This window comes from Terrimonas ginsenosidimutans (assembly GCF_022012415.1).
GTDB classification, from domain to species: domain Bacteria; phylum Bacteroidota; class Bacteroidia; order Chitinophagales; family Chitinophagaceae; genus Terrimonas_A; species Terrimonas_A ginsenosidimutans.
In genome coordinates this window covers 1-115,343 of sequence record NZ_JAKLTR010000003.1, presented here as the reverse complement: position 1 = coordinate 115,343, position 115,343 = coordinate 1, and the positions used below count along the sequence as shown (strand labels likewise).

The 115,343-nt window shown below is 45.1% G+C and carries 80 protein-coding genes and 1 tRNA gene (1 of these 81 running past the window's edge); 30 read left to right on the top strand and 51 right to left on the bottom strand.

Annotation, left to right across the window (positions count from 1 at the left end; all coding sequences use genetic code 11):
• The 13 genes from LZZ85_RS05595 to LZZ85_RS05535 all read right to left on the bottom strand — a co-directional run.
• Window positions 1–1,226 carry the 5' portion of a hypothetical protein gene (locus LZZ85_RS05595; RefSeq protein WP_237869431.1) on the bottom strand. Its footprint begins 760 nt before the window's first position, so the window shows 1,226 of its 1,986 coding nt (coding positions 1–1,226); the start codon lies at window positions 1,224–1,226; its stop codon lies off the left edge, out of view.
• 599 nt (window positions 1,227–1,825) lie between these two features.
• Entirely contained in the window at window positions 1,826–2,599 is a 774-nt protein-coding gene (locus LZZ85_RS05590; RefSeq protein ID WP_237869429.1) for a hypothetical protein, read from the bottom strand.
• A gap of 34 nt (window positions 2,600–2,633) precedes the next feature.
• Window positions 2,634–2,939, bottom strand: coding sequence for a hypothetical protein (locus LZZ85_RS05585; RefSeq protein ID WP_237869427.1), 306 nt, complete (start codon window positions 2,937–2,939; stop codon window positions 2,634–2,636).
• A gap of 915 nt (window positions 2,940–3,854) precedes the next feature.
• Complete coding sequence (locus LZZ85_RS05580; RefSeq protein WP_237869425.1) at window positions 3,855–13,115, bottom strand: RHS repeat-associated core domain-containing protein; 9,261 nt, start codon at window positions 13,113–13,115, stop codon at window positions 3,855–3,857.
• A 76-nt stretch (window positions 13,116–13,191) separates the two neighbouring features.
• A complete protein-coding gene (locus tag LZZ85_RS05575; RefSeq protein WP_237869423.1) occupies window positions 13,192–14,013 on the bottom strand; it encodes a hypothetical protein in 822 nt (273 codons plus the stop codon).
• Window positions 14,014–14,027: 14 nt separating this feature from the next.
• Window positions 14,028–21,812, bottom strand: coding sequence for a PA14 domain-containing protein (locus tag LZZ85_RS05570; RefSeq protein WP_237869421.1), 7,785 nt, complete (start codon window positions 21,810–21,812; stop codon window positions 14,028–14,030).
• Between the two features lie 40 nt (window positions 21,813–21,852).
• Entirely contained in the window at window positions 21,853–22,962 is a 1,110-nt protein-coding gene (locus LZZ85_RS05565; RefSeq protein ID WP_237869419.1) for a hypothetical protein, read from the bottom strand.
• Window positions 22,953–25,157 (bottom strand): coiled-coil domain-containing protein, encoded by a 2,205-nt coding sequence (locus LZZ85_RS05560; RefSeq protein ID WP_237869417.1) that lies wholly within the window; start codon window positions 25,155–25,157, stop codon window positions 22,953–22,955. The genes LZZ85_RS05565 and LZZ85_RS05560 overlap by 10 nt, the downstream gene beginning before the upstream one ends.
• A 591-nt stretch (window positions 25,158–25,748) precedes the next feature.
• Window positions 25,749–26,297 (bottom strand): peroxiredoxin family protein, encoded by a 549-nt coding sequence (locus tag LZZ85_RS05555; protein WP_237869415.1) that lies wholly within the window; start codon window positions 26,295–26,297, stop codon window positions 25,749–25,751.
• 232 nt (window positions 26,298–26,529) lie between these two features.
• Window positions 26,530–30,966: an AAA domain-containing protein gene (locus tag LZZ85_RS05550; RefSeq protein WP_237869413.1), complete on the bottom strand. Its 4,437-nt coding sequence runs from the start codon at window positions 30,964–30,966 to the stop codon at window positions 26,530–26,532.
• Between the two features lie 870 nt (window positions 30,967–31,836).
• Window positions 31,837–32,526, bottom strand: coding sequence for a hypothetical protein (locus LZZ85_RS05545; RefSeq protein WP_237869411.1), 690 nt, complete (start codon window positions 32,524–32,526; stop codon window positions 31,837–31,839).
• Window positions 32,527–32,535: 9 nt separating this feature from the next.
• Window positions 32,536–32,712 carry a hypothetical protein gene (locus tag LZZ85_RS05540; protein ID WP_237869409.1) on the bottom strand — a complete coding sequence of 59 codons (177 nt, stop codon included), beginning with the start codon at window positions 32,710–32,712 and terminating at the stop codon, window positions 32,536–32,538.
• A gap of 364 nt (window positions 32,713–33,076) precedes the next feature.
• Window positions 33,077–34,132, bottom strand: a complete 1,056-nt coding sequence (locus LZZ85_RS05535) for a hypothetical protein (protein ID WP_237869407.1) — start codon at window positions 34,130–34,132, stop codon at window positions 33,077–33,079.
• A 411-nt stretch (window positions 34,133–34,543) separates the two neighbouring features.
• Here LZZ85_RS05535 and LZZ85_RS28355 point away from each other — a divergent pair, with 411 nt between their 5' ends.
• The 6 genes from LZZ85_RS28355 to LZZ85_RS05510 all read left to right on the top strand — a co-directional run bounded on the left by LZZ85_RS28355 (window position 34,544) and on the right by LZZ85_RS05510 (window position 38,892).
• Window positions 34,544–34,666, top strand: coding sequence for a hypothetical protein (locus LZZ85_RS28355; protein WP_255724000.1), 123 nt, complete (start codon window positions 34,544–34,546; stop codon window positions 34,664–34,666).
• A 141-nt stretch (window positions 34,667–34,807) separates the two neighbouring features.
• Window positions 34,808–35,977, top strand: a complete 1,170-nt coding sequence (locus LZZ85_RS05530) for a DmpA family aminopeptidase (protein WP_237869405.1) — start codon at window positions 34,808–34,810, stop codon at window positions 35,975–35,977.
• A gap of 142 nt (window positions 35,978–36,119) precedes the next feature.
• Complete coding sequence (locus LZZ85_RS05525) at window positions 36,120–37,379, top strand: DUF418 domain-containing protein (protein ID WP_237869403.1); 1,260 nt, start codon at window positions 36,120–36,122, stop codon at window positions 37,377–37,379.
• Between the two features lie 22 nt (window positions 37,380–37,401).
• A complete protein-coding gene (locus tag LZZ85_RS05520) occupies window positions 37,402–37,941 on the top strand; it encodes a hypothetical protein (protein WP_237869401.1) in 540 nt (179 codons plus the stop codon).
• A 61-nt stretch (window positions 37,942–38,002) separates the two neighbouring features.
• Entirely contained in the window at window positions 38,003–38,392 is a 390-nt protein-coding gene (locus LZZ85_RS05515) for a hypothetical protein (RefSeq protein ID WP_237869399.1), read from the top strand.
• Window positions 38,389–38,892: a DUF1801 domain-containing protein gene (locus LZZ85_RS05510; protein WP_237869398.1), complete on the top strand. Its 504-nt coding sequence runs from the start codon at window positions 38,389–38,391 to the stop codon at window positions 38,890–38,892. Before LZZ85_RS05515 ends, LZZ85_RS05510 begins: the two co-directional genes overlap by 4 nt.
• 18 nt (window positions 38,893–38,910) lie before the next feature.
• Here the strand turns inward: LZZ85_RS05510 and LZZ85_RS05505 are convergent, their stop codons facing one another.
• The 3 genes from LZZ85_RS05505 to LZZ85_RS05495 form a co-directional block, all read right to left on the bottom strand.
• Window positions 38,911–39,540, bottom strand: coding sequence for a hypothetical protein (locus tag LZZ85_RS05505; RefSeq protein ID WP_237869396.1), 630 nt, complete (start codon window positions 39,538–39,540; stop codon window positions 38,911–38,913).
• A 177-nt stretch (window positions 39,541–39,717) separates the two neighbouring features.
• Window positions 39,718–39,909 (bottom strand): helix-turn-helix domain-containing protein, encoded by a 192-nt coding sequence (locus LZZ85_RS05500; RefSeq protein ID WP_237869394.1) that lies wholly within the window; start codon window positions 39,907–39,909, stop codon window positions 39,718–39,720.
• The gene (locus LZZ85_RS05495) at window positions 39,906–40,559 is read right to left on the bottom strand and encodes a hypothetical protein (protein WP_237869392.1); all 654 of its coding nucleotides are present in this window, start codon (window positions 40,557–40,559) and stop codon (window positions 39,906–39,908) included. Before LZZ85_RS05495 ends, LZZ85_RS05500 begins: the two co-directional genes overlap by 4 nt.
• A gap of 79 nt (window positions 40,560–40,638) precedes the next feature.
• On the opposite strand from LZZ85_RS05495, the gene LZZ85_RS05490 reads away from it, so the two are divergent.
• On the top strand, window positions 40,639–42,084 hold the full coding sequence (locus tag LZZ85_RS05490) for a serine hydrolase domain-containing protein (protein ID WP_237869390.1): 1,446 nt from the start codon (window positions 40,639–40,641) through the stop codon (window positions 42,082–42,084).
• Window positions 42,085–42,770: 686 nt separating this feature from the next.
• Complete coding sequence (locus LZZ85_RS05485; RefSeq protein WP_489884418.1) at window positions 42,771–43,127, top strand: YybH family protein; 357 nt, start codon at window positions 42,771–42,773, stop codon at window positions 43,125–43,127.
• Between the two features lie 261 nt (window positions 43,128–43,388).
• Here the strand turns inward: LZZ85_RS05485 and LZZ85_RS05480 are convergent, their stop codons facing one another.
• The 5 genes from LZZ85_RS05480 to LZZ85_RS05460 all read right to left on the bottom strand — a co-directional run bounded on the left by LZZ85_RS05480 (window position 43,389) and on the right by LZZ85_RS05460 (window position 50,760).
• On the bottom strand, window positions 43,389–44,105 hold the full coding sequence (locus LZZ85_RS05480; protein ID WP_237869386.1) for a hypothetical protein: 717 nt from the start codon (window positions 44,103–44,105) through the stop codon (window positions 43,389–43,391).
• A gap of 327 nt (window positions 44,106–44,432) precedes the next feature.
• Window positions 44,433–48,257, bottom strand: a complete 3,825-nt coding sequence (locus LZZ85_RS05475) for a M36 family metallopeptidase (protein WP_237869384.1) — start codon at window positions 48,255–48,257, stop codon at window positions 44,433–44,435.
• A gap of 857 nt (window positions 48,258–49,114) precedes the next feature.
• A complete protein-coding gene (locus LZZ85_RS05470; RefSeq protein WP_237869382.1) occupies window positions 49,115–49,744 on the bottom strand; it encodes an SMI1/KNR4 family protein in 630 nt (209 codons plus the stop codon).
• Window positions 49,745–49,884: 140 nt separating this feature from the next.
• Window positions 49,885–50,265 carry a hypothetical protein gene (locus LZZ85_RS05465; protein WP_237869380.1) on the bottom strand — a complete coding sequence of 127 codons (381 nt, stop codon included), beginning with the start codon at window positions 50,263–50,265 and terminating at the stop codon, window positions 49,885–49,887.
• Window positions 50,266–50,688: 423 nt separating this feature from the next.
• Window positions 50,689–50,760, bottom strand: a tRNA-Arg gene (locus LZZ85_RS05460).
• Between the two features lie 412 nt (window positions 50,761–51,172).
• On the opposite strand from LZZ85_RS05460, the gene LZZ85_RS05455 reads away from it, so the two are divergent.
• The 4 genes from LZZ85_RS05455 (at window position 51,173) to LZZ85_RS05440 (ending at window position 53,796) form a co-directional block, all read left to right on the top strand.
• Window positions 51,173–51,691, top strand: coding sequence for a DinB family protein (locus tag LZZ85_RS05455; RefSeq protein WP_237869378.1), 519 nt, complete (start codon window positions 51,173–51,175; stop codon window positions 51,689–51,691).
• Window positions 51,692–51,897: 206 nt separating this feature from the next.
• A complete protein-coding gene (locus LZZ85_RS05450; RefSeq protein WP_237869376.1) occupies window positions 51,898–52,407 on the top strand; it encodes a DinB family protein in 510 nt (169 codons plus the stop codon).
• 85 nt (window positions 52,408–52,492) lie between these two features.
• Window positions 52,493–52,951, top strand: coding sequence for a VOC family protein (locus tag LZZ85_RS05445; protein ID WP_237869373.1), 459 nt, complete (start codon window positions 52,493–52,495; stop codon window positions 52,949–52,951).
• 194 nt (window positions 52,952–53,145) lie between these two features.
• On the top strand, window positions 53,146–53,796 hold the full coding sequence (locus tag LZZ85_RS05440; protein WP_237869371.1) for a tetratricopeptide repeat protein: 651 nt from the start codon (window positions 53,146–53,148) through the stop codon (window positions 53,794–53,796).
• 96 nt (window positions 53,797–53,892) lie between these two features.
• On the opposite strand, the gene LZZ85_RS05435 is transcribed toward LZZ85_RS05440, so the two are convergent.
• From LZZ85_RS05435 to LZZ85_RS05425, 3 genes are all read right to left on the bottom strand, one after another.
• Window positions 53,893–55,443 (bottom strand): DUF6770 family protein, encoded by a 1,551-nt coding sequence (locus tag LZZ85_RS05435; RefSeq protein WP_237869369.1) that lies wholly within the window; start codon window positions 55,441–55,443, stop codon window positions 53,893–53,895.
• A gap of 28 nt (window positions 55,444–55,471) precedes the next feature.
• Window positions 55,472–56,857 carry a M48 family metallopeptidase gene (locus LZZ85_RS05430; protein ID WP_237869367.1) on the bottom strand — a complete coding sequence of 462 codons (1,386 nt, stop codon included), beginning with the start codon at window positions 56,855–56,857 and terminating at the stop codon, window positions 55,472–55,474.
• A 146-nt stretch (window positions 56,858–57,003) separates the two neighbouring features.
• On the bottom strand, window positions 57,004–59,379 hold the full coding sequence (locus LZZ85_RS05425; RefSeq protein WP_237869365.1) for an ABC transporter permease: 2,376 nt from the start codon (window positions 59,377–59,379) through the stop codon (window positions 57,004–57,006).
• Between the two features lie 330 nt (window positions 59,380–59,709).
• On the opposite strand from LZZ85_RS05425, the gene LZZ85_RS05420 reads away from it, so the two are divergent.
• Both LZZ85_RS05420 and LZZ85_RS05415 read left to right on the top strand, forming a co-directional pair.
• Entirely contained in the window at window positions 59,710–61,611 is a 1,902-nt protein-coding gene (locus tag LZZ85_RS05420) for a beta-N-acetylhexosaminidase (protein WP_237869363.1), read from the top strand.
• A gap of 165 nt (window positions 61,612–61,776) precedes the next feature.
• Complete coding sequence (locus tag LZZ85_RS05415; RefSeq protein ID WP_237869361.1) at window positions 61,777–62,724, top strand: helix-turn-helix transcriptional regulator; 948 nt, start codon at window positions 61,777–61,779, stop codon at window positions 62,722–62,724.
• Window positions 62,725–62,817: 93 nt separating this feature from the next.
• On the opposite strand, the gene LZZ85_RS05410 is transcribed toward LZZ85_RS05415, so the two are convergent.
• Complete coding sequence (locus LZZ85_RS05410) at window positions 62,818–63,294, bottom strand: SRPBCC family protein (protein WP_237869359.1); 477 nt, start codon at window positions 63,292–63,294, stop codon at window positions 62,818–62,820.
• 163 nt (window positions 63,295–63,457) lie between these two features.
• Between LZZ85_RS05410 and LZZ85_RS05405 the strand changes: the two genes are divergently transcribed.
• The 5 genes from LZZ85_RS05405 to metH all read left to right on the top strand — a co-directional run bounded on the left by LZZ85_RS05405 (window position 63,458) and on the right by metH (window position 73,037).
• A complete protein-coding gene (locus tag LZZ85_RS05405; RefSeq protein ID WP_237869358.1) occupies window positions 63,458–66,598 on the top strand; it encodes an ATP-dependent helicase in 3,141 nt (1,046 codons plus the stop codon).
• 76 nt (window positions 66,599–66,674) lie between these two features.
• A complete protein-coding gene (locus LZZ85_RS05400) occupies window positions 66,675–68,147 on the top strand; it encodes an Ig-like domain-containing domain (protein ID WP_237869356.1) in 1,473 nt (490 codons plus the stop codon).
• A 33-nt stretch (window positions 68,148–68,180) separates the two neighbouring features.
• Complete coding sequence (gene recR, locus LZZ85_RS05395; protein ID WP_237869354.1) at window positions 68,181–68,918, top strand: recombination mediator RecR; 738 nt, start codon at window positions 68,181–68,183, stop codon at window positions 68,916–68,918.
• Window positions 68,919–69,288: 370 nt separating this feature from the next.
• Entirely contained in the window at window positions 69,289–70,284 is a 996-nt protein-coding gene (locus LZZ85_RS05390) for a homocysteine S-methyltransferase family protein (RefSeq protein WP_237869352.1), read from the top strand.
• Between the two features lie 56 nt (window positions 70,285–70,340).
• Window positions 70,341–73,037 (top strand): methionine synthase, encoded by a 2,697-nt coding sequence (gene metH, locus LZZ85_RS05385; RefSeq protein ID WP_237869350.1) that lies wholly within the window; start codon window positions 70,341–70,343, stop codon window positions 73,035–73,037.
• A gap of 128 nt (window positions 73,038–73,165) precedes the next feature.
• On the opposite strand, the gene LZZ85_RS05380 is transcribed toward metH, so the two are convergent.
• Window positions 73,166–74,047 (bottom strand): DUF5694 domain-containing protein, encoded by an 882-nt coding sequence (locus tag LZZ85_RS05380; RefSeq protein ID WP_237869348.1) that lies wholly within the window; start codon window positions 74,045–74,047, stop codon window positions 73,166–73,168.
• A gap of 178 nt (window positions 74,048–74,225) precedes the next feature.
• Here LZZ85_RS05380 and LZZ85_RS05375 point away from each other — a divergent pair, with 178 nt between their 5' ends.
• Together LZZ85_RS05375 and LZZ85_RS05370 are read left to right on the top strand one after the other, a co-directional pair.
• Entirely contained in the window at window positions 74,226–75,242 is a 1,017-nt protein-coding gene (locus LZZ85_RS05375) for a sensor histidine kinase (protein WP_237869346.1), read from the top strand.
• Between the two features lie 9 nt (window positions 75,243–75,251).
• Window positions 75,252–75,944, top strand: a complete 693-nt coding sequence (locus LZZ85_RS05370) for a LytR/AlgR family response regulator transcription factor (RefSeq protein ID WP_237869344.1) — start codon at window positions 75,252–75,254, stop codon at window positions 75,942–75,944.
• Between the two features lie 458 nt (window positions 75,945–76,402).
• Here LZZ85_RS05370 and LZZ85_RS05365 read toward each other — a convergent pair whose 3' ends face one another.
• The 4 genes from LZZ85_RS05365 to LZZ85_RS05350 form a co-directional block, all read right to left on the bottom strand.
• Window positions 76,403–79,540 (bottom strand): AsmA family protein, encoded by a 3,138-nt coding sequence (locus LZZ85_RS05365; RefSeq protein WP_237869342.1) that lies wholly within the window; start codon window positions 79,538–79,540, stop codon window positions 76,403–76,405.
• Between the two features lie 159 nt (window positions 79,541–79,699).
• Window positions 79,700–80,317: an HAD family hydrolase gene (locus LZZ85_RS05360; RefSeq protein WP_237869334.1), complete on the bottom strand. Its 618-nt coding sequence runs from the start codon at window positions 80,315–80,317 to the stop codon at window positions 79,700–79,702.
• Complete coding sequence (locus LZZ85_RS05355) at window positions 80,317–80,571, bottom strand: SemiSWEET family sugar transporter (RefSeq protein WP_237869332.1); 255 nt, start codon at window positions 80,569–80,571, stop codon at window positions 80,317–80,319. Before LZZ85_RS05355 ends, LZZ85_RS05360 begins: the two co-directional genes overlap by 1 nt.
• A 177-nt stretch (window positions 80,572–80,748) precedes the next feature.
• Window positions 80,749–81,480 carry an LOG family protein gene (locus LZZ85_RS05350; RefSeq protein WP_237869323.1) on the bottom strand — a complete coding sequence of 244 codons (732 nt, stop codon included), beginning with the start codon at window positions 81,478–81,480 and terminating at the stop codon, window positions 80,749–80,751.
• 106 nt (window positions 81,481–81,586) lie between these two features.
• On the opposite strand from LZZ85_RS05350, the gene LZZ85_RS05345 reads away from it, so the two are divergent.
• The 4 genes from LZZ85_RS05345 (at window position 81,587) to LZZ85_RS05330 (ending at window position 83,583) form a co-directional block, all read left to right on the top strand.
• Complete coding sequence (locus LZZ85_RS05345; RefSeq protein ID WP_237869315.1) at window positions 81,587–82,354, top strand: exodeoxyribonuclease III; 768 nt, start codon at window positions 81,587–81,589, stop codon at window positions 82,352–82,354.
• A 122-nt stretch (window positions 82,355–82,476) separates the two neighbouring features.
• Window positions 82,477–82,809 (top strand): DUF4286 family protein, encoded by a 333-nt coding sequence (locus LZZ85_RS05340; RefSeq protein ID WP_237869311.1) that lies wholly within the window; start codon window positions 82,477–82,479, stop codon window positions 82,807–82,809.
• Between the two features lie 287 nt (window positions 82,810–83,096).
• The gene (locus LZZ85_RS05335) at window positions 83,097–83,366 is read left to right on the top strand and encodes an HU family DNA-binding protein (protein ID WP_237869309.1); all 270 of its coding nucleotides are present in this window, start codon (window positions 83,097–83,099) and stop codon (window positions 83,364–83,366) included.
• A gap of 97 nt (window positions 83,367–83,463) precedes the next feature.
• Window positions 83,464–83,583: a 30S ribosomal protein THX gene (locus LZZ85_RS05330; protein ID WP_237869307.1), complete on the top strand. Its 120-nt coding sequence runs from the start codon at window positions 83,464–83,466 to the stop codon at window positions 83,581–83,583.
• A 188-nt stretch (window positions 83,584–83,771) separates the two neighbouring features.
• Here the strand turns inward: LZZ85_RS05330 and pdxH are convergent, their stop codons facing one another.
• Together pdxH and LZZ85_RS05320 are read right to left on the bottom strand one after the other, a co-directional pair.
• Window positions 83,772–84,410, bottom strand: coding sequence for a pyridoxamine 5'-phosphate oxidase (pdxH, locus tag LZZ85_RS05325; protein WP_237869305.1), 639 nt, complete (start codon window positions 84,408–84,410; stop codon window positions 83,772–83,774).
• A gap of 56 nt (window positions 84,411–84,466) precedes the next feature.
• Entirely contained in the window at window positions 84,467–85,876 is a 1,410-nt protein-coding gene (locus tag LZZ85_RS05320; protein ID WP_237869303.1) for a coiled-coil domain-containing protein, read from the bottom strand.
• Between the two features lie 131 nt (window positions 85,877–86,007).
• On the opposite strand from LZZ85_RS05320, the gene LZZ85_RS05315 reads away from it, so the two are divergent.
• Window positions 86,008–87,102, top strand: a complete 1,095-nt coding sequence (locus LZZ85_RS05315; protein ID WP_237869301.1) for a DUF3298 and DUF4163 domain-containing protein — start codon at window positions 86,008–86,010, stop codon at window positions 87,100–87,102.
• Window positions 87,103–87,167: 65 nt separating this feature from the next.
• On the opposite strand, the gene pyrH is transcribed toward LZZ85_RS05315, so the two are convergent.
• The 5 genes from pyrH to LZZ85_RS05290 form a co-directional block, all read right to left on the bottom strand.
• Window positions 87,168–87,881, bottom strand: coding sequence for a UMP kinase (gene pyrH, locus LZZ85_RS05310; protein ID WP_237869299.1), 714 nt, complete (start codon window positions 87,879–87,881; stop codon window positions 87,168–87,170).
• 624 nt (window positions 87,882–88,505) lie between these two features.
• On the bottom strand, window positions 88,506–89,186 hold the full coding sequence (locus LZZ85_RS05305) for a response regulator transcription factor (RefSeq protein WP_237869297.1): 681 nt from the start codon (window positions 89,184–89,186) through the stop codon (window positions 88,506–88,508).
• 39 nt (window positions 89,187–89,225) lie between these two features.
• The gene (locus LZZ85_RS05300; RefSeq protein WP_237869295.1) at window positions 89,226–91,169 is read right to left on the bottom strand and encodes a tetratricopeptide repeat-containing sensor histidine kinase; all 1,944 of its coding nucleotides are present in this window, start codon (window positions 91,167–91,169) and stop codon (window positions 89,226–89,228) included.
• 368 nt (window positions 91,170–91,537) lie between these two features.
• On the bottom strand, window positions 91,538–91,900 hold the full coding sequence (locus LZZ85_RS05295) for a hypothetical protein (RefSeq protein ID WP_237869293.1): 363 nt from the start codon (window positions 91,898–91,900) through the stop codon (window positions 91,538–91,540).
• A complete protein-coding gene (locus LZZ85_RS05290) occupies window positions 91,800–93,131 on the bottom strand; it encodes a hypothetical protein (RefSeq protein WP_237869291.1) in 1,332 nt (443 codons plus the stop codon). The genes LZZ85_RS05295 and LZZ85_RS05290 overlap by 101 nt, the downstream gene beginning before the upstream one ends.
• Before the next feature lie 271 nt (window positions 93,132–93,402).
• On the opposite strand from LZZ85_RS05290, the gene LZZ85_RS05285 reads away from it, so the two are divergent.
• Window positions 93,403–94,281, top strand: a complete 879-nt coding sequence (locus LZZ85_RS05285; RefSeq protein ID WP_237869290.1) for an AraC family transcriptional regulator — start codon at window positions 93,403–93,405, stop codon at window positions 94,279–94,281.
• Window positions 94,282–94,326: 45 nt separating this feature from the next.
• On the opposite strand, the gene LZZ85_RS05280 is transcribed toward LZZ85_RS05285, so the two are convergent.
• The 3 genes from LZZ85_RS05280 to LZZ85_RS05270 form a co-directional block, all read right to left on the bottom strand.
• Window positions 94,327–95,628, bottom strand: coding sequence for a DUF3748 domain-containing protein (locus LZZ85_RS05280; RefSeq protein ID WP_237869288.1), 1,302 nt, complete (start codon window positions 95,626–95,628; stop codon window positions 94,327–94,329).
• Window positions 95,629–95,695: 67 nt separating this feature from the next.
• On the bottom strand, window positions 95,696–96,631 hold the full coding sequence (locus tag LZZ85_RS05275; protein ID WP_237869286.1) for a dihydrodipicolinate synthase family protein: 936 nt from the start codon (window positions 96,629–96,631) through the stop codon (window positions 95,696–95,698).
• A gap of 65 nt (window positions 96,632–96,696) precedes the next feature.
• Window positions 96,697–98,277 carry a sodium:solute symporter family protein gene (locus tag LZZ85_RS05270; protein WP_237869284.1) on the bottom strand — a complete coding sequence of 527 codons (1,581 nt, stop codon included), beginning with the start codon at window positions 98,275–98,277 and terminating at the stop codon, window positions 96,697–96,699.
• 224 nt (window positions 98,278–98,501) lie between these two features.
• Here LZZ85_RS05270 and LZZ85_RS05265 point away from each other — a divergent pair, with 224 nt between their 5' ends.
• Window positions 98,502–98,846 carry an RpnC/YadD family protein gene (locus LZZ85_RS05265; protein WP_237869282.1) on the top strand — a complete coding sequence of 115 codons (345 nt, stop codon included), beginning with the start codon at window positions 98,502–98,504 and terminating at the stop codon, window positions 98,844–98,846.
• Window positions 98,847–98,848: 2 nt separating this feature from the next.
• Window positions 98,849–99,397, top strand: a complete 549-nt coding sequence (locus LZZ85_RS05260; RefSeq protein ID WP_237869280.1) for a hypothetical protein — start codon at window positions 98,849–98,851, stop codon at window positions 99,395–99,397.
• Window positions 99,398–99,659: 262 nt separating this feature from the next.
• On the opposite strand, the gene tsf is transcribed toward LZZ85_RS05260, so the two are convergent.
• The 5 genes from tsf to LZZ85_RS05235 all read right to left on the bottom strand — a co-directional run bounded on the left by tsf (window position 99,660) and on the right by LZZ85_RS05235 (window position 103,628).
• The gene (gene tsf / locus LZZ85_RS05255; protein ID WP_237869278.1) at window positions 99,660–100,496 is read right to left on the bottom strand and encodes a translation elongation factor Ts; all 837 of its coding nucleotides are present in this window, start codon (window positions 100,494–100,496) and stop codon (window positions 99,660–99,662) included.
• A 157-nt stretch (window positions 100,497–100,653) separates the two neighbouring features.
• A complete protein-coding gene (rpsB, locus tag LZZ85_RS05250; RefSeq protein ID WP_237869276.1) occupies window positions 100,654–101,586 on the bottom strand; it encodes a 30S ribosomal protein S2 in 933 nt (310 codons plus the stop codon).
• Between the two features lie 85 nt (window positions 101,587–101,671).
• Window positions 101,672–102,061, bottom strand: coding sequence for a 30S ribosomal protein S9 (gene rpsI, locus LZZ85_RS05245; RefSeq protein WP_237869274.1), 390 nt, complete (start codon window positions 102,059–102,061; stop codon window positions 101,672–101,674).
• 38 nt (window positions 102,062–102,099) lie between these two features.
• Window positions 102,100–102,543 (bottom strand): 50S ribosomal protein L13, encoded by a 444-nt coding sequence (gene rplM / locus LZZ85_RS05240; protein ID WP_237869272.1) that lies wholly within the window; start codon window positions 102,541–102,543, stop codon window positions 102,100–102,102.
• A 389-nt stretch (window positions 102,544–102,932) separates the two neighbouring features.
• Entirely contained in the window at window positions 102,933–103,628 is a 696-nt protein-coding gene (locus LZZ85_RS05235) for a hypothetical protein (protein WP_237869270.1), read from the bottom strand.
• A 130-nt stretch (window positions 103,629–103,758) separates the two neighbouring features.
• On the opposite strand from LZZ85_RS05235, the gene LZZ85_RS05230 reads away from it, so the two are divergent.
• The gene (locus tag LZZ85_RS05230; protein ID WP_237869268.1) at window positions 103,759–104,361 is read left to right on the top strand and encodes an HD domain-containing protein; all 603 of its coding nucleotides are present in this window, start codon (window positions 103,759–103,761) and stop codon (window positions 104,359–104,361) included.
• Between the two features lie 68 nt (window positions 104,362–104,429).
• On the opposite strand, the gene LZZ85_RS05225 is transcribed toward LZZ85_RS05230, so the two are convergent.
• From LZZ85_RS05225 to LZZ85_RS05200, 6 genes are all read right to left on the bottom strand, one after another.
• Window positions 104,430–105,578 (bottom strand): SusE domain-containing protein, encoded by a 1,149-nt coding sequence (locus tag LZZ85_RS05225; protein ID WP_237869265.1) that lies wholly within the window; start codon window positions 105,576–105,578, stop codon window positions 104,430–104,432.
• 18 nt (window positions 105,579–105,596) lie between these two features.
• Window positions 105,597–106,442 (bottom strand): SusE domain-containing protein, encoded by an 846-nt coding sequence (locus LZZ85_RS05220; RefSeq protein ID WP_237869263.1) that lies wholly within the window; start codon window positions 106,440–106,442, stop codon window positions 105,597–105,599.
• A 24-nt stretch (window positions 106,443–106,466) separates the two neighbouring features.
• Window positions 106,467–108,071, bottom strand: coding sequence for a RagB/SusD family nutrient uptake outer membrane protein (locus LZZ85_RS05215; protein WP_237869261.1), 1,605 nt, complete (start codon window positions 108,069–108,071; stop codon window positions 106,467–106,469).
• 20 nt (window positions 108,072–108,091) lie between these two features.
• Window positions 108,092–111,088, bottom strand: coding sequence for a SusC/RagA family TonB-linked outer membrane protein (locus LZZ85_RS05210; protein WP_237869253.1), 2,997 nt, complete (start codon window positions 111,086–111,088; stop codon window positions 108,092–108,094).
• Between the two features lie 128 nt (window positions 111,089–111,216).
• Window positions 111,217–111,951, bottom strand: a complete 735-nt coding sequence (locus LZZ85_RS05205; RefSeq protein ID WP_237869244.1) for an NUDIX hydrolase — start codon at window positions 111,949–111,951, stop codon at window positions 111,217–111,219.
• Window positions 111,952–111,970: 19 nt separating this feature from the next.
• Complete coding sequence (locus LZZ85_RS05200; protein ID WP_237869242.1) at window positions 111,971–114,895, bottom strand: alpha-amylase family glycosyl hydrolase; 2,925 nt, start codon at window positions 114,893–114,895, stop codon at window positions 111,971–111,973.
• Window positions 114,896–115,343: the final 448 nt, after the last annotated feature.

Here is a 115,343-nt window from a genome sequence, read left to right as displayed (position 1 = left end):
GTATTATTCTGCAAGGCATACATGCCAAGCCCCGTATTATCCTCACCAGTTGTATTTAAACGAAGAGCATTGGCCCCAAACGCAGAATTGAACTGACCGGAAGTATTATATCGCAAAGTTTGAGATCCTACAGCGGTGTTATTTGTTCCGCTGATATTTTCCTCCATAGCCATGTATGCGATAGCGGTATTGCCATAGCCAGTAGTATTCTTTCTCAATACAAATGGGCCAATAGCTGTATTGTACTGACCTGTTGTATTGCTGGTCAGCGTATATCTGCCAATCGCAGTAAGATAGTTTCCAGTCCCGTTCACCTTCAACGCTTCCTCTCCTATCGCCACATTCTCCATGTTGTTACCATTACCATGTCCTATGCGGATACCTCCAACAGCAATATCGCCGCCAACCACGTTAATTCTAAACCCCTGATCATTGAGTGTCCCTACTGCAAGATTCCCTTTACTGGTTAAACGCATTCGTTCAAGCAAAGCAAATACACTGCTGTCTGGTGCGGTGTGAAAGGCGAGATCTCCGAAAGGTTGAGCAATGCCCCAGCCTCCACGAGTTATACCCTGCACTGCGGCATACGCTTTTTGATTATCACCAAAGAAAACCATGGGATGAGAGACCGCACCGCCTGCTCCGCCGTTGCCTTGTAATAGTATATGCGGAGAACCGGTTAAGCCGTTGGTGATATTTAACGTAGCTATTGCATTTAATGAAGGGCCGTAATTTACGGCGCTGTAGTCTTGGCCCTCATACGGAGATTCTACCAGTTGTAATCTTCTTGCGCGTGCATTACCATACGTGATGGAATTACCGCCAACTACCAGTTGATATCCTGAAGGCACACTGACCGGAGGGTTGATAGATAGCCTGCCATCGATCTGGCTGTTTTGCGTAACCCAGAAACCGGAGTTGGTTTGCGCAACGTTGTTACGATTGAGAATGTAACCAGTGCCGTGATCTCTGAAGCGGAGGGTGTCTGCTCCGATTATATATGACGTGTCATTGAGTTTGATAAGCCCTTTGCGGAATTCTGTGCGGCCGTTGCCTTTGTTGTATAGAAAGCCGTTGACGCTCTTGGTGCTGTTCTCGAGGATGAGTTCGGCCGTGCACGAGTCGTTCGTGATTTTGACCGAGTCGGCTTTGATTTTGTAGGTGAATTGGGCGTGGGTGGTTGACAAGAGAAAAAAGCAACCCAGGATCAGGATGGTTTTTTGCATGGTTTGATGGGATGGTGGTGATGGTTTGAAGAGAATGATAAAGGTGAATTATTTTGAGAGAAAAACAAATAGGGGTTTAGCCGTAGTTGGAAGAGCGATATGATTTTCGTTTGGGGAAGTTTGTATTCCCCTTTGCAGCAAATCTTGCGTTTGCGGTACTTTCGCAGGGTAAATATGGAGCGGCAAATGGACTATTAAAAAATCTCTTCAAAAATGAACTTCCAAAATATTGACGACCTATAATGCAAAGCCGCTGGGTGATCAGCGGCTTTTGGCTTCTTTATCCTGATACAGTATTTTGTCTGAGGAAGGACGGCTTTTGCAAAGCCGATGCGTAGTCGGCGACATACGCATAACGCTTGACTATTGTAGCGTTCATTATTGGCCGGGTAGATTACGGACAACCGGGGTAATTAATTTCAAAAAACCCAGTGCTATTACGTAGATTATTCTCCTCCCTCTTTTTATGTTGAGATTTTTACTGTGATTTGGTGCGTTTAAAAAAATAATGACCCCAAAATAATGCGGCATATATCAATATACCGGAAAAGATAACTAACAACAATTTCGAGCCGCCCAAAGTAAAAAATATCGACACATCAATGCATCCAGGATGGGGACACTTTCCGTACTTTAAACGCCTGGCCAATTCCATCTAACGTTTCAACTTCAATAAAGCGATCATCTAATTTACTTATTCCAGCATCTGTAATTTGGTAACAAAATATCGAATCAATTCCTTTTGAAAATTTGATGTAATCAAGAATTCCGTCATCATTATAATCTCCAAAAACTTTAGGCGTTATAAACATGGTGTCATCCAAATAAAAGGCTCTTTTGACTTTATCATTCCCGATAGAAAATAAAAACAACATCTCATTCCAATAATAGGAATTGTAGTTCATGTCTTTGCAAAAGACGGCGATATACTTTTTTTTAGCTTTTGTTTCAATCTCAATAACCTTCGAAACCTCGGGCGAACTTTGGCGGTCACTATTTGTGTCAAAACGATTAAAGATTTTATTAAAAAAGAATTGCTGTTCTCCAAATGAAATAAAGTTCCTGTCGCCAACAAATTCTCCGGCCTTACTAAAAAAGCATCCTCTTGAGTGTATTGTTGTCATGTACTCAAAGCACGTTTTACTAAGGCCATCAAATACACCCGATTGAATAGACGAGCGCTTGACTTCGTGAATTTTCAAGTTGTTGGTTGAAAACACAGAAATCTGCAATACATCCGATGAAACAACCGCCGCTGTATCAACTATCGGCTTCTTTCCAAGCGTAGCCTTCTTCGGGACCTCATCCAACTGACAGGCCGGAAATGTTATGATAACGATAAGAGCAGCTACCACTTGAAGATATTTGTTCATTAGTTTGCTTTTTTGTTTCCCTCGACTGTATCCTTTACTGCTGGTTTTTCTTCCTTTTTTCTTGTTCTTTAAATTTATGGAAAATAATATCCGGTTTATAATATTTAGCACTGGTATTTGCCTTTGCAGCAAATCTTGCGTTTGCGACACTTTCAGGATCAATAAGAAGCGGCGAATGGACTATAAAAAATCGCTTCAAAATGAACTCCCAAAATATTGACGACCTATAATGCAAAGCCGCTGGGTGATCAGCGGCTTTTGGCTTCTTTATCCTGATACAGTATCTTACTTGAGAATGGACGGCTTTTGCAAAGCCGATGTTAGTCGGAGACATACGCATAACGCTTGACTGTTGAGGAGTTCGTTATTGGTAGGGAAGACTACGGACAACAGGGATGGATTGCATTGATATCTTCAATTGATCAATGAAGGCGAATTAGTAAGCAGAAGGACGAATATTGATTTACAAATACGATATCAAACGAATAGCCATGCCATACTCGTGGAACTCTGCATAGTTTTTTGCGGCAGGCTATGTAATTAGATACAGGTCACTTGTTGATACAAATAGATCATGATGGAACAATGATACACCATCTGTATTTATAATCACATCAATATACCTTTATGCTACCGTTATAACACTCTGTCTCAAGGGACGACTTTTGCGCAGCCGATGCGCAGTCAATAACAACTCATACCCCTTAAATTTGGTAGTGTTCTACAGCCTACCACGAAAGGGTACATTTCCATCGCTGTTTATTTATTCCACTATATCTTCTAAATTATCATACTAGCGGTCGCCTTATTGCTATATTCGATAGTGCTCTTCCTTAAAACAAACTGCCCAATAGCCGAATTGTTTTAATCCAAAGCTTTGTTGGTCGGGGTCCATCTTCCGAGTTATAGCCCAATAATTTGCCATTTCATTTGCTGTCAGTACTTCCCCTTCGACTCCCCAAATTTCATACGCGACGCTTTCCACTGCCTTTAAGCTAATCCCAGCTATATATTTTTGATTAACTAATGCAGCAAGCATACAATTAAACTGAAAATAAGAACCGCCAATGAGAAAATCTTCAATCCACTAACATAGAACCAAAAAGCGATCACACAAAAAATCAAAATTATCAGAGGGAAAGAGGCTGTTTGATTTAATATTCCACACAGGATCATTACGATACTCATAAATATTCTAATCAGCCATTCCACGGCTGCATTAGTGTAAAATAATAACTTTCTAATTTTCATCACTTTACTCTTTTTTTTCATCTTTTTGCGATATCATCAAAACGTGATTTATCATATCCTTGAAAACTTTCGTCGAAAAAGTTCTTGGCTCAAGCCCCCTATGTATATCGAAAACGTCAACCGTTACCGTTTTTTTAGTCTCATCTATATTCATTTTTCCATTTAAAACAACCCAGTGATCTCCACCGGAAGCGTCACCTTCTGGATCGAAAGTGGTTGCCTTTGACCCTTTCTGGAACTGTCCAGCATTTATTCTAATGACAGCTTGTTTGCCTGAATTGACATGATTAGATAACGTCTTTAGATCATTATCAGTAATTCCATCTAAAAAGTACTCGTGACCGTAACTAAATTGCTTTACTTCTACACCTAATCGATCCTCTAGCCAAGCTATCATGGTCGATGAGTTAGTTGATCCAAAGTACTTCTTAGCGTCGCCTCCAAAATTCAAAAATTGATTGTAATGACTTCTCATTGAGCCTCCAAAGACTAGAGTTGGTAGCGAATTGCCGGTGTTGTTTCCCGCATTCTTTAAACCATTGTCCGGAACAACATCTAAACCACCAACATCGTGACCAGTCCCTGTAATGAACAAATCAGCTGCACCTCTTGCGAATTCTGACGGCTTATATAATGCAAATACATAACTAAATGCATACACTCCACACATGTTCCCTACATTATATCTTTCTTTCAAAGAGCTTGGATTCTTCAATGCTTCACCCAGTTGTGTTAAAAATGATTGGGGGTTCATATTTGCGAATGCCCTTGACGAAGCATATTTTGAGATATATGGCTTTATAGAATTTTCAAAATAAGAAATTGCTTGGTTTCTTTCCATTGGCGAAGCTTCCTCTAACCCATCCCTATCAATAAAAGCGATTGGCTTATTACCTGCAAATTGATATGGCGTATACCAAGGATAGCTTTTTGCCAACGGATCAACACTTAAAAATTTTCCGAGTCTGGGGTCATAAATCCGCATTCCGTAATCCTGTTGATTCCCTTCTCCTTTTACTTCGTTGTCGTTTTCCTTCCCATTGAACCCATATCGGTAGTCACCATTGGTTCGTCCCGGCATTATCATTCCAAACGGGTAGTAATCTCTTGTACTTAAAACATCAGCTAAGAAATGTCCTATTAAGCCCACATCTCCAGGCAGGTTGCTTTCTTCCGGAAGGCGATTATCACTTATAGTGGCCAGAACGTTTCCAAGGTGGTTGCTCATCTCATATTCCTGACTTCCTCGTCTCCAAGAGCTGCGCAAAGCGCCTCCGGTTACTCCTGGGAAATAATCGTAATCAAAATAAGCCCAATCCGAAATGCCCACATCTCGTAGTGGCGTCCAAAGTCCTAACCTACTGCTTCCAAACAAATATACCTCTGTTTGACTTAAGCGGGAGCTATTGATTGCAGCATCCTGATCAGTGTACACTGACATCGTATTGCCCGTTGCGTCTCGAACATACCAAGTTGTCTTTGATGCACCGGTACCCACTTTTACTGACTTGCCAATACGACTCCCCCCAGCATCATAACTGTATTCTATTACTGTGGTGACTCCAGATTTTATTTTTGTGGTCTTATGAATTTTCCCATAAACTGTCCACTCGATCATTTCTTTACCCGGGGCATTTGGATCAAACATTCCTTCCTGATGATCGCAAACCAGATTGCCTATTGCATCATACACATAGTTATCATTTATTTGATCGTTCGGAATATCACTGTAGCCGGCCGGTGTGGAGGTAACTGCATCGGAAACTTTCCTTAGCTGATTATTTGTGGTTTTATAGTCATAGGAAAGATCATCCATTGCAAGTTGATTTGCGGTATAAGCATTGCGCAGGTAATGCATGATATTCCCGTTAGCATCGTAAGTTATCCGCTCCTTGTAATCCTGGCTCGCGAGAGGATAAAACGTGTTGACTGTCGCATCAAGGCCGGTATAGCTGTTCATCGCTTTTAACCGATTCAACTGATCATAACGATATCCATACAATTTACTATCTCCAAGTGTCGGGATATTCACCATCATCGAATTGATATTCCCATTAAATAGATTTTTTCCCGTTTCAACAGCATCACCTGAGATATTGACCAAGCCATTACTAACACCGGCAAACGGGAAACTATTCGAATTCACAGCGAGATAATCGGAATTAAAATAATTAAGACTGAAAGAGAAGACATCCTTTGCCGGATGATTTTTCGTTTTCCCATCTTCACCAATATCCCAGCCAGAGCCAATCGTAGAGCTGTTTACACCCTTTAACCAGCCTTGTAACGTATACGCATAATCAAGTCCCTGCACACGTAACTCACCCAATTCAGTTCTCGCCAATGGCCCATGCAGATAGTAATCATAACGCGCCTGTCGCTCCCAATACACATTGTCAGGACTGGTATAAACCTCTTTTAGCTTATTCTCTGCATCGTACTCATAACGATGGAAGAACTGATCCGGAACACCTTTCTGATAAGAAACCTTGTTTACCTTCCCGCTGACCAGGTCATATTCATACTCCATTTTCTTGAATGCATTCCCTGCATTCGATTCCATCACACCAAAATTGTAATGCTGCACTAACTTATCAACGTTTCCATGAATATCATAACTATAAAACGTTCCGTTATGATATGGCACTCCGTTACTACTGAAAGATGCATTCGGCTGAACATAAGCATAGCTCACCCTGTTACGCATGTGTCGCTGATCAATCACAGATGGAGACAAATCTGACGGCTCATCATATACCGTTTTTGTAATCTGCTCACGCGTAAGATCTACTCCAGTAAACCATGTTGCCAGATCCCCTAAGTGTTGAGTCAACGCTTGATTCACATCACTTCCCGTTAATTGACCCACTTCCGTAATACGCCCCAGTGCATCATATTTCGTATAACTATACTTACCCGGCCGCTGTTTCGCATTCTGACTCAGCACCAAACGCCCTAAAGCATCATACCAAAACAAACTCTTCCCTCCGTCCGGGCTTTCCTGCGCCACCACCTGGTTCAACGTATTATACCGATAATTCGTCGTCATCGTATGCTCCACCGCTAATGTCGTTCCCGCAATTCTCGCCGCATTCACCGACGCATGCCATGTATCCACCGCCGGCTCTCCCAAATGAGACTCATCCACTCCTTTCGGCGGTACCGTCTTCACCAAATTACCCGCCTGATCATAATAATACAACGTATAATGATACTCCGCCAGCTGGCTTCTCATGGTAAACACTTCCTGAACTGGTCCTGTCAAACACTTCTCCTGGTAATTCTTATCAAACTCGTCATACTGCTGCTGTACATAATTGCTGTACAACTCCGTCGCTGCTACCAGCGCCATGTTCTCTACATCATCACAAGGATCTGGAGTTACCACTACGATGTTCGGGAACAAGGTTGATGTACCGCAAAGTCTTGGAGGCAATGTTGACGGTGCTGGTGGAAGATCAGCACTGCGCGCACGCAGGCGCTGCGATTTCAATGCCGGCTCATTGCCGCTAACCATATGAAGGTCGACAGAGAAGTTATCCTTCGCCCACTGATCCAACTGCGCATAGTCGGTGAACGATGTACCATAATACTGGTTGAAGAATTCGGCCATCACCTTATCCGGGTTTGCCGGAAGTGCATCTTCGTAATATGCATAGAAGGCTGCCCGTGCATTATTCACCCGTGTGGCATCAAAGCTGCCACCCGGCTGGTCGCAGACCGGTATCGTCACACCGCAATTGTTGTATAATCTTTCCACATCTTTCCAGTTGTACTGCACTTTTGATGTGAAGGCTTTATTATACTGACGCGTAAAGAGATCGACACATACTTCCTTCGGTAGGATGAATGAGCTGTACCGGGCATTGTAACTGTTCAGGAATTGAGACACCTGTGTACAGCTGTCCGTTGGCGTACAGATCGGCGGGATCGATCCGCACTGCGTAAGGTAATAGGTCTGGATATCATACCAGGTGAGTGTATCACCAAAATACTGGTTGAAATAATTTACAAAAGCTGTTTGGCAATTCGCACCGAAATAGCTCGATGGTTGCGGATAGAGACGGACAAACTCCTGGTACACATCCGTCATTTCAGCGCAAGTCATGATCACCGCTGTCTTACAGATGACAGGCTGTTTACCGCAATACTGCTGGTAAAGCGCCATGATCTGCGCGTAGTTCAGCGAGTCGCCAAAATGCTGGTTGAATGCGGCGGAGAAAAGACTGTCACAGTTATTTGAAGCAGGCGGTAAGCTACGGTTCGTAGCGAGATAACCATTTACAAAATCAGTGAGTTTTTTGCAGTCGAGCCTCTGATCGCACATATCCAGTTTGGTTCCGCAATTCGTCATGTACAGCGCCTGCAGTTGCGTGTAGTTATAGCTTGTTCCAAGTTTATCATTCACATACCATACAAAACAATCCGTGCAATAAGTGCTGCTGAGTGAATCAAGACCTGAACCAGCGCAAGCTGCATTACCCATATTATTATAAGAGAACAGGAGGCTGTTCAGCATCTTGCACGTTACCGGAGGAGTACAAGGATTCAATGGCAAACCGCAAGCCGCATACAGGCTATCGATCTGGCGTATGCTCAGGCCTGTTGACATCATGCCGTTGAAATAGGTCGCCCACTGCCCTTCACAATCCGGATCAAGCTGATCTGCACGATGGCAGCTATTCCAGCTATCGAGCACGGCTTTGAGTTTGCTGCAATCAAACTGGCTGCAAACATCCAGTTCACCACCGCAAAGACCGTTATACAATTGCTGCAGCTGCGCAAACGTGTAATCCGTTTCAAACATGTCGTTGAAATGCGCAGCAAATAATGTCTGGCAATTACCAGCAATCCTGATACCAGTGCCATACCTGTGATAGAAACTATCGATCACATTTTTGAAACCGGTGCAGGTCAGCTCCACCTGGCAGAGATCCGGCAGGTGGCCGCAATATTTCATAAAGAGAGACTGGATCTGCGCATAGGTGTATGCTGTTCCAAATGCCTGGTTGAAATAAACGGTGAACGCATTGCGGCACGCAGCACCATACAGTGGTGTTGTTACCGACTGATTGTATGCCGTAATGATAGAGTCAAGACGGCCACAGCTCCAGCTATCCATATAGGCATTACATGCCTGTTCAAACGCGAGATAGTCAAACCAGTTCTTACCAAGACCGGTTCTCGAATTCATGAACTGCTGGAAGTAAAGGTTGGCATTCAATGCCGCTTCATTCTCCTGCGGACTTGGGTTGATCACAAATCCCGGAGCATAGGTTGTTACAAATTCCTTTTTGAGTTTTTCATATTCAAGACATTCAATACAGTTGCTTAGTGTTGTGCCACAGGAGAAGATCGCCGGAACTGTGATCGGAGGATCATAGAATTTGCAATCTTCGGTACTTGTAGACGAACATCCATCGATCAGTGTCTGCAGCAAAGTCTGGCTGATTTCCACGTTATGCTGGTATTTCAGGAACTCGCTAAATGTACCTGAATAGCCGATCTGCGATTTCTCTGCCTGCAGTTGCTGGATTCTGGAACAGAGACAATCGTCTTTTGTATTAATTATTACTTCGTCGGAAATCGCAGGTTGCTTTTCATAAGGCAGCGGATAGTTGATCGCAAACGGACTACACACGGCACTTGGATCAATATCATGTCTTTGAAAAACATCCCTGATCACCTGCTCAAATGAAGATGGAGTACCGGTATCTGTTGGCTTAACCGTGGACGATCCGTTTGGATGGTCTTCATCACTTCCACGTACGCAAACAGATTTGAGGCCCAGCATGATCTCGTTGATAATGTTTGCGCGAACGTTCGCCGCCAACGCGTTCAGTTGATCGCATTCAGCCAGCTTGCTTGTCCACATTTCGATATAGCTATCACAGGTGGCTCCGTAGATGGCCGCGAGCTCAGCACTTGTCTGATCGATTGAAGCCTGTCCGGGATTTGGCGCATTCGCGATATTATTGGCTGTACCAAGATCAAGCGCGCTAACATCTTTTGGAGATACAAAGCGGCGCTCGTAATAGTTTCTTCTGATCTCGTCATAGCTGATCTGGTTAACCGTTTCAGCATCGAGGAGCAGGTTCAGCATCCGGTCTTTTTCCGTCAGGAAGAGTGTACGGAACATTCTCCACACAAGGTTCAGATCACCAGGGCAATTCGCATTAGTGTAAGGAGGGGTGGCAGGAATTCCGTTTCCGCAACTTGGATCATTTTCCCTGCAATTCACCGCCATCCAGGCAAGCTGCCACATGGATTTGTTGGATTTCGCATAATTCACGGTTAAGTAGTCCAACATTACCTGCCGGTAAGTTTTACCATTATTCTGAGGGTCTGACGGATCTTTGTAGATCTTCGAAGCACCCAGTCCTCCTGTTTTAAAGAATGGATCATTGTTCAACAACGCACTGGTATAGTATCCGCTATTGGCAGCCGCCGCATCCCATGTTTCAATAGCTTCAACATCCACATCAAAATTATAGCTGTGCGTCAGATTGTCCTTTGCGTATTTATATTTTGGGTATTCAGGGTGATAATACAACAGATATTCAGCCCAATGTTCTTTAAAGGATGAAGCGAATTGTTTAAAATCGACATCCGTTACACCGGATGGTGGGTTTGGAGTAAGATCCTGGTCGGGTAATTCGTTAGTAAGATAACCGCCGGTCAATGGAGCACCATCAATACTCATTGGCGTCGTAAAAGGTCTGATGGTTGAAAGTGCACGTGTGTTGAAGATATTGTAGATGCGGTTTGTGTTCATCTCATAAATCCGCTTACCTTCCGGTGTAGTGACAAAATCCGTCAGCACGCCATTCTCATTCAGGTCTTCATCCAGTAGAGCATATTGCCCGCTTTCAGGGATCAGATCTCCCATCAGCATGTTCTTCATAAAATCGAGCTTGTTCTCGGGAGCAGGACAAAGATCCTTACAAACTTTCAGGGCTTCAGCATAAGACGCGAGGATCTCTCTTTCATATTCAACGGTTGCATTGGGGTCTGTAATTCCCTGGCTGGCGAGGAAGTTTGCCTTGAAATCTGCATACTCTCCCAGGTTCGCCAGGCACGATTGGCAATCATAGGTCACGTTACAATCACTCTGCGAGATCATCACGGAGTATTGTTCATTGTAGAAGTCCTGAAGTGTTTTGCAGATATTCCGGATATTGAACACATTGTTCTTATACCAGTTCTGCGCATCACGGCTAAGCGTAAGCGTTTTAACAATGTTATACTCACCTTCTTTCAGCATATATGTTTCATCCACAACAAGCGATCCGGGAGTAGTGCTGCAGCTGATGTCATAACCTGTGAATTCGACATCAGTAGATTTAAAGTTGAAGTTCTTACGTGTGATCACGATCGGATCCATGCAGTCACTGGTGATACGGATCTCGAGATCGTAATAACAGTCATAACAAACAGTTTCGTTTGCCGGATTGCAAGCAAGGATCTCGGCGCTTTGCGGTCCGAGTTCATAGTGGAACTGATGCGGTCCTTCCTTTGTAACCAGGATAGTATTCGAAGAAACAATACCACGATCTGTGCGTGTATTGCGGCCTTCAGCAAGAAGGTTCTTCGTCATATATCTTGTTTGGTAGCTGGGGAGGGCGTCGAGATTGGCAGGCGGAGTACCGGCTAATGCAGTAGCGATAGTGCGACCATGCATATCAACATAGCTTACGCTGTACTGACCATTCGCATCTGTTACCATGTTCTTGGAATAGTGCATCGCTTCGCCAACTTCTGTACCGAAGAGTGCGTCGAGTTCTTTCTGATCAGCCGTTCCATAGTAATATTTTGTTTCCTTTCCTGTATTCAGTTGAAAGGTTGGGCCAACGCCACCCTGGGCAGCGATGCGGCCGGTTGCGTCAGGCGTATACCTTGTTTCGGTATAAGGGAAACCAAATGCGGAGGGGATGTATTTGTGATATCCCTCATTCACCAGCGCATTATTGGCTGAGTAATATTTTGAGGCGCCAGATACACTGTCAAGGATAGAAGGTTTTACGTCACAGATCTCATCTCCCGAAGGGATCAGGTCATAAATATCTTTCTGATAGGTGGATGCCTGGAAGCGGTTAAAGTTTTTGGCAAACTCCATGATGTTGCCAAGCGTCGGTGCCGGAAGGATATTGATAGCCGGCCGGCCCTGGTAATCGTACAATGTTTCAGCAACAATAGTGGTATCAGTGGTATTGTCTTTTGTGACGGTTTGACGGCTACGCATACTTCCGTCAAAATATTGGATCACAGATTTGCGTTTTCCTTCTTCGGCGTAAGTGGTAGTTGCCTGCCAGTTCAGTTCAGGTTCATATCCACCTTGGTACTCAAAGAAAGGTACTGGTGAAGGTGCTGAAGCGGTTGATGTTGCCCATGCACCATTCTTGATCGTAACGCCGTCTTCACTGTATTGAACAGGTCTGATCCGGTAGAAGAGATAACCATTTCCATCGTAAAGCAAGGGAACGTTGTAATGATCGGTAGCTGCAATCGTAACCCTGGTAGAGTTGTTGGGAAAGATCAGGTTCTGATCAAAATTACCGGAGGTCATGAACCGACTGAGTGCGGTGTAATCCACCCAGGCCCATTCAAGATCATAGTGTGTGCGGCCAGTCGTTTCGTCATCAGTCCAGGAAAGCGGAAGCTGATCGCTGACATTGCTTGCAGTTGTTTGCGGAGCAGTGTGCGAGATATTCAGTGCTTTAGCAAGTGGATCAAATGTATAATCGCGCTTGACCGTCATCCTGTTTTCCATGATGATGAATTCGGCAACGTTGATCGTGTTCGTTCCAACAATTGCTGCCGTATTGATCGTGACCTTCACTTTACGTGCGTTGTCGAATACCATATAGCTACGCACATCATATTTCGCTCCCTGTCCTTTTACATAAGTAACTGTCAACTCCTGGTTGGCCATTGAATACGTCTGGCCGTTCAACACGGTATAGTCGATATTAAAGTTAACTTTGAACGTAAAATTCTCCTGGATGATCTTCGAACTGTGTTCATCAACACGCAAGGCAATCACATTTTCAATAATGTCAGCTTCAGGATGCGGGATACGTGTGCCCCAATAAGGGTCATAGAACTTCATATCCACCGTTTCCCGCACAGCGTTGGGTACCAGTTCTCCGTCCTTACCGGAAAAGACGGTAACCTGAACGGGGTCCGTTGTTGCGCTGGCAAATAGGGTCACCATCGATCCGAGAAGGATCAATACACTTTTACGCAATCTTACTATGCATGACATACCTGACAATAATGACATTGGTTATTGCTTTGTGTGAATACAGTCAATCTTTATAAAAAACAATGCTCGGTCATCGCTATTGATTCGATGTCTCCGGAGCCTGTTCGGCATCCGGATCAGTGTTCTCTCCTTCTATCCCATTCGTCATGAACTGGTAGCCGCGATATTTCGCCACTGGTCGGTACAGCTTCTTTATCAGATCATATATTACATAACTGTTATCCTGGAAAACACTCAGGTCATTGACCGGGTAATACCTGGTAAACTCCATGGTGATCCGCCGGTGCATCGGCTTTATTTTTACACGGCTTTTCAGAGAATCCGGCACTTCCGATAAATCGAATTGCCCGAGCATCGTCATTTCCAGTCGCCGCGGATAGTAAGAGATGCTGTCAAATGTGATAGAAAAATTTGTATAGGGCATATCTGACGACGTACTTGCGAAATTGATGGTTCTGTTGCCATCACCATGTGACATTGTAATTGTATAATATGCCTGATAATTCTTGATCGTCGAATCAACAAACTCTTTTAAAGGAAAGAGGCTGGCATTTGACGCAATGGGATCCTTCGTCATCATCAACATTTTCTCACTTGCAGCAATATTGAATACAAAAGAGTCAGTCTGTACGTATTCCACATCACCCATTTTGTAATAGATATTCTTGTTGTTGATGATGTAGTTTGCATACACTTCTTCATGTTCAAACTTGCCAAACAGGGTGTCGGTATCTGATATAAGTTTCAGGTCAAAACCGAGATAACGGGAACTGTCAAATACTTTATTGACCTTATAAAGGTTGGCCTTAATTGTATCAAGATTATAACTCTGTGCATAGAGAAGGTTTACCACGAGGCAATAACTCAGCACCAGTATCATTTTCTTAAGCTGTTTCATACTCTGAGTGTTGATTATAATTCAATATTGTTTTTCTGCAGTGAACTGCGGGTTTCCTTGATCGTTTTGATACCGTTCTTTGTTTCTTTCTTAACTCTTACCGGCGTTCCTTCATCATCATATTCGTAGAATGTGGCGAAGTTGTTCTCATCCAGTTCTGCGGAAAGACGGAGCGTGACCTGATCATATACAAAGGACTTCATGTTACCATTGAAGGGATGTACCCGGAGATCGTCAAAGTATAATGCTTTCCCTGGCGCGTTTGCATTGAACTCAATGATCAGGCTTCCTGACATCGGCACCGTAAAGATTCCTTCGTACTGTTGCCAGCCTTCGATCACCCGCTCTTTTGGCCGCAGCTGACCGATCGTTTCGCCTGTTGATGATGTATTGATGTTCAGCAGCAGTTGACCCTCATACGAAGGACACAGGCAATCATTTTCACCCATCTTCACCCACACGCTTGCTACCATCTTGGAGCCTGGCACCATACTGAAGGGCTGGATAAGGTGATTTTTTATTGCCTGGATCGTATCTGGTTTTTCACAGATATAGGTCACCGTATCAATTGCATTTTCAGCAGCAGCTTTTTGTCCAACCGGATAGAAATTAAGCGGGTTGAGTGGCAGCCATGGTCTGCTTTCGCTGAATACGCCGTTTTCATCAGGGGTTTTCCAGACAAAATTCACGAAGCCTTCTTTTGCACCATTACGGAACAAGAATTTGATCCTGTAGGCTTTCCCGGCAATCAGACTAACAGGCTCGACTATATGTGTACCATGAATATTACCGAAGAACAATACTTTCTCCGCAACATCATCATTGTTGTCATCGATGTATACGGCCGCTTCATCATCGAACATGGTAGCATCAAACTTATAGGTGCCGGACGTGGCGACCTGCAGGTAACCATTCCATTCAACAGACGAATAGGTGCAGTTGATACCATTAGGCAAGGTTGACGTACAGGTCGGCGGTCTGAATCCATCCCTTTCGTAGGTGATGTTATGGTAGAATCTTGTTTCAGCAGGAACTGTTACTGTCGCAGGTCCGCTATAGTCAAAGTTGTTACGATAAATTGCCGTCAGTCCGGTGCCTTGTGGCGTAACAGTTACCTTATCATAAGGTGTTTTAAGCACGCGGATCATGACATCAGGCTTTGTATTTACATCATCCGGCGTAACTCTCAGCGGCATTGTGTAAGTGGTCTGCTGTGGAATCTTCGCGCTGTACTTACCGGTGTGAGCCTGATTACTTACTCTCATTGTCGGATCTATACCTGAATTAAAATGACGTGGATAAGGATTACAATAAGGAGGGCATGGATTATCCGTATAATCATAATCTTCAAAGCCTTCGTAAGCAGATTCTCTTAATTTGGAATTGTTCGCTACGGCAAGTGGAAGTGTTTCGAGATATCCGTAGATACCTGCATTGTAACGTCCAAGCGGATCGCGGTTTTCCAATTCTGCACCCTTGCGGTTGTAGAGGGTCACTTCAGAATTCCAGGTCCATTTGGCTGAGCCACTCGGTACTATTTTCTCAGCGTTGCTTGCAGCTAATGTCCAGTATGGCTCAAAGAGCTTGATCACACCCATTTTACTGATATCGGTGCCGGGGACAGGGTCAGACTCTCTGCGTTCTCCGTAATAGACGTAACTGCGCAGGCTTCTCCAGTTGCCCAGTACTCCCTCTACATAAGGGTTCATTTGTTTTTTGTTGAAAACAGATAAACATAGCGTCACGAGCTCCTGGCTTACGCAGGGAACCGTTTGTTGGCCGGGAGGCGGGCCAGCCGGATTACCCGGCAGGCCGTAGGCCTCTGAACAATTAAAATATTGGACAGCGATATAAGGAGAGACGGAATATTCACCGCTGGTAGCGTTTGGAAAGAAGCATACCCGTCTTTCCATGATTCGGTTCCAGTTCGTATCATACAGCATACGCATTACGATACCTGAAGCATAGCCTTTGGCGGGATCGTTCTTATCACGATACATTCCCTTGAACAGTGTAGTAATATCAATTCTTGAATCGGTCGGCGTCCCCTGCTCATAACTTTGTGTTGAAGTTGCAGGCCCTGTTACTATTCTTTCAAATCCATCGCCTCTGCCGCCCTCATCCGAAAGCATGTTCATCCAGGCGTTATTGTCATTATCAACCGGCCAGCCAGAAAGGGTTCTGCTGAGTCGGAAGTTATAAAGCCCAATTGGCACTTCCATATCACGGTAATGCGGTGACGCGTTATTGTGCTTATTCTCGCCGAAGAAGGAATGATCTACGAATGGCCCATTAGGCTTGGCGGTATGCGCACTCAAACTGAGCTTCGCCGAGTAAATTGTTTGCCCTGAAGGAATTGACGAGATATCAAATAGCATATAGCTTCTATCGCGTACATGAGTTTTTTTCTTACTCGTACCAAAACTTTTGTGCCGGGCGAGCACATAAGGCGGTCGGATCTCGTGACGAACCTGCGGTGTTCCATTGTTTGCATCATACTGATTAATTACGCGCCAGTTGGTCAGAGAAGCAACAGCATTTCGCAATGGTGCCTGACGGGTAATTGTCATTAATGAATCCTTTGTATAGAACATCTGCTGTGCGCGCCATTTTTCTCTGAACTCCATTGCGCCCGCATTCAACACGTCGGTATTATCGTTAAATACCAGCCGGTGAACACCTTCTTCTATTTCCTTTACCGGATTTTCCATCGACACAATGTTTCCGACAGATGCGCCGATCATATTGCGTTTACCAGAGCGGACAACCCGGATCGTTGCACTTTTCGCATTGAATGGCTGGCCCGTTCTGTCAAGAAAAATGAATTCATTGCTTCCCGCATTGCGATCATCCTTATTCAATGCCACCGCCCAGATCAGGTTCGCCGTACCTGGAGCAATAGTTGATGGGTATCCGCCGATAATACAGCCGATCGACTCGGCAATCGGATCCCTGTTATCGATCGTTACATACAACTCATCCCCACTCTCAAAAGTGGCCATTTGCTGCGGACTCAGGTTTTCGATCTTACCATTCCGGAAGAACACGCCCCTGTACACCATATCTATATTCCGATAAGCCTGCTCCATTCCTGAATTCACCCACCATGCCGGATAGCTAAATTTATATACCGGCTTCTTGAACTCATTATTGGTGCGGCTGACCAGTACTTCACCTGTTTCTGCATCATACACCAGGTTTTTTGTCGTTACAATGCTTCCCTTATCATTATTGATGATACTGTCGAGAATGCCATATTGATTCACCACTTTCAGCGTTGATGCCGAACGGTACATCGACTCATCACGGAATGCCATTTTGAAAATGCTTGGTAATACAACCGGGAATGGTCCGATCGGGAATACGTCCACGTTCAGCGGGATCTGACGGGAATAGGTGTAAGACACATGCTCCCTGAAATCATTCATCACCTCAATATCTTTTCCTATCAGCTTTTGTGTTACAATCCCATCAGGGCCGCTGATAACAGGCAGCACATTGTCCAGTTGCATTTTATTATCACCGGTTTCAATCGTTCGGTAGACATACTTTGTAGAACTGATCGGTGTTTTCTCTTCGTTCTCCGGATAGCTGGTCTGTGATTTCATCTTGCCATTCATATCATTCAACACCACACGGAAACCCTGCGTCAGCGTCACATAATCTTTCTTATTAAAGTTCAGGATCTTGTTCAGGAACGGAGGTCGGTACAGCCTGCGGCTCTGCGGATCGAAGTTGGTGTAATCAGAAAATGCAGGGAAATCACGTGTAGTGAAAAACTCTGTTTCCTGGCGTCCTACGCCTGAACGGATCCGTTTAGTGCTCTTATTATGGATACTTTTTACGGTCACTTTACTGTAACCCACAGACGGAGCAGGGAAGAACGTCTCTGCTACAGGCAACTCCACGTTGCTATGATCAGTCGGACCAAGAAACTGTTTCTCCTGGTATTTCAATACCTCACGGAATGGATTTTCCTCATTACCGACACCAGGTTCATAGCTGGCTACGCCACTACTCACAACAACCGGCAATCCATTCACCTCTTCGGTTCTTGTATATTCATACTCCTGGCCATAGTATGAATCAGGAAGACCTGTTGCCAACTCATTCCCCCGCTTTGTCATTTTTGACCAGTTATCTGCAATCACCACCCTTTTCACGCGATGGCCGCCTCCAAGCTTTTTAAGATTCGGATTAGACAATCTTGCGAAGGCATATGTCGGATCTACTTTTTTACATCCACCTGCAACCTTGATCGTTGTTTCGAAACCTGCCATGCCCTGGTAAAATGCATGTAAAAATCCATACACCGCGCGAACTACCTGTACTAGGCCGTTGCCTTTTACTTCATAACCAGGATATGCGCGATGTGGTAACTGATCCTTCAGTATCTGCATCGCCGTCTCAACCATTGGGCTGCTGCCGCGGCCGGTCTCCTCGAGCTCAATATAGAAACGGTGATTATTTCCAGGAACGATGTCATAATTCTGGATCGTTCCATAAACCGTTATCATTTCATGCATTTTGGGAATCCCGATATTTCCTTTAGGCATCTCCACTGATAACTTCAGTAATAATTGCTTAAGATCTTTCAGGTATAGCTCGGCGATCTGTGTCTTATTGGTTAATTCTTCCGGAACATCAAAAAACACAAACCGGTGATCAGCGGCTTTAACATCGGCGCCGCCACCTGCGTAAGAATATAGATCATATGTCGGCGTGAGTGAAGGCCCCTTTGAAAACCCGGCAATCTTTGTCATTTGTGCAGCCCGTTTGTCCTGAACAAATGCATAATCATCCGATTCGTATTCAACATTCATCGAGCCTCCACCGGGTAAAAGAATCTTCTCCAGATTCCATGCTGACGCATATGCATTTGCTTTTGTCTGATCCTGCGCAGCAAAAGGGAAATCGGCATTACTTATATTATTATCATTCCCCGTGTTTGGCTTATAATTTCCCCAACGATCGTTATGACTGGAATTGTAAGAAGGGTTTGCTGAAATGGCTCCTTTATCAGCAGCATATTTAAAGGCGTAACGGTTTCTTGACTGGCGCTGATTTCCATTAAAGCTGAACCAGATTGAATCAAGCGTGAGTTTACCGCCATCTACGCCAACCTCTCCGTTGAGCGGATAGCTGGTACAAAGTTTATAGCTATAGCTGAAATGTACCGTTTTGATAGGTTTTGCAGTGGTTGGGTTTTTAAGAAGATCGGCTTTTGTATAAAGATCTATCCGGTCTAATTTTTTCTGAGAGTAGGCCTGAATATTACTGGCAGTACCTCCGTTTTCATTAACGACCTGCTTTCCATCTTTACGTACAGATGTCCTGAACGTTGCGATCATGTTCTTTGACTCAATGGAGTGCAGGTACCAAAGTTCTTTTTCGCCATAGGTGTACATCCCCTTGTCGTCTCTGGCATCTGCTTTCATGCCTTCATTGAAATTGGCGGTATTTTGGCCCAGCGGCATTCTCCATTTAAACGTGTTCCAGAATCTGCCGAGTCGCCCCATGCGCATATCGACCCGGTTATAATTGAATTTGATACCAGTACCCAGATCGTCATCCGTAAGACCGTCACCAAGCACATCTACATAATCAGGAGAAAGAATAGCGGTTAACAAGAACGAGTGCGCATAGCCACCCATTTCCTGGCTTTGGAAATAGTGGTCTCTTCCTTTATCGTTTTTAATAGAGTTGTCATTCCCGGAATAAGTGATCAGTTGGTTTGAAGGAGTAGCTTCCGTACTGAATGTAACTTCTTTTTGCTTTACCTGGTATACCGGAATTCCATAAACATACCGGCGGCCATCGCCTTCCAGCACATTCACCTGTGAAATATGGTGTCCTTTACGGTAAAAAGATGGATCAAGTCTGTTATAACGGTCTATCGGCGTTTTGATCAAAGGATCTGTACAAGTTCCAACCGGGAACACATCATCTTTATAAGAATAAATCTTCTTGTCAAGACCAATGTCAGCAGCTTCTTCAGCCGTGAAGTAAGAGATCACCTGTGTACGTTTATCCCTCTCTTTGCGAAATACATTGGAAGTGATCGGGGCGATACGTTCTATCTCCCTGTCTTTATTATAAACCTGGTAAGCACTTGCCAGCAGAGGTGAAGGTGAGTTAATGGATGTGAGAAAAGGGCGTATCAGCTGATCACCCCCCACACTATTGTAATATGCTTCATCTATGATGGCTTTTTCTCCGGGATTTTTGAAATATACACCCTGATGCAATCCGTCAGTGCCTCTGAACGCTGTGGCGGTTCTCAACAGGTTATTTGCCTTCCACTCTTCCACCATTGCCGGAGAAAAAATCCCTCCGAGAATAGTTCCTCCATGAAAAAATTTACCCGGACCAAGATCAAGAGAAACTGTAAAGCTTGAACTTTTACTTTTTGTTTCGTTATCTCTTACATACCCCGGGTTATTTCGATATGCCCGGAAAGAACCTCCGGTACCTTCACCGTTAATAGTAAATACGTCATGCGTATAAACCGGCATAGAGATCATTGGCTTATTGGATGTGAATGTTCCATCATTAAGCCGGTTAAAATCAAGCAAGGCGTCCTTATCATTCTTGCCCAATTCGTAGTGCATGTAACCGTAGGCAGGTTTGGTCTGGATTTTATCGTTGTTATCGATACGGCTTTCATTCAGATAACCACTAATTTCCGCGTTGGAGAAGAAGGCTAATTTCTCTTTTCCGAGCTTAAGCTTGTAGAATTGATTCACACGCGTCACCGGCATCCTGATCGTTGGCGTAAAACTTGCGCGGGCAAAGCTGATACTTGTGCTGAGGTTCATATTGCCGTCTCCTACAAGAGCGAGACCGGCATTTTTTTCAATTTCCTTATAAGTACGATATTCTCCTGCAATCTTCAGATCTGTTAACCCCTGTCTTGAGTTATACCCTACCGATGTGCTTAAACCAAACTGGTTATATTTTTTCTTATTGAATTCATAAACGGAGAACCCTCCGTTCAACGTCATTCCATATTGCGAGTTTAATGTAATACCTGCTTCAACACCTACCGTCGGAATTGACGCATCAACAGTTTTTTCGTCTTTGTTTTTGATCGTCATGGATTGATGCGCGGTAAACTCTCCTGAAAGCCCTCCTTCTATCCCAAGTCCGCGACGATTGTTATAAAAGATACCGCCTGTAAAAGCACCGGGGAAAGCAGAGTTACCAGCAAACTCAAAGTTCTTCTGACCACTTACACCGACTGTCAGATCTGAGCCCATTGATTGAACATTCGTGACTTCATCCACTCCGTTATAATCATCCGGAAGGCCGCGCATGTTACGGTTAACAGTCCCCGGATTAAGATTCCATCCCAAACCCACCCAGCTTGCTTCCTGATCCATCGATACACCTGCGTTATAGAAAAGGTTGACCGGGTATCCTCCAACATCAAGGAGTGGAATGCTATAAGAGAAATCTCCTGTAAACAAATTCACCATATTATCAGCACTTACCGACCTGAAAGAGCTCATTTCCGGCTGACCAGGCCCGCCAATAAACTCAGCTTGTTCTTCTTTTATATCTTCGGGTGGCAACGAAGGTTGTGGATCCTGAGTTGGTGTAGGTATTGGAGCAGGCTCCGGCATTAACATTGGGGATAGTTTCGCAGGAGCAGCTACAACATAATCCGCAGGACGAGTAAAACGGATTGCACGGTTTTGCATGTTCTGCGCATACAACGTTCCTGCAAGTTCACCATAGATCAATAAAAACAATAACCAGGCGACATGCTTTCTGTATCGGTTCAGTGCGTTTATCATATCAATTCTTTACGTTGTGCTTAAGTATCGTTGTATTGTTTTAGAAATAATTTTTGGATTCAAATCGGAGATACCATTTTTCTTTCCTGCTGTTTATTAACTCCAGCTCATAACTTGCCCCATCTTCCAACTTGTATTTACCATTCAGATCGTACTCAATGAAATTCTGTCCTCCGTGTATTTTTACATTGAACCGAAAAGGTTTTTTATTCTCCCCCCTCCTTTTCAGCGAAACTGACACAACAGAATCTGTCAACCAATTTGAATATTCCATTTTAAGGATTCGCTGATGAACGATTGCTGTAGCACTTAATTCCCTGGTCAGCTTTGTGTATGATGTATTCGAAATGATCTGCTTCACCGAATCCGGCATCACCGTAAACGTCCATACCTCACTCTTCCCGCCATACCTGTTCCCATCCATCGCGGCAACCTGCCAGGCATACGTTTTCCCGGATTCGAGATTCGTAAAAGATGCCGTATACGGCACCGAAGTATTCGTTGCAAATGTGGTCATCACGGGAATGTTCCGCTGGATCGCTTCTTCCGGGGATTGCTTATCCAATACCTGTGATACGATGATCGAATAGGAAAGACTCGTGAACATATATACCGGGGCGGGTGGGGCCCAGGTAAGCAGCGGGCGTTTATCCAGAAGGACGGCGGCCGGCTCAGGAAGGATCAGCTGCGGTGGCGATAACGGCTCAGCAAGTATCTTGACACATTCAGTGGCAATCACTTCAGTCTTGTTTCCCATATCCGTCAGGCGATAGCAGATGGTGTACTCACCGACAGGCAATGGCTGATTCAGCTGGCGGTCTGCGCTGAAACCCGCCGCCGCAAAAGAATAATTCACCGGTGAAAGATCCTTGAAGCTCACCCGGCGTGAACCTGTGCCCAGTGTGAAGATATTGGAGGTCGCTTCCAGCAATGGCTGCGACGCCTGCAGATCAGTGATAGAAACCTGCAACGTAACCTGCCTTGACATTCCGGAAAGATTGTTGATCATCACAGACCATACCTGCTGCTTGATGATCACACCGGCGGCTTGCACTTCAGGGATCATGATCACCTGGCTTTTTACGGCTGCAGTCCCGCAAAAACAGGTGAGCGCGATAAAAAGGAAACGCCTCAGCTTCCCTATTGCCATATCTTAAAGTTTAATGGTTTAATGAATTGTAATTGCGCGGTACGAACGGGAATGAATGTACCCGAACGATCCGGGAGATAAGAACGATCATATAACAAACTGATCGTTCCAAACTTGTTGATCGCCCAGCTGATATTAGCTGCGTAGCCATACTCAGTTGCCTGGTCAACATGATTCCATTTTAATGAACCGCCAAGCTTGAAACGCTCAACCGAATAGCTCAGGCCGGCTTCAACGGTATTCAACAAACTCGAATCCATGTCCTGCCGCGAATAATTAGCCATCCAGGTGAATTTTCCTTTCCAGGCAGTCCAGTATACACTATAGGCTTCATTGGAACTATTGACGAGTGAATCACTATAGCGATTGAAAAACTTATTATAAGAGAGGGTGGTTTGCATTGGCAAACGCGCTATACTGAACTGATGACTCAATGTTCCATTCAGTATATGATAGAAATATTCATACAGTTTCTGCTGGTCCACTACATACAACTGGCTTCCGGGATAATAGCCGAGACTTACCACCGGCATCCTCTTCAGGCGTAAGGTCAGATTGCTTGAAACAAAAAGTGTTTTACTATGGATATTACTGGAAATACCTGCAGTGGTAAAATCTGTATACCGGAGTCCGGCTGACGCAAACAACTTACGCCGGAAAAAGGGCTGGCTCAGTTTCGCCGCTAAACTGTTCTGCGGATTGAAATACTGGCTTGCATTGAATGATTCGAACTGTTGCCCCCAGTATTTGTAAGTAATTTCCGCATCTGTTCTTGTCTTGGGAAATGATGCTTTCAGGTTGCCGTATGCGCCGATGGTTTTGAAATTAAAACTCGTAAAGAGATCTTTCAACACCTGCTGATCTTTTGAACCCGCAGTGAGCTCACGGGTAGTTGATTTCGCAATCTCAAGTGCCGCGGTGAGATTCCTGTTGAGCTCCATGCGTTTCTCCACACTAAATCCTGCCACTGTTCTCAGCTCCGAACGAAGTGAGGCGTCTTTCACTTTGCGGCCACTATAGATATTAAACGCCGTAAGATCCTTTCCTCTTTCAATACCGATCTTCGTTGCAAAAACCGTCGTCATTCTTGACCGTGATGTGTCATTCCTGAAATTGAACAAACCCCGGAAGGCAAAATCATATGCACCTCCGGAAAACATGATAAACCGCTCGTTGCCGTATTTGATACTCGCGCCACTCATGAAAATATTATTGATGGTTAGCTCAGACTGATTCATAATGAACTTTCCAAAACGGACACTTGACTTCATCAAGAGCGACGGAAGACCAGGCTTCTCCAGTGAATCCAGTAATTGTTTCTTTTTTGCGTATTCCTGCAGCTCTTCGGGATTCTTCAGCTGAGCCATTTCATTGTTCACCGAATCCATGGTCCGCTGGTATTTTCTTTTGATCCCTGCAATGCTATCTTCTGCTTTTTGCACCATCGCCTCAAGCGAATCACGTTTGCGTTCAAGCTTATCCTGGAGCGTTTCTTTTTTGCTGACGATCTTCGACATAAGCGAATCAGCTTTTGTCAGTAAGGGGTCAGCTTTCGCTTTCAACGAATCAAGCTTATCAGCAGGAAGATCTATCCCTGGTATTTTTGGCAGAGAGGTATTGAGTAGTTTGTTATTTTTTACAAGATCATTAATAGATTTAGGAACAGCCGGCACTCCATTTTTGAGATCATCAACAGACGGGATCTCGGGCATGCGTTCATTCGCCGCAGCTTTCATTTTTTCCTCAAATGCCTTTTGCGCATATACAGGGCTGGCGAGGTATTGCTTGTGCTGACTGTATTCGCGGAACAGCGTATCATATTTCGAAATGAGTTTCTTCTGTTGAAGCGAAAAATCGTCAGTGATCTTAGCGCGGATCTTGTCCTGCAGGATCTGACGGAAATTTCTTTCATCAAACGAAAGGTTCACCTCGTATTGATTGTCCAACTGAAAAGGCCTCGCATCATTATAACGTACACGAAGCGTAACTGGATAAGTTTCTTTCACAATAATCCCAGCCTGGAAAGTAGCAATATCAGAAGATGAGTTGATCAATAAGAGATCATCGGAAGGAGAAGTTCTTGAAAAGCGTTGATAACCGAGTTCGCCGCTGACTGAAAAAAGTCCCTTCTTCTGTTTTTGTTCCTTGCCGGATGAAAGCTGGCGTGGTGCTTTCGAAACCGCACGCGGGATCATAAATGCCTCGGGCTGTTTGCATATCCTGTAAAAGTAGAAGACAGTATCCGACAGAGGGTCCTGCAATCTATCCTGCGATAGACAGGTAGTTGCAAGGCATAGCGATAACGCTAGTAAGCATAGGTAATGCTTCCTCATAGCAGATGGAAAATGGGTTCGGTGGTTTGGCGGTGATTAACATTCTGAAAATAGAAAATGTCCTTTAATTAAAATGCATGCGTAACAAAAAAATAAAAACAATCTCAATAATTAAGAGATAACTCTTAAGTATTAAGATTAAACTGCTTAGTGTATTTTATAAGTTTATCATTAAACACGAATAAATACAAATGGTAAAGGCGATCAGGAAAAAATCTACCCAAATTGAAGATGGCAAAATATAACCGGGATATGTGTTTGGAGATTTTTGTAAACAGAAGAGAAACTCACCCGGCGCAAGAGGCTTTTGCTTTGCATTTCATCCGGCACAGATTTAAGTTCGCGTTGCTTTCTTATAAATTTTATCACAAGGTTTTGATCAACCGGCTTCCGGTGGTAAGCGAACTCTCTGAAGATTGTCGACATATTCGGATCACTTGCATTTGTCGGGCTTCATTCGCGTTCAAATACTTTCGCTAACGCAGCATCCAGCCTTGTTCCTCTAAGGTCCTTCGCAATAATACGTCCCTCAGGATCAAGCAGAAAATTTTTCGGAATGCTTACTACTTTGTACATTCTTTTGATCTTGTTTTCATCGTCGATCACCTGCGCCCATGGAAGCTGGTCATTTCTGATCATGCCAAGCCATTTATCTTTGCTTTCCGGAGAATCGATACTTACCGCCAGCACAACAAGTCCCTTATTTTTATACATCTGCCACGCTTGTTTGATAAATTTATTCTCCTTCAGGCATGGGCCACACCAGCTCGCCCAGAAATCAAGAAAAACATATTTGCCCCTGAATGAGGAAAGAGAGACAGCATGGCCGGTTGTATCTGGCAAGCTGAAGTCCGGGGCCATTTTTCCCAGGGATAGTGTTTCGTCATAAAGCAATTTTTTGATCCTCCGTCCGTAATATGCGCTTTTGTATATCCCGGGCAGGCCTTCGTAGAACCCTTTCAGTTCAGCAATGTTTTTTTCTTTGTCCGTTGCTATTCCCAACGAGTCTGGTTATATCCCGCACGACTGAAATAGATATATTTAATTGTATCTGGTACATGCTCCAGCGTGCCACTGATCCGTAGTTTAGTACCGGAATTCTCTTGCGAGAATCCATCAAAAGAAGAGAGTAGAATCGTAGCCAAAAAGGTTAGAATTGGTCTCATAATTATAAGGTTATCAGAAAACGTCTGAGAAATGAAAAAAAGTTTGACGTAATAAGATAACCTGATCGTTAAATTCCAGAAAGACGGAGGAGCTTTTGCAATTCCTTTTCAGGCGAGATCCACCAATTCGTGGACCACAACCGATGAAAGATGAATCCCTGCTTCTCCAGCTCCTGCTGCCTGAATGAATCCCATGCATATGCTTCCCTGCTGCTGTGATACTTCGCGCCATCACACTCGATCGCCATCATCTTTCCGCCGGGTATTTCCGGAAGAATCATCAGATCGACCCGGAACCCGCCCACCTGGTATTGCTGTTTGACACGATGCGCGCCGAGTTTCTCGACGAGCTGCTCATACACTTCTTCTTCAAAAGGCGATTCCGTGCCTGCCATCCCAGCAACATCGAAAACTTTGTTCTCACAGTTATCAAACAACTGCGCAAGTATTGATGCCACCTGTTCCAGGTTGCCTTCATGCACTGCTTTTGCATAAGCGAGATATGCATAGAAAACGGCTCTTCCGTTATTTCGAAGTTGTTGAAGCAATACGGGATACTGCTGAATATTTTCCTCGGGGATAGACGTACAAACAAATACTTTCATCTTCGCCCGGGTTACGATTACGTTGAGCAGTTTATACCCATTCCGCTGGATGATCGGACCAAAGGATTGACGGAATTTCCCTTCTTTGTTTTTCCCGAATGTGGTGGAAATGATGATCACATCCCGCTCATCACCCTGGATATTTTCCAGGTTCTTCACAAAAAGAGATGATCCGAATGCTTCGATCTTTTTATCGTGTTCAGGATTTTGCTGACGCGCTTTTGCCAGCTCCGCCAGTATCAGGTTTCGCTGGTAGAGATTGAACGTGGCAATGCCGACCGATGGATAACGTCCGTCTGACAGCGGCTGGATCCTGTTCAGCAGGATCTCTATCACCCTTCGCGCTTCGTCATGGTTCACCTGTTCGTCATAAACTCCATTCACCTGCTCAAACTCGATGGGTGTATAGGCTGTCCTTGCCGGCATCGGAAGTAAACGCCGGCCATAGAATGCATGATTTGAAAAGTCGATCAGCGCCGGATGCTGTGAACGATAGTGAACTTTCAGATACGATTGGCGATAACCATTATTCTCCGCAAATACAAGCAGAGACTCACTATCCGCGAGATTCAAAGAGTTATCAATCTTATGCTTTGCCTGCATGAGCTCCTCCTCTTCGGCCAATTCTATTTCTTCTTCATGCGGGTCAAGAATAGCAGCACCGCCCTGGAAATAAGATGATGGCGGCATTTGCTGACTATCGCCGGAAACGATCTTTACTTTGCCGCGGATAAGCCCGGCGAATGTGTCTTCCAGTCTCAACTGGCTGGCTTCATCAAAGATCACCACATCAAACAGCCCTTCCTGCAAAGGCAATATGGAACTGCAAACTGTAGGATTCACCATTACGACAGGATAAAAATCAGTGAATAGTTCAAAATCAGTATTGATGATCTTTCTTAGGGAATTTCTGCGTTCTCCTCTTGATCCGCGCTTATTAAAAAGCGTAGTGGGATTTACACCGGCATAGGTTGAGCGGTGAAGTGATGCCTGCTGCCGTTGTTGCCAGCGATGAAGAATGCTTTTAACCTGAACATTCCTGAACTCCGCCCTGGCACGCACGTAATTTTCAATCCGCTCGTCATTGCGCGGAAGATCACGATTCTCGTTTTGCAAAAGCACCTGGCCCAGATACCAGCTTTCGAATTGGAGTGTCCAATCCTGCAAGCCCGATGCAATGAAACCCCTGATTATTGCTTTTTGAGGGTCAGTGCACGCTACAAAGAAATTTTTCCATTCATAGTAATCCCTTGCTGTTTCAATTTGTTCACGAAGGAGCTGTCCCGATTGGTGTTGTGCATTCAGCCATCCGGAGCATGCTTCGCTGTTCATCGGCACTATGCCTCCCTCGTGAAAAAGCGGAGGTGTTGAAATCGAATCATTCAGTTCATGCAGATCCTTTACAAACGCTTCACTTATCGTTTTCTGCTGAGAGAAAAACTTTCGGAATTCCTGTAAAAGCAGCTGCACAGCTGTCGATTTATCTGCAACCTTTGCTAACGCTTCCATATGATCGCCTAATGTATCTCCCGCATCGATCTTTGCATCATTGATGATGCTGTTGTGATGATCCACCAGGTCCAACACCTGCTTTTGCTGAGTGGCCACCACTTCCTTCTGCTCTTGATATTGTTCATGAAGACTATGGGCATTCATACGATGAACATAATCTTCAATCACTTCTTCAATACGGCCATACCAGGCATCTGCCTGCTGCTTCAGCTGAAGGATATTATCGTGCAACACTTTCAGGTCAGGCAGTTCTTCTGTTTGGGGAAATGCATGACTGAGATATGACTGGCGTCCAAATGCACCGACCACATTTGACAAGCGGTGAACAGCATCGAGCCTTGCCTGCCTGAGCAATTTTTGTCTTTTGGAAAATATGCCGAAAAACTTTGTCAGCATTTGATCGAATGGCTTGTTGCGATAGAACTTTTCTCCATATATCGAAACATGTTCAGCAAAGAAAGAGAGGTATGCATCAATTTCGCTACGCAATGGCAGATAGTAATCGGCATAGTGTTTCGTAAGCCATTGGTGATAACCGGTCAGTTGGCTTTGCATGGACCTGATGATCGGTTCCGCTTGTGTTTGCCATGATAAACAAATGGATTCCAGGTCCAGCGATCCGGGCAGTGGGTCTTCCGGCAATAGAACAGTACCGGACATAAATGGGTACCACTCATCAATAGCTTTCCGAAGGTAACCCGCGTAAGAAGGATAGACATTCTGATGCCATTCATCCGCGCCGGTCCGATGGGCTTTAAGATCTCCTATCAATAAGGATGTTCTTTCGATAAGATCATCTGACCGCTCCTCAACAACTACCCGAAAGCCATAAAAATTATCACGGCCGAAAATAGTGTCATGTAAAATTTCCAGGGGATGAGCTTCTGAACTTAATTGCCTGAACAGTGGTTCAGCTTTTTGGAGTAAAGCCAGTGTTTCCGGCACTTCTGCACTTGTGTTACTAAAACTGAACCAACGATAATCGATCAACCCTTTTAATGCAGCAGGATCGCAGCCTTTTGATCTTTGCAGATAAATACCGACTACTTCCGTCCAGCTCTTGCCCTGAAAAATCTTTCTTTCAAGAGCGGCATGTTGTTCATTCAATGATGTGACAGATGCCGCAAGGGCATCCTGTTTTGTTGTATAACCTGTCTGATTGAAATAGTCGTGGGCATTCGAGGCATTGATGCGTTCGCGGACGGAGTTAACGATCCCATCACGGTCCGACTGTATATCTTCTATCAAAGCTGCGAGTTCCGCGAGCTGAGGATTTTCTTTATGCAGGTTCTGCCTGATCACCTCAAGAGCCGTTTTCTTTTCACAAACGACAAGACATTTCAATCCGTTATCCATTGCATTGGTGATAAGCGCCGTCAGCGTTTGGCTTTTTCCAGTTCCGGGCGGGCCCTGTATGATCTTACGGGGCTGAATGGTCAGGGAATTGAGGATCTCCTGTTGTGTTGGGTCAGTTTCGATCGCACTGAATGGCTTGCCGGAAAGTCCGACACTAAGATCGTCGAAGGAAAAATCATCAAACCGCTCGATAAGCCTGTCGATATCCGTGATAATACTTTCCTTTTGCGAACGGAACAGGCCGAAGACGCCTCCGAAGTGGATCCAGGGTTTATTACCGGTAACAGATTCGAGCCATTTTGCTTCGGGAAGTGGAGCCACTGGCGAATCCAGTTTTTCCTGTAGCGACTGACGTGTATTGAGCGAGCTTTCCGCATTCATTGATTCCAGCACGGCGATGCAGGTATCGATCAATTCCAGCCGGTCGATCACGGTATCATCCAACAATTCCTCATTGATCTTTGCAATAGAGATGTTCTCGTCTGTTTTTACGAATGAGACTAATACTTCATTGAGTCCGATTGAATGAATATCCTCATCAACAATTTTACCTTGTTCATTCTTTTGTTTGTTGCGCAGAACGGACCATGTATTGACTTTGTTCATCGATTTATAGATCTCCAGCGGCCAGATAAAAAGTGGTGCTTTGATGATCTTCTTCGGGTCTTGCCTGGAGGGTTTGATGATAAGCGGATAACCGAAACCAAAGGTTTTGGTACCGTGTTCTTTGAAATTGTCCTCATTTTCAAAGAAAATTGAATCAAGGCGCTTGGACAGCAAGCCGAGCCGTTTCTGTTCATCCTCAGCAATAGAGTTCAGGTCCATCTGGTCAAAACTGAGCTTGAATTCAAAATTGGCTTTTGAAAACAAAAGCTGCAGGAATTTATCAGCGAGTCCGTCTTCAATATAATTCAGCTCTGCCAGGTCAAGCCGTGCGGCATAACGCCCGGGAAGGGAGTTGAGATGAATGGATCTTGCATTGCCTCCCTTTAGCTTGTCGCGGAGGGCTTTGAGAAACACGATATCTGTCATAACGATGGGGGTAACAAAAAGTAAAATAAGGATTTTCCGTGCAAGGCGAAGGTTAATAGTTATTGTGCGGGGAGGCAGGAATATAGCAGGATATTTTGGGCGCCGGAAGAGTGTAGTTCCGGTGGCCGGCAATTGGCTGATCGGGTAGCTGGCGGGGCGAATACTTTGAGGAGCGTTTTTACGGTCCGGGGACATTTGGAGGACCAGAGAAGAAGACCTCGATCAATTCCGGCAGGCGGAGAAATTGAAGATATCGCGGATAGTGTGCCTTCCGAAACGGTTCGGTATTCTGCGGATCAATGTGAAAAGTTAGGGTATTGGTTCTTCAGCTTTATCGGTCGTCTATTCATCGTGATACTTCCGTTATTTTCCCCGGAGATCCTGTGTTTTTCCCATGGATTCCCTTTTGCGTACAGCGATATTTACAGCAGAGAAATTTCTTAGTCACCGTCATTTTCAGGACTGGTGGAGGAGGGCAGTCCTGAAAAGGGCGGTGCGTTTTTTTATTGTTGATAGGATCAAAAAAAGGAAGAATGAGATAGGAATTGTGGAAATGATACAATTGAAAAGTGGGCGACGACAGTCAAACGCAGCAATGCGATTGCTGTCGTATGCCCATTTCTTGCTGCGCGCGCGGCGGTAATTGGATCGTAGCCCGCGACGGGTATATTAACCCGAACCCCGGTAAGGCCGAGAGCCCGGGACTTTCTAATCTTTGCAAGATATCAACCTATAAAACCTATGCAACCTATAACACCTATAGAACCTATGAAACCTTTGGAACATTCAAAAGCCCCATCTGCCAGATTTTGCTCCCGGCCCCATTCTTCTACCTAATCTTAATACTGCACAACAGGGAGGCGAAGGCGTCTAACGGGAACGTAGATCATGAAAGTTTTTCACACCAGTCCGCGAAACTTCGTGTTGGAGAAAATCTATTCCGTCTCGTTTAAGAAAAAAGCCTTTAATACAATTGGGGTTTCGGATACAGAGTTGAATATGACTTTTAGCAGAAATACCTGCTCCGGGATAAGCCTCGCCTCCTTCCAGGAAAACGCTTCTCACTGAATCGAAAGGCTTGAGCGAAGTATAGCCTTCGGAAATGATTTGATTCGCAATGGCATTCCGAAAACGTTTATGCATGAACTCAACGGTAGCACAATCGCGAAATCGTATTAATTTGTCACTATGTGGATCACCTGCTGCATCCTTATTTACAGGCAACGATCTACCAATAGAAGCATATTCTGTTGCCATCAGATCATAGCTGAGGCTGACCATTCTGATAAAATGATCATCCAACAAATCGCAACAATGAGCAAGATCGATTACAGCCCCGATCACAGCTGGCTCGCTTACCCTATCACCGCCATCGCACTTTTTAATCGCCCACTCGAGCGCTCTATCATAATTATTCTCCCAAAAATACATACCATGCCCGAGCCAGTCAAACGGGTTATTCGATATAGGGATTGAAGTTGAGTCTAGAAGCAACTGCTGCTGTAGCACCTTATCACATCCATGAAAGCCGATCAATAAGCCTGGTCGCGTATTATACATAATAACAAATTAGACATCTATTCCAGAATCGGTGAGTAAATTCTTATAGAATTCGGTATAATTCCCATCCGATTCAACTATTCCCAAATACATTAGGTCTTCAATCGCTTCTTCACGCGTAACTCCTTCTCGAATCCTGTTCTCGAGATAGTCGATCATGGCTTTGATTTCTTTTTCAGTATACATACACAAGTGATTTAAATGAATAGATATGTTTATTGACTTCTGACAAACTAGCTCAGCGTTTCTATGAGCTTTACTAAAGATAGTAACGAAGTCAGCGCATGCGCATAGAAACAAACCTGTTTTTTAACGCATAAAAGATGTTTTTTCAACAGAATTTGTTGATGGCGACTTTCGTCTTATAATAGGGCGAGCCCGGTCATTAATCATTCGACCGAAGTCTAACGATTAATGACCGAGCTCGCAGAATTATACGTAATGAACAAAATCAAAACCTCAACCGAAAAATCTTAATACAATCACTATTTCAACACATGCATGTACATTCAACGCATCTTGCCGCATGTGTCATTAGATAGAAACGACTTTACCTCTTCCTTTCAAATCCTGTCTTCAATCCGGGAGGTATATCAATCAATGACTCCTCTGACTTATCACGATTCCCATAACTGAATTCCTGCAACGCGTTTACCTGCGCACCCGACGCACCGTCGCGCTCAGTCGGTTTTCCTGACTTCAGATACAGACATGATCTTTCCATCCCTGAGAGATATCTGATCTCCATTGTGTAACTAACTTTTTCCGGCTTAAACGCACCTGTCCTTATCCGGCGTCCCCATCCACTTGTCCTCCCATCGGAGGCCTTGCTCCACCATTCAGTCTTTCCTTGAACCGGTGTAAGCGTCAGCTGATCTCCCGTCAGCTTATACGTACCGGTCTCAAATGCAAAACGGATCTCTTTTGCAAAATTCGACCAATCTTTAGCCCGGTAGAGATATGTACCATCTTTATAAAACTCATATTCCTTTCTGAAATAACCACCCGTTGTCTCCGGCATTCCATTCATATATCCCGAGGTTTCATTATTATCAGTTCCCCATAATCCGATAAGGGAGCCAGCCCCGGTTTGGTTATTACTGACCGGAGCAGGATCTCCCGTCGCGGTTATTGACTGAGCCGTTAATTCCACTGACTGCGTCATCTGAACAAACTCTTTCAGGTAAGATTCTGCGGTAGCGTTGCACAAAAGACTGACACATGTTTTCCCATTACTGAAAACAATAAGAATGGTGGCAACATCTGCGCCGTTGTATTTCCAGGTGCCGCTTTTGCTCATCACCGTCCAGCCATTGAAAGTCTTTGGAGCCGTCTTCTCTTCTTTTTCAACGGCACGCAATGATATAACCACAGCTTCCCATTCTTTTTGCATATCGCTGTCAATATCCCCTTTGCTTGCCGTGCTTTTATAGATGGCCGCCTGCCCCCATAAATCGCCACTTCTCTTTGAATAGGCAACATAACTTTCCTGCACCTCCTCTGTCCAGGCCAATGGAGCCGTATAACTAACAATATCAAATGTTTTCTTTTGCGCCGAAAGATCCAGGTGGAGGATCAGGGCCAGTATGAAGACCAAGACTTTCATTGCTCAGCTTTTACCTTGTGAAAATAAGGTCCTGCCGCAAAAATGTCATTCCCCTGAAGGTGGGATATTTCTATTATTCGAAAGCAGGTAGACAGCAAAACCCTGACCAGATATGCTCATTTCGAAAGGTGCCGGATCTATTAGATAATATACATTCCATAAAGCCCATGCCGGCAATCTTCGTCCAAAAGTGTATCTTCCTGAAAATTTCGCACAGTTTCTCCTGTCTAAAGCGGAATTTCTATTATCCTATTCCCCACACTCTATGGAACTTTAATTTCCCCAATACCACAGAATAACCTGTAATACTGTTGCCCCAGCCCTGTTTAAATATTGTAACCTGAATGCCCTTATGACCGGAAGTTCGGTAAAAGACAGATCCGCCAGGATATCGAAACCTGATCAATCCAATTGCAGCCTCTATACGAAATGACATTCGGTGATTATAGCATCAATGATCCGTTCAGGAATGCCTGCACCTGGCAGGCAGAGACGAAGCCAAACAATGTCATCCTGTTTATACCGGCAGCCTGAAGAATTTCGATTTTGACGAGATCAATTTTACGCCCAGGCGATCAGACGATGTAACGTCCTGCCCTTTGATACAAAAGCACTGCGGAGAAAGGTTAAAACAGGAATGAAAGAAATAATATAAACCCATCTAAACCTTACATAATGAATGTATCACGAAAACCAGCAATCCTGCTTCTGAGCCTGGCATTACTTACCCAAAGTCATGCCCAGCAAAAACCACGTGCGAGAGAGCTTGGTATTCCATTTCCCGGAACGCCCGGAAAATTCAATGCCATCACCGACGTTAAAGGCGTTGAAGTTGGGTACAGCACGATCATTTCCGGAACGGGAAAAAATATCCGTGGTAAAGGCCCCGTAAGAACCGGTGTTACAGCTATTCTGCCAAGGGGAAGAAACAATAACCCCGTATACGCTAACTGGTATTCGTTGAATGGTAACGGAGAAATGACGGGTACCACCTGGATCACCGAATCCGGTTTCCTGGAAGGCCCGATCATGATCACCAATACCAATAGTGTTGGCGTTGTCAGGGATGCAGTCCTGAAATGGTATGTGAAAAAGGGTTGGTACAATGAAGACTTCTGGTACACTTATCCGGTGGTGGCGGAAACGTATGATGGCTTCCTCAACGACATATACGGTTTTCATGTGAAAGAAGAGAATGCCTGGGAAGCGCTGGATAGTGCGAAAAGCGGCTTTATCAAAGAAGGGAATGTCGGTGGAGGTACAGGCATGATGTGCCTGGGATTCAAAGGTGGTACAGGCACCGCCTCAAGGGTGATCAAAATAAAAGACTCAACTTATACGGTAGGTGTACTCGTACAGTCAAATTTCGGAGCCAAATCAAGTTTCAGTATCATGGGCGTTCCCGTTGGCCGCGAACTGATAGACACACTGAACTATGAATTAAAGGAAGCCCCTTCTTACAAGCCAGGGCAGGGATCTATTATCGTGATCGTAGCGACAGATGCACCATTACTTCCTCATCAGTTAAAACGTGTTGCAGCAAGAGTTCCTCTCGGGATCGGCAACCTCGGAGGTTTTGGCGAAAACAGCTCCGGCGATATTTTCCTGGCCTTTTCCACTGCGAACCCTACCGCATTCCAACGCGAAAGCTTTACAAAAGCAGATGACTTGCCGAACGACTTCATCAATGCGGTATTTGTGGCGACCGTTAAAGCAACAGAAGAAGCCGTGGTCAACGCTATGCTCGCCGCAGAGACAATGGAAGGCATCAATGGCAATAAAGCCTATGGATTGCCCCATAAACCAGTGATCGATATCCTGAAAAAATATAACAGGATCCGGTAAGGACACGATGACTGACCTCACTCTATTTAAAGAATACCATAAAGCTCAGATCAATAAAAATCATTTTCTCTAAAAAGAGATTCAGCCAACGACCATCAGCCATTAGCCATCGTCTCCCTCGTCATCACTTAACCAAACCAACATGCCACAACTAACCCCCATTGCTTCGCAGGACAGAGAACAGTTTATGGATGTACTGCGCGGGATCGCCATACTCGGGATCTTCATTGCCAACCTGGCTGGCTTTTCGTGGTACACCGAAAATCCGGCGAATACAGGACCTTGGCTGTTACCGGAACAGGATCACACCATGGAGTTCCTGCACCATATGTTCATTGAAGGAAAATTCTATTCCATCTTCAGCCTGTTATTTGGCTGGGGAATCGCCCTGCAACTGAAGAGAGCGGCAGATAAGGGCGTTGACGCCGCACCCCTTGTAAGAAGAAGATTGGGATGGATGTTAGTACTGGGTGCTATTCACCTGATGCTCTGGCCTGGTGACATTGTATTCTTTTACGCATTGCTGGGGTTCATTTTACTGTGGATGCGAAAACTATCCAATAAGGCCATGATCATAACGGGAATAATCCTGATCCTCTCCCCGATCGTCCTTTATGCAGCAAAGTCATACTGGGTTTTCCTGAATGCGCCCGCAGGACTGATGTATGAAACAGGCGGGAAGGTCATGTACGCGATCTCCGGCAAAATGCTGGCCAGCGACCAGGATATTGCCGCTTATTTAAAACAGGCAAGCTGGGGCGAAGCTCTTCAAGCCAACACAGCCGGCTTCTTTTTCCGGTATGGCTACCTGTTCTTCGTAAGCAGGATCCCTAAAGTACTCGGCATCTTCCTGATCGGGTACGCACTTGGCCGGTCAGGTTTTTATAACAGGATCCAGCAACACAAGAAGGTCCTGTATATGATCATTGCGACGGGTGTAGTGATCGGGCTGCCGGCCAATTATCTGCTCGCGCGCTATATGAGCTACTGTATGGCAGATTACTGGCAGTTGAACACAAAAGGTCTTTATCAAACGATCGCTTATGCTTTCGGCGTTGCACCGCTTGCACTGGCCTATGTTGCTGCGCTGATGCTGCTTTTTCAAAATAAGGCAGTGGCGAAACTAATGTCCGTTGTAGCACCGGTGGGTAAGATGGCATTCAGCAATTACCTGTTGCAGTCGGTCATTGGAAGTGTGGTTTTCCTTGGTGCAGGATTCAATTATATTGGAGAAGTAGGACCGTTTTATTATACCATCTTCGGTGTGCTGGTGTTTATCGGGCAGATCATCCTCAGTCGTTTGTGGTTGCGTTATTTTAACTATGGACCGATTGAATATTTATGGCGCAGTGCGACGTATGGGAAATGGCAGCAAATGAGGAAAACATCTATTGCTGTATAAAAAGAAAATATATCTTCATAAGATGGGAGATATATCAATAGCGATTGTTCCAAAAATCTCGAGATATCCTGACCGTCAAAAGAAAGCGCAGGAAATTTTAGAATGGCTGACACGGGCCGGCATTGTCGCGAGTGAGCTAACCGACTGCACTTTGGGTAATAAAGGTTATGCAATGGGCGCCGGAGCAGCGTCGATAGTAGTCGAGCCTTCCGCGCTTCCTTTGGATCTGATCACGAATGGCCTGGAAATCATAACTGAAAGGGATATTTTTCATACCGGCCAATTGGGGTTAGATGTAGTTGAATGCCCCGCATGTAATGAAGATATCGCAGGTGGAGAGCTGGACTTTATTGATCAATGGGCCAGCGGAGAAAGCGATGATCTGCGTTGCCCGCATTGCGATCATACTGCCGAAATCCACCAATTCAACTTCGATGTTTCCTGGGGATTCAGTGATCTGGGGTTTATCTTTTGGAACTGGCCGGAATTCAACCCGGCCTTTATCGGAGAATTCAGCAACAGGCTGGCATGCGAACTGGATATCGTCTATAGTAAGATCTGATAAATAGACACCATACTGAATCTGCCACCAACCTTTTTATCTTCTTAAGAAAACCAGCATAATGAAACAATTCTGCGTGATCTTGATCGCACTCATTCTCCTATCCTGCAATAACCGGCGCAAACCATCCACCTATGAAATATTGAAAGCCACGTCCCAAAAACTTAACCAAACCCTTCCCAGACAGATCGACAGTATTACAACACTTGAAACTACCGTCGCAATCCAGGAAGACCGCTTCCGCTACATTTTATATTTAAAAATTGACACGGCAGATTACGACCTTGCGGAAATCGAACGTTCTACAAGAGAAGGCAACATCAACTGGATAAAGTCAAACCCTGAATTCAAGCCCCTTCGCGATTTGCGTATTACGCTGGAATACAGTTATAGTGACTGGAATAGCATTCATCTTTTCACCGTCACTATTAAACCTGAAGATTATGAATGAGCAAAATGAATTTAGGCAAGACCCCTGGCCACCTCTCCGTTAGGTTACTTAAACCCCTCAAAAATTCCTACCTTCCCATAAACCACATTCCCATGGCCAAGCTCGCAAAAATCAAAACGACCGAAACTGACTCGAGTGTAGACGACTTCGTCAACAAAATCACTGACGAAGAAAAACGGGCAGACACAAAAACCATCATCAACATGATGGCAAAAGCCAGCAAAGCAAAACCTAAAATGTGGGGGTCAGCCATTATCGGCTTTGGCAATAAAGTTTATGTTAGCCCAAAGAGCGGCCGTGAAGTAGATTGGATGAGAATGGGCTTTTCTCCCCGTAAGGCTAACCTCTCGCTATATCTTTTATCCGGCTTGCAGAATCACACTGAAGCGCTTAAAAAATTAGGAAAGTATACCACAGGCGCTGGCTGCCTTTATATCAAAAAACTGGCGGATGTAGACGTAAAGGTTTTGGAAAAGATGATCCAGCAGGAAATGAAATGACCAATGCTGTGATGACTTTTATTTCAGTTCGGCTAACTTCTCTTTATCCGGATAATGCTTAGATACAAAAAGCGACGTACACCCGTTCCATTTCTCCATATAAATGAATTCATTCTGATACCATTGGGAATATTCGTCAGAAGCTTCAGCTATAAGGGTAAGACCGAGAACCTCTTCAGGCTTCTGAACACTGAGTTTCTCGCTATTAAAAAATCGCTCAAAAGTATCTCTACCTGCGATTTCCTTCCTTAATGCCAAATGCTCGATGACTTTCTCAAAACTCGACGCCTTTACTTCGTAATCCTCATAATACTGCCCCTCTTCATCCAGGAAGAACTGCATCTGGTACTTAGTTTGTGCGCACTCAAAATAATACTGGGGGTTACCTACATTGCCTGCCTGAAAATAAATCTCAGCGGTATAATTAGATTCCGGATAACCCCCGCCTCCATGCAGAAGCGTAAAACGGATAGGAGCCAGACCGGCATAAAAAGTATATCCCCCATACTTCATTTGAAATTGTAATAATGCTTCAAATACCGGCGCATTATTCTGATCAAATATTCTTCTGATCACGGGCTCACTCACAGAAACGTGCTCCCTTTCAGAATTTTCCAGAAGACGTGTTGCTCTATTTGATAATGACATAATAGTAAATAAATGTGATAACAATACGGAGAATAAATTGATCTGCAGGGATTATAATAGAATGTCTTTTAGTCAAGAGATCTTCCTACACTGGTTCGATGACCGATGGCCGAGTGCCGCGCTTGGATGGAAGCCATTGCTGGTAAAAGGCTGACACTTTACAACGTGCTCCCGTCTTTACTCTCCGTCGATAACCATCAAATTCACCTCTCCATCCCCGATCCTCGATAAACCCGGAAAGAAATCCTTCGGCGTATATCCTGTCAATGCTTTAAAATCCCTGATCATGTGCGATTGATCAAAATAATTCGACATGGCAGAAAGCCGTGAAAATCCCGACTGAAATTTCTCCGGCTTATAGTGCTTCATTGCCCGTCTGAATCGCAGGATCTCCGGAACAGCGAAGGCGTTTTGCACAAATAACGCTCAAAATGCTGATGCAGGGTTTGCCTGCTGATACCATGAAGCCTGCAGATAGAAGCTATTCCCTGTTCATCCGGATCATCTTTATACAGCTGCTCCAGCACAGACGACAGAAAAGGATGCTGAAACCCGTTATACCTGCCCATCCAATACTTTTCCATTGCCTGAAGCTGCTCCGCTGTAGATGTCATTTTATAAATGCCGGACATTGTAGCCATAAAATCGGGATACGGATCAAACGGAGGGAAATGCCCCGGTGCCAGATCTTTCAACGGAGACGGCAGGAATGCATTGATGGACAGCGGCCGGAAAAGCGTGGTGATCTCATATATCGGACCTTCATACCGCACACAAACCGCTTTCTGAAATCGCCCTACAACACGGCTCTCCAGCACCCCATTCGGTTCATGCCGGATGATCACGGTATCATCCGTAACTTCACTCGTCGTGTCCGCATAAAGTGATACTGCCTGGTGCTCACCGGGAAACGTTAGATAGGTTGTGGGAGTAGCGTTGTCCGCCCGTCTGAGCACATAAAAACACGCTACATGCTGCTTTAATAACGGCGACTGTGGTCGATATACCTCGATTTCCATTTTCTTTAACCAGCGCCTTGACATTTGTACAATCAACGCAGCGGAAATTTACAGTTATTCGCTGAAAATATTACCCGCAATGATTCGACCCTTCCTGATATGCACTCTGGTGATGCTATTCTCTGCTTCCTCATTGACCGCACAAACAGATAAAGCAAGCATAAATAAGATCAGCCTGGAATTGGAAAAGATGGCACAGCACGATCACTTAAGCGGAGTGATCCTCGTTGCGAAAAACAATAAGATCCTTTATCAAAAAGCGTTTGGCTTCGCAAACAGGGCCGATCAGGTCCGTAACCAGCTCCATACCCGTTTCAACATGGCCTCGATGACAAAAATGTTTACCGGGATGGCCATTCTGCAATTAGCTGAAAGCGGTAAGCTTTCAATCGACCACATGGTGGGCAGGTATCTACCAGACTACCCTAATAAAACAATCGCGGATAGCGTGACGATCCATCAACTACTGACCCACACCGCCGGACTCGGGAATTTCTGGGAAGAGCTGGATAAAGTGCCGAAAGAAAAATATCTGTCCGTGGACGATTACCTACCCCTGTTTGCCAGCAAACCGCTTGCGTTCAAACCTGGAAGCCGTTATGCATATAGTAACGCCGGGTACATCCTGCTGGGTAAGATCATCGAACAGGTCAGCGGGCAAACTTATTTTGATTTTGTCCGGGATCATATTCTTCTACCTGCGGGCATGCTGGACACGGAGGCTTTTGAGCTGGACAATGCCCAGCCACGCATTGCTACCGGCTATACCATGTCACCTGAAAAACCCGGGCATTGGAAAAACAACAACTACGTAAATGTCTTTAAAGGCGGGCCAGCCGGCGGTTATTATACAACAGCAGAAGATCTTCTTCGGTTCTCAAAAGCAGTTTTATCTAATGTCCTGCTTAATAAACATTCAACCGGTTTATATCTGAAAGGAAAAGTAAAATACGACAGAGGATATTACGCTTATGGCATGAGTACTGATACACTCAACGGATATGGGATCCTGGGTCACACAGGAGGACATTTCGGCATTGCGAATGAGTTTTTCATTTGCCCGGACCTCGGCTATACCGTGATCATCATGACCAACGGAGAAGTCGAAAACTATTGGGATGCGTCGAATCTGATCAAATCAACTTTATTTGGTGCTACGACAGCGACGGACAAATATTACTTCACCAAAAAAGTGATCCGGGAAGTATCGGGTAACGGGGAAGAAGCCGGCTACAAGCTTGCTGTTGGAAAAGGGCCGTCGGACCAACTACGTGAGAGTGTAATAGACAGGTGGGCGTATCACTTATTATTTGATAAAAAAACACAGACGGCGATTGCATTGTTCAGATTGAATGTAAAATGCTTTCCGGGATCTTCATCTGCGCTGTACAGTCTTGCAGAGGGTTATCGCCTGACAGCAGACAAAACGAATGCGATCCGCATTTATGAGCAATACCTTTTGCTTGAACCCGATGATGCGGAAGCAAAAGAAAAATTGCACTCCCTGATGAAGAGCAACAATTGACGGTTACAGATCGTCATTATTTGATGCCACGCTGAAGCGAATCAGGAGCAAAAGTTGGCGAGATGGGGGGGAAGTTTAGAAGGTTTGGTAAGTTTAAAGGTTACAAAAGTTAGTATATCACAGAAGGTTTAATAAGTCCCGGGGCTCTATGTCTTCCCGGGGGGCGGGGTAATATGCACATCGCGCGCTGCGATCCTTTCACCGTCGCGCGCTACGATCCATTTACCGCCGCGCACGCTGCTTCATTCATTGCCGCGCGCGCAGGCCAGAAATGGGCATACGACAGCATCCGCATTGCTGCGTTTGACTGTCGTCGCCCACTTTCATTTGTATAATTCCACAATTCCTATCTCACTATCCCTTTTTTTGATCATACTAATAAATGAAAAAAAACGCACCGCCCTTTTCAGGACTGCCCTCCTCCACCAGTCCTGAAAATGACGGTGACTAAGAAATTTCTCTGTTGTAAATATCGCTGTACGCAAAAGGGAATCCATGGGAAAAACACAGGATCTCCCGGGAAAATAACGGAAGTATCACGGTGAATAGACGATCGGTAAGCTGAAGAACGCCCCTCAGTCTTTACTGCTCGCATCTGTTATCGCCATTAGCTGTAACAATGCTGAACAACCTGTGATCAAAGAAGATATCGTCGCTCCTTTTGATCTGACTGCTGCAAAAAAGAGATCGAGGCCGAAAACCGGAACTTCATGGAGCTCATAGCCAAAGGCGATTCCGTGGGCGTTGCCAACTCCTATACCACCGACGCCAGGCTGATGTTCGCCGGACCCGCTGTGACAGGAAGAGCTGGTATTCAAACAGTTTTTTCCGGCATTATCAATTCAGGAGTAACAAAAATTGATCTCAAAACGAATGACATATTCGGCAACGCCGATCTTTTGGCTGAGGATGGAATTGTAACTGTTTACGTTAAAGACCAGGCCGTTGCTGAAGAAAAGTACATCATCCTCTGGAAAAAAGAAGATGGCAAATGGAAAATATTGAGAGATATCGCTAACTCAAACACTGCTCCGCCAAAATAATACCTTCACCTTTATAAGATGTCCGGCAGATCCAGACTGGCTGTTTATACATCGACTTATGTGAGATATTGCTTTAGTTAAGACATCAGCAGTTTTTCATCCCGGAGCCTGCCCGCTGAAGCATAGCGCAGGAGGTGCCGGGCAAATTTCATTCATTATCGAATTTAATGCATGCAAGAGCCGGGTCCAATGTCGTTTAGCTAATTAAAGTCAAGCCTGGCGTAGAGTTCCCGTTTTAGTTCAAAAGATCTCCAGTAGCTGCTAAGTCAGCGGCAGTTTCGCAAACCATTTTACGATCGGATCCAAAAACGACAGGGAAACCCCGAAAATCAATAGCAGGTACACGATCACATCAATGATCAGAAAAGCCGGGAATAGCCACCTGCCCGACTTCAGCCTTCTTTCCATAATGATCAGTGTGATCAGTAGCGACAAGATGAGAAACACTCCTACTAAAAACCCGGCTGGCGCCATTCCTCTAAAGATTTGTCCTAAAAGCCTGAACAGTGCAGGTTCGATAAATACAATTCCCGTTATGATCATTGCCCTCGCATGGATCTGCACATTTCGCCGATGCCATACTCCTATAGAAAACGCAATCGCCAGCAGGAAAAAATCCCTGACCGGAAAAATCACCGCGGAAAAAGACCTCTCCTCCTCCGGCACCTTCTTCAGGCCGCTATTCATTATCAGCAGAACCGAGATCAGCATGACCGGCATCAGCAAATAGGTAAACTTTCCGATGAGCCGGTGAACAGCTAATTTCTTTTTCCTTATGAGCAATGGCTGGATGATCAGTGCCACCACCCATAAAACCATCATCACCGCATGAAAATGGAAGTAGAAGTTATAGTCATTCGTACCATTAAAGAACCGGGAAAAGTAGGAGGGCCAAAAGCCGGCAATGGCTAATGCCATCAATGCGATGAAATAATAGCCGGATCTATCAAAGCGGATTTTTGCAGCAATTGGTCGCATACACAAGTTTTAGACGTAAAAATTACCCGTTGCAGTATTTGCCGACTTCGGTTAAACTTCTTGAATTCCCGTCTACCAGTTTTTTCATCACACATAAAAATCGGCGTACAAATCTCTGGCGTAAACGCCAGTGATCTGAGGAGATTTTCATCATTTAAAACTTAAAAACGCCATTGAACAGGATAAATCCGGCAGAACAGGATGGATTTGACATTTCGCAAAAATCTTCCGTGAAAAGATTTTCAGAATGACAGCCTTTGAATAAAAAAGATCAACCACTGCAGGCTCTGCAGTGGTTGATCTTCAGACAAACCTATAATTCCGGTGTTATTGCTTTACCAGTTTTTGTATAACAATTTTGTTGTTTGTTTCTATTCTTACCGCGTAAGTACCTGGCGGCAATGCGGCAACATTCAGGCTATGGCTGTTACTCAACGGATTTGCTGTAAGCACCGGCTGGCCGGCTACATTGATCACCTGGATGCTTTTCATCGCGGTAGCTGATTGGATACGGACGATTGATTGTGCCGGATTTGGACTGACAATGATATTATCTGCAGATTCCATTGTCACCAGTCTTGTCCTGCTATAACTGCTGCGTCCGTCATGATCAAGCTGTTTTATCCGATAGTAATTATTACCTGCCGCAGGCGATGCATGCTTCTGATTGTATGTTTTATCAGCGCTCGCTGATGAACTGGGCTGTACTTCAAACAGTTTTTCAAAACTTCTTCCATCAGTTGCGTATTCCACTTCGTAACGGTTCACATTGACTTCGTTGGTCACCTTCCATTGCAAAGCAGTTTCCCTATTGACGATCTGCGCCGTAAAGCCCAGCCAGGTTACCGGCAAAACACCACCTGCTGTCAGGAAGACCGGTGTGGACATAGTGTCTACAAATGCGCCGCCACTTGTATAAATACCTGTTTTTAAGAAGCCGCCGCAGCCGTCGGTTTTTACAATATCATCTATATACCAGCCGTCTATACCCAGGCCTGAATCACTAACACTCCTGAACCGGAACTGCACAGGTGTTGTGCCAAGAGAGCTAAGATCAACCATCACAGGAGTGAACGTATAATTGGTGCCCGAGAACGCGCGTCGTCCAACAAGAGCCGTACCGGAACCCAGGGTAAGAGCCGGATAGTTGCCAAGGATGATCAATGGCGACGCGTCCAGCCAGGTGGTCCCGCCGTTGATGGAATATTCTATCACGCCTCCGTCATAACCAAGTTCGGTATTGTAATGGTGCCAGAAAGACAGCACACTAAGGCTTGTGCCGGCAACAGGGGTCAGGACAGGAGAAGTCAGTGTATTCTCGGAAGGGGTGGCAGGAGTTCTGCTGAACCAGGAGTTAACAGGACTGTGAGAATAGGTTGTATTACTAACCCATCCAGACGTACCGGCTGATACCAAACCACCGGAAGTATTAGCGTCCCGGTCATCATTGACTGGTGTATTGACCAGACAGCTGATCGATGGCGTTTGTACGGTAATGGAAAATGTTTTTGCTTCACTGGCCGCAAAGGAAGTAGCAGGGAAACTAACCACATTGCCATTCACTGTAGCGCCAGCGGGTGAGCTGCTCACAAAGGTGAAGCCGGCTGGCAGCGTATCTCTTACGATCATATTGGTCAAAGGAGCACAATCGCAGGCAAGCTGATGTGTAATGGTTCGCTGCGAAGACTCAGTCAGTTGTACGGGTCCGCTGTACGCGACCCGCAAGGTAGCAGGAAGGTCAAATGCCGCTGTTTGATCTGTGGCGACTGTACTATAACCCTGTCTGGCACTATAGCCCATTCCTCTCCTCGCAAATGCATTCCAGATGGCGCATCGGTGTTCGTTGCTATACAATATGGAATCAGCCATCAGGATGGCATCTCTTGCATCTAAAAAGCCGGGTGAGCATGTCTGCAATTTCATCCCGGTCATGACCAGGTTTAACGCAACTACATTACCTTTTGTACTTGCTGCATTATAAATGTTGGTTTCAATGCTGTTGGTCTGCTGGATGATATTCCAGGTCATGTCCCACAATGCAGCGCACCATACTTCACCAATGGCATGGACCGCCGTGTTTGAAGCCACGTTCGCATAGGTAAGCGGGTTTATCGACATATTGGTAGAATAAGGATAGCGGCGGATCCCGGGGCCGTTGACGGCCATCTCCGATGCATAGTTTCCCATTGTCCGCGGATTGGCGCCTGCATTCAAGGCTGTATTTGCCCAATCAGTGGTTAACATCAATGCCAGGTAATCGCTCCAGCCTTCACCACCCTGTTCTGCGTTTCCTAAACAGCCCGAATTGGCCGGACCACCGGTCAGCCTGTTCGACACACCATGTCCGTATTCATGTGTGATTATACCATTATCCAGGTCTCCATCTCTTCTTATGCCGCCTTCGAGTGTGATGCTTACCGGCATATTGGCGTTATTGTAATTGATGATCGTAGAGGCAGTCGCTGTCGTTATTGAAATGCAGGGAATAGTGACGGTAGCATCTGTGCCGCCCAGGCCAAGAATGTTATCATAATACAGCAGCGCGCCGATCGCACCGGCATTCTGGGCATTTTTGACTTTTAAAATAAAGTTGCAGACTGTTGCGTCTATCAGCGCGAATTTACCTGCCAGCCTGGATGCATCACGCGAAGCGGCACAGGCAGTGTTATATGTTGGATCAGTATCATACACTACCACCAGACCGCTGCGCGGTCCGATATCCGCCAGTTTGTTGGGCGCTGTAAAGCTGTTCTCCCGTGTGGGTATATTGGTGATGTTTACTGGGCTGGTGATCGAAAAAAGCGGCTGCGTGTTATACAGGTACATCTGCATTCTGCCACTGCTTCCGTCCGCTGGTGTACTGAAGTTGGCATTATTATATCCTGAATTATCCTGTGCATTGGCCATTACATGATCATTGCCGGTACCACCTCTCCCTATGTTATCTGTTTGAAAATTACCTGCTGCTTCCGTAAAGCCATACTGATAGGTAACATCATGAATAATATTATTCCAGTAAAACAAATTATCCAACACGGCTTTTTTTGTTTCTATACTCAGATGCGGTTGAACTCCGGCTTCCAGGGTATGGATAAAACTCAGATCCGGTGTGGGAGTGGCAGAAGTATCCGGCCAGTTGTTGGTCGCATTGGGCGTATTACTGTTATCGCGATCCAGGAAGGCAAAAGCGTTGTTGCCTCTTGTGACCGTATAGTTATTGGTGCCATCAAAATGCCAGCCATGAGTAGTTGCGTTGTTACTTGGACCCGCCAGTTCCCATGGATTGACGCTATTCGCAAAGGAACCATGTATTGGGCTTTCATACGGAAACGGGATCACCCTGTATGTGGCAGTGGTCACGTTGGGAGGGGTATTACCGGCGGCTTGACCGGTAGGACTCAGCAAACCTGCACCCCATGAAAAAAGCCGCTTTTTTTGTTTCCGCCCGGATCCGACAGATAAGCTGTTTTCACGGATCTCATTATTTTCTTCATACACTGTCCAGTTATTTTTTTCAAGGTATTCACCGGTCAAGGCATCAATGCGCACATTCCACCAATCGTTGGAGCCTGCCACATCAATGCTGACGTTCCAGGCAAGTTTTAATGTTTTTCGATCTGCATCGGGTACAAAAAACAAGGTCGTTTCAATATCTTTTTTAGCAATTCCCGAACGGCTGATCTTATAACTTTTTGTGTTCAAAAAATCATCCGAAACGGTGGTGAAAGCCGCGCGGTCATTCAGTTCCAGGTGTTTCGCGGATGTACGAACAGCATCGATGGGTGTTTTCGATGGTATGATGGTCTTTATTTTATTTCTAAGATCCGGAACAAATGCTCCCTGACGCGATTGCACCAGCCCATTCCTGATAGCACCCGAAATTATTGTATTGTATACCCTGATCCCCTGGTAAGCCTGTTGCACATACAGGTAAGTAATGCCGCTTACATTATCCGTGTAGATATCGGTAATGATGGCATCATTAATATCGGCTTTGGAAATCCCTAAGGCCGATGCATTTTTCTCGAGCAGTTCACGATTGGTTTTAACTTCATTGGGTAACCCTTTTAACGACTGACCCTCCACTTTGATAGTCGTGCCACATAGCAGCAAACTTGCAGTAACGCAGGCAATGTAAAATTTTAATTGCATGAATCAAGATTAGATAATGAGTGTGATGATACCTGTAGATTTTGCAAGGGAAGTGGATAGGCGTTTTATCGCCGGTATAAACATAACATAGGAAGAGGAGGTTGCAGGACCGCAAAGACAAAACGCTTATAAAACTGTCCAAAAGCAGGGAATTACTTATCCGGATTAGATCTCATGCTGCGGTCGACAATGCCTTGCTGATCATACAGAAGCAAAAGCGTGCATATGTTTATCAATCCATCATATTTCACTGACTGCTTTTCCCTGATCTTTTGTGGTATAGCGACAGATGAATATAAAGAATCTTTTTAAAATTCAATTTTTTTGACAGTGATTTTATGTGCAAATAATATGGCGACGGGAAAGAGGCGTTACTATTGATTGGTCGCACTTTTGATGACTTGTGGGTCTTGCCTTGTCGGGCGGCCGCTCTTCCCTTAAATAGATTTACAAAAGAGTGCGGTGACTCACATGTTGTCAAAGCCCGGGCCAAGCATTATAAAAATGGGAAAATAAAGTTTACTCACTAAAGTTTTAAACCCAAAAGGGACATCCGAGAGTTCATTCAAATCCATCTCAAGTTTGGCGGTATTGTCATATGCCAATTTGCTTTTTACATCACTAGAAATAAACCGGAAATTAACAATGAGGAAGATTCGAATCGGTTTAACAGGATTGAGGAAATTAGTGACAGTAATATTGAGATGGTCTGGATCGGGCCTCTTGGCGTTTTTGTTCTATAGCGTTTATTCAGTCTGTAAGTTTTATTTTAAATCGAAGGCGAAAAATAGGTATCAGTTGAGGCGCTCCACCTATTCTTATCTGTAATTAGATAAATAGTATAAAATATGATGCTTTCAAAGTCCAATCATTTTCCTCCAAAGGATAGCATTTGGGCATTCCGGATCAATCCCGCTTGATTTTGATTCGACAAAAGGTAACCATTGCCAATCTTCAGCGCCGACACATCCAATTTGTACCCATCTGGCAAGAAATTCAGTAAATGAGTTGGCCATCGTGTAGCCGTGCCCTTCACCATCATCGTGACTCAAATAAATGATTTTCCCTGTATTTTCTGGAGACAGATCAATAGAAAGAAAGTCACCGTTTCCAACTTCCTGAAATACAAATTTATTATGCCATATCTTGTCGTAAGAGTCGCCTGGATTTGGAAATACTTCCCTTATCCAGCCATCTTTATTATCGTTTAATTCTTTTAAAGAATCAAGCCCCCAATTCATGTTGCCACAAAACAGCCCCCTAAACTCATTAGGTAGGGTAAAATCATCGGGAAGAACCCAGGTGCATTGAACCTTCGCCGATAAACTTCTTAGGATGGCTCTGAAATCGTCCGGGATTTGCAACTTCAGCATTTCTTCGACTATCGCTACCTCTTGTTCCTCTGCCGGGGGAGCAAAGATTAACTCATGGGTGTCACACCCCAGGCAACGTGTTTTTGCAAGAACATCTTGGAGCTTTTCTTTCATTTACTGAGATCCTCGGTTTTAAAACTCATTAACAAAAATTATCTGCCGTTCATTAAAGATGTAATTACATTAAGTCCTTCAAAAGCCTCAGCTGGAAATTCATGATTTATCCATTTTTCCTTATACTCCTCATGAGAATGTCAATTAAGTAAATCTCGAATACCTTCAAAGACAACAGTACTGAAATTTTGAATGGTGCCCTCCTCCCTGTATATAGGTTGCGTATCAGTTGGCAGCCTTTGTTCGCCCTGTAAGAGCGACCATTCATCAGACCAATATATCTCTGTTAACAGAAAATTATCAATTTTTCTGAGATAAAGACAATGCTCTCCAGGCTCATCCGCAAATACAATGTCTAATTCTGTTTTGGAGCCATCTGATAGCGATGCAAGCCCAGTACAAAGTTCAAAGAGAGGATCACTAAGATAAGAAACCTCAAAAGAGATTTCCTGTGAGTCACTAACGAACCGCGCTTCCGCCCACCCTGCTCCGGTTAAATAATAATTGAAATGCCTAATCATTGTACTATAAATCCGTTTTACTTAAAAGAAAAATCTTTCCTTTCTTCTTTAACTCAAATTCGAAACAGGCGCAAGCCGCTGGGAGCCTGACATTACCTTCAATTTTCGTGCAGTTCGTTGGAGTACTAAGAGCGCAAAATCACTCGGTGCCTTATAGCCGATGTTAATAGTTCTAATTTCCCGTACGAACAGTTTGCCAAAAACAGGCGGCGCGGAGCAGTGTTGAAAAACACCGGAGCTCTCATGTAACGCTACACTTCTGCCATTCACCATACAAATTTCGTTTGAGCTTTTTGAAAAGACTGAAAACCAACCGCCTGTTTGCTGCAGGAATTAAAACCTGGCGAAAAACGAGAAAAGCCTAAAAGTCAACGACTTTCAGGCTTTTTAAATCATTCTGATTCCTGTAAGAATTAAAGGTTGTAGTCCCGACAGGAATCGAACCTGTATCAAAAGTTTAGGAAACTTCTATTCTATCCATTGAACTACGGGACCAGACTTATCAACCTTCACTAACGCTATGGCTGACAAGCAGGGGCGCAAAAATAACGGTTTCCATGCGAATTTCCTTTCCATTAAAACAGATTCTGCCGCTCCTTTATCAGCCTTCGCTAATTCTATAGCTGATACTCCTCACCACCCCATGCAATCCGATCAGGTCGTTTCTGCTTGCAAAAACACTTAGAAGTGCGCGTGAACCTACTACAGCAACAGATCAAGAACACATCAAACACTGCTCTAACACCTGTTAAACCGAAAATAATCAACGTATTATGCTCACTCATGGCTGCAAAATCCTATCCCTGAAAATATTTTGAAATCGCCTGATGCTGTTGACACAGGGCTGTCACTAGCCCTTCGTTGCTTTGTATGGTCAACGAGATCATAAACCATAAAACCAACGAATATGTCAACAGCAACATTGAACCCGGCATCAACCGCCACCGCACTTACCATGGACCAGGTATTCAAACACTGGATGGGGCATCGCAATCTCACCCGCAAGATGATCGAAAAATACCCGGACGAACATCTCTTTACTTTTTCCGTTGGCGGAATGCGCCCTTTTGGCGAACTCGTACTCGAATTCCTGGAAATGGGCGTCCCTTCGCTGCATGGTGCGGCCTATAAAGAATGGAAGAAAACAGAAGAGCTGCCCGCGCTCGCTCAGTGGAAAGATAAACCAACGACCAAAAAGGAACTCCTCGACCGCTGGGACCTCTCTACCAAAGAACTGCAACGCATCTGGCAGGATCTGACGCCTGAACGCATGCAGGAAGAAGATGTCGCCTTCGGCCAATGGCCCGGCTCTATGCACTGGCTGCTGTTCTATGTGATCGATAATGAGATCCATCACCGCGGACAGGGATACGTTTACCTGAGAGCGCTGAACATTGAGCCTCCTTACTTCTGGGAACGCGAATGACCGCCAATGGCCGCGAATGGCCGCGAATGAACACGAATGGGTCGTTTAAACAGGGAGCAAACTATCAGAGATATTTAGCTTCATTTTCACGAAGAACCAGCACTGTAGGACATCATTCGCGAAAATTCGCAGCCATTAGTGAACTATTCGCGTTTTCGTGCATTATTGGCGTACCAACTAATTTCTCAACTGCAAATACTTTAGATATGACGACAACGATGAGCAAAACGACGACACAGACGAATTCCACCCAACCTATTTCAATCACACCAGAAGTTATGCTGGCCTACTGGCAGGATGAACGATTGCAGACCAGGCAGTTAATCGAATCTTTCCCGGAAGATCACCTGTTCTTTTATTCTATGGACGGCATGAAACCATTTTCAGAGCTTGCCTGGGAGATCATCAGCATGAGTATCCCCGCAGCAATCGGTATTACGAGCGGACACTGGCAACCGACAGGCAGCTTTAGCCGGTCATGGAATACAATAGCGAAACCACTGAATAAGAAAGATCTGCTGACGCGATGGGATGATACAACCGAAGAGATCAATCGCCTTTGGGAGAATATGCCAATCGAGCGGCTGAATGAAAAACAAACTGTTTTCGGTCTTGGCTCAGGCCCGGTATACTCCTTTGTTTTAAGGTATATAGACCAGGAGATCCAGCACCGTTGCCAGGGAATTCTTTACCTGAAATCTTTAAGCCTAAAGTGATCGGTCAACATTAAACAATGGGCAACAGAGCGAATATGTTCTGTTGCCCATTGTCGTTTTTATATTTTAAAATACTTTTAGTGCTATGAAAAGACTTCCATACATCATAGCGGTCTTACTTGCCTGCCTCAACCACGCAAACGCTCAGCAAAAAAAGCCTATGCCCCAACTCAATCATATCGCCATTTATGTAGTGGACCTGGAAAAAAGTACCCGTTTCTACCAGCAGGTGATCGGCCTGGATACAATTCCAGAACCATTCCATGATGGCCGCCACGCCTGGTTCAGCATCGGTGCCAAAAGCCAGCTGCATATTATCAGCGGAGCTGCCCAGCCAACAGCCCACAATAAAAACGCCCATCTCTGCTTTTCGGTCCAATCCATCGAAGATTTCATCATTGGCCTGAAAGCCCATAAAGTTCCTTTTGAAGACTGGGCCGGTACCCAATCAGCCGTCACTACCCGTCCGGACGGGGTAAAACAGATCTGGTTCCGGGATCCTGATGGGTATTGGCTCGAAATTAATGACGCGAATGAACACTAATGGCCACGAATCGCGAAGGAACACCAGTGCCCGCTAAAGAACCCTAAAAGACTAAAATAGAATTAGTTATATTCTATTCAACATAGTTAAACAAATACATACCAGGCCATTCTGAAGGACTTTCAACCAAACAGACTCTATTCGCGCTTATTCGCGGCCATTGGTGTTCATTCGCGTATTATCTTTGCGGCCTTATGAAGTTTTACAACCTTTTGATCAAGTATCGCCTCTGGATAGGCATCGTGCTTGCCGTACTCGGTGGCTATGTTAACTATGCAGCCGGCTTCTGGCCCGCATTCCCGCTTTATTTTGTTGGACTGATCCTGATTCTGGGACATTTCTTCTTCGGACCGCTACGCCTGATCCAGGAATACATGGAAACCGGCGATATGGATGGCGCTGAAAAAGTACTGGCATCTATACAGTTCCCCAACCTGCTTTACAAGCCCATCCGCTCTGTGTACTACACACTGAAAGGAAACATCGCGATGATGAAGCAGGATTTTGACGGTGCAGAAAAAATGATGAAGAAAGGCCTCGACCTCGGCATGCCAATGAAAGAAGCTGAAGGCGCCAGCATGCTTCAGATGGGAATGATCGCCATGCAAAAAAATGACCTGAAACAAGCTGAATCATACATACGCGGAGCGATCCGCAAGGGTCTTCCTGATAAAGAAAATGAAGCTGCCGCCTACCTGCAGATGTGCAGCATCATGATGAATAAAAGGGAATTCCGCGCAAGCAAGGATTTCTTCCGTAAAGCAAAAGCACTGAAACCAACTACTCCTCAGATCGTTGATCAGATCAAACAGATTGAGAAGTATATCTCGAGAATGCCGGGATAATACAAAGCCAAAAGCCCAAACTAAAAAAGCAAAAAATACAAACACACCGGATTGTATTTTTTGCTTTTTTAGTTTGGGCTTTTGGCTTTGTATCCGCTAATTCATCTTCTCAAAATGCGCATCCATTTTCTTTGCCTTCTTATAGTAATCCAGGACTAACACCTGCCCCTGTTTGCCAGGAAGAACCGATGTTTGTGACGCGTCAGATTTCGTATTGATCTTGTCAGTAGTGATCTTTCCATTATGATAGCTGATCGAATTGAACGTTCCGCCTTTATAATCCTTTCCTTTTACATAGTCAGAATAGCAAACAGTGAACGATTCTGCATCAGCACTTAATTGTGAATAAGCGTAATCAAAATCACCAAACGTATACTTCAGCAACTTACCGATCAAAGGAGTACTCACGAATTCCATACCGCTTGCCAGCTCCACCTTATTCGGTTTTTTCTCATAGATCTTTGCATCTTTTACATTGAAATCCTTATCAAATTTGATGAGGATCATGTCAGTTACTTTTACTTTAACGGTGCTGATACCTGCACGGCCTGCTGTCGCAACCTGGGAAATGATACCAAGCGCACTGGCTGTTTTCTGATACCCCTCTCCGATCGCAAAGATGGATCCATCCGCAGTCTGGAACATATTGTGCACATACATGAATCCGAAATCTTCGATCTTTCCTTTGGAACTCACACTAAGATACTTTCCAAATGACTGGCCCCATCCGCAATATTTCTCGCTCAGCACTTTTCCTTTTTCATCAACACCCCAGAAAGCAAATCCAAGTGATTTGTCTTTGACGATGTTACCGTCTGGACTAAAATATTCACCATAGATATAAGCTTTGCCGTCATTCATAACGGACATACTCGCCGGGTAGAATTTGTATTCCTTCTCCTCTGTAGAAACCTCAAACAATTGCTTTCCTGTTTTAAGATCGAGACCAACGAGAAATGAGTTCGGCTTGCTATCCATCATGCTTCCGAACTTCAAAACCTCCATATACACAACATCGTTGAACGTACCAAGGTAGTCACCAATAAATTTCTTTGCCCCAACTGTCGGAATGTACGTCCATTGCTTTCTTTTATCCGTACCGAAATAGTCAAGCTGGAAAGTATAGTCCTTTTCCTCACGGCTGGGCATATTGGAAATAAAGCCGGCGCCATTGATAGGATACAGACCTTTCATTGTGCGGTCGTCGTCATCCATTGCGAGATAGGTTGTTTCCAGGTAACGCCTTTCCTTTTTACTCAGCTCCCTGTTGTACGTGAACTTTCTTTTCCCGTCCGCACCATATACCTGGTATTCGAACGTGCGCGCATCGCTGTTATAGAAAAGAAAGATCAGGTCGGTTCCATTGAATGAGGATTCAAGGATCGTCACATCTTTTGAATCCTGGAATTTGATATCCTTTAGTTTTTTCAGGTTATTATCGGTGATCTGAAGCGTGTATTCATTTGTTTTTCTGTCGATCTTGTCGCTTACATAAAAGAAGTAGTATCCTTTCACTTCGCTTCCTTCTCTGATCGCATCAGAGTTGCGAAGGGTCATTTTGTAAACGTTCTCGATCGAGAGTTTTTGTGCATTGAGTGCCGTAATGCCGGTGATGGCAAGGCATAGGGCAACCAGGATCTGTCTCATGTCTGTTTGATTTGTTTATTGTGGTGGTTTATTTACGTACCTGTGCTTTCTGACCTTCTTTAACGAAGCCGGGGTAATCTTTCATTTCTGCCGCGTAATAAGAACAGAAATGATAATTGATGTTAGCGATCTCTTCCAGGCGTAACCGGTCAAGCATCCGGAGAAGTAAATTGTATTCTGCGGGGTATCCGGGTGTTTCTTTTTCTATCGCCAGTCCTGCTTTATGATCTTTCTGTTTGTCATAGATCAGGTTAAGGCAACGGGCGATCGAAAACACGGCGGTTCTTCTATATTGAGGCGATTGCAATAAAAGCAGGTTATAATACAGGTTCCGGCTGAGTTGTTCGTCGCGATAACACTGCTCCGCAATCTCGTAATGGAACTCCGTTTTCAGTTTATGGAATATATTCCTATCTACAACAAATGACGTTCCGGCTCCTGCTGTCTGTGCAATGGAATCCTGCAGCATTTCGATCCGCAACCGGCAATCAGGGTGTGTTTTCAATGAGTCCGTTCTCTTGTCTTCACTTTCCTTCTGATCCATTTCGCTAAAGATCATCGATTCCTTTTGGACCCATTTTTTCCGGAAAGGATACTCATTAAAATGAAATACCTGTTCCAGTTTCAGCGGTTGGAACAAAGTAGCATTGTCAATACTATCGAGCAATTGTAAACATGATCTGATACCTTCCGTGCTGAATTTTGTATTCTTCAATAAAGAAAATGCAAACCTGTCAGCCTCGGCTTCATTGGCCCGCATATGACGACGGCGGCTGAAGATATTATTGAGTGATAACGAATCCAGCTGCGTGTTCTTCCGGAATTCTGTGGTGGAAAGTCTTTTCAGTTCGGACTGGTATGCCGTGCTGTTGATCGTTTCCACATATTTGCGTATCGCTTTACCTGAATGATCAAGATAGTAGTGCGCGAGTTCGTGACAGATCACAAAAGCGAGCTCCGCTTCATTATTGAAATACACAAACAGACCGGCATTTACGGCAATACTGCCATCGCCCATACTGTAGGCATTGGGCCACCAGTCGCGGGAAAACACGATCCGTGCATCAATATTCGCCAGTGGTGGATTTCGGGAAATGATCTCTTGAACGATGGATTGCAGATACTGATGAACAGCAGGCGCTGTTACAACCCGACCGCTTTTCCATAGACCGGCGATCTCTTCAAATTGCTCCTGGTAGACTTTCTTAAAATCGGAAGCAAACGTCTTATCAGAATTCTTTATTACATCTTCTTTCTTTTTCAGGCTCTGTTCGAGATAGCCCTTCCTGACAAGTGTATCATCCTGCTGAAAAGAATAGATCGCATTATCCTGCGCGTTTACGGAAAAAACAAGTAGCTGGTAAATCAGCACGCAGGCAAAGCTGCGGCGACTAAAATAAGGTTTACGATACATGGTGGTGGTGGCGACAAAGATAAAAAACGGATCTGAAAATTCAAACGGCCTAAAAATTTAATAGTTCAATGGTTTAACAGTGCCGGATCGCACTATTAAACCATTGAACTATTAAACGGCTAAACCATTAAACTTAGTAAACACTGCTAATCCGCCTGCTTCAGCGACTTCACCGGGTTTACCAGGGCAGCTTTTACAGACTGGAAACTGACCGTCACGAGTGCGATCAATACCGCCAGCAATCCGGAGACAAGGAATACCGTCCAGCTCAGATCAGTTCTGTATGCGAAATCCTGCATCCATTTATTCATTACAAACCACGCGACAGGGATCGCGACCAGGATGCCGACCAATACCAGGCGGAGAAAATCTTTAGCGAGTAGTAAGATCATACCGGACACTGAAGCTCCCAGTACTTTCCGTACGCCGATCTCACGGGTCCGCAATTGCGCAGTATAAGCGGTCAAACCAAGCAATCCCAAACAGGAAATAAGAATGGCAATGCCCGCGAAAATATTGAACAGGGTGCCGGTTCGTGATTCCGTTTGGTAAAGCTGGTTGAATGTATCATCCAGGAACGTATACTCAAATGGATATTGGGGGTTATACTTCTTCCATTCAACTTCCGCTGCCGCAATAACACTTGCAGCGTCCTTACCTGTAGTTTTGATATGCATCCGGTAGAACTGACTTGGCCTGTAGTAAAATATCACCGGCTCGATCGTTTTTCTCATGGAGGCAAAATGAAAATCTTTTACCACGCCGGTAATTATCCCATCCACATCCCAGAGCTTGAATCTTTTGCCGATCGGATCCTTGATCCGCGCATTGCGAACCGCTGTTTCATTTAATATAAAATGCATTGAATCCGCCGGAAGGCCAGAGAAGTTCTTCCCTGCCGCCATGTCAATTTTAAAGAACGGGATATAATCTTTATCTACCGGTACGGGATAGATCATCAGGGTTTCCCCAACCTGTTTCCCGTCAAAATCGTTATTGCCCGTCTGTGCATTATAACTAACGATCTGTTCATTGTTTGACCTGGTTATATCCACCACACCGGGCTGCTTCAACAGGTTTGCTTTCACAGCATCATAGTGCTTGCCCATATATCGCATGCTGAAGGACAACACGTTTTCTTTATCATATCCCAGTTGTTTTGAACGAATAAAGTTTAACTGCCGTCCGATCACAAATGTTCCCGCGATCAGGATCACTGAAAACGCGAACTGTACGATCACCAATGCCTTTCGGAATACCACGTCATTGATGCGTAACGCAGCCTTCCCCTTCAATGCTTTCAATGGTTCAAAAGAAGACAACAATAATGCAGGATAGATGCTTGACACCAGCAGCGTTGCCAGTACACATCCGCCGATCACTATCCACATATTCATGTTTCCTATATCGAACTGAAGCTGCTTTCCGGCTATACTGTTGAACACCGGCAATAAAAGCGGGATCAGTGCGATCGCTGCTACTGACGCGATGAAGAATAACACGACAGTTTCCAGTACAAACTGAAGAAACAGCTGCATCTTACCGGCACCGATGATCTTGCGAAGACTGACTTCTTTCGAACGGAGCATCGCGCGTGCCGTTGAAAGATTCACATAGTTGATGCAAGCTATCACCAGTATCAGCACCGCGATGATCGTGAACATCCTGACCGTTTCCATCCCGGCATCGGTTCCATCCGATTTGTACAAATGCATTTTTGCCACAGGCAATGTCAGATAGGCTACATCGGTATCTTCCGGGCGGATCCGGAGATGGATATTGCGAAGCTTCGTGCTAAGGTCCGTCAGCGAAACTGTCGGGCTAAGCAACAGGAAAGTATTGTAATTATAATCGCTGAAATCTGTATCAAGCGTCATCCCGTTCTTCTTCCCGGGTCCATACAGTTTGCTTGCATAGAGAGAGAGCGGGAACATCATTTCGTAATTGAAAGCAGAGTTATGTGGAAAGTCTGCGATGACACCGGTGACAGTAAACCGGGTAGTGTCTTCCGAAGTGATCACCTTCCCGATCGGATCGCTGTCGCCAAAGTATTTCTTAGCTGCGGATGCAGTTAATACCACTGATTGATTATCAGGAAAAGGGTTTTCCTTATTTCCTTTGATCAGACCGAAATCGAACAAACTGAAAAACGATGGATCTACAAAATAACTTTCCTTTTGATAAATGGTCCGGTCACCGGTTGTAAACTGATCATAGAAATAATTGTAACAAACCCGCGTAAAGCCTTTCACTTCCGGTAATTCCTCCGCAGCAAGCTTGCCGATGGGAGACGCGGTATTCTGCCAGATCTGAATGCTGCTGCCCGTTCCCACCCGGTTCTCCAGCTTATACAGGTTCGCCGCTTTCGAATGGAATGCATCATAACCCGTTTCATCCTGTACCCATAATAAGATCATAATGCCGACACAAAGCCCCGCAGTAAGCCCGGCTATGGTAATAACTGAATAGAATTTGTTCTTAACCAAATTCCTCCAAGCTGTTTTGAAATAATTCTTTAACATATATTGATAGTTAATGATCGGATGCACTCTTCCGCAGGATCATTTACGAAGAAAATGCCAGAACTATAAGCGATTGTTTATCAGCCATAAATCTATTTATACGAACGATATAACCGTCCGCTTTTGATACTACCGGTGTTCAGTAACAGCTCATTGGCAATAAACGATCAAATTCCCTCCGATGCATACCTCGCGGCCTTCCCCGGCTTAACAGCTAACTCTTAATAGAAAAGAAGACCTCCGGTTGACAGTCATAAAGTCTCGGCAACCGGGGCGGTTTGATCACTAAACGACATTACATTTACATAAATTAGATCACTTAATCTCAATATGAAAAAGATACTGTTTGTTTTACTGTCAGCTACGCTTGGCAACCTTGTTTTCTCCCAGAAAAATGATCTCGCGCTTATTCCCGAACCCGTATCGGTGACGCAGGGTTCTGGAAGCTTTGTTTTGAATGCGTCAACAAAGGTATTGCATGCACCGCCTTCGCTTGATACGATCGCGAATATGCTGGCGGCACGTTTGAAACAGGCAACAGGATTCAGGATCACTACCGGTTTGCAGACACAGAACCAGTCAAACAAAAACACCATCGCCCTCGTGCTTACCGGGGATGCCAGTATTCCGAAAGAGGGGTATCAGCTTGAAGTAACGGCAAATAACGTTTCGCTAAAAGCGAAAGATCCTTCCGGCATTTTCTACGGTATTCAGACATTATTGCAATTACTCCCGAAAGAAATTGAATCAGCATCAGCGGCCACTGCAAAATGGGAGATCCCGGTCGTTAAGATCAGCGATCATCCTCGTTTTGGCTGGAGAGGTTTAATGCTTGATGTTTCCCGCCATTTCTTTCCGAAAGAAGAGGTGAAGAAGTTCATCGATCAGATGTCCCGCTATAAATTCAATGTGCTTCACTGGCATCTTACCGACGACCAGGGCTGGCGCGTTGAAATAAAAAGCCTGCCGAAGCTTACGGAAGTTGGTGCCTGGCGCGTAAATAAAACCGGAACCTTCGGAAGATTTTCGGTCCCTGCAGCAGATGAACCGCGCGACTATGGCGGGTTTTATACCCAGGATGATATCCGGGAGATCGTTCAGTATGCAAAAGAAAGACAGATCAATATTCTTCCGGAAATAGATGTGCCCGGTCATAGCATGGCCGCCATTGCAGCCTATCCCGAACTCACCTGCACTCCGGGCACCTATGTCGTCAATTCCGGTGAACAATTCATGATCTGGCCTCCGGGCGGTCATTTCTACGGAACAGTCGACAACTCACTTTGTCCGGCAAATGAGAAGGTTTATGAATTCATGGATAAAGTGTTTACGGAGATCGCGCAGCTCTTTCCTTTTGAATACATACACATGGGCGGCGATGAAACGGCGCGCAACTTCTGGGAAAAATCTGATGCCATAAAAGCATTAATGCAAAAAGAAAAACTGGCGAACCTGGATGAAGTGCAAAGCTACTTTGTCAAGCGCATGGAAAAGATCATAAATGGAAAAGGGAAAAAGATGATCGGCTGGGATGAGATCCTGCAGGGAGGCCTTGCGCCCAATGCTGCTGTTATGAGCTGGCGGAACATGCAGCATGGCGCTGAAGCTGCCAAACAGGGTCATGAAGTTGTAATGACACCTACCGAATTCGTTTATCTTGATTATATGCAAAGTGATGTAACCATGGAGCCGCCGGTGTATGCATCACTTCGATTAAAAAAGACATACCAGTTCGACCCACTGCCTGAAGGTGTGGATCCAAAATGGATCAAAGGCGGACAGGGAAATCTTTGGACGGAACAGGTTTACAATATCCGCCAGGTTCAATACATGATCTGGCCACGTGCATTTGCCTTATCGGAAGTGTTATGGAGCCCGAAGGATAAAAAGAACTGGAACGCGCTCGTTCCAAAAATCGAAGCTCAATTCAAGCGGTTCGATGTTGCGAAGATCAAATATGCACCGAGCATGTATGACCCGGATCTCAAAGTAAAGAAAGTTGATTCAACCAATGTATCCGTAGAATTGATCCCGGAAATCGAAGGACTGACATTACATTACAGTTTCGACAACTCTTACCCGGATGAGTTCTATCCATCATACAAACAACCGCTGACTGTTCCAAAGGACGCTTCCCTGATGCGCGTGATCAGCTACAGGAATGGAAAGCCTGTTGGCCGCATGATCAGCATCACCGTAGCGGAACTCAAAAAGCGGGCAGGGATCAAGTGAGGTGATCAGGTTTAAAAGTTTAAGGGTTCAAGGGTTTAATAGTTGGTAGTGTTGCAATTCAGGAGTCATTCCTTTATTGCCGTTCCAGCAACTATTAAACCCTTAAACTTTTAAACGGGGAACCTTATAAACTGCTTACTTTTACGTTCCTCAAAACTTCATCCCTTGAATCGCATTGACCGGGTAACAGCCATCCTCATCCAGCTTCAATCACGCAAAGTGGTAAAGGCACAGGATATCGCGGAACGCTTTAATATCAGTTTACGCACTGTTTACCGTGATGTGAAAACACTCGAAGAAGCCGGTATACCGGTACTTGGTGAAGCAGGTGTGGGTTATTCGATCATGGATGGCTATCGTTTGCCTCCAGTGATGTTTACGAGGGAAGAAGCCACCGCCTTTCTTACTGCAGAAAAACTGATCGAAAAACTGGCGGATTCTTCCACGGATGAAAGTTATAAATCGGCAATGTATAAGATCCGCGCCGTATTGAGAGGGACGGAAAAGGACTTCCTGGAAAATCTTGATGAACATATTCAGGTGTATAGAAGCCGCCGGAACAGGCATGCTACCTTCGAGGTAAACCCGATCCAGACCATTTTAAAGAGCATTGCGGGAAAGAATGTGATCTCTATCAAATACTTCGCCCAGCACAGCCAGGAAAAAACAGACCGTATGGTAGAGCCGGTCGGCGTATTTTACCTCGACGGATACTGGCACCTCATCGCATATTGCCGCCTGCGGAAAGATTACCGTGATTTTCGCCTCGACCGCATGAAAGATATAAGGGAAACGGATCAGCTGTTTGACAAAGCGCATCCTACGCTCAAGGCTTACATGAAAGAATGGATGCGTGAAATGGACCTGACGCAGGTTATCATCAGAGTAGATAAAAAAACATTGCCTTACCTGGAAGATCAGAAATATTACAGCGGCTTTGTATCCCAAAAAGAAGTAGGAGATAAAATAGAAATGACCTTTCTGACCGCTTCACTCAGCGGCTTTGCGCACTGGTATCTTACTTTCGGAAATTATGCGGAGATCATACAGCCGGTAAAATTAAAAGAGAAGGTAAAGGAAAGCGCCAAAGCGATCCTGGAGAGTTTGAAATAAATGAGGGGTGGTAAAGTGTTACGCGAAGAGCGCAAAGAAATCAGTCATCAAAAAATAAAACTTTTTCCGTTCCTTTCGATCTTGGCATTATTTCTACCGCGGATCCTTCCACTCACCAAACGTTTTTTCGATGATCTCCTTCCGGTAATCAAAGATCCCCTGCAGCTTCTTTTTTACAAACAGCTTATCCGCCAACCTACCGATCATCCCAAACGGAATACGGTAATGCACGATATCCGTCATTTCCACTCCTCCATCAATCTTCTTGAAATGATGCTGATGGTGCCAGAGCGAATACGGCCCCTTGCGCTGTTCATCCACAAAATATTCCCCGTGCTTTACATGTGTGATCTCCGTCATCCAGTAAACAGAGATCCCCGCCACAGGTTTCACCCTATACTCGATAACCTGCCCCGCATAGATACTTTTTCCATGGTGAACGGACGTGACCCTGAAGTCCATGGACGGAGGGGTGATCTTTATCAGGTTTGCCGGATCAGAAAAAAATGCCCAGAGCTCGTCCAGCTGAGCCGGGATCTTTTGTACAGTTTTGATTACGTGTGCTGCCATGCTTCTGAAACATCAAACTTCGTACAAAGTTTTGGAATGAACGGAAAGCATCGCTTAAAGGCCTAAAATAGTTCAAGCCAGAACTATCAGACCTTTCAACTGTTAAACTTCCAAAGCTCTCAAACCTTTCCGCCCATCCCTAAAACCTCCTACCTTTATCCCCATGTCACAACCTTCACTCTACGAACAATTCAATAAAGCCTATGCGCAGCTGAATGAGCAGCAACGCAAAGCGGTTGATACTATAGAAGGACCTGTTATGGTTATCGCCGGCCCCGGCACCGGGAAAACACAGATCCTTGCCAGCCGGATCGGGAAAATATTACTTGAAACGGATTCGCAGCCGGAAAATATCCTTTGCCTTACCTATACTGACGCCGGCGTTGTGGCCATGCGCAAACGCCTGTTGCAGTTCATCGGGCCCGATGCATATAAGGTGAACATTTACACCTTCCACGCATTCTGCAACGATGTCATCCAGGAGAACCTTTCCCTGTTTGAAAAGACGGCGCTTGATCCCATTTCCGACCTGGAAAAGATCCAGCTATTTAAAGAACTGATCGATGCTTTTCCGAAAAACCACCCGTTGAAAAGATATCGCGGCGATGTTTATTTTGAAGTGAACAACCTGCAATCTCTTTTCAGCACAATGAAACGTGAGGGCTGGACACCTGAATTCATTCAGCAAAAAATTGACGCTTACCTGGCAGACCTGCCAACACGCGATGAATTTATTTACAAAAGAAAGTATAAAGAATTCAACGCGGGTGATCTTAAAAAAGATAAGCTTGATGAAGAAAAAGAGCGCATGGATAAACTCCTGGCCGCTGTCAACGAATTTGACAATTTCCAGAAGCTGATGCGTAAGCGTAACCGGTATGATTTTGATGATATGATCAACTGGGTGATCCGCGCATTTGAAGAAAATAATAACCTGCTCATTAACTACCAGGAACGTTTCCAGTATATCCTCGTCGACGAATTCCAGGATACAAGCGGCACGCAAAACCGGCTGGTCGAATTGCTGATCAGTTACTGGGATACGCCAAATGTGTTCGTTGTGGGTGATGATGATCAGAGTATCTATCGCTTCCAGGGAGCCAACGTTGCGAATATGCTTGATTTTGCCAACAGCTACCGGGAAAGTCTTCGCACCGTTGTGCTAACAGCCAACTATCGGTCGACACAGCCGATCCTGGATATTTCCAAAACGCTGATCAACCGGAATGACGAACGACTGGTAAAACAGATCGAGGGGCTTAGCAAAGACCTTTTGTCAAGCAACCCGAAGATCAGCCACTTGATACATTCTCCGCTCGTACAAGAATATGAAACGCAAAAGCAGGAGATGATCGGCATCACCCGCCAGGTGCAGGCACTACTCGCGCAGGGCATAGCGCCCGGCAGAATTGCGATCATATATAAAGAAAACAGGTATGGCGAAGATCTCGCTCAGTATTTCAAACTGCTTAACATACCGGTATACAGTAAACGTCATCTCAACATCCTCGAATTACCTTTAGCACAAAAGCTTGTATTGCTATTGCGATATCTTGCATCAGAACATGACATTTCTTATGGTGGCGATGAAATGCTTTTTGAGATCCTCCACTTTGACTGGTTCGGGATCCCTCCAATTGAAGTAGCAAAGCTTAGCGTGGAAGTAGCAAACAAACGCTCCGCCGGAACGCGAACCTCCATCCGTCAATTGCTTTCAGAGAAAGTCAAGATGCCCGCGCGCGATCTTTTCACTCCGCCATTGCATTCCGGATTGTCAAAAGCATCTGCCGTAGTGGAAAAGCTTATTGCAGATGTCTCCAACACAACATTGCAGATCCTGTTTGAGAATGTGATCCGCGAAGCGGGTGTTCTGACTACGATCATGCAGCTTCCCGACAAACACTGGCAGCTGCAGGTGCTTACCGGCTTCTTTGATTTTATCAAAGAAGAAACACATCGTTCCCCGTTAATGACACTGAACCACCTGGTGACACTGATCGACCTGATGGAAAAAGAAGAGATCAAGCTACCCATGGTCCAGGTAAGCGGAAGTGAAAAAGGGGTCAACCTGTTGACCGCGCATGGCTCGAAAGGCCTGGAGTTCGAATACGTATTTCTCGCCAACTGCAACGCCTCTTCCTGGGAAAAGAAAAGAAAACCCGGTGGAGGATATAAAATGCCGGATAACATATTCGACCAGGCTACAGCAACGGGCGGCAACGAGGGCGAAGAACTTCGCCGGCTTTTCTATGTTGCATTGACAAGAGCTGAGCAGCATTTGTTTTTATCCTACAGCCGATTCAAGAACGATGGAAAAGAACTTGAACCATCCATGTTCCTGGCGGAAATACAGGCACAACACGAACTGCCCGTTGAAAAAGTATTCCTTGACACAGATGTACTGGCTGAGTTCGCAGCCCTCCATTTCACCATAAAACAAGCTCCTGAAATTGAAAAAATAGAACACGATTTCATCAACAATATGCTGGAGAAATTCGTGATGAACGTTACCGCACTGAATAACTACCTGAAATGCCCGCTTGAGTTTTACTTTAAAAACCTTGTACGCATTCCCTCGCCGAAGAATGAAGCAACGGAATTCGGTTCATCCGTTCACCATGCCTTGGAGCAGTTATTCCGCAAAATGCAGGACAATAAGGACAGGTTCCCTTCGCGGCAGGAATTCATCTCCGACTTTGAATGGTATATGCGCCGACACCGGGAGAGCTTTACGCGGGAGCAATTTGACCGCCGGATGGAATATGGCCAGCTGGTGCTGACGAATTATTATGACACCTACATCACTCAATTCAACCGCGTGGTGGCGATTGAGAGAAATATCCGGAATGTGGTGGTTAGAGGCGTTCCGCTGAAAGGGAAGCTCGATAAACTGGAATTCGAAGGAAAATCAGTGAATGTCGTGGATTATAAGACCGGTGATCCGGATAAAGCCCTGCCAAAACTAAAGGGTCCGTCAGAAAAGGATCCAAATGGCGGCGACTACTGGCGACAGGCTGTTTTCTACAAGATCCTTGTCGACAACTATGAGCAAAAAGACTGGAAGGTGACCAGCACAGAGTTCGATTTTATCGAGCCGGATAAGAAAAAGAACTACCGCCGTGAAAAGCTCGTGATCACTCCTACGGATATAGAATTGGTATCAAAGCAGGTGGAGGACACCTGGCAAAAGATCCAGCAGCACGACTTTTACACGGGTTGCGGAAGCGAAGACTGCCATTGGTGCAATTTTGTGAAAACGAATAGCCTGGCAGTGGCACTGCACGAGGTGGAAGAAGAGGAATAGCGGGGAATCCTATCAAACTCTTAAACCTTCAAACTTTTGAACTTTCTTCCTCCAAACGGGGTAAGTTTGCACCCGCATGAATTACAGGAGTTTTTTATCTCTCGCCGCCCTCGCACTCGTGCTGATCACAGGCACGGTCACGGGGCCCGGGTGTGCCAATATCGTTCCGCCTCAGGGAGGGGCAAAAGATACATTGCCTCCGGTGATCAGAAGAGTGACGCCGGTTGACTCCTCCACTCAGTTCAACCGGGACCGGATCGATTTTGTATTTGACGAATATATCGACCTCGACAATGCGCAGCAGAACCTGATCATGTCGCCGATGCCGTCCAGTCCCCCAAATGTAACGCGGAAGCTGAACACCATGTCTGTGAGACTGCGCGATACACTTGAGCCTAATACAACCTATTCCATCAATTTCGGCAATTCGATCAAGGATGTGAATGAGGGAAATGTCATGAAGAACTACACCTACGTTTTTTCTACAGGCAGCTATTTTGATTCTCTTCAGCTTTCGGGGAAAGTAATACTGGCGGAATCAGGTGCCATTGATACCACGCTCACCGTAATGCTTCACCGCAATGCTGATGATTCAGCAGTATACCATCAAAAGCCCAGGTATATCACCCGTGTGGATAATACAGGCAGCTTCAGGTTCCGGAACCTGCCTCCCGGTGTATTCTATTTATATGCGATCAAAAGCGAAGGCTCCTATACATATACCAATCCCGAGTCACTGTTTGCTTTTGCCGACTCCGCTATCATTATGGGGCGTCACGAGGCGCCTGTCACACTTTATGCTTATTCATTACCCAAAACGGAGGCTACCAAAACAGGTTCATCAGGAAATGCCAAGCCCAAACCAGGTGACAAGCGGTTGAAAATGGCTAACAGACTTCAGGAAGGAAAGCAGGATCTCCTGACAGACTTCAGCCTGGTCTTTGAAACACCGCTGCGGGAACTGGATACAACGAAAGTGCATTTCACCAGCGATAGTACCTTTTCCCCTTTGTCAGGTTTTAACTGGTCGCTCGATTCAACCAAAAAGATCGCGACACTTCGTTACCCCTGGAAAGAAAATACACAATACAACCTGGTCTTCGAGAAAGAGTTTGCCACCGATACACTCGGGCAGCAATTGTTGAAAGGCGATACGCTTAAATTCAGCTCCCGGAAAACAGCCGACTATGGAAAGCTAGCCCTCCGGTTCAGAAACCTCGACCTCGCCAAAAACCCCGTGCTACTATTCTTCGTCAATAACGAATTGAAAGGCTCGTATCCGCTGACTTCGGTAAATTTCGTTCAGAGCCTGTTCATGCCCGGTGAGTATACGCTTCGGATCCTTGAAGACCGCAACAAAAATGGTAAATGGGATCCGGGATCATTCTTCGGCCAACGTCTTCAACCAGAACTCGTAAAACCAGTTGAACGGAAGATCGTTGTGAAACCAAACTGGGAGAATGAGGCCGAGATAGACATACTGGCTCCGCCTGCACCAGCTGCGGGCGTACCTGGACGGCCGGGGGTACCTCCGCGCGGAAGAAGATAGTCCGTGTGAGTAGGAATGGCCCATCGATGTCCGATGTCCGTTGTCCGAAATAAATGCAAAGAGAGGGGCCTTTGGAAATTCCCTTCAACCATCGAACATCAACCATCGAACAGCCATAAGCAGTATCTTTGCACGATGCAATTCTCTTCTTCTCTATTGGAAAATGCTGTTAATGAGTTCGCGAAGCTGCCGGGTATTGGGAAAAAAACAGCGCTCCGGTTAGTATTGCATTTATTGAAACAGGATCCCGGTGATGTTCACCACTTCAGCGAAGTAATGTCGAGAATGCGAAGCGAGATCAAATTCTGCCAGCGATGCTTTAATGTCGCAGACGGAGATATCTGCTCCATTTGTGCGAATTCCATGCGCAAGTCCGAAATGATCTGCATCGTAGAAAATATTCGTGATGTGATCGCGATCGAAAGTACACAACAGTTTAATGGGGTATATCACGTACTGGGTGGCGTCATTTCCCCGCTCGATGGCATTGGACCAGACCAGCTTACCATCGAAGCCCTGATACATCGCATTGAAAAAGAGCAGACCGCAGAACTCATTTTTGCCTTAAACCCTACTATTCAGGGAGATACCACTATTTACTACATTCAGAAAAAGCTGGGCACCGCACCTTCCGCGAACGCTACACCGCTCCGCATTACCACCATCGCCCGTGGCATTGCCTTCGGCGGTGAGCTGGAATACGCCGATGAAATGACACTGGCAAGAAGCCTGCAGAACAGGCTGCCGGTGGATAAGTACGTGAGCAGGTGAGGTCTCTCCCGATGACATATGCCCGATGCACGATCGGCTGAAGCAGGAAGGGGCGCTCATACAGTAAAATGCGGCAGGCTGTAAACCAGCTTGATGACACGCATGCTCCTCTGAGCGATTGATGGGTAAGACATATGGTAACGGCCATCGATCACGCATTTTGATATTACTATTACTTTGTAGTAGCTTTGCCACCCACAGGCGGATTTGTTTATTGTTCGGCCTGTCTAAAAAACTGAACTAATAAACGCCAAGAAACTCCCGCATATAGTTAGTTTCCCAACGTTTATGAGTCAGTTAATGATCTGCCAGTGAAAAGCTTAATTCATTCGCTGTGCCCTGCACTGGCTTCATATTAAACGAAACGACTATGGATATTCGGCAAGAACTTGAAAAAAGGATCCTCATTATCGATGGCGCAATGGGAACAATGATCCAGCGGTATAAGCTGACTGAAGAGGATTATCGCGGAGAACGGTTCAAAGACTGGCACCTCGATCTGAAAGGCAATAATGACCTTCTTTGCATCACCCGCCCGGAAATCATCACAGAAATACATAAACAATACCTTGATGCCGGCGCTGATATTATTGAAACCAATACATTCAGCAGCACTTTCATAGCTATGGCGGATTACGAAATGCAGAGTTTGGCTTATGAGCTGAACGTCGAAGCTGCTAAATGTGCCCGCGAAGCTGTGCGCCAGTCCGGCAAAACGGCCTGGGTAGCCGGTGCTATCGGCCCGTTGAATAAAACACTGTCGCTCTCCCCAGACGTTAACAACCCAGGATTCCGTGCTGTTACTTTCGATGAGGTAGTGGATGCTTATTACGAACAGGTAAAGGGCCTGGTTGATGGCGGAGTCGATATCCTGTTGGTAGAAACGATCTTCGATACACTGAACGCGAAGGGAGCCATCTTCGCTATCAAGAAATTCTTCAGGGATACCAACACTCCATCCCTGCCGGTTATGATCAGCGGAACCATTACAGACGCATCGGGCAGAACCTTGAGCGGTCAGACGCTGGAGGCTTTTTATACATCTGTTGCCCACGCAAAACCGTTGAGCATCGGACTGAACTGCGCGCTGGGTGCAAAGGAAATGCGCCCGCATATAACAGAGCTTTCTCAGATCGCTTCCTGCTACACCTCTGCATACCCGAATGCCGGTTTGCCGAACGCAATGGGTGAATACGATGAAGATCCCGCAGATACCGGGCACTTCCTTGAAGAATGGGCAAAGGAAGGATATGTGAATATTGTCGGCGGTTGCTGTGGGACGACACCAGACCATATCCGTCACATTGCGGAGCATGTAAAGACTATTCAGCCAAGAAAATTACCCGTGCTCGAAACGTCCCTTTAGTCATTAATATCCCGGATGTTTTTACTCTTTACTTTTAACTTTTGACTTCAAACAGCATGTCAGACCAGATTCATATAAAACCTTATCTACGTTTATCGGGCCTCGAGCCCCTTATCATCCGTCCGGAAACGAACTTCATCAATATCGGTGAACGGACAAACGTAACAGGCTCGAAGAAATTCGCCCGCCTGATACGCGAAAACAAATTTGAAGAGGCACTGGCCGTCGCACGCCAACAGGTTGAAAGCGGCGCCCAGGTCATCGATATCAACATGGATGATGCCCTGCTTGATGGGGTTCCTGCCATGACAAACTTTATCAACCTGATCCAAAGTGAACCCGATATCGCAAAGGTTCCCATCATGGTAGACAGCTCGAAGTTTGAGATCATCGAAGCCGGGCTGAAATGCGTACAGGGAAAGTGCATCGTTAACTCCATCTCAATGAAAGAGGGAGAAGCGAAATTCATCGAACAGGCAACGATCTGCCAAAGCTATGGAGCGGCGGTTGTCGTAATGGCATTTGATGAAGTTGGTCAGGCTGACACAGAAGACCGAAAAGTCGAAATCTGTCATCGTGCTTATAAAATACTCACCGAACAGGTTGGGATTGAGCCACAGGATATCATATTTGATCCGAATATCTTCGCAGTTGCAACAGGTTTGGAAGAACATAATAACTATGGTGTTGACTTTATCAATGCCACAAGACGAATAAAGGAACTGATGCCACTTACTAGCATCAGCGGAGGTGTAAGTAACCTCTCTTTCTCTTTCCGTGGCAACGAACCGGTTCGCGAAGCAATGCACTCTGTATTTCTTTACCACACGATCAAAGTGGGAATGAATATGGGTATTGTGAACGCGGGACAGATGGTAGTATATGATGAGATCGAACCACAGCTCCGCGAACTTTGCGAAGACGTGATCCTGAACCGGAATAATGAAAATAATGAGGCGACGGAAAAATTGATCTCTTTTGCTGAAACCGTAAAAGCAAAAGGAAAAGTAGAAGTTAAAAATGAGGCGTGGAGAACAGCCTCTGTAGAAGAAAGACTGAAACATGCACTCGTTAATGGCATTACCGATTATATTGATCATGATACGGAAGAAGCCAGGCAAAAATATCCAAGACCACTTGAAGTGATCGAAGGGCCCCTGATGGATGGAATGGGTGTTGTGGGAGATCTGTTCGGTGCCGGGAAAATGTTTCTCCCACAGGTTGTTAAGAGCGCACGCGTAATGAAGAAATCAGTTGCATGGCTCACACCATTCATCGAAGAAGAGAAAAAGAACAACCCAAACGCCTTAAATGGTAACGTAAAAAAGATATTGCTTGCAACGGTAAAAGGCGACGTGCATGATATCGGCAAGAATATCGTTGGCGTAGTACTTGGTTGTAATGGATACGATATCGTTGACATGGGTGTAATGGTGCCAACTGACAAAATACTTGACACTGCAGAAAAAGAAAAAGCGGATATCATTGGCCTCAGCGGATTGATCACACCCTCTCTTGATGAAATGGTGAACGTAGCGCACGAAATGAAACGTCGCGGTATGCAGCAGCCCTTGCTGATCGGCGGTGCAACCACTTCACGTATGCACACTGCTGTGAAGATTGCGCCACAGTATGACAATGGCGTTGTTCACGTTCTTGACGCAAGCCGTAGCGTAACAGTTGCCGGATCTCTTTTGTCTGAGCAGAAATCAAATTTCCTGGACAAAACAAAGCAGGAATATATCAAACTGAAAACAGACTTCGAGAATAAAAAAGTAGTGAAAGACTATCTCGCTTTCAGTGATGCGCAGGCTAACTGTGTAAAGATTGACTGGGATAATTTCACGCCCACCACCCCTCAATTCATCGGCAGGAAAGTGTTTGAAGATTATGATCTCGCTGAGCTGAGAAGTTATATCGACTGGAAACCATTCTTTATTTCCTGGGAACTTCACGGAAGTTTCCCGGATATTTTGACAGATAAAAAAGTAGGAGAAGAGGCAACAAAACTTTATAAGGATGCCAACGATCTGCTGGATAAGATCGTTAATGAAAAATGGTTGTCAGCACAAGGTGTGATAGGCTTCTGGGAAGCGAAAAAAACCGCGCCCGATACAGTTGAAGTAAAGAACGGCGAGAACAATGTCAATCTTCAATTTCTTCGTCAGCAGATCAAGAAAGCTCCCGGCCAGCCAAACCTGAGCCTTGCCGACTTTATCCGTCCCGCGGAGATCGATCATCCTACACCGGATCATATCGGATCTTTCTCTGTAACGATCAAAGGAATTGAAACACATATCAAACGTTTCGAAAAAGAGTTGGACGACTATAACAAGATCATGCTGCAGGCGCTGGCGGATCGATTTGCAGAAGCGTTCGCAGAATGTTTGCATGGGCGCACAAGGAAAGAATTCTGGGGATACGTGAAGAATGAAACGCTTAGCAACGATCAACTGATCAAAGAAGAATATGTGGGTATACGTCCGGCGCCAGGCTATCCTGCGTGCCCCGATCATACCGAAAAATACAAGCTGTTTGATCTGCTTGGTGGCGAAGAGGTGACCGGTATACATCTTACTGAATCACTCGCGATGTACCCTGCATCATCTGTTTGCGGATGGTATTTCAGTCATCCGCAAAGCCAGTATTTCGGCGTGGGTAAGATCCAGCAGGATCAGTTCACAGATTATGTGACCCGTAAAGAAATGCCGACAGAAGATATGCAGCGCTGGTTGAGGCCCATCCTTGAATAGAATTACGCGAATTTCATAACACGGATTTCGCGAATTATTTGACGGTTAAATGAAAGAGGCTGCATTAGTGCAGCCTCTTTCATTTAACCGTCAAATCGTAGAATCTGCGTTATGCAATCCGTGTTATCTCACTTCAGCAAAGATTTCAATTCAACAACCTTGAATTCCGGACTCGATTCAAAACAATGTTTCAGAGTCGGCATGTGTCCATTTCCAAACAACACAAGTATCCTGTCTTCCGATGCCGGTTTTGTTTTAAGAATATTGTTAAAGATCCGCAGGTTGCGGCTGAACCACCACATCGAAATAAAATCGGGACCTTCGTTGCCCTGCGTATTAAAGCCGCCAGTAAAATAATTTCCCTGCATACGCTTCAGTACTTGTGGCTCGGCCATCAGAATGAAGTTCTCCAACAATGTCAGATTCTTTTCCAATGTGTCACTGATCGTATAGAATTTACTGTAAAGACGGTTCCAGTACTTGTCTCTCACAGAATCAACCAGCACCATATTTCTATCCATACTATCTATCCAGGTATATTTTTTGGCGTTCTCACCAATAAAACTACTTGCATCCACTGCATGAACTTTATTGATCTTCATATCTTTTCCAACCCTGTATGCCAACTGATAGATCTCGTTTCTGCCGAGGGTAAACCGGTCCTGTAAGTATTCGTTATATAAGGAATCATGAAAAGACTGCCTTGTTGCTTCAATATAAATTCGCGTGGGTTTAAATCGTTCGATCACGGATACCAATTCCTTTACTTCTTTCTGCTTTCTGGCAGACAGGATATCTACCTGGAGTGAAGAGTCTGTAACATGTACATCGAGATTTGGGTAGTCAAAATGGTAAGTGCCAAGTAATAAAACTTCCGTCGGTTTGCGATCACCTTCGTGAAGAATAAGATCAGGATCCAGTCCTTTCATTTTCTTCCAGTCGATTTTCTGTGCATAGGTAGCATTTAACAATATCATCAATAGGGTAGCGATCAACAAGATCTGTTTCATAATTCGTAATTTTTACCAAAATTTGCTTTTTGCGACCACCCGCTAAACTGCAATCTGCGTGAGGTTGGAATTTGTCTGCCAACCATAGGCTTATAAAGAGGCTGCAGGTTGGCAGACAAAAAAATGGTATTGGCAGACAAAGCCGGAAAATCCTGGTGCAGCATAGTTATTTTGTGATATGACAAAAAAGCAACGACTCATCCTGTATGCCTTTATCCTGGTTGTGCTGATCTGGGGGCTCGATCTTACTGTATCGCTCAGAGATGGCGATCCGATCACGGTAAGGTCAGTTTTTTCTCCGTTTCATTTCTCGCAATTGATCTATTCGGCCATCACGCTGGCACTGATGCATTGGATAGGCACACGTTTTTTTGCGAAAAAGAAATACGTGTTATTCTGTGTCGCTTCGCTGCTCATGATCTTTGTATTCACTCTGTTACGTTATACCATAGAAGAGGTCATCTATCCGCTGGTACTGGATGGCCTCCGGAACTACCCGGAAAAATATGGGGTATGGAGATATGTACTGGATAATATTTACTTCGGAGCTGTTTGTATTGGCGTTGGCATCTCTGCTTTTCTCCTTGACAACCAGGTAAGCAATCAACGAAGGCAGGCAGAATTGCTTCAGCAGAACAGAGAAGCGGAATTGCTTTTTTTACGGTCGCAGGTAAACCCTCATTTTCTTTTCAACACACTCAATAACATTTATTCGCTTGTTTATGAGCAATCGCCAAAAGCGCCAGGTGCGATGCTCCAATTATCCGAGCTGATGCGATACATTCTGTATGAAAAAAAAGAGCTTGTTTCGGTCAGAAGGGAATGGAGTTATATTGAAAATTTTATTACTCTGCAGAAGTTGCGTTTTGATCATGATCTGCAACTGGATATTACTGTAACGGGCGATACAGATAAACAATTGATCCCTCCTTACCTGTTGATCCCTTTTATAGAAAATGCTTTTAAGCATGGCGATTTCAGAAATGATTCGCTGCATATCCGCCTGGATGTATCATCGGCAAAAATGGACTTTGAGATCAGCAATAAAGTCAGCAACAGGAATAAGGATGAATCGGGCGGCATTGGAATGGACAATGTGAAACGCAGACTTGAATTACTTTATCCGGAAAAACATATATTGACATACGAAACTGAAGACAGTTTTTATACAGCACGCCTCGTGTTAAACTTCTAACTTTAATGTATGAAATGCCTGATCATTGACGACGAGCCGCTGGCGGTAAAACTACTGAAGGATTATGCCTCCAAGGTCCCGGACGTCGAGGTTGTAATGGCAGGAAGTGATGTATTTGAGGGCCTGAAACTTGCGCAGGCAGGAGAGGCTGATCTTATCTTCCTGGACATACAAATGCCGGAGCTTACAGGTATCCAGTTCATGAAGGTACTGAATGGAAAGAGCAAAGTGATACTGACCACGGCTTACGAAGAATATGCCTTGCAGGCGTTTGATCATGATGTTGTAGACTATCTTCTGAAACCTTTTTCTTTGGAGCGTTTTATGACAGCAGTACAGCGTGCGAGGGAGAGGCTGAGCCTTACTAAACCTGCGGTTGAAACTGTGAGGATGGATTACATATTCGTGAAGTCGGAATATAAAATGGTCAAGATCGAATTGAAGGATATCTTATATCTGGAGAGTTTGCGTGATTACGTGGCGATCCACACAACTACGGGAAAGATCTTAACGTTGCAGAGTTTACGAAGTTTCGAAGAAACGCTTGACGGAGGAAAGTTTATGCGGATCCATAAGTCGTATATTATTTCAGTGGATAAGATCGGATCGGTGGAAAGAAAGCGTGCGGTGATTGGCGAAACTTATCTGCCGGTTGGGGAGACTTACGTGGAGGCATTTTGGACCAGGCTTGGAGTAAAGTAAGGGCGGTTCGCGGGAGGGAGTTCTTCGTTAACTGGAGGGGGAATTCGATTTGGCGCCTGGGCGGGCTGATGAACGCGGGAATGACGAGTTACGCTCCCTCCTCCACCCACCATCCCCCTTGGGCCCTCCCCCGCCACCACCACCAGGATCCTAAAGGAAAAGGAATGAGTTGAGGCAATAATCTGCCCGTAACCAAAGCTTCTCAACATCTCTGGCATCTCCCTCACGGCTAGGCTACAATCATCAACTTAATTCTCCCGTGCACGGCAGAACCATCCATGCAAATATCATCGCTGCGCAAAAAAACACAAGGTGAAAATCACAAAACCTTCTGCGAAAAAAACGTAGAATAAGTGAGGAAAACATCAGGACGGTACGAGCACATTATCCTAAAACAAAATATCGCAGCAATTGCTGCGATACCTCCTTATAAATCCACTTGAAATTAATGTGCTCCGTCACTCCTGCTCCTGTTCCTCTTTCTCCTCCTCCTGCTCCTCCAATGGCAATTCATCCCCTTTGCCTAACCGCACTTTCGGGTTATCACCTGTCCCCGTTATATTCATCGGTATGCCAATTATACCCAATGGCGGCAATCCCAGCCTGATCTTTAACTTCAACTTACCATCGAGACTTGTTTGCCCCTGCATCCTGAGCCGGAAACCAGCTACTTTAATCTTTGTCTTCTCCAACGTTACTACATTGTTCTGGATCTTGGTTTTGAAATTGATCTTACTCAGATCGGGGTCTTTCAAGCCATCTTTGCCGGTCGACTTACCCATTGCTGAAAACAACCTGAATCCCTTCATCTTAACTTTCTTAATGGATAACACGCCTTCGCCTTTCAATGAGGGCATGATCGGATACATGTCCTTATCAAGCTTCCCTTCCAGGCTGTACTCAAGCGAGATCACTCCTTCTGCTTTGCCAGCAGCCGGCGCGAGTTCCCGGAACAGTTCCACTTCGTTGTACATTTTTTTTACATCAAAATCTTTCGCGGTGATATGATAAGTAAAAAATGCCTTTTCCGGCGAGAGACTTTTATAGGTGGCATCCATTGTAGTAGTAGCGCCAGCCATGGTAAAGCCGGTCTGCTGCAATTTCAATTCACCATTCTGCAACTGAACATCTCCTTTTACATCTGTCAGACGAAGTTTATTATAGTCGATGGTTTTCACGTTGGCCGTTAATTGCATATCCAGATCCGGAGGAAGGAGGATGACACCACCAGTAGCCGGTACCGGGCTGGAAGAAGCAGTTTCCGCAGGCAGATTGAACGCCATCCATTCATCCATCGATATCCTGTCTGAACGCAGATCAAACTTGCCTTGCAAAGAACCATGGCCTGCCATGTAACGGAACAAATTTGATAACGCCCCATTCAAAGAAATAACGGAGCTTCCGTACCGCGCATTGAACTGCTCAAACTTCATCAGGTCCTGATGAAAACGGAACCAGCCTTTATCGATAAAGAAGGGAAGTGGATATATCTCTGTTGTAACAACAAGATCGTTTACTTTCAGGGTTCCACTGTTCCGCAGCTTTGCAAATCTCTTCGCTACCGCATCGGCCTCACTGCCTTTAAGAGATAGGTCTGTTGTAATAGTACCTGTCACATCCAGGCCCTGCCGGGCAAACACTTTATAGATCCTTCCAAGATCAACTTCACCCTTTGATAAAATATCATACTGTATATCCTCCAGGTTCCTTAAATCAGCTTTGATCATGAATGGTTTACCTTCAAAGTCAAATGATATTGGCTGTATCTCCACAGCAAGGTCACGGAAGGTGCCTTGCTTGTTTGCAACAGTCGCATCAACCTGAATATTCTCAATTGGCGCCGGGTAGTACTTTGTTTTTATTGATGCTCCCTGAAGCTTGAAGACAGCTTCAGTTTTCGGAAATATCTTTTTAGCAGAGATGTATTGCCCGTTTGATCTCAGATCGACTGCCAGTTTTCCATTCAGCTCCATGCTGTCAAGAGGATAGAACTGAGCAATATCGGGAAGACTTATCGATGCTTTCAATGCCGCATCAACGGGAAAATCAGCCGCATTCCCGATCTTAAAAAATCCATTGATAAAGTTGTTCATCATTTTCACATCAATATTTTCTATTGAGATGTTTGTATGATGATAGTCATTATCGGGGCAGGCCATTTTCATGTTAAATGCAAGCTTTTCCACCGGTTTTGGCAGCGGAGTATAATGGACATAACCATTTTCCAGTGCAGCATTCAACGTAAAGGACGGAATACTGGTAATGACAATATCTTTACGTCGCCTTGCAGGATTCTGCCCCGTCGCATATTGGCCATTGGCAGCAAAATTCAGTGTAAGCTTTCCCTTCAGATCGTAATCTGCAAGACCAAGCGCCTGATCAAGGCTGGCCAGATCCAGTGAGCTGTTTGCTCTTGCTTTTATCTGTGGTGAGCTAAGACCTTTGAGCTCAACTGCCGTACTGAAATGATCCTTCCCGATATTAAAGAATGCTGAATCCAATTTTAAATACTGTTTCTCCACATCAAACCCGGGTAGCTTGTAATCCATATCCAGGTAAAGATTGTTCAACGCTACCGGTGCTTTCTCATACGCGATCGACCCTTTGCGCACTTGCAAATCAAGAGAGAAATCTGGCATTGTTTCTGAAGCCGCCATATACTTTCCAACGAGGGCAGCTTTAAAATCGGTTTTGCCTTTAATAGTTGTTTTTTCAAGCCATCCCTGGTATTGCGGAGGTAAAGCAGTCATCACATCATCCAGATCCGCTGCCGCGCTGCTTATCTGGAAATTCATATCATATCCTCCTTCCACGAAATCAAAGCTGCCTTTAAAATCCATTGGAAGCCGGTTGATATGAAGTGTATTTTGGGGAAAGCGAAGCGCAAGGGAATTTGTATTTATACTTGTCAGCAGGTCAGCATCGATCTTTTTCTGCATGATGTATGGATACCGGTCATAGTAGAGATCAAACTTCTTAACTGTCAGGTGACTTTTCAGATCAAATATGGCCTTACTGAGATCCCCGCGACCTGTATAATCAAGTCCCTGTGCATTGATCAGAATAGCCGAGGAAAGATCATCATAATGAAGATCTGTTTTCTCTATCACTATCTTTTCGATCTTCAGCGCTGCAGTAGTATCACCTCCGGAATTGCTGTTGGTATCTGACGAGGGAGAAGACTGGTATACATTATAGTTTGCCTCTCCTTTTTCATTAACCTTCACATTGATATCCCCTTCGGTAATAAAAAACTGGTCAACTTCAATATCTCCTTTTATCAACGAAAAAATATTGATACCAAATGCTACTTCATTTGCGGCCAGCAATGTGTCCCGTTGGAAGGGCGCCGATCCTTTCAACGAAAAATCCTGCAATGTCATTGTTAAAGCAGGGAAGTGATTAAAGAAAGTAAGCCTTGCTTTGGAGAAATTCACTTCGCCGTTAATAGAACGGTTCACCAGTTGCTTCACTTTATCCGAGATCGTATTCGGTAAGATATAAGGAAGAAGAAAAAGAATGGCGATCAGAGAAACGACAGAGATCCCGATGATCTTTACCGTTTTGATTAATACCTTTTTGAGAGTTCGCTTCATAAACCTGCAATAGCTCTATTGTTTAGTAGAGCGTTGTGCGGTTTCACAGGATTCGACGACAGCTGGACAGGCTCCTTCAACCATCTTGGATCGTATCTTATTCATTATGGCAAACGACTCAGGTACACCTGGTCTATGGTTGATCAATGAAATTAATCGTTAGGGCAACATTTCCAGTTTCTGCAATTGTTTTTCCAGTTCGCCTGCACTGGTGAAGTGGATCGATCTGATGCCCATTCCTTCAGCGGCTTTCACATTCCGCAGATTATCGTCTATAAAGATCGCATCTGCCGGTTTAACATCATAACGGTCGAGCAAGCGCTGATAAAATTCAGGAAAAGGTTTGCGGGTCATTTCTTCTCCGCTAACCACTCTGCCATCAAACCAGTGCAGAAATCCGTATCGGGTCAACGCAATATCAAACAGGCCGGCGTGCCAGTTGGTCAACGCATATATCTTATACTTACCCGATTGTTTTAGCTTTCTGAGAATTTCGACAGTTTCCGGTATCGGAGCTTTCAGCATATCCGACCAGCGACCATAATAGTCACGGATCTGAGACTCCCATTCCGGAAATTTTGTTACCAGTTCCTGCGTTGCTTCCACATAAGACCGGCCTGCATCCTGCTCTTCATTCCAATCGCTGGTACAGATGTTTTCGAAAAAAAACTTCCGTTTTTCAGGTGTTTCAAAATATGTTTCGTGAAAAACGTAATTCGGACTCCAGTCAACCAGCACTCCTCCTAAATCGAAAATGATTGTATTGATCTGACTCATTATTTATTGTATCGGAATTTTAGAACGATCATGGTTACAGCCATGGAGAACACGGCCGCGTTCGTGAGAATGATCACCCAGTCACTTTTTAATATACCATAGACGATCCATAGTATATTGTTGCTGGCGGCGATCATGAACATTGAGAGGGAAATATCCTTTGCAGACTTCTCCTTCCAGGTTTTGATAACCTGTGGAAGAAAAGTAAATGCTGTGATGGCCCCGGCAACAGAGCCTAATACGTCTACAAACATGGTGGTCCTATTGGTGAAATGACCGGCAAACGTACATAAAAATCCGGAGGTTTTGTACTACTTCCTGGTGGGGTAAAAAAAGGCGCGGGAGGTGTCCGCGAACGTTCGGAAAAATCCGTCATTTCGCCAGTATCTCCCGCGCCCGTTGTATCTCAAACGTTTGTTTTACAACCAACTTTATCGCTTCTCCAATAGCCACCAGTTTCTTTTACGGGGCTTCACTTTATAGTTAGTGGTGATATAGTGACGGATATGGGCCATTGCCTCATCCATATCATCAGTAATGAGCACAAGGTTCATGTCTTCTTTGGATATGGTACCCTTCTCTGCCATATCTTCTATCGTTTCGATCAGTTCGCGATAATATTCCTTGCCGAAAAGAACGATCGGAAACTGGGTAACCGTTTTTGTTTGAACAAGCGTCAGTGTCTCGAAAAACTCGTCCATTGTACCGAAACCTCCCGGCATGATAATAAAAGCATAGGAATATTTGATCAGCAGAACCTTTCTTACAAAAAAATGCTCAAATGTGACAGATTTATGCAGATATGGATTCTCTTTCTGTTCAAAAGGCAACTGGATATTACAGCCAACAGAGGCGCCACCGCTTTCATAAGCCCCACGGTTTGCGGCTTCCATAATACCCGGGCCGCCACCGGTCATGGTCGTAAAACCCAACGCGGCGATCCGTTTGCCAAACTCGCGCGCTTCCTGATAATATGGATGATCTTCATTGAAACGTGCAGAACCGAATACAGTGATACAGGGCCCTACAAAATGAAGATTGCGAAATCCTTTTATAAACTGTTTAAATACGCGATAGGCAAATCCGAGTTCATACCCCCGGCTTTTGGGTCCATCCAGGAAGATATGCTCTTTGGAAGGAATGATCCGATCTGTTTCACTCATAATTACGATATTGAAAAAGATTAAAAATAAAACATTTCAAACCAAACGATGGATTTTGACAGGACTAAAAATATCCTGTACTTTGATAGTTGTAAATAAAAAAGCTATGCGTATCATCAGTTATAATGTGAACGGGATCCGTTCTGCCATAAACAAAGGTTTTATTGAGTGGCTTAAAACAGATCCTGCAGATATCATCTGTATCCAGGAAACCAAAGCAGTAAAAGATAATGTGAACTACAAGTTGTTTAACGACCTGCAGTACGAAGATTACTGGTTCAGCGCACAGAAAAAAGGATATAGTGGTGTTGCCGTATTTTCAAAGATCAAACCTGATCATGTTGAATATGGAACAGGGCATAAGATGAGTGATGATGAAGGGCGTGTCATACAGCTTGATTTTGGTGATATCCGACTGATCAATGCTTATTTCCCGTCCGGAACCAGTGGCGATGAACGACAGGATTTTAAATACGTATGGCTGAATGAGTTTAACGAATACCTGGAAACGCTAAAGAAAAAGCATCCGAAACTGATCGTTTGTGGCGATTACAATATCGCGCATAAAGAGATTGACATTCACGATCCGAAAGGCAACAAGAAATCGTCGGGTTTCCTGCCGGAAGAGCGGGAATGGATGACAAAATTTCTCGACAATGGATGGGTTGACACTTTCCGGGAGTTTCACCCTGAGCCACACCGCTACAGTTGGTGGAGCCAGCGTTTCCCCTCTGTACGCCTGAATAATAAGGGCTGGCGTATCGACTATATCAATGTAACATCCCCATTGAAAAATAATCTTGTATCAGCAGACATCTATCCCGACGTGAAACATTCAGATCATTGTCCCGTCTACCTGGAGCTGAAGCCATAGATCTGCTAAAAAAAGCATGAATTATACAAGGGTGCGGAAGATCTCCGGGCCCTTTTTCATTCACTCATTTTGTGGCCTTGCTATTCTTGCCGAACTTCGCCTTTCGTAATAAAATTGCAGTAATGGAACAAAGCGCTCAATCAGCGATCATATACAATGTAACCACCAAAGTCGCGCACACAATAGCAGAAAAATGGTTGCAATGGATGCATGAAGAGTTTATTCAACGCATGATCGATACAGGTTGTTTTACAGGAGCCACTGTATTGCGGCTGATTGAAGTGGATGAAACTGAAGGGCCAACCTATGCGGTGCAATATAATTCTCCCGGCAAAGAAGATTATAATCTGTTCATAGCAAACCATTCTGAACGGATGAGCAGGATCGCTAATAACAAATGGGGCACGAGCATTATTTCATTCCGGTCAGTTCTGCAGGTTGTGGATCGATTGTGAAAAGGAGAAAACTTAATTTTAACAGTTGAAAAACTATTGTATATTCCGCCGCAACCCTTTACCCGCCTGCATTTCAAGGAGCAATAGCTGAAACCCGCTACAGTAGCGACTTTCAAGGGATTATCGAAAAATCACACGTAAAATCACTCAAACATATATTCGCTAAAATCCTTACTCCTAGCGGATTGTGGCCGATTTATCATTTAATTAAAAAGCTTCGATTTTTTTTTGCTGCTATCGAAAAGCGTATAATTTTGCTGTCGTTACTAAATACAAAAAAACAGATTATGAACAAAGCTGAATTGATCGCGAAGATCGCCGAAGATGCCGGCATTACTAAGACTCAGGCGAACGATACATTGGATTCTTTTGTAGATGCCGTTACCAAAACCTTGAAAAAAGGCGGTAAAGTAACCCTGGTTGGCTTCGGTACATTTTCTCCATCTGAAAGAAAAGCGCGTAATGGCCGTAACCCACAAACTGGTGCTGTGATCAAGATCAAAAAACGCACTGTTGCTAAATTCAAAGCTGGTAAAGAACTGGCTGCTAAATTGTAACCTTCCACTCAATCTATTAAAAGCTCCGGTGCTTTCACCAGTACCGGGGCTTTTTTATTAACTTCGCATTTAATCTGATTATTTTAAAACCTTCATTATGGGCAGAGGAGATAAAAAAACTGCAAAGGGCAAACGTTTCAAAGGTTCATTCGGCAAAAGCCGTCCCGCCAAGAAAGCGTCATTCGCTAAGAAAGCAGCAGCAAAAAAGAAAGCTTAAGGAATATACCTGAGTTATTAATTTATTGATACGAAGAGGAAATGTGACAAACGTTTACTCTTCGTATTTTTTTTACAGTCGGATGAACACGATGGCCACGAAAGCAGAAGACTAGTGTACGCTCAGAGCGATGAACTGACGATCAGAAATGATCATCATTTTATACTGAATGGCCTGTGGTTTGGCCCTCAGGGCGCCAACCGCTCTGCCTTCCACGTACCATTTTCTTCCAGGGAGTATTCGAAGCGATCATGAAGACGCGATGGACGGCCCTGCCAGAACTCCATCAGAACAGGACTCAGCAGATAGCCGCCCCAATGGCCGGGACGTTCAACCTGACGCACTTCTTTTTCCATCCGCGCATATTTCGCTTCCAGCCATTCACGGCTCTCGATGATACTGCTTTGGGGAGATACAATTGCACCGATCTGGCTGCCAAGAGGGCGGGAATGAAAATATTCGTCACTTTCCGAAGCGGATACTTTCCGGATAATGCCGGTGATCCTGACCTGGCGTTCCAGCTCTTTCCAGAAAAATACCAGGCATGCTTTAGGGTTTTCAGCCAGCTGTTTGCCTTTATAACTGTTATAATTCGTAAAGAAAACAAAGCCTTCTTCTGAGAACCCTTTCAGCAATACGATCCGTGCAGAAGGAATTCCATCTGACGATGCTGTCGCAAGCGTCATTGCATTTACTTCCTCTATTTTTGAATCGACCGCCTCCTGCCACCATTTGGCAAACTGCCGGATAGCATTAGGGTCAATATCGTTTTCGGAAAGTGACTGACGGGAATAGTTTGTGCGGATGCCGGCGATATCGGGTTGCATAAGTGTCCGTTTCCGCAAATTTACAACCTTTATACGGCACGAAAACATGACTGATCTCAGGCAAATGGCGGTGGCTGATGGGAGGTCTGCTGCTTTTGCATCAGCTGATCCCTTTCTTCTGCCACAACATTCAGCATGCTTTCCAGCTCCCCGATCCGCTTCAATTGCCCCTCCAGCTTTCTATTGGCGTCAGAAACAGACTGAAGATCGTAGTTGATCTCTTCAAGATAGGAAACCTTTTTCTGCAATTGCTGACGCTGAAGATTTGCTTCTTTAAGCTTGTCCTCAACCAGGTTCAGCTCCTGCTGAAGTGTTAGATTCTCGGAGGTAAGCGTCTGGCTTTTCTGCCTGTATCGTTCTACATCACCAGCCAGTTTCAGGTGAGATTCTTTCAGGTCTTCATGATCCAGGCTTTGCAAGCGGGAAGACGTAAGCTGAGCTTCAAGTCTTGAAATCTTTTCCTGCAGAACGTTAAATTCACCATAGGCCTGCTCCAGCATAGAGCTCATTTCTTTTGACAACGCTTCTTTCTGACGGACAGCATTCAGTTCCGCGTCTTTGCTTTCCAGCAATTGCCGCATATCGTACACCTGACCGGCTAACTCGTCATTTGCGCGTGCCATCTCCTGCTGCAGTTCTTCCTTCTCCCTGATCACATCGATATTACCCAGGAGGTCATTGATCTGCTGGTTATGTTGCAGAAGAGATTGTTTTGCTTCGATCAGGCGGGACAGATAGTCGTCGTTGCGAACCAGTTCTTCACCAGCCTGGCTTCTCGCGCCTGCCAGCTCGGCCTGAAGCTGGGTGATCTGTTTTCTGAGATCTTCTATCAGCTGCTGCGCACTTTGCTGCTCATGGTTGGCTTCCCTGGACATAGACAATAGCTGGGAGCGCAGGTGTTCGTTCTGCTCATTCAGTGCGTTAATCGCAGACTGATCAGCACTATTGCTGTTGGTATCGCTGCTGCTATCACGATTTTCCAGCGCTACAGCAAGACGGTCCTGTAATTCATCGGTTTTCTCCCGGAGATTGGCGATCTCTTCATCTTTCTGGTCCAGTTTCTGCTGATGAAGCTGTTGAATGGATGCAATCTGTTCGTTCAGTTCATCGATCTCTTCTTTTAGCGCCTCGGTGATCGTGTCATCACCGGCTGATTCTCTGGCAGGAGAAGATTTCAATGTTCGGTATGCTTTGTTGAGTTCTTCGATTTCCATCGCAAAACGTTCGGAGTTCTCTTCCGAGATGTTCACACGATTGGTAAGGGTCGTGATCTCACGGTCCTTCAATTCCATGTCATTGAAATATTTCAGCTTCCATTCATTGCGTGCAATGTCCGGCTTGTTGGTATCTTTGGGGATCCGCAGGTTCTTGCGGCTTGTGATGAAGAAATGGATGGTAAGTCCGAGGATGATCGCACCAACCAGGAGTACAATAAGTTCTACAAGTGATAGGGTGAAAGAAGCCATAACAGTACTAAGTAAATAGAATTAAGGTTCGTGAACAAAACAGTAGTTTATCGGATATGGCCTTTTAATTTTCACAAGTAGGAAGCACAAGATAACGGGTATATTTAATTTATAAAAGACTTCTTTTCGAAATGGTAAATTTCCGATATGTGTTAGCCTGGACGCTGTTGTTATTTATGGGCGCGAACGCCGCTGCACAGGGTAAATACTGGTATAAAAGTTTTAGTGGAACAATTGATAAATACCCTTTTACACTTCATCTTCACCGGATGGATCACGGGTATACGGGTTATTACTATTATACAAAAGCCCAGCGCCCCATCTATCTCTCGGGCGATGACACTACCACGGCGGGTAAGATCCGTCTGCAGGCCTATGTACCCGGAACGGAATCTGATTATGAAACTTTTACCCTGGATCTGAAGGGAGATTCGTTGACCGGCGCATGGATAAAAGATCATACCGGTAACCAGGATTTTCCGGTGAAGGCCGGGCCGCAAACGGCGGTTACCCTTTCATTCGACTACGTTGTTACCTCCGGCAGTGAAAAACTGCGCCCAAAGCTGGGATCTTCGCCGGGCGCAAGCTACGAGGCGGCAACCGTATGGCCAAAGGGAAATTCCGGCGCTTCGGTTAACCTGAAGAAGATTCTGCAGGATCTGATGTATGTGAAAGGTACAGGAGATATTGGTCCGCTTTTGCTGGCACAGAAAAAAAGATTCTTCGCTGATTATTATTCAACACATAAAAATGTACCTGACAGTGAACTGGTTGAGTTTACCTCTGGCTATACAGAAGATCAGACGACCCATACGACTGTAATGTATCATTCCGGCAGTATCCTTACCCTTGCCAATATGAGCTATGCTTATACTGGCGGCGCTCACGGCAATTACGGTACTCACTATGCATCGGTAAACCCTGCAACGGGTAAGGCTTATAAACTGGCAGATGTTTTATCCCCTGCCGGGAAGAAAGCGCTGAACAGCCTGATAGACAAAAATTTCAGGAAAGAGCGCGAGCTGTCGGCAAAAGAGTCTCTTAAGGAAGCAGGCCTGTTTGAGGATACGATAACGGCAAATGAGAACTTCTTCCTTACCGGATCCGGCATCGGCTTTAATTATGTTCCCTACGAGATCGGGCCATACGCGATGGGAGAGGTGATCGTATTTATTCCCTATACGGATTTTGGCCAGGGTGGATTGAATCCATCGTTCAAAAAGTAAACGATACATAAAAAAAGAGACCAGCAATACCATCTGGTCTCTTTTTTTATGTATCGTTTGTATAATTATCCTGTTACCAGTGTGCCTACTTTTTCACCCGTCACGACCCTGCGCAGATTGCCCTCTTTGTTCATATTGAACACAATGATCGGCAGGTTGTTTTCCATGCAAAGGGTGAAGGCTGTCATGTCCATTACACGAAGATTTTTCGACAGACATTCCTGGAAAGTCACCGTTTCGTATTTGGTTGCAGTTGGATCTTTCTCCGGATCGGCGGTGTAGATCCCATCTACGCGTGTCCCTTTAAGGATCACGTCTGCACTGATCTCGATAGCGCGGAGTGAGCCGGCTGTATCAGTTGTAAAATATGGGTTACCTGTGCCAGCGCCAAATATCACAACACGTCCTTTTTCCACGTGACGGATCGCGCGGCGGCGGATATACGGTTCTGCGATCTGTTCCATTTTGATCGCACTTTGGAGGCGGGTATAAACGCCCACCTTTTCGAGTCCCGCCTGTAAGGCCATGCCATTGATCACGGTTGCGAGCATGCCCATGTAGTCGCCATGTGCTCTTTCGATCCCTGTTTCAGCTTCATTCATACCACGGTAGATGTTTCCACCTCCGATCACGACCGCAACCTGTACGCCCAGGTCCGTAATAGACTTTATATCTTGCGCATATTGGGAAATAACGGCCGAATCCATGCCGAAATTCTTGTCGCCCATTAAAGATTCACCAGAGAGTTTCAGCAGAATACGTTTGTACTTAGGGAGCATGAAGTAAAGTTTAGCGCTGCGAAGATAGGGGAATTAACACTGGCTTAAAAGAGGGATATCAGGTATATGCAGAGCGGAAAATGCCAATATGATGTTGAGAACGATAGAAGTAGCTACCTGGTGTCGGCTGATGAAGGATCTGTTCCCCGTAGCTGAGTGCAGCTCTGCGGGCAGATCAGCTGGCGGGTCGCGCACATTATTTCCGGGAAAATTTTCGCTCAGATTCGCGGGTCTTTTTTACGGAACTTCTTTCCATACCTGCTATAGGGTCGTTTTTTACGGGGGCGTTGTATTTAACTGTTGCGTCGGCAGACTTATGACGGAACCTCTTTCCCACCTCGCCCACCCTGTGGGCTCCCTCCCCCGCCTCCAACCTGCCAGTGTTTTTTTGACGTGATTTTTGCAATCGGCAAAATATCTCCACCTGCAGAAGCACCATCGCTCCCGCACACACACACACCTATCCCAAAGGTCTTCAGCTATTCATCCCGCACTCAATCCATATACCCTGATTAATCAGCTGCATAAAGATCCATCATCGGCAAGGCTATGCCATGGGAAAAAAACGGAAATAGAGGGGAACTTTCTGAAAAATGATGAGGAAAAAACAACCACCCGCATTATTCAATTCTGTAACCAACGGTTCTTATGCGCCAGTGTGATGATCTGAGCGCGCGAGTTAACATGCAGTTTCTCGTAAATATTTGCAATATGCTTCCGCACAGTTAGCACACTCAGGTGAAGTTCTGAAGCAATCCTTTTCGCATCCCACCCATTCACCATCAATTGTAGTATCTGCTTTTCGCGCTCAGTAATATTCACCGGCATCGACGATGCCTCACTACTATCCGTAGCCGCCGATTCAGTCGACCGGCTCAGTAAAACCAGTGCCTTCCGCGCAATAGCCGGACTCATTGGCGCACCTCCCGTTTCCAGCACTTCCACCACCGCATTTTCCAGCACAGCCGCCGATTCATGTTTCAGAAGATACCCGGAAGCACCTGCCTTGATCGCTTCGAAGATCTTTTCATCGTCATCAAAAACCGTCAGCACAATGAAATGTATCTGAGGGTAAAGCGCTTTCGCAATGCGGATCGTCTCAATTCCGTTCAGGTCCGGCATTTCAAGGTCCATAAACAATACCTGGGGAACAAGCCCATGTGGCAACCCTTTTAATTCGGCCAGACATTCATTCCCATTTGCCGCCGCAAAGATCAGCTCCATCCTCCCAGAAACTTTTATTTTCTGAAGAAAGGTATTCCGGTTTACGGCATTATCCTCTGCCATTGCAATTTTAAAAACCATAGATGTAAAATTCGGTATCAAATGATTGACCACCTATAACTAATTTGTAGTACCAGCTTCTTCATCAGGCTCAATTATTACACGCATGCCAGGGGTTGCCGGCTCCCAGTATAGCTTCCACCCTGCTGCGCTCGCCCTGTTCCGCATATTCGTCAGGCCGTTGCCTCCTGTCCCTTTCGCGGGACGATCATCTTTCATTCCTGTGCCATTGTCAGTAATGCTGACGCGCCAGTGATTCGCAGTTTCAAGCATGACCTTCACATTTGTTCCGCCACTATGCTTCATTGCATTTACCACGGCTTCCTGTATAACCTGGAACAAGTGGAATGCCTGGGTTGGTGGAAGCGAAATATCCTCTGCAATATTTTCTTCGATATCTATGTCCATGTTCGGATAGCTTGGTTTCATCCGCCTCGCAAAGATTTTCAGGCGGTCGCTGATCGCCGTCAATGTCAATGCATCTTTGTTCAGTGCCCAGATGGTGTCATCAAGTTGGGACACGATCGCTTTAGAGTTACTGTGGAGCTCCTGTAATGCTACGGCTTCCTGGCCGCTTTTATTGTCTTTCGGGATAAAATCCAGGTTCGATGCAATAGAGGCCGCATAGGCACCTAGATTATCATGCAGATCCGCCGCAATCCGTTTCCGTTCCTTCTCTTCTGCTTCCGCGACAGCTTTTGTGCCCATCTCCTTCTCTCTCTCAAGCATCAGCTGTACTTTGAGCTTTTCGCGGCGACGGTATCCTGTGAAGATCAGATAGCCGATCGCTGCCACAAATAAAAGGCCTGCCAGTGTGAGATAGAACCGGATATTACTTCTCGCGATATTCAACTGTTGCTGCACGATAGTATTTTCCCGCTTTTGCACCTCATATTTCGTTTGCACTTCAGCGAGCGCTTCCGCGGAATTGGTTTGATAGAACGAATCCTTTGCCGCAATGATATCTTCCAGCATGCGCTGGTAAAGATCATTTTTGCCCGCGATCTTATAACACTTTGCCAGCATTTCATAATAGCCGAGACGAAGATTGACACTATTCGTATAAACCCTACCCGTTGCTTTTTCATTTGGACCTGCCCTCCTCAACGCATCCTGGCAAAACGCGATCGCCTTGTCTATCTGTTTTGTTTCGATATAAAAGTCGACAAGCGCCAGGTTCTCATCTATCCACATCCCTTCGTCATTCGTTTGCTTTCTCACATCGATCATCTCTTTCAGCTTTTCCTCAGCCTTATCGAATTTCTTTGCATGGAGGTAAATAGTTGATTGCTTTTGAAGTGTGATCGCAAGGCTTGAAAGATTCTGCAGTTCGCGAAACAGCAAAACTCCTTTCTCTATGAAATACTCTGCTGAGTCATATTTATTTAATTGGCTGTAGGCATCGCCCATATTGGCGTACACACCCGCCAGTACCTGTTTGTAACGGCTGTCATTTGTCGAATAGGCAAGAGCTTCCTGCAACCATTCCAATGCAACCCGTGGAGCTCCGCGCTGCAGCCAAACCGAACCGATGGTGTTTTTATTGGCACCAACGATGATCGTGTCCCTGTACCTGTCTGCATTAGCAACCAGCTGATATAATACGGAAAGAGCTTCCGGGAATCTTGACTTCCCACCCAGGTAAAGTGCTTTCTGACGCGCCATTTTATAATGCAGTTCGCGTGTTGCAGGGTCTGCTACAGGGTTCCGGCTCAACACAGGTTCGAGCAATATCAACGCACTATCCGAAGCCCCCCATCTGTTATACGTATTAGCCATGGCAAACGCAGCCAGATCCCTGCTTCGCTTGTCTCCCACTTTTTCAGCCAGCCTGACCGCCACGCCAGCGTAATGGTCCAGCGTATCCCTATCCAAACTCCTGTGTTCTTCACACATGTCCAGGATAGCTTTCAATCTTTCCTTATCGTTGCGGGCTGCGTAAATGTATTGCTTCAGACTATCTATCAGCTTGGTCTGCGACCAGGCAGAAAAACCTGTCAGCATCAGAACACAAATTATCAGGTGGCGGCACATAATTCTAAAATAAAGAATAAGCCGCGCCCGGAAGAGTTTTAGGAGCGTTTTTATGAGCAAATACATCAAATTGAGTAGGCTTAAGCCAGCCCCAACTGACAGTGCTGACTGGTAAGCCTATCGGCTAGACTTGAATAGAAGGTACGGACGCCGGTGAGTCCGGATCTTCGGGGCAAATAATGAATCCAATAACAGCCCTGTGCGTATATCTTTCAGCTATGCGGTAATCTTGTAGTTGGAAAATCGAACCCTGAAATGACCGTAGCCATGCCAATAGCAAACACCTTATTGTTTACGCCGTGCCGGAATACATGCGCATCAAGATCAGCGATCTGCGATCACCCGATCCCACAGAAATTGACCGCTATCCCCAGTTCGCGGAGCGCAGCTGCCTTGATCCGGCATGCTTTCAGAGCATCGTCTGCGTAAACCACGTGAATATGATTTGCCTGATGCTTCGCCATCAACTGGTCCCGGTCAACACCATCCAGCAATGCATGCATGATCGGCCATTCGGGAGTGGTTCCTTTCCAGCGTCTGTTAGTTTCTTCTTCAGGTAGTTCCACGACTTTGCCGGTCCCAAGATCGCAGTGCAGCTTTTCATTCTCTACATAGATCCTGCTCCATACGATCGATCCGGGTTTGCTGATGCCTTTCAGTGTGCCACCGCCCAGGAAAATACATAGGCGTTTGCCGGTCACTCCGGGCTCCTTTATAACCGCCGATAAAATGCGCCGGAGGAGCAGCACCTGAGATCAGAAATACCCAAACAAAACCATCCACTCCATTTCCCCTATAATATTCACCCCAACGGATATCATGCAATGTATTTTCTCCGCTCATGCCCAACTGATTCCAAAGACGATATGTAACCAGTGCATCGATGCCTGCACATTCATCCACTTCATTGAAATGGGGAAGGGCCTGACCCGCATACAACTCACGGCCTGTTTCATCATGAACAGGTGGCCTGTCTGTATTATTAAGCAGGCCTTCAACCAGATCACTCGCAGGTACCAGATCCTTCAATCCCTGCTGATACTGTATCCCGATCGTATCGCACCCAAACTCATCCGCCATACGAACTGCCGCGATATACATCTTGCACTGAAGAAGTGTTTGCTCTTTTGTTAGCTCTGTCTCCTCAACATTTCCCCAGCTGAATTGCATGCCTTTATCAAGCAGCCATTGAACGATCGCTTCCGCCTCTTCATCTTTTACTGTCAGCATTTTTGCATACAGTGCGGACTGGCTCAAACGCTCTTTAAAAATCCCTGTAGCATGTAATAACTGATCTGGAACTATAGCGTTATACATTCCCATGCAGCCTTCATCGAACACACCCATGATCGCTTTTTGCTGACGTAGTTGCCTGGCGAATGCGATCCCCGTCTCCTCATCAGCATTAGTGAGAGCAGATCCGGTATATTTTTTCACGTGCCGGAGGTCATGTTTGACGATGCCCTCCGTTAACCATTTTTCTAAACCCTGCAAAAAGAAATCATCATCAAACTTTTCGCTCCACAAAGTGCTGTACGCAACGCCGGCTTTTGTCAGCGATCCGTTGATATTAAGCATACCAACAAGTCCGGGCCATTGTCCGCTCCAATTCGCTACCGTGAGAATGGGTCCCCGATGTGTCGTCAACCCCGCTAGTACATGATGCTTATATTGCCAAACACTTTCCGCAACGATCAGCGGCACGTTAGCAGGGATATTCCTGAAAACCGCAATTCCCATCTTCTGTGAATCAATAAATCCATGCTTTTTAACCGCATCATACGCATGACCACGCCGCACTTTCCAGCCAGCTGCTTCAACTGCATTGATCAATGATCTTTCCATTGTAACCTGTGCGTCCCAGCAAAGTTGATTTGCCGCAATTCGCAGATCACCGCTGGCGACCAGCCAGACCTCGTTGGTTTCCGACATACCTGAGTAGTTAATATTATTTGATAAATCAGCATCAAAAGATCGTAGGTCGATCTTCGCATGGCAGAACGATGTATAAAAAATCTGGATCATACAACAACACTACCCGAACGATCGATGATCAATACGCGATCACACGCTCATCTATCAAATATCGATAAGCGACATAGTGGTTTCTTTCAGATTGTTACCAATAAAGTATACGATCTTACCATCCTGGGATGGTGTTTAAAAAAGTAACATCTATCTTTCAAACAGAAAGATTGCGCATATGAAACCTCATTTCCATAAGATCACTACACCGCCGCAAAATTCATTTTCCATCCGGCATGACCGGCAGCCAAATTTCGGGCGTGTCTGGCACTTTCATCCTGAGCTGGAATTGCACTACACTATTCAGGGGGAAGGCGTTCGTTTTATTGGTGATAATGTCAGCAATTTTTCAGATGGAGAATTGATCCTGGTTGGAGAAAATCTCCCTCACACATGGCGCTGTCATGATAAGTATTATCAGCATAAAGATGATCTGTATGTGGAAGCGATAGTCCTGCAGTTCCGACCCGATTGCCTGGGTAAAGAACTATTCGGACTGCCTGAAGCCTATCTTATCCCACAGCTTTTTGAGCGGGCAAAAAAAGGAATGAACATCAGAGGCATCGCAAAAGAAAAGATCGTACACTTCATGCAACAGTCTGTGCAGGCAGGGAATCTGGAGCGCATCATCTTACTACTACAAATACTGAAGACCCTGGCCGAAACAAATGAATACTCACCGATCGCATCTGCTCATGCATTCTATAAGTCGAATGAATCCGAAACCCTGCGACTGAATAAGATCTGCACATATACGCTTTCAAATTATAAGAAGGAAATCACACTGGAAGAAATCGCAGGTCTCAGCAACCTGAGCGTAACCTCTTTCTGTCGTTATTTCAAAATGATGACCAGAAAGACTTACCTGGACTTTCTGGTCGAAATACGCGTAAGCCATGCCTGCAGGATGCTGGTGGAAGATAATTATCCGATCGGTATCGTTTGTTTTGAATGCGGGTTTAACAATCTATCAAACTTTTACCGACATTTTAAAAAAGTAACCGGGATGAAGCCCTTCGAATATAAAAAGAAGTACCTGCGGGAATCTGCGGCCTGATAATCCTGTCGCATTGCTGAGTACAGAATCTGCGAATGGTCTGGGTTATCTCTTTTTCAGCAAAAATATCTGAAGGAAATTGTCACCGTTCATTTCAACATATCGGTTGTAACATAACATACTTCCATCATAGCTCCAGTTCACAGCGCCAACAGGTTTCGAACGATCATCCGTTCTTTGGGTAACACGTAAAGCCGTTGCAGTGGAAAGCTCTGTTATGAAAACACTATTGTCTGCGATATATGCAATGAATCTGCCGTCGCTACTGAAATTAAAAGGTCCCTGAATGGAAAAATCAAAATTGGTGAGCTGTTCCGGTATGCCTCCATTAGGCGAAATACAGAACAATTGAATATGTCCTCTTTTATCTTCGGCAAGAAAGGCGATCCTGGATCCATCGGCACTTGATCGCAGCCAATGCCGTGGCGAGTCAGTTACGCCATTTGCCGTAAAGCTGATCCGGCGGTGAGTTAAGCCCGGAGGAATGGCGAGTCTCGATCCAGTCGTTGGGTGAAAAGACATCGACGCTGCCTGTTGTAGAATATCATCAGGAATATCCACGATAAAGATCTCTGTTTTCAGGTTTCCCTTATCATTTCTCAGGTTACCCTGGTAAGCAATCGCTCTTTTTTGCCAGCTTCCATCTGTTCGTCGATATCCATTGCTCCCGATCCAGGTTTCATCAAAGGCTTTTTCCATTTGCGCTGATCCATGAGCAGGATTTTCGGTAACTTCTGCTATGAGCATGGAAAACATCTCTCCATTATTGTTCTCCATTCCATTTACCGGAACGATCACACGACCGGGAACCATAATACCGATCGTTCTGAGATCTTTGATCGCACTGTTGCTCTTTTGTATTTGTTCGATCACATGATCGTTATAGGTAAAGCTGATCCATTCACCATCACCGGTCCATGTATGTGCATGTGTGCCTCCCCGCAGTGCGCCATTTGTGAATGGGGCAACTATGTTTCTCGCATCCATAAATACAGGTACTCCGGGCGAATCTGTATCGACGGCAACGCCTGTCCGCCGCGTCATACTGTAAGGATGTTGTGCTGAAGCATTGCGTATGCCATGAATAAACAGTACCCGATCCATAACAGGAGAAAAGGTGGCGGCTCCAACGCCGGGCCCATACTCCGTTTGATCCGACGTTTGGTAGATCTTTCTTATCTCTCCCGAACCAGTATTTACGATTGAAATAGTGCCGGTACTGGCGATCTGTGTATCATCATTCCGGCCATCATAAACGATCCAGTCGCCATCCCTGGAAAAGCATTGAGTGGAGTTAATGCAATGTCCACACGCATCATTTGTAAGTTGAAGCTCCTCCATTTCCATTGGCAACAGGATATTAATTTATAAAAATCTGCAGCAAATATATTCACCTTGTTGACTACCCGCGCAATCACACTTTTATCATCTTTATGCCGAGAAGCTCCAGTAGCTGATCGTAGTCCTGGCTGAGCTGATCCAGTTTTGCCATAGCGCTTCCCGATAGTTCTCCAACTGACCGGCGGGTATTCATATCTATTTCATATCCGCGGGATTGAAGAAAATATTTTGCAGCAATAGGATAAACATCATGCATTACATCCATCGAATCTACGAGAAATTTCTGTGCAGCATTAACCTGATCTATTTTGGATGAATTGTCAAAATTATTGACAACCCAGCTGATCAACTCAGGTACAAAGTTTCCCTGTATACAGGAAAGGCCGGCACAACCTGCTGTGAGCGAAGCAACCGCGTTTACCATGTAGGCATCATACAACTCAAAAGAAGAGTTGTGAGCAGTCAGCTTTACTTTTTCTGTAACAGCGTCAATATCCAGGCTGGTATCTTTATAATAAACGACACGGCCTGTTCGGACTATACGCTGAAGACTGGCGGATGACAATACTCTTTTATACGGGACCGGGCATTCATAAAACCCAAACGGAATGCCGTCTGTTAAAGAAAATAATTCCTCCACCCGATCGATCAGTGTATCATCTGCTTCATGCTCCGACGCAAGTATACTTGTGATTGCAACCACTGCATCTACGCCCGTGTCATAAATCCGTTTGGAAAAATCTGCCTGTTGCTGCAATGACCCATCGAAAGTACCTGTACTAAAAACCGGCACAGCCCCGGCCGCTTCCTTAACCACAAAAGATGTGACCGCTGAACGTTCGTCTGGCAACAGTTCGAACATCTCGCTTGAAAGACAATTCGCGAACAAACCTGTAGCTCCGGCATCAATGTAGTAAGCTGTCAGCTTAGCAAGAGCATCATAGTCTATTTTGCCCGTCTTATCGAAGGGAGTTAGCATTACAGGAACAAATTTTCCTTTTACCGGCATGATATAGTTTATTAGGGTTAAACAATGGATCAATAGTTAGGGCGCGAGCAGGTCGGCTGATGCATTTAAACGTCAGTTGGCTTGCCTTGCTTTATCGCAGCCCTTTTCTTTCCACTCAAAAAAGTGCCCGCAAGAAAGATCGTCAGCGTACCGATCACGATCGTGAGGCTTTTATGCAATGGGTTCCTCAGGCCAGCATATTCCTCCGGCATCATTGGGGAAAGAGATAACCAAATTATTACCAGCAATCCGATGATAGCCGCGATCAGCGCCTGAAGATTCCCTGTTCTCTTACTGATAATGCCCAGCAGAAAGATCCCAAGCATGCCTGCTGCAAAAATCCCCGATAGCTCCCACCAGATATCAAGGATGCTTTTTGCACCTATCATCGCAATGCCAGCGGCCATTCCAAGCAGACCAAACACAATAGTGCCGGTATACAGGATCCTCATCTTCTGCTTCTCTGTCGTATTCCTATTGAAATACCTCTTATAGATATCTTCCGCAAAAACCGTTGCGGAAGAATTCATCCCTGAGCTGATCGTACTCATCGCCGCAGAAAGAATTGCAGATACGATCAACCCAACCAAACCCGTTGGAATACTTGTAACCATAAAATGCGGCATCACTTTATCTCCGTAATCAGCGGGCTTTAAGTTTGCGGCTAATGTTTTTATGTCGCTCAAACTTGCAGACAATCCCAGTTTTTCGAGTGCTGCCTGCTCTTTCACTGCGTTCAATAACTCAGGGTGCACATCGTAGTAAGCATACAAACATGAACCAATTACAAAGAACAAAAGAGAAGCAGGAACATAGAGATATACACAAAGCCATATCGAGGAAGCGGCAGCTTTTGATGACTTTGCTGCATGATAACGCTGGACGTAGTTCTGATCCATCCCGAAGTTGTTCAGATTGATAAAGAATCCGTACAGCAACACTACCCAGAAAGTCGATTTGGTAAGATCCGGTGACAGACTCCCCAAACTGAATTTATCCTGCGCTTTTCCTATTTCAATAATCTTATCGATACCGCCAGGCATTCCTTTTACGATCAGATAAATGATCAGCAGCGCTCCAAGAGTTTTAATGATACCCTGCACTACTTCTGTCCAGATCACGGCTTCTATGCCACCCATCACTGTATAGATAATAATACAAAGGCCGGTAACGATCATAACGGTAGCCATAGGCAATCCTGTCAATGCCTGAAGGCTTAATGCGATGCCGAAAAAGATCGATCCCATCCTAGCCAGCTGGGTCAGCAGGAAACAGATGACCGCATAAGTTCTTGCCCATGGTCCGAACCGATGTTCAAGATGTGTGTATGCTGATACTTCACCAGTTGCTCTGTAGAATGGTACAAAGAACTTTGATGCAACCCATGCCGCCAGAGGCATTGAAAGACTGAATACAAAAGCATTCCAGTTAGATCCGAATGCCTTTCCCGGAACACCGAGAAATGTGTTGCTGCTTAGAAAAGTAGCATAGATCGATAACCCGATGGCCCAGCCGGGAATCAGTCCACCAGCTTTGGTAAACTGATCCGACCCTTTGCTTTTCTTTGAAAAGTAGACTCCGACGAGTATCATACCTACAAGGTAAACGGCTATTACAATAAGATCTATGACAGGCAAGTTTTTCATCAATCGTATTTAAAAGCCGGTTCGTCAGGCAGGCATTACAAAAGTATTTGTTGAAAGAAAGAGCAATTTGACGCTTTTTCGCAAAAAATTGTACGATGCTATCATAAATGTTTGCGTCCAGGAAGAAATGCAGAGTGGGAATAACGGTATTGTCAAGAGGATAAAACATTTTCCGCCGTTAAAAATCACCTGATCTCGCTGCGAAACTGGTATAGTTTAGCTCTATGTCTGCGGAAAACGAAAACAAGCGGGAGAAAAGATATGATAAGATCATTCGGGCAACGTTTGAGTTACCGAGCAATGCATTCCTGAGCATCTTTTTCCCGGGCGAAGATGTCAGGACAACTCCACTGCCCGGCACTGTCACGCAACATATCAAGGAACAGGAGGTCGATACACTATTAAGGGTACAGATCAATGGAAAAGAAGAATTCATATTTCACCTGGAATATCAATCATCTAATGACCCTGACATTGCCAGACGAATGGCCTCTTATGATTTCATGTTGCATTTAAAGTACAAGATCAACATCGTTGGGGTTGTTATCTATTCCGGAAAAAACCAATGATGATGAGTGATACGGTGAAATTCAATAATAACTTCTACCAATGCCGGCCGATCGATCTCAGGCAAATAGATGCCAATATCTTTCTTGAATCGGGAAGAAGCCGTGAAGTCATCCTTGCGATTTTAGCCTCATACAACGAAGAGGAAAGTGTAATAATCATTCAAAAGATATTATCTAAGTTGCATGCATTGTTATCCGGCTCACCTGGTGAGCTCGTTGATAGAATTAAAGAACTGGAAATACTTTCGAATTTAAGAAGTAAAACTATTCAGAAACAATTAATAGAAGAGGAGGTAAAGATGACCATACTTTATGATTTGTCAACAGACATTCGTTTTGAGCAAGGAATAGCTTTAGGTGAGGTTCGAGGTATCGAAAAAGGCAGAGTTGAAGGAGAAGAGAAAGCCGCCAGGAAATTCGCAGAAATACTGATCAGGCAGGGTTTCAGTATTTCACAGATAGTCGAAACATTCGACCTCTCTCCAACCATACTTTCTTTTCTCGAAAAAACTTTTTCTCAGAAAAATGGTTTCAATAAAAATGAAAGTTGAGTACGAGCTGCGCAAAACATCCATAACAAACAGCGTTTAAAAATAGTTATTCAGCGGCGATAACGCTTCGGAAACTTATGAAGCTTAGCAAATTCCAAGGCGTGAAGGACAGTCTTTCGGAGTTGATTTCGGAGGGCGACCAGTTTGTTCCCCAGGAGAAAATGCCGGAATAAAAATTCCATCTTAATTTGCCCGTCTTGTATCATAAAAACAGAAAGGCCGCTTCTCCCGAAGCGGCCTTTCTATATCTTTTCAATAAGGATTAACCCAAAGCAACCCTTTTGAATTCTGTTACTTTCACATCACCTGCTTTTTTCAGGTACTCAGCAACGCTGATACCATTGTCTTTTACAAAAGCCTGTGCAGTCAGCGTGTTTTCTTTAAAGAAAGCACCCAGTTTACCTTCAGCGATCTTAGCGATCATTTCATCAGGTTTGCCAGCCATTTTAGGATCAGCTTTCATTGTATCAACAATGATCGCTTTTTCACGCGCTACTGTTTCAGCATCTACATTATCAGCGTCCACTGCAACAGGGTTCATTGCAGCGATCTGCATGGAAACGTCGTTACCCGCTTCAGGAGCTTCTTTGCTCAACCCAACGAGTACACCAATACGGTATGCGCCGTGGATATAAGAAGAAACGTAAGGAGCATTCACTCTTTCAAACTTAGTGATACCGATCTTCTCACCGATAGCAGCCAGTTTATCATTGATCAAAGCAGAAATCTTAGTACCGTTGATAGATACTTCGCTCAGCTCTTCAGCAGAGTTAACATTATTTGCGATCGCAGCATCAGCAATGCTTTGCGCGAAAGCAACGAAGTCAGCATTCTTAGAAACGAAGTCAGTTTCGCAGCTAATGCAAACAACGATGCCCGATTTATGATCAGGAGTAGTTTGTGCAATCACAACACCTTCTTTCGCTTCGCGGTCGCTTCTTTTTGCAGCAACTTTCTGACCATGCTTACGCAGCCAGTCGATCGCAGCTTCGAAGTCACCATTTGTTTCAGTCAGGGCTTTACGGCAATCCATCATTCCCGCACCAGTAGCCTGACGGAGTTTATTGATATCTTGTGCACTAATTGTTACAGCGCTCATATGTTCGAGTTATTTAAGTTTAGTAATTGAGTTTTAGTTTATGTTTAAAAGTTCAAAAGTTTAAGAGTTTAAAAGTTCAGGATCAGCTTGTTGACGAAGTAACCCTTAAACTTTTAAACATTTAAACTTTTAAACTTATCAAACTATTAAACTTTGATTATCTTTTTCCACCGCCTGGACCACGTCCACCAGCTACGCCGCCACCGCTACGGTTGCCTGCGCCACCGCGTCTTTGACCGGCACCTTGACCACCACCAGTGTTACCGCCACGGCCACCGCCGCCACGATTACCACCGCGTCCCCGACCACCTTCAGCTTGCGCTTCAGCTTCGAGACGAGCTGCTCTTTTTGCGTTGTCATCATCAGCTGATTCTTCTGTTTCGTCGTCTTTAGCAGCCTGACGTTCAGCCAGACCTTCAGCGATCGCTGCAGTCAGATAGTTAACGATAATAGCGATAGATTTTGTAGCGTCATCATTCGCAGGAATAGCAAAGTCAACCTTATTAGGATCACAGTTAGTATCCACGATACCAAATGTAGAGATACCCAGGCGTTTTGCTTCAGCCAGCGCGATATGCTCATGACCGATATCGATCAGGAATAAAGCAGCAGGTACACGGCCCAATTGCGCGATACCACCCAGTACTTTCTCCATTTTATCTTTATCACGGGTCAACGTCAGACGTTCTTTCTTAGTGATGCTGTCAAAAGAACCATCACTCAACATTTTCTCGATGCTTTGCATCTTCTTCACGCTCTTACGAACAGTGTTGAAGTTTGTAAGCATACCACCCAACCAACGCTCAGTAACGAAAGGCATGTTCACTTTCTTCGCGCACTCGCTCACGATATCTTTCGCCTGTTTTTTTGTACCAACGAAGAGGATCTTTTTACCGCTGCGGGCGATCTGCTTCATTGCTGCTGCAGTGTCCTGCAGATGCTCAACAGTTTTGTTGAGGTCGATGATGTGAATACCTTTCTTTTCAGCAAAGATGTAAGGCAACATCTTGGGGTTCCACTTCTTTTTCAGGTGACCGAAATGCACACCTGCTTCCAGAAGCTGCTGTTGTAAGGATGTATTATTTTCCATTTTCGAGTATTATTATTATTGGTAGTGTTATTGTCACCCCGCCCCCCGGATCAAAGTCCGGGGTGACAGGATGAAAAACAATAAATTAACGTTTAGAGAACTGGTAGCTTCTACGAGCTTTCTTATGACCGAATTTCTTACGCTCAACAGAACGTGGGTCACGTTTCAACAGCCCAGCTGCTTTCAGCGCAGGACGGAATTCAGGATTCAGCTCAACCAATACGCGGGAAATACCCAACATAGCAGCTTCTGCCTGGCCTTTAACACCACCACCTGTAGCATTGATCTTAACATCATATTTACCTACAGCTTCGATGGTCTTGAACGGACGTTCAACCTGGTTTTGCAGGTAAACAAGTGAAAAATATGCTCTATAGTCTTTGTCGTTCACTGTGATAGTGCCGTCTCCTTTTGAAAGGAATACGCGAGTCACAGCTTCTTTACGACGACCAACACCATTTTTTTGCTTTTCCATTATATATTATTTGGAATGTTTGATTTGTTGTTTTGAGATCAGAATTTCAGCTCTTTAGGTTGCTGTGCAGTGTGAGGGTGCGTTCCGCCTGCATACACATACAATTTCTTGTACATTTTACGGCCAAGACGGTTTTTAGGAAGCATACCCTTTACTGCTCTTTCGATCATCACTTCAGGACGGCGCTTTTGCAGGTTAGAAGCTGTTTCTTCTTTCAGACCACCTGGATAACCAGTAAAGTGATCATAGATCTTCTGATTGATCTTGTCGCCAGTCAGAATAACTTTCTCCGCATTGATCACGATGATATAATCACCAGTGTCAACGTGAGGCGTGTAGTATGCCTTGTTCTTACCGCGCAAAATCGCAGCAATTCTGGCACACATACGTCCTACGGTTTGATTAGTACCGTCCACAACATACCAGTCGCGTTTAACGGTAGCCTCGTTCGCATGTTTGGTAGTGAAATGTAATTTGCTCATTTGTTTACTTTTTAATGCCACCGCTATCCCGGTGACAAATTTTAAAAATCCCCAAGGTTTGATTTGGGGCTGCAAAGATAGCATTAGAATACCCTAAATTCCAAAATCCGGATGACATAATTTAGTATCGCACCTTTGTAATACATTGATTTTCAATAAAAAATTTGACTGATTGTAAACACACCTTGTTAAGATCGGGCAAAATTGGGCTTTTTTGGCCGCGCATTTCTGATCTTTTGCCTGGCATAAGAGCAACGCAATGAACGCAAAGAGCCGCAAAGGACGCAAAGAATATTCCTGTTAAAAGATTGACTCTTTGTGACCTTTGCGGCTCTTTGCGTTCATTGCGTTACTCTTACGCCAGACGAATACAAAAGCCTGATAATTGTTTACACCTTTTCCACCACCACCCTGTGCGGCGTAATATAAGTGATCTTCACCTCCAGCTTATCTCCCTCCTTCAACCCTTCCACACCTTCCAGTTTCGACTGGATCTTTCCTCCCAGTATTGTCACATACACAGCATATTGCGAAACCCTTGTAACAGTCGCTTCCACTGGCTTCTGCTGCTTATTCAGCTCCACCGCCTGCTTATACTCCGGAATATAACTATGGGAAAACAGTTCTGCATAAAGCTGATTCCGCTTGCCCTGGTTTTGTATACTGAAATTGATCACCTCATTCACCGCCTGCTCAGCTGGCTGCAACTCCCATTTAGAGATCCGCAACGGAAAAAAGATATAGCTCTTCATTTCCTTGATCAGCCAGCCATCATCCACTTTCTTGAGATACCCCGCAAAACGATTTTCCTCCACAGCCTTGTTCAGCAACACTTCAAGCTGCGTATTGTACAGAAATTTAATGTTATAGGCCGTCTGCTTGTCCCCGCGGTCAGATAGCTTCAGCTGAAACTGGATATTGTCACCAACCCTGAAATGATGGCTTTTTTTGCCATCAGGGCTGATTGTTTTACAGTTCACCGACTTCGTTTTACCGGTTTTACCATCTCTCAGGTAGTCAATAGTTGCAAAATGCTTGTCGTAATTGACAAATGTGATATGTCCCTTGTAGATCTCTTCGCTCATAAACGCAAAGGTAATACGTTGACACGAATGCACGCAAATGACCGCAAATTAACGCGAATACACTCAAACGAATTGAAAGGTGTAATCCCTTGATCATTTATCTTTAACCCTCTCAAAAACACTCTATATCATGGCAATATATCAACTTGGCAGATCGGTATTCGGTCACCCTGAAAATGCAGGGAATCTGATGACCATTGAAGAAGCTCATGCTCTGCTCGAAGACTGGGTACCCAATGAACGTCTTCGCCTGCACATGAAGCAGGTAGCTGCAGTTATGAAAGCCTGGGCCATCGAAAAAGAGAATGCGGACCCGAAGACCGCTCTTAAATGGGAGCTCGCCGGCCTGCTGCACGATGCCGATTGGGAAAAGTTCCCGGATGATCATTGCCGGGTCATTATTGAAGAACTGGAACGTCGCCAGATCGACCCCGACGTAATCCATTGTATCGCATCCCATGGACCAAAATACTTCGGCGTCGAGCCGGAAAATTCCATGGACAAAATGATCTATGTATTTGATGAAATCAGCAGCCTGATCCACGCCTACAGCCTGATGCGGCCCGGTGGCTATGATGGCATGGATGTAAAAGGAGTGAAGAAAAGATTAAAAGAAAAAAGCTTCGCTTCAAACGTAAGCCGCGATGACATCAATGACGCCATCTCAAGAATTGACACCCCACTTGAAGATATCATACAATTCATTATCGATCATCAACCATCGGTTCAATGATCTCAGGTATATCAAAAAAGCCAGGAGTTGCAACTCCTGGCTTTTTTGATATACCTATGAATGTATTATTACAGCTTTGTAAGCTTATACGAGTTATTAAAGAAGTCAATAGCGATCTTATAATTACCTGCGTCAGGAGCGGGAAAATTATCTGCTCCCTGTGGAACAAACGTACCGCCGAGTTTGATATTCGCAGCAGCTTTGTTTGGAACTGCATATTTCTTATCCCAGTTACCATTCTCAGGAAGCAACAAATATTCATCTGCTGTCAACGCAATTGATGCTATTTCGAATTTCGTAGAATTGATCCGGGTAAACTGCTGAGAAGGAACAGGAACCGGATTATTCCAACCACCTGGTGTCGCATTACCAACAATGAACAAAGCAGAAGGCAAACCATGCTCCTGGGTAAAAGGAGCAGCACTGAACTTACCGGTCTGGAAATTCACTGTGATCTTATACCAGCCGGCTGCTGATGGAGCTGGAAAATTCTGCGGAAGACCGTATCCAAAATCTCCACCATCACTCAAACCAGGAACAGTATTATTCGTTACCGAATATTTTTTATCCCAGTTTCCATTTTCAGGCAATAAGAGGAATTCACCTCCGCCAGTCAAATTGAATATTCCACCAAATGTCGTCTCATCTATGCGGGTCAGCTCCTGGGTTGGTGTGGGAACCGGATTGGTCCACCCTCCCTGGGTCGCACTGCCAACAATGAACAATTTGCCGGATGTAGGCAATTCAACCTTCGGCGGAATCTTGTAAGGCGTCATGCGGATCTTCAATACATTCGAAGCAAGGCGCTCATTGTTGTTGACATAGGAGGAAGTCACCTTCACATCCATGTCAACCGCTTTATTGAATTCGTAGCCGAAACTGAGCAGGATGGCGTTCAGATCTTTCGCGATAAAGTCAGCTTTCAGAGAACCGATCACTTCCTTCTTTGAAGCTTTCACAAAGTTCTTACCTGTTGAATCGATCTCAATAACGTACTTGATATTATTTGTGTCCGTTGCATATTCCGGATAACTCCAGTTTAATGTTAACGCCACTTTGTTGGAATCCGCAGCCACCGGCGCTATCGTCGCAGCAGAAGCTGTCAGTACTGGTGATTTACCGTTATTATAAAACGGAAGGTCATCTACTTTGTCGCAGGCAGTAAAACAGAAAGCTGTAACTGCGAGAAAGGACAATATTTTTATCAGTGATTTCATATGAACAATCAGTTAAGGTTATAATTTAGTTACCGTGAACTTTCCTCTCTGGAAGTCAACCACGATCTTGTAGTTGCCACTTGCAGCCGGGGAAATGATATCCCCTCCTTCTGCTTTGAAGTCATCACCATTAGGATTATTGCCGTTGTTTGAGCCGGTAAATCCGTATTTCGCACCCCAGCTACCATAAACAGGCAGGAGGAGATATGACTGGCCACCATTCAAAACAATGTTTGGAATTTCATACAATGTCGGGCTAACCTGTGTAAAGGTTTGAGACGCCGGTGCTACGTCAGTCGGGCAACCACACTGCCAGCCCGCTGGGGTAGCAGCTCCAGTCACATAAAGTTTACCGGACGCAGGCGGCGCCACTTTCGGAGGAATAGCGTATGGAGTGACCTTGAACTTCAGCGATGCGGAAGAAAGCGTCACAGAACTATTAGCCAGGCTTGATTTGACACGGATCTCGATATTATGTTCCATCGATGGCTTCAACACCAGTTGATTCAGCAGATAATCATTCAATGTTCCCTGCGTCATAGAAACACTCAGGTTATTATTTACTCCGATCGTCTGCCGGTTAGGATTTGTAAAATTCGCGCCAACGGTATCTATCTCTACCAGGTAAGAAACATTCTGAGAGCTTGTTCCGGTATTGAATTTATACTCAGGGTTTGTCCAGTTCAGCACCAGCCCTTCTTTCTCGCTGTTTGCAAATGCCAGCGGAATAGAATTGGTAACGGATGCTGTTAAAACAGGAGGAGTGCCTCCTTCGAAAAATACTTTGTTCTCATCTTTTTTGCAGGAACTGGCCGTCAGTACGACAAGACCTAAACCAGCAATTAGTTTATTGATTGTTGACATGTCTTTGTTTTTAACGGTGGTTAATTAATATCCGGTATTCTGTGACAGGTTTGGATTCGCTACCCTGTTTTCAGCAGGTACCGGGAAAATATTGAATTTATCCTGTACGGCTGTACCAGAAGCTACGCCACCTTTCCATGGCCAGAGATAAGTGCTTGTTGTTAATAAACCATAACGGATCAGGTCGGTTCTGCGATGCCCTTCCCAATACAGTTCTCTTGCTCTTTCATCCAGAACATACTGAAGAGTCACGTCATCAGCTGTCACATTGCCATTTGTATTACCATACGCCCGCTGACGAATATTATTGATATAAGTAACCGCAGTTGGTTTATCACCGCCGGTACCGCCGCGCAGTACAGCTTCCGCATATATCAGATACATTTCAGGAAGTCTGAAGACAGGGAAATCAACATCAACAAAAGCCCGTGTTGGATCCTGTGTAGCAGCACCATCTGAACGGATGTTCCGGAATTTACGAACATGCAGGCCCTGTGCAAAATTGGTCACATCAGCAATCGCCACCTGTGTAGGCGATGTACCGAAGGACCCTGTTGTGAACAGCGCTCTTTTGTCAGTATTACCAGAAAGATCGGAGAATTTATCAGCAAGGCCTTTTGTTGCCCGATAACCATACCAACCATCACCAACGCCATATTCACTATGATCGTCGCCAGATGCCGCATGACAAAGGAAGCTTGTGTTTCCATAAGCCTGTGTTTTTAAACCGTCACACGCAATAGCGAACATAAACTCGCCAGCACGTTTGTCGTTATCGGCCATGAACAGCTGTGCATAATTTGGCTGCAGGGTATAACCGCCACCAATCACCTTCTTCGCATAAGTGATCGCTTCTGTCCATTTTGCAGTACCGGAATATACCTGCGCATTCAGGTAAAGACGGGCAAGTAATGCCCAGGCAGCACCCTGATCTACGCGGCCATATTCAATTGTTTTTACCGGAGCCAGCTCAGTCTCGATCGCTTTAAGTTCGCTTTCAATATAAGTGAACAGGTCTGCACGGCTGATTTCCGTTGGGAGGTCAGTACCTACCACATTAGCTTCTGTAATGAATGTCGATTTACCAAACAGGTCCATCATCACCCAATAGTTGAACGCTCTCAGAAATCTTGCTTCCGCGCGGCTTTTTTTGATATCATCGCCAGCTGTACCGGTGATACCTCTTGCAGCAAGTTTGTCATCTGTTGCTTCACGGAGATATTCATTGATCAGCGTGATATTGTAGATCGGTCTGGCATAGATCCCTTTCAGGAAAGGATCTTCAGATGTCCATTTTAAACCATGGAAGTTTTGAATGGTCTGATCATTCCAGGCAACTACAGCCTCATCGGTTGGCAGTTCCTGGCAGTTGAAGAACATACGAATGAACGCAACCTGAGAACCTTCGTCCAGGCCACCACCGATGTCCGGAGAGCCGGCAGGCCCAGAGTTACCCGTAATAGCCAGTGTTCCATAAATTTTTGCGAGTACCGCTTTGTATCCTGCGGCATCAGCGTATACTTTTTCTGGCGTCAGATCATTTGGCGGAAAAAGATCCAGCTTCTTTGCACAGGAAAAGAAAATAACCGGCAGCAGCAAAGCGGGAATGAATTTTATTATCTGCTTCATATAGTAGAATCGTTTAAGAATTAGAAATCAAGGTTAGCACCGATGCTGAATATTCTCGGACGTGGATAGATATTATTATCTACACCTGCATCACTGGCGCTTTCAGGATCAAGGCCTTTATATTTCGTGATCACAAATGCGTTCTGCACGTTTGCCATCAACCGGAGATTTGCCTTTTTGCTGAACACCTGACCGAAATTGTACCCGATGTTGATATTATCCAATCTGAAGAAAGATGCATTCTCCAGGTAATAATCGGAGAGGTATTGATTGTTATTAAATCCGGAAGCCAGATAGTTTACAGATCCGTTGCGGATCACGTTGATCGGATCCTGGATGGCACGCAGCACACCACCGTTTGAGAAATAGTTGTTGTAAAGGTAGTTGCCGAATGTTCCGTGTCCGGTAATACCGAGCGTCCATTTATCATAGGTCAGCTCAGTATTAAAACCGAGCAACATATCCGCTGCAGGTTTTTTGTAGAGATAACGATCCTGGTCATTAACAGAACCATCACGGTTCATGTCTTCATACAAACCTTCAATGGGTTTGCCGGAAGCCTGATCATACACCTGTTTGTATACAAAGAAACTGTATGGAGAATATCCCACAACGTGCTTACCAATATTATTACCGGTACCACCAGAGATCCCGCTTACAGGGATACCAGAGAAAGACGGATCATTCTGTTTAAGCAGGTTGGTGATCTCGAACTTCTGGTAAGTATAATTGAAACCTAAAGACCATGTCAGCTTCGACGTCTGAACAGGGATCGTATTAATAGTGAATTCCACACCGCGGCTTTTCAGGTTACCAACGTTGGTAGTGATCGCGATATCAAAGTTTGAACCTGGCGCGACAGGGATGCTGCTCAACAGGTCTTCTGTTTTCTTTTCGTACACATCCACAGTACCGGAGATACGGTTGCGGAGGAATGCGAAATCGAGTCCAAGGTTCGTGGTTTTTGTAGTCTCCCACTTCAGGTCCTTGTCATATGGCGCAGGACGCAGGAAGTAATAGAAAGAATTGCCAAATTGATATTGCGCAGTTGGCGTACTTTGAGAATAACGCGGCAGATAAGTATAATAGCCAATTCCATCCTGCTGCCCGGTAACACCCCAGCCTGCACGCAGTTTAAGATCAGTCAGCACATTTGAATTTTCAAACAGCGCATTCTTGATCTTCCATGCTGCTGCAAAGGCAGGGAAATAACCAACCCTGTTATCTGCTGAGAACTTAGAACTTGCATCCCTGCGCAGGGAAGCTGTCAGCAAGTAGTTATCTGCAATACTCAGGTTCACCGTTCCGAAATAAGATTCCAGGCGATACTGCGGTTTGTCTGTCAGGAATACCGGAACACTTCCGGGAATGGTGTCGTTTGGTCCCGTGCCGCGACGGCTGAAGGATGCAAAGTTGCTTACGTTCGTGATAAAGTCCTGGTAACTGTGCATCACTTTCGCATCGATCTTCGTTCTTATACTTTTGATCTCTTTGCTGTAAGCAAGGCCGACGTCTACAAGGTAATTCTGTTTTTTCTGCTCATAGTGGCTCATTCTGCCATGATAGAGATAGTTGGTTGCTGAAAGTGAATCAAAAAGGTCGTCACCCTGTCCTTTCATATTATCCATACCGAGATTGACCAGTACGTGAAGATCTGGGAAGAAATGAAGTTTATAGTCAAGGCTGATATTACCGATGATCCTGTTCACTTTAGAACGATTGTCACGCTGCTCCAATAAAGCGAGCGGGTTACGGTTCGCAAGAGCTACAGCACTGTCATTCGCCTGCCTCCATTCATAATAGCCGCCAAAGTTCACCGTATGCGTGCCTTTATCGTAAACAGGTTTGGTAGGATCGAACGTTGCAGCAGAACCTACAGCCCCTTCATCTGCAAAACGGTTTGCCGTATGGCTCGCCTTTACGGCGAAGTTTACAGAAAGATGATCATTGAAATAACGCGGGCTGAGATTCAGAGAAGCCGAATAACGGTTAAAGTTATTCGTCTTAAGGATCCCATCCTGTTTCAGGTAACCGAGCGACGCGCGGAAAGGCATATTGCCCAACATACCGCTGGCACTGATATTATTGTTTGTACCGAATGCATTTTGAAAGATCTGATCCTGCCAGTCAGTGTTCGCATCACCCAACAGGTTTTTGAAAGTATTGTTGCCAGTCAATGCCGCCTGCTGAGTAACGATGTCTCTTACCTGGTTGCCGCTGAGCACTTCCACTTTTTTGGGAAGTGTTGATAAAGACAATTGCGTGTTGAAATTGAATTTCATTTTTCCTCTTGCACCTTTCTTGCTGGTGATAATGATCACACCGTTTGAAGCTCTTGATCCGTACAAGGCAGTGGCGGAGGCGTCTTTCAAGACGCTGATAGATTCGATATCATCGGTGTTGATCGTGTTCAGAAGGTTTGCGGACCCTGGCAGACCATTGCTTTCCACAGGTACACCATCAATTACGATCAGCGGATCATTGCTCGCATTCAGTGATGCATTACCACGGATCCTGATCCGGCTGCCACCACCTGCAGAACCACCACCGGTTGTTACCTGCAAACCGGCAACTTTACCTTGTAAGAGTTGCTCAGAAGACGCAATGTTTCCTTTCTGGAAATCTTTTGACGATACTGAAGTGACTGACCCGGTAAGATCACCTCTGCGGCGCGTACCATATGCGATCACAACAACTTCACCAAGCGAAGCATTATTGATCGACATCTGTACATCTACTGTTGTACGTGCATCGATACTTACCTCCTGTGTTGCATAACCAATGGAAGAGAACTCCAGCACATTGGCTGATCCCGGAACGGAAAGACGATACGCACCATCAGTGCCGGTCTGTGTTCCTGTTGAAGTTCCTTTGACAGTTACGTTGACTCCTGCAACTCCTGCCCCATTGGCATCAGTCACTTTACCGGAGACCACCTTGTCTTGAGCGAGTGAAAATAGAGAAAGAAATAGCATCATAGATGCCAGGAATGCCTTGAGCAATTTTTTGCAGGACATAAGCAATCGTTAATTGTTAAGCGAATCAGTTTTGAAAATACACATTGTGTATTTAGAACACAATGTTAGTGCATTTTTATTTTAAGGAAAAAATTTATTTTTCCCGAGACCTAAGCCCCCACTGTATTTCAGGCAATCTGCGGACGCGGATTGCTGCTTTTACGACGGGGAGTTTTACGTTTGAATTCTGGCTTGAGCTTGTAAAGTTTGCCGGGACGGTGCGGCACATCTTCTTCCATTTCATTGAGATCCACCAGCCAGTCTTTAATTCCGATCTTTTTGCGGAAATTCCTCCGATCCAGGCTTACACTCAAAATGGCCTCATATAATTCCTGCAATTCACGAAGCGAGAATTTCTCCGGTAATAGGTTGAATATCACCGGGTGCTCCATCACCTGCTCGCGTAATCGGCCAAGACAGGTATCCAGGATCGCTTTGTGATCGAATGCCATTTTTTTGATATTTCGCACCGGATGCCAGTGCAGATCATTGTTAGTCAGTCTTAACTTCTGATGCTTTGCATCTATTAATGAATAATAAGCTGTCGTGATAACCCTGCCGGAAGGGTGTCTGTCAATGCTGCCGAATGTATGCACCTGCTCCAGGTAAACATCCTCCATGCCTGTCCTCTCCTGTAATATACGATAGGATGCCGTGTCCAGATCTTCATCGGGCCGCACAAGATCACCCAGTAATGAATATAAACCAGAGAATTCCTCAAGGTCAGATTTGATCACCAGTACCTTCAGCTCTTTTTCTTCGTAACAAAAAATCACACAGTCTACAGAGACAGCAATATTAAAATAGTCAAGGTGACTTATCTTCTCAAGTTCCGCGGTCTTCAAATTAGTGCCTTTGGCCATAAGAGTTGATTAACGAATTTTAAGGAATCATGATCTTGATATACTGATGCTGACGGTCAGATTCTATTTTCAGCAGGTAGATCCCGGCTGCCAAATTATTGATTTTATCTGTAAGCATTATCCTGTGCTCGCCCGTACTCAGCGTGCCGGAGAAAACAGACCTTACCGCTTGCCCCTGCATTGTCTGCAATTCTGCCCTCAGCTGCGCGGTACGCGGCAGGTTTACCCGTAATACAGATGCTGGCGACGCAGGATTCGGATACACCAGCGCCCCCAGTTCATTCGCCGGTCGGTCAATGTCAATAACCGGTGTCGTAACGGCATTCACTATGTTCTTACTGAGATAGACATGGTATTCCCCCGGCTGCAGCGGAATTGTCTGGAGAGAACCCGTTGCCGTGATCGTCCCTCCGGTCAGATAATCATACCAGGTTCCGGCCGACTGAAAGCTGACACTTGCATTCGCAACAACCACATCAAGGTTGGCAACTACCAATGCGCTCAGGTCAGCGGAATTGATCTTGAAATATTTTACGGCGCCAACAAGATCATAACTGAAAGACGTACTGTTGAACATCGTAGTCTGGGTATTTCGCAGTTTGATCAGCGCGGACGTTACATCATACAGTCTTTGCCTTTTGATATCCTGCATATATTGCCAGCGCGGCTCCTTCGGAGTGAGCTTACAACTTTCGTTACCATATGGTTGAGGGATCGTGTTATCAGGACAGGCAAAGATCGATTTGTCATATCCCCTTTCGCCAAACTGCCAGATCATCTTTGGACCGGGCACCATGAAGAACAAACTGGATGCGGCCTCCATCCGGCGTAACGCGATGGAATCATTCTTCACCGAATAACTACCGGAAACATTTCCATAAGTGATATTCTTATACATCAGCCTTTCTTCGTCATGACTCTCCATGTACGCAACAAGATGTGGATTTGAAAACCCCCGCTCTGCACTATTATAAACGATGGAAGAAAGGTTGGAGCCCCCTGCATTATGATAGCCCATCGTTGCTTCATTGAACACCACATTATCTCTTTTACCACCCCATAGCAGGAAACCAAGGTTCTGTAAAGCCTGCTCTTCATTTGTTGCCGCGAGATGTTCAAGAATGATATAAGCTGAAGGAAAGTTCTTCCAGATCGTATCACCATAGCTTCTCAGAATATCCACCCTGCTTTGATCGTAAGCGCTGAACTGGGCATCATTGCCTGAAGCTTTTTGCGTAAGCCCTTTGGTGAAATCCATTCGGAAGCCATCCATCTTATATTCCCGCATCCAGAAATCAAACATTCTCTTCCAGAAATATTTGGTAGCGGCACTTTCATGATTAAAGTCATCACCAAAACCAAATGCATGCGGCTGCACTTCATTCAGCCACGGGTTATTGGCTGCCGGGCGGTTTTGCGCAGCATTCCAGTAAAGCTGAGCAAGCGGCGACTGGCCATATACATGATTTGGCACAACATCCATGATCACTGCGATCTTTTTGCTATGACATGAATCGATGAACTCTTTCAGCTTATTTTTTGTTCCATAATACTTATCCGGAGCAAAAGAGAAAGACGGGTTATATCCCCAACTGTCATTTCCTTCGAACTCCGTTACAGGCATCAGTTCGATCGCATTTATACCAAGACGTTGAAGATAGCTGAGCGTATCGATCATCGTTTGCCAGCTGTGTGTAGCAACAAAATCGCGCACCAGCAGTTCATAGATGATCAGGTTTCGCTTATCAGCACCCGTGAATGAATTGTTTTTCCAGTTGTATGTTGGCGCTGAGGTCTGAACAATACTTACAATGCCCGTCTGACCGGCCGGATAGGCTTTCAGGCCGGGATAAACTGTAGCCGGAATAAATCCATCATTCGAAGGATCAAGTATTTTTTCTGTATACGGGTCTGCAATTTTCAATGAGCCGTCCACGAGGTATTGAAAAGCGTATTCCGTGCTGGCAGTTAATCCGTCTATTTGTAACCACCAGTAATTGCCGTCCGGTGTCCGCTTCATTTGATTGGACGTTTGTTCCGTCCAGTTATTACCGGGAAAATCTCCTATTACACTTACTCTTCCTTTGTTCGGTGCATAAAGCACCAATACAACGGAAGTATTTCCTGCCAGGTAATTGATCCCGTCTTTCACGCCGGTTGGCAAAGGCGCAGTCGTTACTCCGCCATTCACAAAAAACTTAACTGAATCCTTTACGGAGGTTGCACCGTCGATCGCTTCCGCTATAATAGTTGTATTGCCGCCGGCCGTTAATGTTGGCGTTGCCGAGATGGAGGTAGCAGCGCTTGCCGTCTGGATCAACGTTCCGTTCAGGTATAAATTCAGCGTAACTGGTTTGTTTGAATTAGCAGTAAGGGAAATATTATCGTTCACCGCTTTCGTGATCGTTTCAGGAGTTGGCACAAATGTCGGCTGGAATGGTGGCACCGTAAATCTCACTGCAGCATTGGCTGTGTAAACGGGAATGTACATATCAGTTCCATCTGCGTTAGCCGCTTTTCTGACCTGACCCGCATCGGCATTCGCGTCCCGGAAAAGGATGCCGATCTTCTGTATGGTTTCGCCTGCCGGCACACCAAAAAAAGTACGGATATTATTAATGGTGAATTGATACTTGTTGTTTCCGAGTGAAGTGGCCTTCAACGCGGGTGTTGCACTGCCCCAGGCACCACCACCGGGTCCATTCACGTAGAGCCATTGCTGGCCACCATTGTTGCTTAGATTGGTTGTTACGCCCACGTGCACATAGATGTTTTCCGGGTTGCTGTAATTATTCAGCCCCTGGTTCCCTTTAGTAGCGTCCAGCGTAATCGTAATATTATCATTGTCTTTGGGGAAAAGTGGAGTCCAGGTAAGTAACTGCGCAAATGCACACACAGGGACACACAACAGCCCGAGGAGTAGGGCAGGCAGCAATCGTTTCATAAACAAGTTGTTTTAAGCAATAACAGTATTGATCTGCATAAAAACTTTCAGGGTCTCTGAAGATTTTCAGGCAGCTTTTAAGCTGTTGGAAAGTGAAGATAGGGAAATATGTACTTTCCACACATTAGAAGGATGCATTTCTTTTCCGCGGTGCGGGAGGATCTGTTTTTGGGAAATAGTTGGAGGCAGGGTGGGGTGTTTTTTTGAGAAGTTCCGGGATTGCCGGGCGGGCAAGGCGCTTTTTTTTCGACGGGAGGTCGAAAGACTCCGTTTACTTTTTTTGCCTTGATGCAAAAAAAGTAACAAAAAAAGATCAAGGCTGGGAAAAACTGGCTAAAAATGGGAGGATGTCACCTGCACCAAAAAAAACTCGCCGGAGGAGTGTTTGGGATTGATTGGCGTGCTGGCTCAGACAGTTTTTTGGCGCCTTCGCACACCTGCGGTGTGA

What these genes read in the sequence shown, in the direction of transcription:
- LZZ85_RS05590 (WP_237869429.1), bottom strand. Translation starts at nt 2,599, where the DNA reads ATGAACAAATATCTTCAAGTGGTAGCTGCTCTTATCGTTATCATAACA.
- LZZ85_RS05585 (WP_237869427.1), bottom strand. Translation starts at nt 2,939, where the DNA reads ATGCGTATGTCTCCGACTAACATCGGCTTTGCAAAAGCCGTCCATTCT.
- LZZ85_RS05580 (WP_237869425.1), bottom strand. Translation starts at nt 13,115, where the DNA reads ATGTCATGCATAGTAAGATTGCGTAAAAGTGTATTGATCCTTCTCGGA.
- LZZ85_RS05575 (WP_237869423.1), bottom strand. Translation starts at nt 14,013, where the DNA reads ATGAAACAGCTTAAGAAAATGATACTGGTGCTGAGTTATTGCCTCGTG.
- LZZ85_RS05570 (WP_237869421.1), bottom strand. Translation starts at nt 21,812, where the DNA reads ATGATAAACGCACTGAACCGATACAGAAAGCATGTCGCCTGGTTATTG.
- LZZ85_RS05565 (WP_237869419.1), bottom strand. Translation starts at nt 22,962, where the DNA reads ATGGCAATAGGGAAGCTGAGGCGTTTCCTTTTTATCGCGCTCACCTGT.
- LZZ85_RS05560 (WP_237869417.1), bottom strand. Translation starts at nt 25,157, where the DNA reads ATGATCCCGCGTGCGGTTTCGAAAGCACCACGCCAGCTTTCATCCGGC.
- LZZ85_RS05550 (WP_237869413.1), bottom strand. Translation starts at nt 30,966, where the DNA reads ATGACAGATATCGTGTTTCTCAAAGCCCTCCGCGACAAGCTAAAGGGA.
- LZZ85_RS05545 (WP_237869411.1), bottom strand. Translation starts at nt 32,526, where the DNA reads ATGTATAATACGCGACCAGGCTTATTGATCGGCTTTCATGGATGTGAT.
- LZZ85_RS05540 (WP_237869409.1), bottom strand. Translation starts at nt 32,712, where the DNA reads ATGTATACTGAAAAAGAAATCAAAGCCATGATCGACTATCTCGAGAAC.
- LZZ85_RS05535 (WP_237869407.1), bottom strand. Translation starts at nt 34,132, where the DNA reads ATGAAAGTCTTGGTCTTCATACTGGCCCTGATCCTCCACCTGGATCTT.
- LZZ85_RS05530 (WP_237869405.1), top strand. Translation starts at nt 34,808, where the DNA reads ATGAATGTATCACGAAAACCAGCAATCCTGCTTCTGAGCCTGGCATTA.
- LZZ85_RS05525 (WP_237869403.1), top strand. Translation starts at nt 36,120, where the DNA reads ATGCCACAACTAACCCCCATTGCTTCGCAGGACAGAGAACAGTTTATG.
- LZZ85_RS05520 (WP_237869401.1), top strand. Translation starts at nt 37,402, where the DNA reads ATGGGAGATATATCAATAGCGATTGTTCCAAAAATCTCGAGATATCCT.
- LZZ85_RS05515 (WP_237869399.1), top strand. Translation starts at nt 38,003, where the DNA reads ATGAAACAATTCTGCGTGATCTTGATCGCACTCATTCTCCTATCCTGC.
- LZZ85_RS05510 (WP_237869398.1), top strand. Translation starts at nt 38,389, where the DNA reads ATGAGCAAAATGAATTTAGGCAAGACCCCTGGCCACCTCTCCGTTAGG.
- LZZ85_RS05505 (WP_237869396.1), bottom strand. Translation starts at nt 39,540, where the DNA reads ATGTCATTATCAAATAGAGCAACACGTCTTCTGGAAAATTCTGAAAGG.
- LZZ85_RS05500 (WP_237869394.1), bottom strand. Translation starts at nt 39,909, where the DNA reads ATGAAGCACTATAAGCCGGAGAAATTTCAGTCGGGATTTTCACGGCTT.
- LZZ85_RS05495 (WP_237869392.1), bottom strand. Translation starts at nt 40,559, where the DNA reads ATGGAAATCGAGGTATATCGACCACAGTCGCCGTTATTAAAGCAGCAT.
- LZZ85_RS05490 (WP_237869390.1), top strand. Translation starts at nt 40,639, where the DNA reads ATGATTCGACCCTTCCTGATATGCACTCTGGTGATGCTATTCTCTGCT.
- LZZ85_RS05480 (WP_237869386.1), bottom strand. Translation starts at nt 44,105, where the DNA reads ATGCGACCAATTGCTGCAAAAATCCGCTTTGATAGATCCGGCTATTAT.
- LZZ85_RS05475 (WP_237869384.1), bottom strand. Translation starts at nt 48,257, where the DNA reads ATGCAATTAAAATTTTACATTGCCTGCGTTACTGCAAGTTTGCTGCTA.
- LZZ85_RS05470 (WP_237869382.1), bottom strand. Translation starts at nt 49,744, where the DNA reads ATGAAAGAAAAGCTCCAAGATGTTCTTGCAAAAACACGTTGCCTGGGG.
- LZZ85_RS05465 (WP_237869380.1), bottom strand. Translation starts at nt 50,265, where the DNA reads ATGATTAGGCATTTCAATTATTATTTAACCGGAGCAGGGTGGGCGGAA.
- LZZ85_RS05455 (WP_237869378.1), top strand. Translation starts at nt 51,173, where the DNA reads ATGTCAACAGCAACATTGAACCCGGCATCAACCGCCACCGCACTTACC.
- LZZ85_RS05450 (WP_237869376.1), top strand. Translation starts at nt 51,898, where the DNA reads ATGACGACAACGATGAGCAAAACGACGACACAGACGAATTCCACCCAA.
- LZZ85_RS05445 (WP_237869373.1), top strand. Translation starts at nt 52,493, where the DNA reads ATGAAAAGACTTCCATACATCATAGCGGTCTTACTTGCCTGCCTCAAC.
- LZZ85_RS05440 (WP_237869371.1), top strand. Translation starts at nt 53,146, where the DNA reads ATGAAGTTTTACAACCTTTTGATCAAGTATCGCCTCTGGATAGGCATC.
- LZZ85_RS05435 (WP_237869369.1), bottom strand. Translation starts at nt 55,443, where the DNA reads ATGAGACAGATCCTGGTTGCCCTATGCCTTGCCATCACCGGCATTACG.
- LZZ85_RS05430 (WP_237869367.1), bottom strand. Translation starts at nt 56,857, where the DNA reads ATGTATCGTAAACCTTATTTTAGTCGCCGCAGCTTTGCCTGCGTGCTG.
- LZZ85_RS05425 (WP_237869365.1), bottom strand. Translation starts at nt 59,379, where the DNA reads ATGTTAAAGAATTATTTCAAAACAGCTTGGAGGAATTTGGTTAAGAAC.
- LZZ85_RS05420 (WP_237869363.1), top strand. Translation starts at nt 59,710, where the DNA reads ATGAAAAAGATACTGTTTGTTTTACTGTCAGCTACGCTTGGCAACCTT.
- LZZ85_RS05410 (WP_237869359.1), bottom strand. Translation starts at nt 63,294, where the DNA reads ATGGCAGCACACGTAATCAAAACTGTACAAAAGATCCCGGCTCAGCTG.
- LZZ85_RS05405 (WP_237869358.1), top strand. Translation starts at nt 63,458, where the DNA reads ATGTCACAACCTTCACTCTACGAACAATTCAATAAAGCCTATGCGCAG.
- LZZ85_RS05400 (WP_237869356.1), top strand. Translation starts at nt 66,675, where the DNA reads ATGAATTACAGGAGTTTTTTATCTCTCGCCGCCCTCGCACTCGTGCTG.
- recR (WP_237869354.1), top strand. Translation starts at nt 68,181, where the DNA reads ATGTCCGTTGTCCGAAATAAATGCAAAGAGAGGGGCCTTTGGAAATTC.
- LZZ85_RS05390 (WP_237869352.1), top strand. Translation starts at nt 69,289, where the DNA reads ATGGATATTCGGCAAGAACTTGAAAAAAGGATCCTCATTATCGATGGC.
- metH (WP_237869350.1), top strand. Translation starts at nt 70,341, where the DNA reads ATGTCAGACCAGATTCATATAAAACCTTATCTACGTTTATCGGGCCTC.
- LZZ85_RS05380 (WP_237869348.1), bottom strand. Translation starts at nt 74,047, where the DNA reads ATGAAACAGATCTTGTTGATCGCTACCCTATTGATGATATTGTTAAAT.
- LZZ85_RS05375 (WP_237869346.1), top strand. Translation starts at nt 74,226, where the DNA reads ATGACAAAAAAGCAACGACTCATCCTGTATGCCTTTATCCTGGTTGTG.
- LZZ85_RS05370 (WP_237869344.1), top strand. Translation starts at nt 75,252, where the DNA reads ATGAAATGCCTGATCATTGACGACGAGCCGCTGGCGGTAAAACTACTG.
- LZZ85_RS05365 (WP_237869342.1), bottom strand. Translation starts at nt 79,540, where the DNA reads ATGAAGCGAACTCTCAAAAAGGTATTAATCAAAACGGTAAAGATCATC.
- LZZ85_RS05360 (WP_237869334.1), bottom strand. Translation starts at nt 80,317, where the DNA reads ATGAGTCAGATCAATACAATCATTTTCGATTTAGGAGGAGTGCTGGTT.
- LZZ85_RS05355 (WP_237869332.1), bottom strand. Translation starts at nt 80,571, where the DNA reads ATGTTTGTAGACGTATTAGGCTCTGTTGCCGGGGCCATCACAGCATTT.
- LZZ85_RS05350 (WP_237869323.1), bottom strand. Translation starts at nt 81,480, where the DNA reads ATGAGTGAAACAGATCGGATCATTCCTTCCAAAGAGCATATCTTCCTG.
- LZZ85_RS05345 (WP_237869315.1), top strand. Translation starts at nt 81,587, where the DNA reads ATGCGTATCATCAGTTATAATGTGAACGGGATCCGTTCTGCCATAAAC.
- LZZ85_RS05340 (WP_237869311.1), top strand. Translation starts at nt 82,477, where the DNA reads ATGGAACAAAGCGCTCAATCAGCGATCATATACAATGTAACCACCAAA.
- LZZ85_RS05335 (WP_237869309.1), top strand. Translation starts at nt 83,097, where the DNA reads ATGAACAAAGCTGAATTGATCGCGAAGATCGCCGAAGATGCCGGCATT.
- LZZ85_RS05330 (WP_237869307.1), top strand. Translation starts at nt 83,464, where the DNA reads ATGGGCAGAGGAGATAAAAAAACTGCAAAGGGCAAACGTTTCAAAGGT.
- pdxH (WP_237869305.1), bottom strand. Translation starts at nt 84,410, where the DNA reads ATGCAACCCGATATCGCCGGCATCCGCACAAACTATTCCCGTCAGTCA.
- LZZ85_RS05320 (WP_237869303.1), bottom strand. Translation starts at nt 85,876, where the DNA reads ATGGCTTCTTTCACCCTATCACTTGTAGAACTTATTGTACTCCTGGTT.
- LZZ85_RS05315 (WP_237869301.1), top strand. Translation starts at nt 86,008, where the DNA reads ATGGTAAATTTCCGATATGTGTTAGCCTGGACGCTGTTGTTATTTATG.
- pyrH (WP_237869299.1), bottom strand. Translation starts at nt 87,881, where the DNA reads ATGCTCCCTAAGTACAAACGTATTCTGCTGAAACTCTCTGGTGAATCT.
- LZZ85_RS05305 (WP_237869297.1), bottom strand. Translation starts at nt 89,186, where the DNA reads ATGGTTTTTAAAATTGCAATGGCAGAGGATAATGCCGTAAACCGGAAT.
- LZZ85_RS05300 (WP_237869295.1), bottom strand. Translation starts at nt 91,169, where the DNA reads ATGCTGACAGGTTTTTCTGCCTGGTCGCAGACCAAGCTGATAGATAGT.
- LZZ85_RS05290 (WP_237869291.1), bottom strand. Translation starts at nt 93,131, where the DNA reads ATGTCGGAAACCAACGAGGTCTGGCTGGTCGCCAGCGGTGATCTGCGA.
- LZZ85_RS05285 (WP_237869290.1), top strand. Translation starts at nt 93,403, where the DNA reads ATGAAACCTCATTTCCATAAGATCACTACACCGCCGCAAAATTCATTT.
- LZZ85_RS05280 (WP_237869288.1), bottom strand. Translation starts at nt 95,628, where the DNA reads ATGGAAATGGAGGAGCTTCAACTTACAAATGATGCGTGTGGACATTGC.
- LZZ85_RS05275 (WP_237869286.1), bottom strand. Translation starts at nt 96,631, where the DNA reads ATGCCGGTAAAAGGAAAATTTGTTCCTGTAATGCTAACTCCCTTCGAT.
- LZZ85_RS05270 (WP_237869284.1), bottom strand. Translation starts at nt 98,277, where the DNA reads ATGAAAAACTTGCCTGTCATAGATCTTATTGTAATAGCCGTTTACCTT.
- LZZ85_RS05265 (WP_237869282.1), top strand. Translation starts at nt 98,502, where the DNA reads ATGTCTGCGGAAAACGAAAACAAGCGGGAGAAAAGATATGATAAGATC.
- LZZ85_RS05260 (WP_237869280.1), top strand. Translation starts at nt 98,849, where the DNA reads ATGAGTGATACGGTGAAATTCAATAATAACTTCTACCAATGCCGGCCG.
- tsf (WP_237869278.1), bottom strand. Translation starts at nt 100,496, where the DNA reads ATGAGCGCTGTAACAATTAGTGCACAAGATATCAATAAACTCCGTCAG.
- rpsB (WP_237869276.1), bottom strand. Translation starts at nt 101,586, where the DNA reads ATGGAAAATAATACATCCTTACAACAGCAGCTTCTGGAAGCAGGTGTG.
- rpsI (WP_237869274.1), bottom strand. Translation starts at nt 102,061, where the DNA reads ATGGAAAAGCAAAAAAATGGTGTTGGTCGTCGTAAAGAAGCTGTGACT.
- rplM (WP_237869272.1), bottom strand. Translation starts at nt 102,543, where the DNA reads ATGAGCAAATTACATTTCACTACCAAACATGCGAACGAGGCTACCGTT.
- LZZ85_RS05235 (WP_237869270.1), bottom strand. Translation starts at nt 103,628, where the DNA reads ATGAGCGAAGAGATCTACAAGGGACATATCACATTTGTCAATTACGAC.
- LZZ85_RS05230 (WP_237869268.1), top strand. Translation starts at nt 103,759, where the DNA reads ATGGCAATATATCAACTTGGCAGATCGGTATTCGGTCACCCTGAAAAT.
- LZZ85_RS05225 (WP_237869265.1), bottom strand. Translation starts at nt 105,578, where the DNA reads ATGAAATCACTGATAAAAATATTGTCCTTTCTCGCAGTTACAGCTTTC.
- LZZ85_RS05220 (WP_237869263.1), bottom strand. Translation starts at nt 106,442, where the DNA reads ATGTCAACAATCAATAAACTAATTGCTGGTTTAGGTCTTGTCGTACTG.
- LZZ85_RS05215 (WP_237869261.1), bottom strand. Translation starts at nt 108,071, where the DNA reads ATGAAGCAGATAATAAAATTCATTCCCGCTTTGCTGCTGCCGGTTATT.
- LZZ85_RS05210 (WP_237869253.1), bottom strand. Translation starts at nt 111,088, where the DNA reads ATGTCCTGCAAAAAATTGCTCAAGGCATTCCTGGCATCTATGATGCTA.
- LZZ85_RS05205 (WP_237869244.1), bottom strand. Translation starts at nt 111,951, where the DNA reads ATGGCCAAAGGCACTAATTTGAAGACCGCGGAACTTGAGAAGATAAGT.
- LZZ85_RS05200 (WP_237869242.1), bottom strand. Translation starts at nt 114,895, where the DNA reads ATGAAACGATTGCTGCCTGCCCTACTCCTCGGGCTGTTGTGTGTCCCT.